At 56.0% G+C, this 115,343-nt stretch carries 102 protein-coding genes (1 of these 102 running past the window's edge); 34 read left to right on the forward strand and 68 right to left on the reverse strand.

Features of this window, described 5'->3' with window-relative positions; genetic code table 11:
• A protein-coding gene (locus BQ5383_RS08575) for a YfhO family protein (protein ID WP_071431115.1) crosses the window boundary here: on the reverse strand, positions 1 to 821 show its 5' end (the start). Its footprint begins 1,729 nt before the window's first position; 821 of the gene's 2,550 nt are visible here — the first part of the coding sequence; the start codon lies at positions 819 to 821; its stop codon lies off the left edge, out of view.
• A gap of 966 nt (positions 822 to 1,787) precedes the next feature.
• Between BQ5383_RS08575 and yfbR the strand changes: the two genes are divergently transcribed.
• From yfbR to rpoD, 4 genes are all read left to right on the forward strand, one after another.
• Entirely contained in the window at positions 1,788 to 2,357 is a 570-nt protein-coding gene (yfbR, locus tag BQ5383_RS08585; protein WP_071431119.1) for a 5'-deoxynucleotidase, read from the forward strand.
• A gap of 165 nt (positions 2,358 to 2,522) precedes the next feature.
• Positions 2,523 to 3,527 carry a deoxyguanosinetriphosphate triphosphohydrolase gene (locus BQ5383_RS08590; RefSeq protein WP_071431121.1) on the forward strand — a complete coding sequence of 335 codons (1,005 nt, stop codon included), beginning with the start codon at positions 2,523 to 2,525 and terminating at the stop codon, positions 3,525 to 3,527.
• 30 nt (positions 3,528 to 3,557) lie between these two features.
• On the forward strand, positions 3,558 to 5,315 hold the full coding sequence (gene dnaG / locus BQ5383_RS08595) for a DNA primase (protein ID WP_071431124.1): 1,758 nt from the start codon (positions 3,558 to 3,560) through the stop codon (positions 5,313 to 5,315).
• 11 nt (positions 5,316 to 5,326) lie between these two features.
• The gene (gene rpoD / locus BQ5383_RS08600; RefSeq protein ID WP_071431126.1) at positions 5,327 to 6,403 is read left to right on the forward strand and encodes an RNA polymerase sigma factor RpoD; all 1,077 of its coding nucleotides are present in this window, start codon (positions 5,327 to 5,329) and stop codon (positions 6,401 to 6,403) included.
• A gap of 469 nt (positions 6,404 to 6,872) precedes the next feature.
• Here rpoD and BQ5383_RS08605 read toward each other — a convergent pair whose 3' ends face one another.
• From BQ5383_RS08605 to BQ5383_RS08625, 5 genes are all read right to left on the reverse strand, one after another.
• A complete protein-coding gene (locus BQ5383_RS08605) occupies positions 6,873 to 8,936 on the reverse strand; it encodes a M56 family metallopeptidase (protein WP_071431128.1) in 2,064 nt (687 codons plus the stop codon).
• 3 nt (positions 8,937 to 8,939) lie between these two features.
• Positions 8,940 to 9,326 carry a BlaI/MecI/CopY family transcriptional regulator gene (locus BQ5383_RS08610; RefSeq protein WP_071431129.1) on the reverse strand — a complete coding sequence of 129 codons (387 nt, stop codon included), beginning with the start codon at positions 9,324 to 9,326 and terminating at the stop codon, positions 8,940 to 8,942.
• A gap of 260 nt (positions 9,327 to 9,586) precedes the next feature.
• Positions 9,587 to 9,787, reverse strand: coding sequence for a FeoB-associated Cys-rich membrane protein (locus BQ5383_RS21335; protein WP_071431131.1), 201 nt, complete (start codon positions 9,785 to 9,787; stop codon positions 9,587 to 9,589).
• Positions 9,788 to 9,811: 24 nt separating this feature from the next.
• Positions 9,812 to 11,818 (reverse strand): ferrous iron transporter B, encoded by a 2,007-nt coding sequence (feoB, locus tag BQ5383_RS08620; protein WP_071431133.1) that lies wholly within the window; start codon positions 11,816 to 11,818, stop codon positions 9,812 to 9,814.
• Between the two features lie 113 nt (positions 11,819 to 11,931).
• Positions 11,932 to 12,144, reverse strand: coding sequence for a FeoA family protein (locus tag BQ5383_RS08625; RefSeq protein WP_071431135.1), 213 nt, complete (start codon positions 12,142 to 12,144; stop codon positions 11,932 to 11,934).
• A gap of 351 nt (positions 12,145 to 12,495) precedes the next feature.
• On the opposite strand from BQ5383_RS08625, the gene BQ5383_RS08630 reads away from it, so the two are divergent.
• From BQ5383_RS08630 to BQ5383_RS08690, 12 genes are all read left to right on the forward strand, one after another.
• Entirely contained in the window at positions 12,496 to 14,148 is a 1,653-nt protein-coding gene (locus BQ5383_RS08630) for an ATP-binding protein (RefSeq protein ID WP_071431137.1), read from the forward strand.
• On the forward strand, positions 14,148 to 14,828 hold the full coding sequence (locus BQ5383_RS08635; RefSeq protein WP_071431139.1) for a response regulator: 681 nt from the start codon (positions 14,148 to 14,150) through the stop codon (positions 14,826 to 14,828). Before BQ5383_RS08630 ends, BQ5383_RS08635 begins: the two co-directional genes overlap by 1 nt.
• A gap of 220 nt (positions 14,829 to 15,048) precedes the next feature.
• Positions 15,049 to 16,371, forward strand: coding sequence for a 2-hydroxycarboxylate transporter family protein (locus tag BQ5383_RS08640; RefSeq protein ID WP_071431141.1), 1,323 nt, complete (start codon positions 15,049 to 15,051; stop codon positions 16,369 to 16,371).
• A gap of 118 nt (positions 16,372 to 16,489) precedes the next feature.
• Entirely contained in the window at positions 16,490 to 16,759 is a 270-nt protein-coding gene (gene citD / locus BQ5383_RS08645) for a citrate lyase acyl carrier protein (protein ID WP_071431143.1), read from the forward strand.
• A gap of 3 nt (positions 16,760 to 16,762) precedes the next feature.
• Positions 16,763 to 17,641 (forward strand): HpcH/HpaI aldolase/citrate lyase family protein, encoded by an 879-nt coding sequence (locus BQ5383_RS08650; RefSeq protein ID WP_071431145.1) that lies wholly within the window; start codon positions 16,763 to 16,765, stop codon positions 17,639 to 17,641.
• The gene (gene citF, locus BQ5383_RS08655) at positions 17,638 to 19,044 is read left to right on the forward strand and encodes a citrate lyase subunit alpha (protein ID WP_071431147.1); all 1,407 of its coding nucleotides are present in this window, start codon (positions 17,638 to 17,640) and stop codon (positions 19,042 to 19,044) included. The genes BQ5383_RS08650 and citF overlap by 4 nt, the downstream gene beginning before the upstream one ends.
• Before the next feature lie 397 nt (positions 19,045 to 19,441).
• On the forward strand, positions 19,442 to 19,804 hold the full coding sequence (locus BQ5383_RS08665) for a BlaI/MecI/CopY family transcriptional regulator (protein WP_071431151.1): 363 nt from the start codon (positions 19,442 to 19,444) through the stop codon (positions 19,802 to 19,804).
• Between the two features lie 2 nt (positions 19,805 to 19,806).
• Positions 19,807 to 22,059: a M56 family metallopeptidase gene (locus BQ5383_RS08670; RefSeq protein ID WP_071431153.1), complete on the forward strand. Its 2,253-nt coding sequence runs from the start codon at positions 19,807 to 19,809 to the stop codon at positions 22,057 to 22,059.
• A 542-nt stretch (positions 22,060 to 22,601) separates the two neighbouring features.
• Positions 22,602 to 22,982, forward strand: a complete 381-nt coding sequence (locus tag BQ5383_RS08675) for a BlaI/MecI/CopY family transcriptional regulator (RefSeq protein ID WP_071431155.1) — start codon at positions 22,602 to 22,604, stop codon at positions 22,980 to 22,982.
• Positions 22,979 to 25,390 carry a M56 family metallopeptidase gene (locus tag BQ5383_RS08680; protein WP_071431157.1) on the forward strand — a complete coding sequence of 804 codons (2,412 nt, stop codon included), beginning with the start codon at positions 22,979 to 22,981 and terminating at the stop codon, positions 25,388 to 25,390. Before BQ5383_RS08675 ends, BQ5383_RS08680 begins: the two co-directional genes overlap by 4 nt.
• A gap of 14 nt (positions 25,391 to 25,404) precedes the next feature.
• The gene (locus tag BQ5383_RS08685; RefSeq protein ID WP_071431159.1) at positions 25,405 to 26,820 is read left to right on the forward strand and encodes a hypothetical protein; all 1,416 of its coding nucleotides are present in this window, start codon (positions 25,405 to 25,407) and stop codon (positions 26,818 to 26,820) included.
• A gap of 16 nt (positions 26,821 to 26,836) precedes the next feature.
• Positions 26,837 to 28,312 carry a hypothetical protein gene (locus BQ5383_RS08690; RefSeq protein WP_071431160.1) on the forward strand — a complete coding sequence of 492 codons (1,476 nt, stop codon included), beginning with the start codon at positions 26,837 to 26,839 and terminating at the stop codon, positions 28,310 to 28,312.
• Positions 28,313 to 28,473: 161 nt separating this feature from the next.
• Here BQ5383_RS08690 and BQ5383_RS08695 read toward each other — a convergent pair whose 3' ends face one another.
• The 3 genes from BQ5383_RS08695 to BQ5383_RS08705 all read right to left on the reverse strand — a co-directional run bounded on the left by BQ5383_RS08695 (position 28,474) and on the right by BQ5383_RS08705 (position 30,573).
• The gene (locus BQ5383_RS08695; RefSeq protein ID WP_071431162.1) at positions 28,474 to 29,172 is read right to left on the reverse strand and encodes a DUF4367 domain-containing protein; all 699 of its coding nucleotides are present in this window, start codon (positions 29,170 to 29,172) and stop codon (positions 28,474 to 28,476) included.
• Positions 29,162 to 29,707, reverse strand: a complete 546-nt coding sequence (locus tag BQ5383_RS08700) for an RNA polymerase sigma factor (RefSeq protein ID WP_071431164.1) — start codon at positions 29,705 to 29,707, stop codon at positions 29,162 to 29,164. Before BQ5383_RS08700 ends, BQ5383_RS08695 begins: the two co-directional genes overlap by 11 nt.
• A 101-nt stretch (positions 29,708 to 29,808) precedes the next feature.
• Positions 29,809 to 30,573: a nitroreductase family protein gene (locus BQ5383_RS08705; protein WP_071431166.1), complete on the reverse strand. Its 765-nt coding sequence runs from the start codon at positions 30,571 to 30,573 to the stop codon at positions 29,809 to 29,811.
• A 245-nt stretch (positions 30,574 to 30,818) separates the two neighbouring features.
• Between BQ5383_RS08705 and BQ5383_RS08710 the strand changes: the two genes are divergently transcribed.
• Positions 30,819 to 31,382 (forward strand): phosphoribosyltransferase family protein, encoded by a 564-nt coding sequence (locus tag BQ5383_RS08710; protein ID WP_207646827.1) that lies wholly within the window; start codon positions 30,819 to 30,821, stop codon positions 31,380 to 31,382.
• Between the two features lie 520 nt (positions 31,383 to 31,902).
• Here the strand turns inward: BQ5383_RS08710 and BQ5383_RS08715 are convergent.
• From BQ5383_RS08715 to BQ5383_RS08830, 23 genes are all read right to left on the reverse strand, one after another.
• Positions 31,903 to 33,117, reverse strand: coding sequence for a dipeptidase (locus BQ5383_RS08715; protein WP_071431170.1), 1,215 nt, complete (start codon positions 33,115 to 33,117; stop codon positions 31,903 to 31,905).
• 130 nt (positions 33,118 to 33,247) lie between these two features.
• Positions 33,248 to 34,465 carry a dipeptidase gene (locus tag BQ5383_RS08720; RefSeq protein ID WP_071431172.1) on the reverse strand — a complete coding sequence of 406 codons (1,218 nt, stop codon included), beginning with the start codon at positions 34,463 to 34,465 and terminating at the stop codon, positions 33,248 to 33,250.
• A gap of 48 nt (positions 34,466 to 34,513) precedes the next feature.
• Positions 34,514 to 36,160, reverse strand: a complete 1,647-nt coding sequence (locus tag BQ5383_RS08725; protein WP_071431174.1) for an ABC transporter substrate-binding protein — start codon at positions 36,158 to 36,160, stop codon at positions 34,514 to 34,516.
• Between the two features lie 93 nt (positions 36,161 to 36,253).
• Positions 36,254 to 37,870 (reverse strand): N-acyl-D-amino-acid deacylase family protein, encoded by a 1,617-nt coding sequence (locus tag BQ5383_RS08730; protein WP_172724606.1) that lies wholly within the window; start codon positions 37,868 to 37,870, stop codon positions 36,254 to 36,256.
• A 22-nt stretch (positions 37,871 to 37,892) separates the two neighbouring features.
• Positions 37,893 to 38,735: an ABC transporter permease gene (locus BQ5383_RS08735; RefSeq protein WP_071431177.1), complete on the reverse strand. Its 843-nt coding sequence runs from the start codon at positions 38,733 to 38,735 to the stop codon at positions 37,893 to 37,895.
• 2 nt (positions 38,736 to 38,737) lie between these two features.
• The gene (locus BQ5383_RS08740) at positions 38,738 to 39,703 is read right to left on the reverse strand and encodes an ABC transporter permease (RefSeq protein WP_071431179.1); all 966 of its coding nucleotides are present in this window, start codon (positions 39,701 to 39,703) and stop codon (positions 38,738 to 38,740) included.
• A complete protein-coding gene (locus BQ5383_RS08745; protein ID WP_071431181.1) occupies positions 39,700 to 40,698 on the reverse strand; it encodes an ABC transporter ATP-binding protein in 999 nt (332 codons plus the stop codon). The genes BQ5383_RS08740 and BQ5383_RS08745 overlap by 4 nt, the downstream gene beginning before the upstream one ends.
• A gap of 13 nt (positions 40,699 to 40,711) precedes the next feature.
• Positions 40,712 to 41,698 (reverse strand): ABC transporter ATP-binding protein, encoded by a 987-nt coding sequence (locus BQ5383_RS08750; protein WP_071431184.1) that lies wholly within the window; start codon positions 41,696 to 41,698, stop codon positions 40,712 to 40,714.
• Between the two features lie 342 nt (positions 41,699 to 42,040).
• A complete protein-coding gene (locus tag BQ5383_RS08755; RefSeq protein ID WP_071431186.1) occupies positions 42,041 to 42,724 on the reverse strand; it encodes a cyclic nucleotide-binding domain-containing protein in 684 nt (227 codons plus the stop codon).
• A gap of 582 nt (positions 42,725 to 43,306) precedes the next feature.
• The gene (locus BQ5383_RS08765; protein ID WP_071431190.1) at positions 43,307 to 44,194 is read right to left on the reverse strand and encodes an oxamate carbamoyltransferase subunit AllH family protein; all 888 of its coding nucleotides are present in this window, start codon (positions 44,192 to 44,194) and stop codon (positions 43,307 to 43,309) included.
• Between the two features lie 19 nt (positions 44,195 to 44,213).
• Entirely contained in the window at positions 44,214 to 45,155 is a 942-nt protein-coding gene (arcC, locus tag BQ5383_RS08770; RefSeq protein ID WP_071431192.1) for a carbamate kinase, read from the reverse strand.
• 96 nt (positions 45,156 to 45,251) lie between these two features.
• On the reverse strand, positions 45,252 to 46,811 hold the full coding sequence (locus BQ5383_RS08775; protein ID WP_071434968.1) for an AbgT family transporter: 1,560 nt from the start codon (positions 46,809 to 46,811) through the stop codon (positions 45,252 to 45,254).
• 260 nt (positions 46,812 to 47,071) lie between these two features.
• Positions 47,072 to 47,578, reverse strand: coding sequence for a hypothetical protein (locus BQ5383_RS08780; RefSeq protein WP_071431194.1), 507 nt, complete (start codon positions 47,576 to 47,578; stop codon positions 47,072 to 47,074).
• A 23-nt stretch (positions 47,579 to 47,601) separates the two neighbouring features.
• On the reverse strand, positions 47,602 to 48,399 hold the full coding sequence (locus BQ5383_RS08785) for a DUF3100 domain-containing protein (protein ID WP_071431196.1): 798 nt from the start codon (positions 48,397 to 48,399) through the stop codon (positions 47,602 to 47,604).
• Between the two features lie 12 nt (positions 48,400 to 48,411).
• On the reverse strand, positions 48,412 to 49,656 hold the full coding sequence (locus tag BQ5383_RS08790; protein ID WP_235821959.1) for a YlbE family protein: 1,245 nt from the start codon (positions 49,654 to 49,656) through the stop codon (positions 48,412 to 48,414).
• 36 nt (positions 49,657 to 49,692) lie between these two features.
• On the reverse strand, positions 49,693 to 49,872 hold the full coding sequence (locus tag BQ5383_RS21340) for a hypothetical protein (RefSeq protein ID WP_207646810.1): 180 nt from the start codon (positions 49,870 to 49,872) through the stop codon (positions 49,693 to 49,695).
• Positions 49,873 to 49,895: 23 nt separating this feature from the next.
• Complete coding sequence (gene fdrA / locus BQ5383_RS08795; RefSeq protein WP_071431198.1) at positions 49,896 to 51,437, reverse strand: acyl-CoA synthetase FdrA; 1,542 nt, start codon at positions 51,435 to 51,437, stop codon at positions 49,896 to 49,898.
• A 222-nt stretch (positions 51,438 to 51,659) separates the two neighbouring features.
• Positions 51,660 to 52,418: an IclR family transcriptional regulator gene (locus tag BQ5383_RS08800; RefSeq protein WP_071431200.1), complete on the reverse strand. Its 759-nt coding sequence runs from the start codon at positions 52,416 to 52,418 to the stop codon at positions 51,660 to 51,662.
• Between the two features lie 511 nt (positions 52,419 to 52,929).
• The gene (locus tag BQ5383_RS08810; protein ID WP_071431204.1) at positions 52,930 to 54,093 is read right to left on the reverse strand and encodes an iron-containing alcohol dehydrogenase; all 1,164 of its coding nucleotides are present in this window, start codon (positions 54,091 to 54,093) and stop codon (positions 52,930 to 52,932) included.
• A gap of 237 nt (positions 54,094 to 54,330) precedes the next feature.
• Positions 54,331 to 55,755, reverse strand: coding sequence for an FAD-binding oxidoreductase (locus BQ5383_RS08815; RefSeq protein ID WP_071431206.1), 1,425 nt, complete (start codon positions 55,753 to 55,755; stop codon positions 54,331 to 54,333).
• A gap of 32 nt (positions 55,756 to 55,787) precedes the next feature.
• Positions 55,788 to 56,144 (reverse strand): DUF1667 domain-containing protein, encoded by a 357-nt coding sequence (locus tag BQ5383_RS08820; RefSeq protein WP_071431208.1) that lies wholly within the window; start codon positions 56,142 to 56,144, stop codon positions 55,788 to 55,790.
• Between the two features lie 3 nt (positions 56,145 to 56,147).
• The gene (locus BQ5383_RS08825) at positions 56,148 to 57,395 is read right to left on the reverse strand and encodes an NAD(P)/FAD-dependent oxidoreductase (protein ID WP_071431210.1); all 1,248 of its coding nucleotides are present in this window, start codon (positions 57,393 to 57,395) and stop codon (positions 56,148 to 56,150) included.
• Positions 57,392 to 59,164 (reverse strand): NAD(P)/FAD-dependent oxidoreductase, encoded by a 1,773-nt coding sequence (locus BQ5383_RS08830; RefSeq protein WP_071431213.1) that lies wholly within the window; start codon positions 59,162 to 59,164, stop codon positions 57,392 to 57,394. Before BQ5383_RS08830 ends, BQ5383_RS08825 begins: the two co-directional genes overlap by 4 nt.
• A 290-nt stretch (positions 59,165 to 59,454) precedes the next feature.
• On the opposite strand from BQ5383_RS08830, the gene BQ5383_RS08835 reads away from it, so the two are divergent.
• Positions 59,455 to 60,375: a YhfZ family protein gene (locus BQ5383_RS08835; RefSeq protein WP_071431215.1), complete on the forward strand. Its 921-nt coding sequence runs from the start codon at positions 59,455 to 59,457 to the stop codon at positions 60,373 to 60,375.
• 278 nt (positions 60,376 to 60,653) lie between these two features.
• Here the strand turns inward: BQ5383_RS08835 and BQ5383_RS08840 are convergent, their stop codons facing one another.
• From BQ5383_RS08840 to BQ5383_RS08850, 3 genes are read right to left on the reverse strand one after another with little or no spacing between them, the layout of a single operon-like run.
• On the reverse strand, positions 60,654 to 62,180 hold the full coding sequence (locus tag BQ5383_RS08840) for an FAD-binding oxidoreductase (RefSeq protein ID WP_071431217.1): 1,527 nt from the start codon (positions 62,178 to 62,180) through the stop codon (positions 60,654 to 60,656).
• Between the two features lie 48 nt (positions 62,181 to 62,228).
• Positions 62,229 to 63,173 carry an electron transfer flavoprotein subunit alpha/FixB family protein gene (locus BQ5383_RS08845; RefSeq protein WP_071431219.1) on the reverse strand — a complete coding sequence of 315 codons (945 nt, stop codon included), beginning with the start codon at positions 63,171 to 63,173 and terminating at the stop codon, positions 62,229 to 62,231.
• Positions 63,170 to 63,952 (reverse strand): hypothetical protein, encoded by a 783-nt coding sequence (locus BQ5383_RS08850; RefSeq protein WP_071431221.1) that lies wholly within the window; start codon positions 63,950 to 63,952, stop codon positions 63,170 to 63,172. Before BQ5383_RS08850 ends, BQ5383_RS08845 begins: the two co-directional genes overlap by 4 nt.
• A gap of 551 nt (positions 63,953 to 64,503) precedes the next feature.
• Between BQ5383_RS08850 and BQ5383_RS08855 the strand changes: the two genes are divergently transcribed.
• From BQ5383_RS08855 to BQ5383_RS08885, 7 genes are all read left to right on the forward strand, one after another.
• Entirely contained in the window at positions 64,504 to 66,015 is a 1,512-nt protein-coding gene (locus BQ5383_RS08855; RefSeq protein ID WP_071431223.1) for an FGGY family carbohydrate kinase, read from the forward strand.
• 33 nt (positions 66,016 to 66,048) lie between these two features.
• Positions 66,049 to 67,284, forward strand: coding sequence for an MFS transporter (locus tag BQ5383_RS08860; protein ID WP_071431225.1), 1,236 nt, complete (start codon positions 66,049 to 66,051; stop codon positions 67,282 to 67,284).
• On the forward strand, positions 67,281 to 67,946 hold the full coding sequence (locus BQ5383_RS08865) for a histidine phosphatase family protein (RefSeq protein ID WP_071431227.1): 666 nt from the start codon (positions 67,281 to 67,283) through the stop codon (positions 67,944 to 67,946). The genes BQ5383_RS08860 and BQ5383_RS08865 overlap by 4 nt, the downstream gene beginning before the upstream one ends.
• Before the next feature lie 89 nt (positions 67,947 to 68,035).
• Positions 68,036 to 69,484: an FAD-binding oxidoreductase gene (locus BQ5383_RS08870; RefSeq protein ID WP_071431229.1), complete on the forward strand. Its 1,449-nt coding sequence runs from the start codon at positions 68,036 to 68,038 to the stop codon at positions 69,482 to 69,484.
• A gap of 1 nt (position 69,485) precedes the next feature.
• Positions 69,486 to 69,839 carry a phenylpyruvate tautomerase MIF-related protein gene (locus BQ5383_RS08875; RefSeq protein WP_071431231.1) on the forward strand — a complete coding sequence of 118 codons (354 nt, stop codon included), beginning with the start codon at positions 69,486 to 69,488 and terminating at the stop codon, positions 69,837 to 69,839.
• A gap of 132 nt (positions 69,840 to 69,971) precedes the next feature.
• Positions 69,972 to 70,769 (forward strand): electron transfer flavoprotein subunit beta/FixA family protein, encoded by a 798-nt coding sequence (locus tag BQ5383_RS08880; RefSeq protein WP_071431233.1) that lies wholly within the window; start codon positions 69,972 to 69,974, stop codon positions 70,767 to 70,769.
• A 16-nt stretch (positions 70,770 to 70,785) separates the two neighbouring features.
• The gene (locus BQ5383_RS08885; RefSeq protein ID WP_071431235.1) at positions 70,786 to 71,787 is read left to right on the forward strand and encodes an electron transfer flavoprotein subunit alpha/FixB family protein; all 1,002 of its coding nucleotides are present in this window, start codon (positions 70,786 to 70,788) and stop codon (positions 71,785 to 71,787) included.
• Here BQ5383_RS08885 and BQ5383_RS20730 read toward each other — a convergent pair.
• The 3 genes from BQ5383_RS20730 to BQ5383_RS08900 form a co-directional block, all read right to left on the reverse strand.
• The gene (locus BQ5383_RS20730; protein ID WP_139193391.1) at positions 71,762 to 72,232 is read right to left on the reverse strand and encodes a hypothetical protein; all 471 of its coding nucleotides are present in this window, start codon (positions 72,230 to 72,232) and stop codon (positions 71,762 to 71,764) included. The genes BQ5383_RS08885 and BQ5383_RS20730 overlap by 26 nt on opposite strands.
• Before the next feature lie 128 nt (positions 72,233 to 72,360).
• Positions 72,361 to 73,617 carry an EpsG family protein gene (locus tag BQ5383_RS08895; RefSeq protein ID WP_071431239.1) on the reverse strand — a complete coding sequence of 419 codons (1,257 nt, stop codon included), beginning with the start codon at positions 73,615 to 73,617 and terminating at the stop codon, positions 72,361 to 72,363.
• Positions 73,618 to 73,816: 199 nt separating this feature from the next.
• Positions 73,817 to 74,056, reverse strand: coding sequence for an Arc family DNA-binding protein (locus tag BQ5383_RS08900; protein ID WP_071431240.1), 240 nt, complete (start codon positions 74,054 to 74,056; stop codon positions 73,817 to 73,819).
• Positions 74,057 to 74,469: 413 nt separating this feature from the next.
• Here BQ5383_RS08900 and BQ5383_RS08905 point away from each other — a divergent pair, with 413 nt between their 5' ends.
• Positions 74,470 to 74,946 carry an Hsp20/alpha crystallin family protein gene (locus BQ5383_RS08905; RefSeq protein ID WP_235821960.1) on the forward strand — a complete coding sequence of 159 codons (477 nt, stop codon included), beginning with the start codon at positions 74,470 to 74,472 and terminating at the stop codon, positions 74,944 to 74,946.
• A gap of 1,322 nt (positions 74,947 to 76,268) precedes the next feature.
• On the opposite strand, the gene BQ5383_RS08920 is transcribed toward BQ5383_RS08905, so the two are convergent.
• On the reverse strand, positions 76,269 to 76,817 hold the full coding sequence (locus tag BQ5383_RS08920; RefSeq protein WP_071431246.1) for a ferritin family protein: 549 nt from the start codon (positions 76,815 to 76,817) through the stop codon (positions 76,269 to 76,271).
• A gap of 83 nt (positions 76,818 to 76,900) precedes the next feature.
• Positions 76,901 to 77,071, reverse strand: coding sequence for a hypothetical protein (locus tag BQ5383_RS21095; protein ID WP_172724607.1), 171 nt, complete (start codon positions 77,069 to 77,071; stop codon positions 76,901 to 76,903).
• 118 nt (positions 77,072 to 77,189) lie between these two features.
• On the opposite strand from BQ5383_RS21095, the gene BQ5383_RS21100 reads away from it, so the two are divergent.
• From BQ5383_RS21100 to BQ5383_RS08935, 4 genes are all read left to right on the forward strand, one after another.
• Positions 77,190 to 77,333 carry a hypothetical protein gene (locus BQ5383_RS21100; protein WP_172724608.1) on the forward strand — a complete coding sequence of 48 codons (144 nt, stop codon included), beginning with the start codon at positions 77,190 to 77,192 and terminating at the stop codon, positions 77,331 to 77,333.
• A 423-nt stretch (positions 77,334 to 77,756) separates the two neighbouring features.
• Positions 77,757 to 78,632, forward strand: a complete 876-nt coding sequence (locus tag BQ5383_RS08925; protein ID WP_071431248.1) for an endonuclease/exonuclease/phosphatase family protein — start codon at positions 77,757 to 77,759, stop codon at positions 78,630 to 78,632.
• A 225-nt stretch (positions 78,633 to 78,857) separates the two neighbouring features.
• Positions 78,858 to 79,754 (forward strand): LysR family transcriptional regulator, encoded by an 897-nt coding sequence (locus BQ5383_RS08930; RefSeq protein WP_071431250.1) that lies wholly within the window; start codon positions 78,858 to 78,860, stop codon positions 79,752 to 79,754.
• Positions 79,755 to 79,788: 34 nt separating this feature from the next.
• Positions 79,789 to 80,829: a hypothetical protein gene (locus tag BQ5383_RS08935; protein ID WP_071431252.1), complete on the forward strand. Its 1,041-nt coding sequence runs from the start codon at positions 79,789 to 79,791 to the stop codon at positions 80,827 to 80,829.
• Positions 80,830 to 81,229: 400 nt separating this feature from the next.
• Here the strand turns inward: BQ5383_RS08935 and BQ5383_RS08940 are convergent, their stop codons facing one another.
• On the reverse strand, positions 81,230 to 82,174 hold the full coding sequence (locus tag BQ5383_RS08940; protein ID WP_071431254.1) for a uridine kinase family protein: 945 nt from the start codon (positions 82,172 to 82,174) through the stop codon (positions 81,230 to 81,232).
• Between the two features lie 262 nt (positions 82,175 to 82,436).
• Here BQ5383_RS08940 and BQ5383_RS08945 point away from each other — a divergent pair, with 262 nt between their 5' ends.
• The 3 genes from BQ5383_RS08945 (at position 82,437) to BQ5383_RS08955 (ending at position 85,268) form a co-directional block, all read left to right on the forward strand.
• Positions 82,437 to 82,826 (forward strand): CidA/LrgA family protein, encoded by a 390-nt coding sequence (locus BQ5383_RS08945; protein WP_071434972.1) that lies wholly within the window; start codon positions 82,437 to 82,439, stop codon positions 82,824 to 82,826.
• Positions 82,816 to 83,496, forward strand: coding sequence for an LrgB family protein (locus BQ5383_RS08950; RefSeq protein ID WP_071431256.1), 681 nt, complete (start codon positions 82,816 to 82,818; stop codon positions 83,494 to 83,496). The genes BQ5383_RS08945 and BQ5383_RS08950 overlap by 11 nt, the downstream gene beginning before the upstream one ends.
• Before the next feature lie 263 nt (positions 83,497 to 83,759).
• Entirely contained in the window at positions 83,760 to 85,268 is a 1,509-nt protein-coding gene (locus BQ5383_RS08955; protein ID WP_071434974.1) for a DUF1846 domain-containing protein, read from the forward strand.
• An 812-nt stretch (positions 85,269 to 86,080) separates the two neighbouring features.
• Here the strand turns inward: BQ5383_RS08955 and BQ5383_RS08965 are convergent.
• From BQ5383_RS08965 to BQ5383_RS09100, 27 genes are all read right to left on the reverse strand, one after another.
• Positions 86,081 to 86,776: an ABC transporter ATP-binding protein gene (locus tag BQ5383_RS08965; protein WP_071431260.1), complete on the reverse strand. Its 696-nt coding sequence runs from the start codon at positions 86,774 to 86,776 to the stop codon at positions 86,081 to 86,083.
• Complete coding sequence (locus BQ5383_RS08970) at positions 86,763 to 87,611, reverse strand: ABC transporter ATP-binding protein (protein WP_071431262.1); 849 nt, start codon at positions 87,609 to 87,611, stop codon at positions 86,763 to 86,765. Before BQ5383_RS08970 ends, BQ5383_RS08965 begins: the two co-directional genes overlap by 14 nt.
• Entirely contained in the window at positions 87,608 to 88,762 is a 1,155-nt protein-coding gene (locus BQ5383_RS08975) for a branched-chain amino acid ABC transporter permease (RefSeq protein WP_235821961.1), read from the reverse strand. The genes BQ5383_RS08970 and BQ5383_RS08975 overlap by 4 nt, the downstream gene beginning before the upstream one ends.
• 12 nt (positions 88,763 to 88,774) lie before the next feature.
• Positions 88,775 to 89,650 (reverse strand): branched-chain amino acid ABC transporter permease, encoded by an 876-nt coding sequence (locus BQ5383_RS08980; protein WP_071431264.1) that lies wholly within the window; start codon positions 89,648 to 89,650, stop codon positions 88,775 to 88,777.
• 122 nt (positions 89,651 to 89,772) lie between these two features.
• Positions 89,773 to 91,011: an ABC transporter substrate-binding protein gene (locus BQ5383_RS08985; protein WP_071431266.1), complete on the reverse strand. Its 1,239-nt coding sequence runs from the start codon at positions 91,009 to 91,011 to the stop codon at positions 89,773 to 89,775.
• Between the two features lie 565 nt (positions 91,012 to 91,576).
• Positions 91,577 to 92,128 carry a hypothetical protein gene (locus BQ5383_RS08990; protein WP_071431269.1) on the reverse strand — a complete coding sequence of 184 codons (552 nt, stop codon included), beginning with the start codon at positions 92,126 to 92,128 and terminating at the stop codon, positions 91,577 to 91,579.
• Positions 92,125 to 92,772, reverse strand: a complete 648-nt coding sequence (locus BQ5383_RS08995) for a thiamine diphosphokinase (protein ID WP_083389905.1) — start codon at positions 92,770 to 92,772, stop codon at positions 92,125 to 92,127. Before BQ5383_RS08995 ends, BQ5383_RS08990 begins: the two co-directional genes overlap by 4 nt.
• The gene (rsgA, locus tag BQ5383_RS09000; RefSeq protein ID WP_071431271.1) at positions 92,769 to 93,677 is read right to left on the reverse strand and encodes a ribosome small subunit-dependent GTPase A; all 909 of its coding nucleotides are present in this window, start codon (positions 93,675 to 93,677) and stop codon (positions 92,769 to 92,771) included. The genes BQ5383_RS08995 and rsgA overlap by 4 nt, the downstream gene beginning before the upstream one ends.
• A gap of 96 nt (positions 93,678 to 93,773) precedes the next feature.
• Positions 93,774 to 95,774: a Stk1 family PASTA domain-containing Ser/Thr kinase gene (gene pknB / locus BQ5383_RS09005; protein WP_071431272.1), complete on the reverse strand. Its 2,001-nt coding sequence runs from the start codon at positions 95,772 to 95,774 to the stop codon at positions 93,774 to 93,776.
• 144 nt (positions 95,775 to 95,918) lie between these two features.
• On the reverse strand, positions 95,919 to 96,668 hold the full coding sequence (locus BQ5383_RS09010) for a Stp1/IreP family PP2C-type Ser/Thr phosphatase (protein WP_071431274.1): 750 nt from the start codon (positions 96,666 to 96,668) through the stop codon (positions 95,919 to 95,921).
• 227 nt (positions 96,669 to 96,895) lie between these two features.
• Positions 96,896 to 97,945, reverse strand: coding sequence for a dual-specificity RNA methyltransferase RlmN (rlmN, locus tag BQ5383_RS09015; protein WP_071431275.1), 1,050 nt, complete (start codon positions 97,943 to 97,945; stop codon positions 96,896 to 96,898).
• A 12-nt stretch (positions 97,946 to 97,957) separates the two neighbouring features.
• A complete protein-coding gene (gene rsmB / locus BQ5383_RS09020; RefSeq protein WP_172724609.1) occupies positions 97,958 to 99,274 on the reverse strand; it encodes a 16S rRNA (cytosine(967)-C(5))-methyltransferase RsmB in 1,317 nt (438 codons plus the stop codon).
• Positions 99,249 to 99,953 carry a zinc metallopeptidase gene (locus tag BQ5383_RS09025; protein WP_071431281.1) on the reverse strand — a complete coding sequence of 235 codons (705 nt, stop codon included), beginning with the start codon at positions 99,951 to 99,953 and terminating at the stop codon, positions 99,249 to 99,251. Before BQ5383_RS09025 ends, rsmB begins: the two co-directional genes overlap by 26 nt.
• An 855-nt stretch (positions 99,954 to 100,808) precedes the next feature.
• Positions 100,809 to 101,741, reverse strand: a complete 933-nt coding sequence (gene fmt, locus BQ5383_RS09035; RefSeq protein ID WP_071431285.1) for a methionyl-tRNA formyltransferase — start codon at positions 101,739 to 101,741, stop codon at positions 100,809 to 100,811.
• A 12-nt stretch (positions 101,742 to 101,753) separates the two neighbouring features.
• Positions 101,754 to 102,236 (reverse strand): peptide deformylase, encoded by a 483-nt coding sequence (gene def, locus BQ5383_RS09040; RefSeq protein WP_071431287.1) that lies wholly within the window; start codon positions 102,234 to 102,236, stop codon positions 101,754 to 101,756.
• 142 nt (positions 102,237 to 102,378) lie between these two features.
• Positions 102,379 to 104,793, reverse strand: coding sequence for a replication restart helicase PriA (priA, locus tag BQ5383_RS09045; protein WP_071431289.1), 2,415 nt, complete (start codon positions 104,791 to 104,793; stop codon positions 102,379 to 102,381).
• Between the two features lie 115 nt (positions 104,794 to 104,908).
• Positions 104,909 to 105,184 carry a DNA-directed RNA polymerase subunit omega gene (locus BQ5383_RS09050; RefSeq protein WP_071431291.1) on the reverse strand — a complete coding sequence of 92 codons (276 nt, stop codon included), beginning with the start codon at positions 105,182 to 105,184 and terminating at the stop codon, positions 104,909 to 104,911.
• Positions 105,177 to 105,791, reverse strand: coding sequence for a guanylate kinase (gene gmk, locus BQ5383_RS09055; RefSeq protein WP_071431293.1), 615 nt, complete (start codon positions 105,789 to 105,791; stop codon positions 105,177 to 105,179). The genes BQ5383_RS09050 and gmk overlap by 8 nt, the downstream gene beginning before the upstream one ends.
• On the reverse strand, positions 105,781 to 106,050 hold the full coding sequence (gene remA / locus BQ5383_RS09060) for an extracellular matrix/biofilm regulator RemA (protein ID WP_071431295.1): 270 nt from the start codon (positions 106,048 to 106,050) through the stop codon (positions 105,781 to 105,783). Before remA ends, gmk begins: the two co-directional genes overlap by 11 nt.
• On the reverse strand, positions 106,037 to 106,222 hold the full coding sequence (locus BQ5383_RS09065; protein WP_071431297.1) for an LPXTG cell wall anchor domain-containing protein: 186 nt from the start codon (positions 106,220 to 106,222) through the stop codon (positions 106,037 to 106,039). The genes remA and BQ5383_RS09065 overlap by 14 nt, the downstream gene beginning before the upstream one ends.
• Positions 106,223 to 106,244: 22 nt before the next feature.
• Complete coding sequence (locus BQ5383_RS09070; protein ID WP_071434980.1) at positions 106,245 to 107,123, reverse strand: YicC/YloC family endoribonuclease; 879 nt, start codon at positions 107,121 to 107,123, stop codon at positions 106,245 to 106,247.
• Positions 107,124 to 107,355: 232 nt separating this feature from the next.
• Positions 107,356 to 108,462, reverse strand: a complete 1,107-nt coding sequence (gene hemW / locus BQ5383_RS09075; protein ID WP_071431299.1) for a radical SAM family heme chaperone HemW — start codon at positions 108,460 to 108,462, stop codon at positions 107,356 to 107,358.
• A gap of 871 nt (positions 108,463 to 109,333) precedes the next feature.
• On the reverse strand, positions 109,334 to 110,140 hold the full coding sequence (locus BQ5383_RS09080; RefSeq protein ID WP_071434982.1) for an MBL fold metallo-hydrolase: 807 nt from the start codon (positions 110,138 to 110,140) through the stop codon (positions 109,334 to 109,336).
• Positions 110,141 to 110,290: 150 nt separating this feature from the next.
• On the reverse strand, positions 110,291 to 111,037 hold the full coding sequence (locus BQ5383_RS09085) for a TPM domain-containing protein (protein WP_071431301.1): 747 nt from the start codon (positions 111,035 to 111,037) through the stop codon (positions 110,291 to 110,293).
• Entirely contained in the window at positions 111,034 to 112,131 is a 1,098-nt protein-coding gene (locus tag BQ5383_RS09090; protein WP_235821962.1) for a TFIIB-type zinc ribbon-containing protein, read from the reverse strand. The genes BQ5383_RS09085 and BQ5383_RS09090 overlap by 4 nt, the downstream gene beginning before the upstream one ends.
• Before the next feature lie 20 nt (positions 112,132 to 112,151).
• The gene (locus BQ5383_RS09095) at positions 112,152 to 113,465 is read right to left on the reverse strand and encodes an SPFH domain-containing protein (protein ID WP_071431303.1); all 1,314 of its coding nucleotides are present in this window, start codon (positions 113,463 to 113,465) and stop codon (positions 112,152 to 112,154) included.
• Positions 113,466 to 113,646: 181 nt separating this feature from the next.
• Positions 113,647 to 114,378 (reverse strand): TFIIB-type zinc ribbon-containing protein, encoded by a 732-nt coding sequence (locus BQ5383_RS09100; protein WP_071431305.1) that lies wholly within the window; start codon positions 114,376 to 114,378, stop codon positions 113,647 to 113,649.
• Between the two features lie 306 nt (positions 114,379 to 114,684).
• Between BQ5383_RS09100 and BQ5383_RS20080 the strand changes: the two genes are divergently transcribed.
• Entirely contained in the window at positions 114,685 to 114,897 is a 213-nt protein-coding gene (locus BQ5383_RS20080; RefSeq protein ID WP_338061431.1) for a helix-turn-helix domain-containing protein, read from the forward strand.
• The last annotated feature ends 446 nt before the right edge of the window (positions 114,898 to 115,343 follow it).

A 115,343-nucleotide genomic window follows, 5' to 3' on the forward strand; every position in this document is an offset into this window, starting at 1 on the left:
GGATTGCTGTAGTACCACAGAGAAGGCCCCAGCAGCAGATTGTCGGCGGTGGTGCGTGGATTTCCCATCACCGCCAGCACCGAGGGAAGGAAAGCTACCATGGCTAGGCCCATTCCCAGCACCGCTTCCACTGCCAGGGACAGGAACTTTCTCACACTCAGCCGCCACTTTGGATCGGTGAAGCGCACTAAGAAGTAGAAGGCCACAAAGAACACTTCTCCAATAAAGAACCAATAGTTGACCATGGCGTTGACGGTGATGGCCAGGGCAAAGCGTCCCCGCTTTCCTTCGGTCATGGCCTCCTCCAGACCGATGAGCAGCAGCGGGAAAAAGACGATCACTTCATGGAAATGGTTAAAGAAGATGTTGTAGACCGAAAAGCCGGAAAAGGCGTACAGCAGCCCGCCGATAACGGCGTACTCCGGGTCCCGGACAAAGCGCTTGAGGTACAGATAGGCGGTCAGGGAGGCGCAGCCGGATTTGAGCATCAGCAGCGGAGCCATCAGATAGGGAGTAAAGGCCGGAGGCACCAGCAGGGACAGCCAGAAAAAAGGGCTGAACAACAAATAAAAGCTGTAGGAGCCGATGAAGTTCGCACCCAGGTCTGTGTTCCAGTTCCACCAGATGTTGCCGGTGCGGACCGCTTCGTTGGCCAGCTGATAGAAGGGGATCTGCTGAACATTAAAGTCCCCGTAATAGAGAAACAGCCCCTTATCATAGATGATATAGGGCAGAAAGGCAGCAAAAGCCACAAAAACCCCCAGCAGAAAAGCCTGTAAACCCAGATTTCTGCCGGGACGGAGGGAACGAAGCGGTTTCATTGTTTTACCATCCTTTGTTGTAAGTTATGGGAAAGTATTGGGCAGAGCCTTTGGGGCCGGCAGCACGGCCCGAAAAAGGCCCTCTCCGCCAGCCCGGAAAACAAACGGGAATAAGCCTCTTGTCCCATTTCCTCTCCACCGTCATAACAGTGTCCAAAAAAGTGGAAAATCCTGCCCTGGGAATGGAAAAATCCAGCCTGCTTCAGCACTTCAGAAAGCAGAAAAGCCACAGTCCGCCCCAGGGGAAAAATCTTCCGGATGGACCCATGATAATGTTTTTCCCGGGGGATGTCAAGGTAAAGGAAACACCTGAGGAAATACCCGCCGCCGGACAACATTCTCCAAAGTGTTTTGGTCCATTATCCATTATTGTAATACTTGGCAGCGGCATATTTTTGAGGATTTTGCGTCTTTTTCAGGGAAAAATCAAAAGGAAAACAGCAGGCAAATTTCCTGGCAGTCAAATGGCTGCCGCCAGCGCAACAGATTGCAGCAAATCGTATCCTTTGAGGCATTCACCAGGTCCCCTGACACAAACTCCCGCCCCGCGTTTACTGAGAGGGGGCGGCGGTTTATCCGCCGCCCCCTTTGGCCGCCTTCGGCGGCCAACCCTTCCACCAAAGAAGCGAGTGGATTGTCGGGCTTTACCCCGACAACCGGCGAGCGGGCGGTATCGCCTCTGCCGAGACAGGAGCAGAAACCATCCCTCCACCCGTTCCCCTTCACACTAAAAGGTACCAGCCAAAACAGCGGCAGGCTGTTTGCTGGACTAACCCACTCGCTATTGCCTCAACAACGGGTTTCCAAAGGGACGAGTCCCTTTGGGCGTAACCCCCGTATTCCCCACTCCGTCCCAGACCTTTCCTACCGCCAGCAAACCCCGCATATTTTTCCTTCCGGTCCTTGCGTGCGGGCGGGGGGTGTGCTATGATGTTCTGACAGAAAGCGACAAAGGAGGACGGACGGATGAATCACAGCTTTTTCGCCATGGTCAACCGGATGAAATATATCAACCGCTGGGGCCTGATGCGCAACAGCGTCCCGGAGAACCTCAGCGAGCATACCCTGGAGGTGGCCTACATCACCCACGGCCTGGCGGCCCTGCGCAACAGCCGGTTCGGCGGGGACCTGGACTGCGGCAAGGCAGTGCTGTACGCTTTGTATCATGATTGCAGCGAGATCATCACCGGGGACCTGCCCACGCCGGTGAAATATCACAACCAAACCCTTAAAGACGCCTACAAGGCGGTGGAGGCCCAGGCGGCCCAGCGGCTGCTGGAGGGATTGCCGGAGGATCTGGCAGAGGCTTTCGCCCCCTGCTTTGAGCCGGAGGGAGAGTACCGGCTGCTGGTGAAGGCCGCGGACAAAATTTCCGCCCTCATCAAGTGCGTGGAGGAGCGAAAAATGGGCAACCGGGACTTTGACACCGCCTATCAATCCACCTTGGACGCTCTGGTGGAGATGGAGGTGCCGGAAGCGGAGATCTTCCTGCGGGAATTTTTGCCTGCCTACTGCATGACCCTGGACGAGCTGTAAGGGCTGCAAATACAAAATCGACAAAAAAGCCCGTCGATTCCCATCGAAAAATTACAAAGCCATAAAAAAGCAAGAAAAAGTTGAAAAAAACGCAGGGAGTTTCAATTTTCCATCGTATATACTTAATAGGAGCGGAAATATTGAGACAGAGCGGAGGCGGCACCCATGGAACACATCCGTCAGCAGAGCCAGCAGCGGGAACGGGAAATTCTGGCCTCCTGGGCCACCTTTTCCGACAGTATCCGGGGGCGGGACGTCCCGGAAGAGGAGTGCCCCATCCGCACCCCCTTTCAGCGGGACCGGGACCGGATCATTCACTGTAATTCCTTCCGGCGGCTGATGCACAAAACCCAGGTGTTTCTTTTTCCCCAGGGGGACCATTACCGCACCCGGCTGACCCACACCCTGGAGGTGGGGCAGGTTGCCCGCACCATCGCCCGGGGGCTGCGTCTCAATGAGGACCTGACCGAGGCCATCGCCATGGGCCATGATCTGGGCCATACCCCCTTCGGTCACGCGGGGGAATATGCCTTGAGCGAGTGCGCTTCCTTCCCCTTTGTCCACAGCGTCCAAAGTGTACGCATCGTGGAGCGGCTGGAGCGGGATGGAGCTGGGCTGAACCTCACCTGGGAGGTGCGGGACGGTATCCTCTGCCATTCCAGCCGGCATCGGTGGGCCGCCACCCCTGAGGGGAAGGTGGTCCGTTTTGCCGACAAGATCGCCTATATGAACCACGACATCGACGACGCTGTGCGGGCCGGGATTCTTTCGGAGGAGGATCTGCCCTGGGAGGTGCGGTACCGCCTGGGCCGTACCAAGGGGGAACGGATCACCACCCTCATCACTTCCATTATCCAAAACAGCGGGGACGGACAGGTGGAAATGGGCGCGCAGGATCTCAGCTGTTACCAAACCCTCCGGGACTTTTTGTTCCAGACCGTATACCACGACCCCCGGGCCAAGGGGGAAGAAGGAAAGGCCAAGGAGATCATCCGCCGGCTGTTTGAATACCTGATGGCTCATCCAGACCGGCTGCCGGAGGATTACCGCCGCACCCGGGAAGAAGAAGGGAACGAGCGGGCGGTGGTGGATTACATCTCCAGCATGAGCGACCGCTACTGCGTAACGGTTTTTGAAGACTTTTTCATCCCCAAGCCCTGGGGATTCTAATGGGCAGAAAACCAGAAGGGAGGGAGCGGCATGCTGCCGGAAGCATTTCTCAATGAGCTGAAATACCGCAGCGATATCGAACAGGTCATCGGCGGCTATGTCCAACTCCGCCGCAGGGGACGGAATCTCACAGGGCTGTGTCCCTTCCATTCCGAAAAGACGCCCTCCTTTACAGTTTACCCGGAAAACCAGTCCTTCTACTGCTTTGGATGCGGGGCTGGCGGAGACGTCATCTCCTTTATCCGCCGGGCGGAAAATCTGGATTATATGGAGGCCATCCGTTTTCTGGCGGCCCGGGCGGGAATGGAAGTGCCGGAAAGCCAAATGGATGACACCGCCCACCGGCTGAAAATGCGGATCCTGGAAATGAACCGGGAAGCGGCCCGTTATTTTCATCAATGCCTCATGTCACCCACAGGGAAGGCTGCCAGAGCCTATCTGGTGGGGCGGGGCCTGACCAAGGCCACCGTCACCCGCTTCGGCCTGGGATACGCTCCCAACAGCTGGGACAGTCTTACCGTCTTTCTGCGAAGCAAGGGCTACACTATAGAGGAAATGACCGCTGGAGGGCTGGCCGCCACCGGCAAAAAGGGGGGCTGTTACGACAGCTTCCGGGACCGGGTCATCTTCCCCATCATCGATCTGCGGGGCGGGGTCATCGGCTTCGGCGGGCGGATCATGGAGGGCTCCGGCCCCAAATATCTCAACAGCCCCGATACCCCGGTGTTCAAAAAGAGCCGCAACCTTTTCGCCATGAACTTTGCCAAAAACACCAAACGAGGGGAACTGATGCTGGCGGAAGGATACATGGATGTCATCGCCATGCATCAGGCAGGCTTTGATAATGCCGTGGCTGCCCTGGGCACCGCTTTTACCGACGAGCAGGCCCGGCTGCTGGCACAGTACACCGATACGGTGGTGCTGGCGGGGGATTCCGACGGTCCCGGTCAGAAGGCTGTGCGGCGCAACACCGTCATCCTGGAAAAGGCCGGGATCAAGGTGCGGGTACTGACCATCACCGGCGCCAAGGACCCGGACGAGTTCATCAAAAAGTACGGCGCCGAGCGGTTCGAGCTGCTGGTGGAGGGGAGCAAAAGCGCCCTAGACTTTCAGATCCAGCAGCTGCGCTCCCGCAATGACGTCACCTCCGCTGAGGGGCGGATCGCCTTTTTGCAGGAGTTTGTGCGGCTGATGGCCGCTACCCCCAGTCCCATCCAGCGGGATGTGTACATCAGCAAGGTGTGCCGGGAGCTGGAGGTGGACAAACAGGCGGTGGTATTGCAGCTGGAAGCCGCCCTCAAACGCAAACGGAGCGGAGAGCAGAAAAAGGAGGCCCGGGATCTGAAGGTCTTTACCGACCGTGACCCAGCGGGAAGGATGGATTTCGAGCGGCAGCGCTCCCCCAAGGCCGCCCTGGCAGGGGAACGCCTCATCGCCTATCTGATGAAAAATCCCGACCAGGTCTCCCGGGTAGCCACCAGCGTCCGGGAGGAGCAGTTTGTCTCCCCCATGGACCGGCGGTTATACCAGCTGGTAAAGGAACGGCTGCTGGCAGGTCAGCCGGCGGATCTTTTTTCCCTGTCCGGGCAGCTGGAGACAGGGGAAATGGATCGGCTTTCAGCAATTCTTACCGTGGAAGGCGGACAAAACATCAGCGACGCCGAAGCGGAGGATTATATCAGGGTCCTGCAGCAGGTGGGAACCGAGAAAAAACCAGAAGAAGTTGGCAAAATGGAGGACGACGAGCTGCGACGCTACATAGCCTCCCTGACGGCCAATAAGAAATAGGAGGAACAACATTGGCAGCACAGGATAAAAAATCAGTCATCAAAGACCTGTTGGAAGCAGGTAAGGCCAAAGGCAAGCTTTCCACCAAGGAGATCAACGACGCTCTGGAAGAGCTGGACTTTGATGTGGAGCAGGTAGACAAGCTCTACGACACTCTGGAGGCCTACAATATCGAGATTGTGGAGGACTTCGCCACCGAGGTAGCCGCCAACACCGATAAAGAGGAAGATCTGGAATCGGTCCTTTACGCCGAAGGCATCAGCATTGACGACCCGGTAAAGGTCTATCTGAAGGAAATCGGCCGGGTTCCCCTGCTGTCCGCCGATGAGGAAGTGGATCTGGCGGTACGGATGTCCCAGGGAGATGAAGCCGCCAGAAAGCGTCTGTCGGAAGCCAACCTCCGTCTGGTTGTGAGCATCGCCAAGCGGTATGTGGGCCGTGGAATGCAGTTTTTGGATCTGATTCAGGAGGGCAACCTGGGTCTGATCAAGGCGGTGGAGAAATTCGACCACACCAAGGGCTTCAAGTTCTCCACCTACGCCACCTGGTGGATCCGTCAGGCCATCACCCGTGCCATTGCCGACCAGGCCCGGACCATCCGTATCCCCGTCCATATGGTGGAGACCATCAACAAAGTCAAAAAGGTCAACTCCCAGCTGCTCCATCAGAACGGCCATGAGCCCAGCTCCGAGCAGATCGCCGCTGAGCTGGATATGCCGGTGGAGAAGGTGCGGGAGATCATGCGGGTAGCCCAGGAGCCGGTTTCCCTGGAAACCCCCATCGGCGAGGAGGAGGACAGCCATCTGGGAGACTTCATCGCTGACGATGACAGCCCCGCTCCCTCTGATGTCGCATCCCACACCCTCCTGAAGGAACAGCTGGAGGAGGTGCTGTCCACCCTCACTCCCAGGGAGGAGAAGGTCCTCAAGCTTCGTTTTGGCCTGGAGGATGGCCGCAGCCGTACCCTGGAGGAAGTGGGCAAGGAGTTCAACGTCACCCGTGAGCGTATCCGTCAGATCGAAGCCAAGGCCCTGCGGAAGCTCCGTCATCCCAGCCGCAGCAAACGTCTGAAGGACTTTTTGGAATAATCCATTTGGTCCGCGGGGCAAATTTCCCGGGAAAAGAGATTTACTCGTCATTTTTAAGCAAAACAGCCGGTGCCTGTAAGAAGCAGGGACCGGCTGTTTATATGTGCCCAAAAACTTCGGGCACATTTCCAGGGAGTATCTCATACCCTCTGGGTAGGCTGCCTGGATGATACGGAGACCTGCGGCGATGCCTCCGGTTTTGCGCCCGGATGGGCGTGGGGAAATATAAAAATCAGGTCCGCGTCCCGACTTTATAACTTCAAATTGCTGTATCCCCTCAAATACGCTTTCGCAAAAGTTTGACAGCCGGCCTCTGCTTTTCAGGGCAGAAACCGGCTGTTTCAGTTTATATCAGAAAATGCAGGAAAAGGCTGGGGAAAACATTTTCTCTCTTCTGTAAGGTTCCCTGGGATTTCCGGCAGCAGCAGTCTGGGCAATCTCAAGAGTTCTTCAGATCACAGACTGATTTTTATACCATTCCCATTACCATGGCCCAGATGGCGTCCATGGTCTCCGCGCAGGCGGCGCCGTCAAAGATCACAGCGGAGGATTGGCCTGCCTGCGCAATGACCAGCATCTCCCCTTCATAACTGATGGTCACGTTTGTTTCCGGCCCCTGAAGGCAGATACTCAAAGCCCCTCCAGTGGTTGGATTTTTGGGCTGGGTGACTGCCAGCTCCAACCCGCTCAGCTGGGAAACGATCCATGCGGCGTCCTCCTCACTCATGGGGACGGACTGGGGGGTGCTGCCGGGTATATTGAGGGCGGTCAAGTTGGTAAGGCCGGACAGGTTCAGCCCGCTGATCAGCTGCTGATAAGCATCCAGCTGATCCTCTGTTGCCCAGATTTGGTCAGTGGGGATACCGCTTTGATCCGGGGCGTAATCCCAGCTGTTGGCGGCTGTGGCGGTAAATCCCTGGGATTCAGGTTCCGGCTCGATACCCCAGTAACTCTCCTCCAGCATGGGAGCCAGCTGATCCGGGCTTCCCAGCAATGCCAGCGCTTCTTCCTTGGAGAGGGTGCGGATATAGTCCTTCAGTCGGTCCAATACCTCTTGGGAAACATCGGGATATGCCTGAGGCGTAACGGCTTCCAGCGCCGCTTCCACCTCCGGGTCGGTCCAGTAAGAGGGATTGAGCATATAGGCTACCATCTGCTGATCCTGAAGAAGGGTCAGCGCATCCTCTGTGGGCTGGCTGAGAACATAATTTTTAAATTGCTGGATGGCGTTTTCGCTGGAGTAAGGATAGTTTTCCAGCGTAATGGTTTCCAGCGCCGCCTCCACCTCCGGGTCGGTCCAGTAGGAAGGATTGAGCATATAGGCCACCATCTGCTCATCTTTCATCAGCTCCAGCGCCTCCTGGATGGAAAGAGAATGTACATGGTCTTTGAATTTTTCAATGGTATCCTCGCTGGAGTGGGGATAGTTTTCCAGCGTAATGGCCTCCAGTGCCGCTTCCAGTACCTCCTGGTCATCAGCGGTGGATACGGCGGGAGAATCCGACTGTGATGGTTCCGACGATTCCTCCGGCTGAGCGCCGCAGGCCACCAGACCGCCGATGAGCAATGCACACAGCAGCACCGCCGCGAAAACAACCACTCCTGTGCGGCGTTTTTTGGTGTTGAGGATATTGGCAAATCGTTCTTTCATCGTTTCCTTGCCTCCATAAAAATGAGTGGACAATACTGTTGCTACCAGTGGCTCCCGGCGGATGTTGGCCAGGATCACCTCACTGTACAGGCGGCGGGTCTCTTTATCCGCTCCCGCCACTACCGCCGCGTCGCAGGATATCTCCAAATCCCTGTCGGCGTTTCGGACCATCAGCCAGATCACCGGGTTAAACCAGTGGACCGTATTGGCTGCCAGCAGCAGCGCCTTGTACCAGATATCCCGCCGCTTGTAATGGGTCAGCTCATGGCGCAGGATGAAGAACAGCTCCTCCCGCTGGTAGTCTCTTCTGGGAAGGACCAGCACAGGCCGGAAAAAACCGAACATCAACGGACTTTGCAGCTGATTGTTGAATAAAAGGCGAATACCGGCGCCAACACCCATGGCCTCGGAAACCTGTCCCAGGGCGGCGGCCAGGGGACTTTCCTTCTCCACGGGACGGCTCCAGCGGAAAACATTCCTTTGGAAATGAAGATAGGACAGCAGGTGCCACAGCCCAAACAGCACCATTCCCAGAATCCACAGGCTCCACAGCAGATCAATGGTGGTCATGGGGGCGGCGGCAGTCTCAGACAGCCCCGGCGATACACCGGGAGTGGCGGGAGAGGTGGGGGGGATCTCCTGGGGCGGCTGTGCCGGAGCGCTGATGGAGACTTCCGGAATATTCACTTCCACCCTGGCGGGGGCGGCGGAAAAATCAGGATTCCATGGAATCAGCAGCCGTACCGCCAACACCAGCCACAGCCAATATTTCCACCGGGCCACAAAGGTACGGTTGATACGGGCGGACAAAAGGCGGACCACCAGAATCACCACCGAGGTTCCGGCGGAGATTTCCAGCAGCGTGAAAAAAATCTTTTCCACCCCTCACTCCTCCTTCTGCGCCTGGTCCAGAAAGTCCTGAAGCTCCTCCAGATCCTTGTCCCCAATAGCCCCGCTTTTGTACAGACAGGAAATCAGGCTGGGAAGGGAGTTTCCGTACATCCGGTGCAGAAAACTGCGGCTTTCCTCTTCCTTGTACTCCTCCTCCTCCACCAGCGGGGAATAGAGGTTGTTTCTGGTACTGCGGTCGCAGGCGAGATATCCCTTTTCCACCAAGCGTGCCAACACCGTCATCAGGGTGGAGAGGGCCCAGGTACGCTTCTGCCGGATCTGCTGCAAAATTTCGCTGCCGGTGATGGGGCGTCCCGCATCCCAGACTGCCAGCATAATCTCCAGTTCGCTGTCGCTCAGCTTCTTTTTTGGTATGGTCATAGACTATCCATCCAATACAAAAGTATAATATTATACAAATGTAGATTCACTGGTTTTATTATACAGCTGTGTAATATCTCTGTCAACTATCCCCTGTATAAAATTTTCGCCGGAACCATTCAGTGGTCCTTTCCCAGCAAATACCGGACAAATCAACGCCGAATTTGATCACGAATCAAGCAAACTGTTCAACTTTCGACAGCAAAACGCCCCCGCTCTACAAAAAGAGAGCGGAGGCGTTTTCTGAAGGTAATGGCTATTTACTTGTCTTTGAGGCGGGAGCTGTCCGCACCGCCGCAGCCATGGCAGCAGGAGCCGGTATGGGACTGATGGTGGGAGCAGCAGCCCCCTTCCACCGGGCAGCCGATGCACTTGGCTCCGCTTTTTTTAGCCTTGATGACATATCCCGCCGCCGCGGCCACAATTAGCAGAATGACTGCGATGAGAATAAAATCCATCATAATCCATACTCCTTCCGGGAGATCTTATTTAGCTGCGGCACCCAGGGCATATTCCGCAGCCAGGCTGGCATCGGTCTTTTTAATGAGATAAATCACGATACCCACCATAGCCGCTACAGCGATCAAACCGGGAACAAAGCCGGTGCCAACAGAGCCTGTGGTCAGCAGTGTGCCGATCTGGTAAACCAGGAACGCCACCGTATAACCGGTACCCAGCTGGAGGCAGATTCCTCCCAGCAGCCACTTTTTGTCCTTGATTTCGGAATTCATGGCGCCGATGGCCGCAAAGCAGGGAGGCGTGAAGAGGTTGAACATCAGATAGGCCAGCGCTGCCACAGTGGAGATACCGAAAACAGCCGCCACCTGATCGGCGCCATGGACCAATACCAGTTCATCCACATCAATAAAGTTGGTAATGCCGTACACAACAGCCAGGGTACCTACCACGTTTTCCTTGGCGATAAAGCCGGTGACGGCGGCGGCAGCCAGCTGCCAGGCTCCAAAGCCCAGGGGGATCAGCAGCAGCGCGAAGGGAGAAGCGATGGACGCCAGGATGGAAGTGCTCTCCTGGCCTTCCTCCACCAGCTGGAAGCTCCAGTTGAAGCTTTGCATGATCTGGACAGCGGTGTTGCACAGCAGGATAATGGTACCCGCCTTGACGATATAGGCCCAGCCACGGGAACACATGGACAGGAACGCCCGCTTGAGGCTGGGGATCTTGTATTCCGGCAGCTCGATGATAAAGAAGGATTTGCGGTTCTTGTATCCGGCGATCTTATTGACCAGCAAAGCGCCCAGGAAGATCAGCAGAATACCGGCAAAATACATCAGCGTACCTACCCAGGAGGCATTGGAGAAGAATACTCCCGCGAACAGGGCGATTACCGGCAGCTTCGCTCCGCAGGGCATAAAGGGGGCCAGCATGGCGGTGGCTTTCCGCTCCCGATCATTGCGGATGGTGCGGCAGGCCATGATGCCGGGAATGGCGCAGCCGGTGGTGATGACAAAGGGGATAACAGACTTTCCGGAAAGGCCCACTTTCTTGAAGATGGGGTCCAGCACCACGCTCACCCGGGCCATATAGCCGCAGTCCTCCAGCAGGGAGATGAGGAAGTACATCACCATCACCAGGGGCAGGAAGCCCACCACAGCGCCTACGCCGCCGATGATGCCGTCCACCAGCAGGGCCTGGAGCAGCGGAGAGCTATTTTCCACCATGCCCGCCACAGTACCCTGAAATCCTTCGATCCAGCCAACCAGAATATCCGCAATGGCAGGCCCCAGCGTGGACTGGGAGATATCAAAGACCAGGAACATCACCACCGCGAAGATGGGGATTCCCAACCACTTGTTGGTGAGGATGTCGTCGATCTTATCCTGGGTGTTCTTTTCCCGGGTGAGGACCTTCCGTGTCTCCACTTTTGCCACAATTCCGTTGACAAACTCAAACCGCTTCCGGTCAGCGGCCTCCACCTCCGCTTTGCTGTTGAGAGAGATATTTCCCTGATGATAAGGCGCTTGCTGGTGCTGTCCCAGAAGAGAAGCGGCAGTGCGCACCACTTCCGTCAAGCCGTTGCCGCTGGCGGAGGTGGAAACGGTGGCCACCACCGGGCAGCCCAACAGGGAAGAAAGCTTTTCGGTATCTATTTTCGTGCCTTTTTTCTCATTGATATCGCTCTTGTTCAGGGCAACCACCATGGGAATTCCCAGTTCCAGCAGCTGGGTGGTGAAAAACAGGCTTCGGCTGAGATTGGTGGCATCCACAATATTGATGATGGCATCGGGATGCTCATTTTTCACATATCCGCTGGTGATGCTCTCTTCGGAGGTAAAGGGAGACATGGAGTAAGCGCCGGGCAGGTCCACGGCGATGAGTTCTTCCGCTCCCCCATAGAAATTCTTTTTAATGGGGCTCTCTTTCTTCTCCACGGTCACGCCGGCCCAGTTGCCGATACGTTCATTTCTGCCGGTAAGAGCGTTGTACATGGTGGTCTTACCGCTGTTGGGATTGCCCGTCAAAGCAATTCTCATTTTGACTCCTCCTCATGATGCATTTGGATCAGACTGCCAAAAGGGTCGCCTTAAAGTTAGCTGCGGCTAATCGTATGGTGAAAAAAAGCAGCTGAAAACAGCTGTCCTGATTTTTAAATCAGAATCGCCGAGGCCAGCTGATGGTCGATGTTATATCGTCCGTCTTTGATGGATACAACGCAGCCGCCTTTCAGGTGGGAAATCACCGTGATCGGCTCCCCGGTGTAACATCCCAGCGAAAACAGGAACGCATCCATTTCCTCATCATCCGTCTCAATTGCCCGGATGATATATTCCTTGCCTTCCTGAGCGTTTGTCAAATTCATGGGATTTCCTCCTTCCATTCAGGTTAGCTCTGACTAACTACGTTACAATATAGCATCCCTCCTCCCCTTTGTCAATCCCTTTTTCTCATATTTTATTTTTTCTTTTTACCCCCACGTCCCATAAATTGAAGCAGCACACAATTCATGGATGGCCGGACCGGGCCGTCAGCCGCCTGTGGAACCATTGCCTCAAAACAGCTGCTTTTCCCCCAGGGGAAAAGACTTTGTTCCCCTCTCCTGTGGGGGAGGAACCTTGACAGGGTCAAACACCCTGGTTACAATGAAACAGCACTGTTTTTTAAACTTGACCTGCTTGAAAGAAGCACATTCACAACAGGAGGGACTGGAAAGATGAGGGAAAATAAAAAAGCCCCATCAGGGCTGGGAGAATTTTTTCGTCATCTGTGCCTTCAGACCAGGCTGACACTGTGGATTTGTTCCATCGTGCTGTTGTCTGTTTCTGTAACGGCTGCTCTGGGAACCAACCGGATGATCCGGAACAAAGAGGAGGAGATTCGGGACCTGTTATTCAATGTGGCAGATATTGTGGCCCAGAATCCCACCGTCATCAACGACCTGCAATGGACTGAGCCCAGTGCTGAGGGAGCCATTCAGGCTTTGAGCCAAAGTCTGACCCAGTATATTACTGATGTCAGCCTGGTGGTAGTCTGCGACATGGATTCCATCCGCTATTCTCATCCAAATCCTCTGGAAATCGGCTCCACCATGGTGGGCGGAGACGAGGCTGCCGTGGTGGAACGGGGAGAGCGGTATGTTTCCACCGCTGAAGGTACTCTGGGCGTTTCTGTTCGGGCCTTTGTACCCATCTGCACCAGAGAGGGTGTACAGGTTGGATATGTCACCGTAGGCACCATGGAAGAATCTCTGATCGAGGAGCGTCATGAAGTGGTTCTCCTGTCCGGGCTTTTTTTGGTTACGGGACTGATCCTGGGCACCATGGGAGCGATTTTGCTGGCCCGGGGCCTGAAAAAGGAGCTGCTGGACAAGGAGCCTGAAGAACTGGCCCGCCTGTACCGGGAGCACGAAGGAATGCTGGAAGCGCTTCATGAGGGGGTAGTGGCCATTGACGCCCGCTGCCAGGTTACCCTGATCAACCAGCGGGCCCGGCAGCTGATCGGTATTGGGGATGAGCAGGGCCTTGGGGTGGACATTGCACAGGTAATGCCTACCACCCGTTTGCCGGAGGTGCTGGAAAACGGCAAGCCGGAATACAACCAGGAGCAGCGGCTGGGCAGCCTGATCATCATTACCAACCGAATCCCCCTGCGGCAGGACGGCAAGGTTGTAGGAGCTATCGCCACCTTCCAGGATAAGACACAGCTGACCCGCTTGGCGGAAGAGATGACAGGCATCAAACAGCTGGTAGCTGCCATGCGGGCTCGTTCCCATGAATACATGAACCGTTTCCATGTGGTGCTGGGGCTGCTGGAGCTGGGAGAGGTGGAACGGGCCAAAAACTTTATTCTTCATCTGCAAAATGACGACCGGGAAAATGGAGAACGGGTCATCCGCCGGTTCAAGGACCCGGTGATCGCCGGCCTGCTGACCGGCAAGCTGAGCTATTGCCGGGAGCAGGGAGTGGAACTGGTCATTCAGGAAGACTGTTGGCTTCCTCAGCTCCCTCAGGCAGAGCAGGAGCACTCGCTGGTGACCATTCTGGGCAATCTCATCGATAACAGTGTGGAGTCCTGCCGCACCGTTGCCGACCATGGCGGAAAAACCGTTGTACTGGTACGGCAGGATGAAAAGGGTCTGGAAATCCGGGTGGAGGACAATGGGCCCGGCATCGCCCCGGAAAACCTGTCCAAAATCTTCACCCGGGGCTTTTCCACCAAAGGTCCGGACCGGGGCACCGGCCTGTATCTGGTATGCCGGGAGGTGGAGATGGCGGGAGGCACCATCCGGGCGGAATCACGCCCGGATATCCAAACCATCTTTTGGGTGACGCTTCCCTGGAGCGCACAGCAGGAGGAGGAATACTGATGGCGGAAATTCATGTGATGGTAGTGGAAGACGATCCCATGGTCATGGAGATCACCTGCGGCTATATTCAAAGTATTCCCGGCTTTTCCATTGCGGCCCGGGCCGGCAGCGGCAGCGACGCCCTGCGCCAGTTGGCCCGCTGTAAAGTGGAGCTGCTGATACTGGATATCTATATGCCGGTGATGAATGGGGTGGAGCTGCTGCGGGAATGCCGGAGCCGGGGAATAGACGCCGACGCCATTTTTCTCACAGCCGCCAAGGATAAACAGATGATTGACCGGGCACTGAAGCTGGGGGCCGTGGATTATCTGATCAAGCCCTTCGGTTATGACCGCTTCAAAGCCACGCTGGAAACATACCGTCACCGCTACCAGTGCCTTCACGAACAGCACCGGGAAGCCACCCAGGAAGAGGTGGACCAGCTGTTGGGGGGCGGCAAAAGCGATCACGGACAGATTCAGAAGGGACTTCATGAAAAGACCCTGGACTATGTCCGGGAATGTGTCCGCAGCTGCGAAAGCGATCTTATTTCCCCGGAGGATCTGATGCAGCAGCTGGCGATTTCCAAATCCACCGCCAGAAGATATCTGGACTACCTGGCCTCCATCGGAGAGGTGGTGCTCCAAATCGAGTATGGAACGGTGGGGCGGCCTACCTATCGGTACCGGCGGCTTCGGTAAATGGGTAAAAGGTACAGCTGAGCGGGCCATCTGCCGGGGATAGAAAAAAGAAATAGCTCTTATAACGTTAAAATTATAACGAAACAAATTTTATGAATTAAACTTTATTTATAAAAGCTAAATATTTAAGCAGACGGAGGGAAATGTTATCCTGATTACACAAAGACTGAGCCGCGTCCTGGTGCGGCAGAGTTGTGTGTATCAAAAGGAGGTTTTCGTCATGTCTGCTTCATCTCTGGAAGCAAAGAAAAGTTCCGGCCTGGAGCTGTTCGGGATGCCCTGGCCCATGTTCCTGGTGCTGACAGCCATCGTGCTGCTCTCCGCCTTTCTGGGAACGCTGCCCAACAATATGATCGGCGGCTTTTCCTTCATGATCGTTACCGGCACCATCCTCAGCTACATCGGCGACCATCTGCCCATTGTCAAAACCTATCTGGGCGGCGGTCCCATCGTGGTCATCTTCGGCTCTGCCGCACTGCTCTACTTTGGTCTGATCGGTGAAGGCACTGTGGAAGTGGTCAACAACTTCATGAAAAACAGTAATTTCCTGGACTTTTATATTGCCGCCCTCATCACCGGCTCCATCCTTGGCATGAACCGGAAGCTGCTGATCAACGCGGCGGTCCGTTATCTCCCTGCCATCATCGGCGGCGTTATCTGCGCCCTGGGCCTTGCCTACATCGTGGGCACCCTCATCGGCTACGGCGGTGAGCAGGCCATGTTCTTCGTGGCTATCCCCATCATGGGCGGCGGTATGGGCGCCGGCGCGGTTCCCCTCTCCCAGATCTTTGCCAGCGAAACCGGTCAAAGCGCTGAATCCCTGCTGTCTGTAATGGTTCCCGCTGTGGCTTTGGGCAATGCGCTGGCTATTGTCTTTGGCGGCCTGCTGGACCGGTTGGGCAAAAAGAAGCCCTCCCTTTCCGGTGAAGGCCAGCTGATGGTCAATCGGATCAACGACAGCTCCGATGCCGACAGAGAAAATCTCAAGGACACCATGGCCATTACCATGCGCAATCTGGGCATCGGCCTGCTGATGTCCACCGCCTTTTTCAATATCGGCACCATCATCGGCAAATTTGTCCCCGCTATCCACTCCTACGCCTGGATGATCCTGGCTGTGGCTGCGATGAAGATCTTGGGCCTTGTCCCCGAAAAGTTTGAGATCTGCTGCCATCAGTGGTTCAATTTTATGATGTCCAACCTCACTTCCGCCCTCCTCATCGGCGTGGGTATCACCTATACCGACCTGGGCGAAGTCCTCTCCGCTTTCTCCGGCGCTTACGTCATCCTGGTGTTCGTCACCGTAGTCGGCGCTGTGATTGGTTCCGCGGTGGTAGGCCGTCTGGTGGGCTTCTATCCCATTGAATCCTCCATCACCGCCGGCCTGTGCATGGCCAACATGGGCGGTACCGGCGACGTAGCGGTACTTTCCGCTGCCGGCCGTATGAACCTGATGCCTTTCGCGCAGATCTCCTCCCGTATCGGCGGCGCTTTCATGCTGCTCCTGTCCAGCTTCCTGCTGAGACTGTTCGGCTTGGGCTGATTGAAAAAACGGATTCATCTTCTCATCAACTCATACCCCGCAGCCTGCCTGACAACAGGCGGGCTGCGGCGATTTCCCCGGGAATTTTTCCCACAGAAGGAAAGGAAGTGCTTTACTGATGAAACTTAACCGCAGTGCTGCCGCAGGCACACTGGAATCCAGCGATATTTACGTCCAGGCCGCTCCCGGCAAGGGTCAGGTGGAAATCCAGCTGGAATCCATCGTTTATCAACAGTTTGGTCCCTCCATTGTGGAAACCATCCGCTCGGTCGCTGAGGGATTGGGGGTAACCGACGCGGTCATTTCCGCGGTGGATCGGGGCGCTTTGGACTGCACCATCCGGGCCAGAGTGGAAACCGCTCTCAAGCGCGCGGCAAAGGAGGCGTAAGATATGAGAAGATCCATGCTTTTTCTTCCGGGAAATAATCCCAATATGCTCCAGAACGGCGACATTCTGGGAGCGGACGCCATCATCCTGGACCTGGAGGACGCTGTTTCCCCCGATGAGAAGGATGCCGCCCGTATCCTGGTGCGCAACGCCATCCGTACCCTGGATTATCAGGGATGCGAGATCATCATCCGCATCAATGCCGTAGACGACACCGGCTTCTGGAAAGAAGATCTGGATGAGGTCATCCCCCTCAAACCCGATCTCATCATGCCAACCAAGGTCAGCGGGGCGGAGTATGTCCGGCAGGTTTCCCGCTATATGGAGGAAGTGGAGCGCCGCAACGGTATGGAACCGGGCACTGTCAAGCTGATTCCCCTCATCGAAACCACCCTGGGTGTGGAGAACGCCTTTGAGATCGCCCGCAGCGACCCCCGTGTGGTGGCAATGTTCCTGGGGGCCGAGGACCTGACTGCCGATATGCGCTGCGTCCGTACCAAAGAGGGCAGCGAGATCGCCTATGCCCGCTCCCGCATGGTCTCCGCCGCCCGGGCCGCCGAGATCGACGTTTACGACACTCCCTTCACCGACGTCAATGACGATGAGGGGCTGGTGGCAGACGCGCGGCTGGCCAAGTCTCTGGGCTTCTCCGGCAAGGCTTCCATCTCTCCCCGCCATGTGAGCGGCATCAACCAGGTGTTCAGCCCCACCGAGAAGGAGATCGCCTATGCCCGGGAGGTACTGGCCATCATCGAGGAGGCCAAGGCCCAGGGTAAGGGCGCGGTTTCCCTCCACGGAAAAATGATCGACAAGCCCATCGTCACCAGAGCCCAGCAGGTGCTGGCTATGGCGGCAGCCATTGGAGGAGGTGTTCAGGCATGAACAAGCTGGTATCATCTGTCAAGGAAGCGGTCCGTCTCAGCGGCCTGAAGGATGGGATGACCATTTCCTTTCACCATCACCTGAGAAACGGCGATTTTGTACTGAACATGGTGCTGGAGGCAGCGGCAGAGCTGGGGATCAAAGATCTGACCGTCAACGCCAGTTCCCTCTTTGAAATTCACGCCCCCCTGGTGGAGCACATCCGCAACGGCGTGGTCACCGGCCTGGAAACCGACTATATGAGCGGCACTGTTGGCCGGGCTATTTCCGAAGGCGTTCTGGCCAAACCCATGGTTTTCCGCAGCCACGGCGGACGCCCTGCCGATATTGAAAGCGGCCAATCCCCCATTGATGTGGCCTTCATCGCCGCCCCCACCAGCGATAACATGGGCAACTGCTCCGGTAAATACGGTCCTTCCGCCTGCGGCTCCCTGGGCTACGCTTTTGCTGACGCCATGTATGCCAAAAAAGTGGTGGTGATCACCGATAATCTGGTGGATTATCCCCTCCATGATTTCTCCATTCCTGAAATCTATGTGGACTATGTGGTACAGGTGGACCGCATCGGAGATCCCGCCGGCATCGTCAGCGGCACCACCCGCATCACCCGTGACCCTGTGGGCCTGGTGATGGCGGATTACGCCGCCAAGGTCATCGACGCTTCCGGCCTGCTCAAGGACGGTTTTTCCTTCCAGACCGGCGCCGGCGGCGCTTCCCTGGCCGCGGCAAAATATCTGAAGGATATCATGCTGCGGAAAAACATCAAGGGCAGCTACGGTATGGGCGGCATCACCGGCTATATGGTGGATATGCTCAACGCCGGATGCTTCCAGTCCCTGCTGGACGTCCAGTGCTTTGATCTGGGGGCGGTGCAGTCCATCCGGGAAAATCCCGCCCATATGGAAGTGAGCGCCTCCCATTACGCCAGCCCCATCGCCAAGAGCGCCGCGGTGGACAGTCTGGACGTGGTGATTTTGGGCGCGACCCAGATCGATACCGACTTTAACGTCAATGTCCATACCGATTCCAACGGCTACATCATGGGCGGCAGCGGCGGCCACAGCGATACCGCTGCGGGAGCCAAGATGGCTATGATCATCGCTCCTCTCAGCCGTGCCCGTCTGTCCATCGTGGTGGACCATGTGCTTACTGTCTCCACACCCGGCAGCACCGTGGATGTACTGGTGACCCAGAAGGGCATCGCCGTCAATCCTGCCCGGGGAGATCTCCGGGAGCAGCTGGTGGCCGCCGGATTGCCGGTGGTGGATATCCATGAGCTGAAAGCCCGGGCGGAAAAGCTCACCGGTATCCCCAGGCCCCTGGAGCTGGGCGACCGGGTGGTAGCGGATGTCCGCTATCGGGACGGCAGCATCATCGACCACATCTATCAGGTGCGCAGCTGATTCCTTCTCACCCACTGTTTTTCTGCTCCCCTGTCAGCCATGGATTTTACCCTTCCATGGCGTTTACCTCCTACACAGCGCCTTCCTGGAGAAATCCGGGAGGGCGCTGGTTTTTTTCAGAAGCTGATGCTGGATGACGGTGCTTTCCCCTGCGTGCTGCCTCTTCATCTTTGAGTACAAGTCGTCCTGCAATATAAAACCATATTCAAAGTCCTTTCTCTTCCAAAAGGACTTTTTCTTTTTGGGGAAACACCCCTGGTTTGGGTTCCCTGCCGCATCCTTTCTGCCGCCGGGCCTGGTTGAGGCAATCAGCCGCACATTTTCCAGCTTGACAAGGTTGTCTAATCGTGTTAGACTATCGTTAGTCTAATATCATTCGACTACAGGAGGGATCATCATGGAACCTTATAAACTGGGGGAAATGGAGCAGCGGTTCGCGGAACTCATCTGGGACAACCAGCCCATCAGTTCCCGGGCCCTGACGGAGCTGTGCCAACAGGAATTCGGCTGGAAACGGACCACCACCTACACCATGCTCAAACGGCTGTGCCAGCGGAACATTTTCCGCAATGAAGGAGGAACCGTGACGGCGCTGATGACCCGGGAAGAGTTTGGAGCGGCGCAGGGAGAGGCTTTTCTCAGCCAGGCTTTTGGAGGCTCCCTGCCTCAGTTTCTGGCCGCTTTCACCCGCCGCAAAAAGCTGACGGAGGAGGAAATTGACGAGATCCGCCGTCTGATCGACCAGTATCAGGAGGAGTGACTATGGTGAAAGGATTATTTTTGCAGGTGCTCAATATGAGCTTTACCGCAAGTATCGTCATTCTGGCGGTGCTGCTGCTGCGGCTGCCCCTGAAAAGGGCTCCCAAAGTCTTTTCCTTCGCCCTCTGGGGAGCAGTGCTGTTTCGGCTCCTTTGCCCCTTTTCCCTGGAAAGTGTTGTGAGCCTTCTTCCCCGGACCCAGCCTTTCCCCAAAGAAATGGTATGGATGGAGCAGCCTGTTTCCGATACTGTCATTACGGTGACAGGGGGAACGGCAGGCCCCGCGTTTTCTCCTTCCGTATCGGCTGCCAGCGCTGACCCGCTGCAAATCTTGCTATGGGCAGGCGCGCTGCTGTGGCTGATGGGTATGGCCATACTGGCGGGATACAGCTTGTTTTCCCTGCTGCGGCTGAGGCGCAAACTGAAAAGTGCCGCTTACTGGCAGGATAACGTTTGGCTCTGTGATGGTGTGGATACCGCCTTTGTGCTGGGGGTTTTTCGTCCCCGCATCTATCTGCCGGTGGGGCTGAGGGAGGAAGAACAGCGCTGCATCCTTCTCCATGAACGCACCCATCTGAAACGGCTGGATCATCTGACCCGTTTGGCGGCTTTCGCTGCCCTTTGCCTCCATTGGTTCAATCCTCTGGTATGGGTGGCTTTTTACCTCAGCGGCCGGGATATGGAAATGTCCTGTGATGAAGCAGTCATCAAAGCCCTGGGTACCGGCTCCAAAAAGACCTACTCCTCTTCCCTGCTGACCCTGGCTGTGGGCAGAAGGTTTATTCCCGGGGCTCCTCTCGCCTTTGGAGAAGGGGATACCAAAGGCCGGGTCAAAAATGTTCTCGGTTACCGCAAACCCGCTTTCTGGCTGACACTGCTGGCGGCAGTGGTTATCGTGGCGGCCGCTGCGGCACTGATGACCGATCCCGCAGAAAAGACACCTTCCTCTGATACCCTGCAGGTTCAGGGAATCATTCTGGAGGTGGACCCCGAACACAATACCATGATGGTGGAAGGAACGGAACCTAACAGCCCCATTGGGGACCAGTGTGTGGTCACATGGGAAGGAGAACCTTTCTTCCGGATGGATGAACAAGGTAAACGGCAGTCTCTCACGGCTGAGGATTTTTCGGTGGGAGACCGCATCGCCATGGAAACCGGCCCAATACAGGAAAGCTATCCCACCTCCACCACCGCCTTCTCCATTGAGCTGCTGCCTTCACAGCAGGAAACCATGGCCCGGTCCCTGTGGGAGGCCCGGGTACCCTATATCGGCAGCGCCCCGGATGTGGGACGGCTGGTGGGGCTGCTGGGTGTACCCGAGGGGCTTGAGTATAATTATTTTCAACTGCAAACCTCCCAGGAACCCTATGGCGTCACTATTTTTTATCAGGGAACCCCTGGGGCAATCAGCCGGTATGAAGCCCCTGAAGAACAAAGCATTTTCCAGCGTTACGCCTTGATTTTGCTGGCTTTGGTGGACAACGGAAATCAGGTCACCTTTGTTCTGGAAGGCGGGGAGCAGCCTTTGACCCTCTCTTACTCCAGCCAGTGGGCCCAGGAAGTGACAGGCAGCGATATTCACGCCTATAGCGAAAGCTCCCGCACCATTTTGGAGCTGCTGGAACTTCCCTTATCCGCCTCATCCGCCAGTGAATCCCAGGAAGGGTCCGGCGGCAATGTCTATTCCGTCGTATTCCCCGCCTATGACCAGCGGACGGAATTTAACGGGGCTATCTTTGATATCCAGCCCTTTCAGCTGCGGATCCGTCTGCCTGAGGGCTTCACCATCGCCCCCAAAGGGGAAGGGGATCTGGCCTATCCTTTGATGGGCGCATGGACCCCTCTGGGCATTTACGATGAGACCGGCGCTTATGTGGGAGCCGTGGGATATAATCTTTGTGAGGAAACCCCGGGAGCGGAAAACCTGCCCCAGGCCATTTACAATCAGGTGGCTCTGGGAAACAACTACCAGTTCAGCGCCCAGCCCAAGGCGGATGGCCGGGGAGAATATGAGCCGGTACGGCAATGGCAGCAGGGCGAAACAGCTGTCACCAAGGTTTATACCGCTCCTCAGCTGGCCCAGGAGCTGGGTCTGGGAAACAATTCGATGGAAAACCTGGGTATCCTCAGCTATGACCGGCAGCTGGGAGTTTATATCGCCATAGAGCTGGACAGCGGCAAAATTTCTCAGCAGCAACTGGTGGAGATGGCTTCCTCTGTACAGCTTCTTGAAGGGGATGGGGAAACATCTTGAGCGTGCGCCCAAGGAAGTCAGCATATTTCCAGGAGGACCCAGTCTCCCGGGATACGCCGCTGGTTCCTGACGGTTTCGGGCACCGGTGAGCACAGGTCCTGTGAAGTATTCCACAAGGCGGCCAAATTTGGTTGAAAAACCGTTTCACTTTGGCTGCGGCATCTTCCAAAGAGGCTGTTTTTCTGGGGCTCAAAAGGCTGAAATGGTATCAGAGCGATTGGAACGGGGGCCATGGGGCCTTTTACCAAAAGAAACTGCCGTCTTTGCTTTAAAATTGTTTTAGGTCAGGGGCTCTGGAGCTGTTGCTTCGGGGCCCCTGGGTATATTAAAAATTTCCACAACCTCAGGGGAACCGGCCCCTCCGGTTTCGTGCTCCATGAAAGAGGAGCGCTGGTTCAAATCAGGCGCATACCCTGATTTTTTTGATTTCAAGCAGCTCCCAGAGCCCGGGCCATACTGCGCATCCTCCTATTGACAGTAAGCCTACAATTTGTTATCTTATATTTAGACTACAAGTTGTTATGATAAAAGGAGGGGCTTTCATGATTCAGCAAATTTCCGATTCTGAACTGGAACTGATGAAAATCGTCTGGGACGAAGGGGGCAAGGCCTTGTACGCCCGGATCATGGAACGGCTGACCGGCACCGGAAAGGGCTGGCAGAAGAATACTGTCATCACTTTGCTGTCCCGCCTGGTGGAAAAGGGGCTGTTAACCACCAGCAAAATCGGCAGGCGCAATGAATATACCGCCATTGTTTCCCAGGAGCAGTACCAGGCAGCTCAGACCAAAACTTTGCTCAACAAGCTGTACCAGGGGGAAGCCAAAAGCCTGGTGATGACCCTGGTGGAGCAGGAGATGCTGACCGGGGAGGACTATGAGGAACTGCGGGCCTTCTGGGAGGCCGGGAGGAACAAACCGTGAGCAGTGTGATCAAAACCCTGCTTTCCCTTTCCCTGTCCGGTTCGCTGCTGATGGGGCTGCTTGCTCTGCTGCGGCCGGTATACCGAGGCAAGACCAGCCTTCGCTGGCAGTATTACATCTGGCTTGCGGTGGTGCTGCGGATGCTGCTGCCTATCGCTCCCGAAGCAAACCTGATGGAGGCGGTGCTGGGGGAACAGGCGGCTTCCGTCACCCAGCAGCAAAGCGGCTCCGCTCCATCCCAGGGGAAATGGTCCTGGTCAGTGAAAGATCCGGCGGAGCAAGGGGAGGCCTCTTCCTCCCGGCCATCACCTGAAATTCACCCCCCTGTTTCTGAGGAAACTTCCGGGGGAGAAAAAACACAGCCGCAGTCTTCCCCTTCTTCCCCTGTTCCAATGGATTTTGCCCTTTCCTGGCTGTGGCGGCAGCGTATGGCGCTGCTGACTATCCTGTGGCTGGGAGGTGCGGCGGCGCTTCTGGGGAAAAAAGCGGTTCTGTACCGCCGTTTTGTCAGGCAGCTGAAAGCGGCATCCACTCCAGTAACCGATCCGGCTCTTTTGGCCTTGTCGGAAGAGATCCACCGGAAAATGGGGCTGAAAAAAAGCATTGGATTGGTGGTCAGCAGCGGCGTTTCCAGCCCTATGCTGCTGGGGCTTTTACATCCCTGTGTGGTATTGCCTCAATTACACCAAAGGGATCATGACCTGTTGTACACGCTTCTCCATGAGCTGACCCATTACAAACGGCGGGACCTGGCGTACCGCTGGCTGGTGCAGCTGGTGTTGTGTTTCCATTGGTTCAATCCCCTGGTCCGCTGGATGGACCGGGAGGTGAGCCGCTTGTGTGAGCTTTCCTGTGATGAAGCGGTTTTGAGGCTGCTGGATGCCAGTGAGCGGCGGGCCTATGGGGATACCCTTCTGCGAGCCGCCGCCCTGAGCAATGGTCTGGACCGTTCCATCCCTTCCCTGTCTCTGAGCCGGGGCGGGCAGCTGCTGCGGGAGCGGTTGGGGGCTATCCTCCATTATCAGGAAGCTTCCCGGCGTTTTGCCGCGGCGGCCATAACGCTGACGGTTTTCATTTCCTTTTCCGGCCTTTTTCTGGGAGCCTGTCCCCTGCCCTCTTCTGAGGAGCCCCATGAGGAATCACCTCCGGCAGTGGTTATTCCGCAGGAAGATACCTTGCCTTCTCCGGAGGAAACAGAGAAAGAGTCTCCGGCTGCCCATGTTCCTCTTCCCCAGGTGACCGGCCCGGATGAGGAAGGAAACTTTCCTCCCATCGATGAAAAAGATTTTGAAGCCTATGTCGCCAACGGTCCCGGGGACACGGCCAAGCCCGACCCGGAGGAAATCCCTTCTTTCCTGGACCATCCTTTGGGGCAGCGGTGGCTGTCTGAGCATTATCCCTCTGTCACTGACTGGGAGATTCTTTATGAGGGGAAGGACTTTGCTCTTACCCCGGAGATGTACGATCCCTACCGCTACCAGTGGCGGGATCAGCGGGTCCCCTGCTATGCTGTGGTGCTGGCCACCAGCCAGGGAAATGACTTTGACCGCCTGCTGCTTTTGGCACGGGAGGATATCTCTGTCATTTGCGGCGATGATTCTTATCTGCCCCGTCTGGAGCTGTATGTTTCCGCCTATGCCGGATGGGAATCGGACTGGCTTCTGGGGGATGGTTCCGGTTTGGAAGCGGTATTTCCCCAAAATTCCGACTATAGTGCCGTTCTCTGGATTCCTGAGGAGGGCAGGGGCCTGCTCACCGCCCAGGACGATATCTGTTTGCCGGTGACAGGGCTGACCCAGCCTCCATCCCAGGTCTTTTTCAGCTATCCCCTTTCCTTCTATATCAGTCCCCCAGCCGGCCATGAAGAAGATATCCTGCTGCTGTTGGGAGATCACATGGATTACGCCCTGGGCCTTTATGAATCTGGAAGCCAACAGGTGACCTTACTGGAGCCCCAGAGGGGAGCCTGGCAGCTGTTCTCCCTGGATGGGCAAACTCTGGCCATTATGAACGATACTGCCGTCACCCTTTACGTCTTTTCTTCGGAGGACCTTCTGCGGCCCATTGCCCAATTGGAGGGAAATGGCGGCGTTCTGGGGGAGGATGAGGTCTTTATTTTCTACCAGATGGCCACCCTTCGGGGACAGGGAGGAAGTCACGTCATCCTGTACTACCGGCGGCAGGAGCGGCTGTGGCGGGTCTGCACCTTTGATACGGACGGAAACATTCTCTCGGACTTCTCCACTGGTCTGCCTGTAGTGGAGGATTATCTGGATGGGCTGGCCTTTGAGGATGGGCTTGTATATTTCGGTTATTTCCGGGAGGGCACCGACAAAGCGGATTCTCTGGAACGATACTGCATCGACGCCCGGCCCGGCAGAGAGCATTTGCTGCAACAAATCGGTTAGGAGGAACTGAGAATTTGAAACACATCACACTTGTCATCACCATTACCATCATTGCAGGACTGCTGCTGACCGCCTGTGACCAGCAGCCCTCCTCCCCCCAGTCACAGATGCAAGGACAAAGCGTTATCATCAAGGCGGAGCCGCCTTCTTCCCAGGAAGAAACTTCCCCTTCTTCCTCATCCAGCGAGACGGCGGAATTTTCTCCTTTGGACATAGGAGTTCTGGGGCATACCGAGGATAACGGCCCCCTCACCGCAAAGTCCCTGGCGGAGGATACACCCATTGCCGATGGACAACTGGTCACCCAGGAATCCCTCAATGGAATGGTAAAAATCTGCCAATATGACCCGGAGCAGCAAGGCTACATCATTCATTACTACACCTACACCCCTGGGGATACCCTGGGACAGCTGACCCGTACCGCGCTGGGCCTTCTTTATTCCCAGGAGGAGGGGATCGACGTCTCCTCCGTCCGGGTGGAAAAGGGCTTTGTGATTGTAGATCTCTCCCTCACCCCTGACAGTTCCGCCGCCAAGGCTTTGGGGAATCGGACAGCGGTGGAAACCATGCTCAATACTATCGCCGCCACCTGTCAAAAAAACGGAGCCGCCGGCACCGGCTTTCTGTTGGGAGGCGGACAGTTCTCCCTGGGCGGAGTGACCCTGGAAAACGACGGCTATGGCCGCTATGAACCGGCGGAGGTTTATAATCAGCCCGTTACCCCGGAACAGCTGGATGGCCTGCGGAGAATGCTGCCCTATCCCGGCGGAAAGTCCACTCCAGCTCCCATGCTGGACTCCAATGAAGCCATCTGCCAGGAAAACGAGGCGCTTTACCGGCTCATTTACTTTGGCGGGGATACGGGAGCCTATGCCTCCCCCGCCGAAATTCCAGACGAAGTCAAAATCGCGGTGGGGCTGAACCTCTCCCCCAGAACCTACGACTGCCGCCAGGAGCCGGAAAAATATCCCCTTTATCCTGTAGACGATTCCTTCCTGGAGCCGCTGGTTTCCCAGCTGAGTTTCCCGGACTATGACTTTGTACCCAGGGAATGGGTGGAAGCCGCTGTACAGGAGCTTTGGGGACCGGAAGCAGCCATTGGCGCTCATGTCAACGCGGGCAGCTTTACCTATGAGGAGAACGCCGGTGTCTATACCCCACCTCATCGGGGAGGCGGAGTGATTGTGGAGCCTTACTTCCACAGCCTGGAGCAGACCGAGAAGGGTTATGTGGCTCAGGTGTCCTATCTCACCCTGGGAATGGGCGGAGTCATGGACCAGAACGGAGAATGGCTGGACGTCTACTCCGACTATGAGCAGGACCCCCGAATCCAGCAGCTGGAACAGGCCCTGCCCCGGTATGAAATCACTGCCGTCACCGGAGAGGACGGACTGCTGCATCTGGAATCCTCCCGGCTGATTGGGGAATAGAAAGGAGCGTCTTGCAATGAATCAGATAAAAAAATGGATGGCAGGGGCGCTGGCCGCAGGGCTTTTGCTCACCTTTGCCGCCTGCGGCGGGGAAACGGCCTCTGCCTCTGGAAACAGTGGTGACTTTTCAGCATCGGAAAACACTTCCCACAGCGGGGACGGGGGAGCTTCCTCCGGCAGCGGCGAGGGGGTCCATCTCTCCAACAGCTGGCAGACAGAGGATTTTGTCATTGCCGGTTTCAGCAAAGACGGACCGGGAGATTTCGGTTATCAGGCGCGTCTGACATCGGAGGAGCAGAAACAGCTGTCCAGTCTGCTGCAAACAGACAGCTGGCAGGAGGCGGAGCCGGTGGAGCACGGCCTGAGCAGCGTGCTGGACCTGTGCGATGAGGAAGAAAAGCGTTTTCTGTCCGTTTATGACGGCGGCGATCTGGGCACCCTCATCGGCCTGCGGGACGAAGAATCAGGGGAAAGCTGGCTCTTTTCCGCTCCCGGCCAGGTGCTGGAGGATGCCAAAGCTCTGGCACAGCCTTTGGAGGAACGGGCCAAAGGAGAACAGACGGAAGGAACCTCTTCCGGTTCCGCCGGAGGAACAGAAGTCCTGTTTCCCCAGCTGCTTTCCGATGAGGTAAAGGCTTCCCCGCTGTACGCCGAAGCGCTGACCCGTCCCTCGGTGATCATTTTTGATGACCAGCCGGTCACCTCCCGTGCTGTGGTGGACCGCTTTTTACAAGGGGTGGAGGAAGGAGGCGACGGAGAGCTGTATCTCTACTCCTTCATCACCCCGGGGGAGGAAAGAAGCTGTCTGCTCATCCGCCTTACCTCCAAGGACGGCAAGGTAACAGAATCCCTGGCGTCGGACCGCAGCTGGGACAAGGGGCTCACCTTTGACAACAGCTATGCCGTTACCAAAATTCAGCTGACAGAGTACGGCTACCTCACCTATGAGGGAGAAAGCAGCAGCGAACCCACAGGCTATCAGGTGGTCAATGACCGGGAGCTGTTTTCCGATGCTTCCCAGCGGCAGGAAATGAAGGAAAAATATATGGATCCCATCTTTCCCACCGCCCTCAGCGGCCACTGGGATGACCCGGCGGATATGAGCCTCCTTTGGGTATTCGAGGATCTGTACTACTACGAAAACGGCGGCAGTCCCTTCGATGAGTACGGCACAGACTGGCCGGTGGAGGAGATCGTTGCGCTGCTCAGCCGGTATTTTGACGGCATCACCAGAGAGGTGATCCTCAGCGAAGAAATGGCTTCCGCCTACGATTCCCAAACCGACACCATCCACTATGAAGGAGGACGGGGCGGCGGTCCCTTCTGCCTGCGGGCCACCAGTTGGGAAACGGAGGGAGATCTGCTCATCCTCCACTATGAACACTACGACTGCGCCACCGGCATCCCCTATGAAAACGAACAGAGCCTTCTGACCATACGGCTGATGGAGGACGGCAGCTTCCGCTATCTCTCCAATGAGGCAGACAACTGATTCCCGGAATAAAGTTGCCTCTTTTCCGGTTTTTGGAGGGATACTTCGCCAGTGATTTATTTGAAGCTAGCCTGGTTCCGTCAAAGCCCACACATAAAAAAACAGCCGGAGAGAATGGTCTCTTCGGCTGTTTTTTTCCATAAGCTTGGTTTTGCGTTTGTTCAGGGAACGCTTTCCATCACCGCCAGGGCTTCCTCCTCGCTCAGGTCGCCCGCCAGGGTGTAGGTAAAGTCCTGATCAAACATCACGATGATGACGGTGTTTCGGGTCAGCTTTACCGAAACATAGGCCTTGCGCCCATTGATGTTGGCTTCATAAACCCGGCAGTCCTCGGTATCAAAGGAGGTGCTGCTGCCGCCGGTGGACATGACCATATAGCTGAAATAGCCTTCGGTGGCCGGATTTTCATAGCTGGCGTAGCAGTGCCACTCACTCAGGTCCTGCTCCCTCAGCTCATAACCCTCGGGGATATAGCCGGGAGCGATCTCCTCATAGCTTGCCGGCAGCTCCTTGTTGCTGCCGCCGTCAAAGGTGATGTTGGTGTATTCCTGTGTCACCGACACCACAAACCGCAGGATGGGTGTGCGGATGGCCTCCACCTGCATGGCGCCGAAGCCCAGTGCCGCAAAGCAGAGCACAAACATCGCCGCAGCCTGCACATACCGCCGCAGAGGCCTTCTTCCCCGGGCCGCTTTGCGGGTCATAGCCGCCATCTTTGCCTGGAACTCCGGCGAAAAGGTGTGGGGGTCCTCCAGCAGATCGTCGGAGGGGAGCTCTGCCGCCAACTGCTCCGCCCGCGCCTCAAAAGCCGGTTTCAGACATTCTTCCAACAGATCTTCCCGCCGGAAATCATTCGCCATGGGCCTCCCCTCCCTCCAGCTGCCGCAGCAGCATCTTTTTGCCTTGGAAGATTCTGGACGCCACCGTTGCCTCCGACAGCTCCAGCAGCCGGGCAATCTCCTTATTGCGGCAGCCGTGATAATACCGGAGCATCAGGATATCCGCGTACTTGGGGTCCATGGACTCCAGGCGGCGGCGGATCTCCTCCTCCGATTGCTGGGCAATAACAGCGTCCTCCGGGGAACCGGTCCGATCTCTGGGCACCTGCTCCAGATCATCAAAATAGACCAAATTCTCCCGTTTTCTCTTGCGGTACAGATCAATCGAGGTGTTCCGCACTAATATAACGATGAAAGATCGCGTTTTATTAGATCCGATCTCATCAATTTTATCAATTTCCCGAAAAATTTTTAAAAACGTTTGCTGGACCGCGTCCTCCGCCAGTCCATTGTCCCGGAGAATGGAGAAAGCAACCCGATACATGGACGCGCTATAGGTGTGATAAAGCTCTTCAAAAAGTGACTGTTCTGTTTTTTTCCGTTGTCCCAGCAGCATCGGCCTTTCTCCTCCTTTCCTGAACCATTGGGAGCACTGTTCTGATTGTACCACATAAAATAGTACGCTTCAACGGCCAGGAAGGATTTTACCAGCAGGATTCATTCCCTTTTCAGGCCCTCCAGAAACACCTTCCAATATTCTCCGCAGGAGCGGGACATTTCCCTGGAAAAGTCGGAGTTGTACTTCCTTTGGCAGAAGGCCTGAACGTAGCTGTCAAAATCCCATTCCTGCTTTTGGGCGTCCCTGGCCTGGCAGGCGAACATCTCCCGCAGCTGCTCAGGCGTATTGCGGTGATAGCGGTTTTGGCACACCACCCACTGCTGGCGGAAGCGGGCCGGCTTTTTCCGCTCCAGCTGCTGCTGGGTGGGATAACCATATACCACCATCGCCGCCGGCATTACATAATCCGGCAGTCCCAGCAGCTGACGGTGGGTCTCACACTGTTCCAGCACATCTCCGATATAGCAGGACCCCAAGCCCATGCTTTGGGCCGCCACCACAGTATTCTGGGCAGCGATCAGGGCATCGGACGCCGCCAGCATCAAATCACCGGGACCGGGAAGGCGGGGCTGGCATCCCGCTTCCTTATAGGCATCGTACCACCGCTGGCAGTCCGCCAGAAACACCAGCACCACAGGAGCCGTGGCGATAAAGGGCTGATGATCACAGGTTTCCGCCAGACGGGCCTTCAGCTCCGGGTCGGTCACCTCCAAAATGGTGTACAGCATCTGATTGCCTGCGGTAGGAGCCTCAAAGGCCGATTCCAGCAGAGCCTGACGCACCTCCTGGGAAACCGGGCGGTCCGCCCAGACCCGGACAGATTTCCGCTGCCGCAATTGTTTCAGTGTTTCATTCTCCAGCATTTTTCCATTCCACTCCTGTTCTATGGATAACAATAGGGGTTATCTTGACCGTTTTCATCATACCACAAAAAACCGGCAGCTGGTAGGGCGGAGTTTCCGGCGCCATTGAAATGATGCTTTTGCGCCCATTCCATGGAAAAACCGCTGTTTCCATGCTATAATAAGCAGGTATCAGAAGGGGCCGCGGCATTTGACCCAATGCTGCCACTGACGCTGCCCGCTTCAATCTATCCAAAGGAGACCTGATTATGGAATACTATAACATTACCGTGGCCGGGCAGCAGCGGAGCCTGCCCATCGTTCCCATCTCCCCGGAGCTTTCCATCGCCGCCTTCGTCATCTTCGGCGACACCGCCATTGTGGAACCCTGCGCCCGGGAACTGGCCGCCCGGCTGCCCAAGGATGTGGATTATCTGCTCACCGCCGAGGCAAAAAGCATCCCCCTCATCTATGAGCTGGCCAAAGTGATGGAAATGCCCCGGTATCTCATCGCCCGGAAATCGGTGAAGGGTTATATGAGCTCTCCTGTTGTCACCCCGGTGCGCTCCATCACCACCGACCATCAGCAGATCCTTTGTCTGGACCAGGAGGACCAGCAGCGGATCAAAGGCTCCCGCATTGCTCTGGTGGACGATGTCATCTCCACCGGCGCTTCCCTGTCCGCTCTGGAAACTCTGGTGGAGCAGGCAGGAGGTACCGTCGTGGCCCGTGCCGCTATTCTGGCGGAGGGGGATGCCGCCGACCGGGATGATATCATCTATCTGGAAAAGATCCCCCTGTTTTTCCACGGCCAGAAGGAAAAGGAATAAGTTTGCCGGAGAACCAAAACTTCAGACGGTGGAAAAATCTGTTTCAAGGGAAAAATAAATTCAAAATCATAAAAATCAGGACATGTGCCTGATTTTTATACCACGACCCGCGCCCACCGGGGCGAGAAACCGGGGGTATCGCCGCTGGTTTCGTCAGGAACCTGCGGCGTATCCAGGGGGACCGGGCCCCCCTGGAAGTGTGCCGAACTTTTTCGACACGCTCAAAACTTACCGCTGCCCCCATTCTTACGGGGACTGAACTGATCAAAACAATTTCAATAAAGAGATCCCCCTGGCGCGCCGCAGAGGCGTCAGAGGGATCTCTTTCAGTTTGTTTTGGAGAACATATTCTTCGTTTTCTCACACCCCCGGAGCCTGGGGAAGCACCTGAGACAAAGCAGGTGAGGAAAGACCGGACCCCGGTTATGGCCGTGAAAACATAGGGCGTATGGGCGTGAGAGGACGTTTGACAGCTGGGAACAGTTTTCTCCCGCTTTCCGGGAGCTTGTTTCCTGTCTTTTCAGGCCCAGACCTCCTCCAGCACCCGGATGGTGTTGCCGCCCAGCACCTTGCCGATCTCCTCGGAAGTATACCCATGGCGGATGAGCCAGCGGGGGATGTTCCAGGAGGCTTCGGTGGTGTTTTCCAGGTATTTGACGAAGGGCACCTCCTGATATTCCTGTGCGTGTTTGGAGGTTTCTCCGGTGGACAGCGCCGCCGCAAAGGCATGGTGCAGCGCCACATGATCCCCATACAGGCAGTCGGGACCGAAGGTGACATGATCGATGCCCACCAGGTTTTTGACATACTCAAAGTGCTCCATAAAGCTGTCGATGTCATGGGTCATCCGGGTGGCGCTCATGGTGGTGTGAGGGGCCGCCTCAATGCCGATGACGCCGCCCTTCCCGGCAACAGCCTTGAGCAGCTCGTCACCGGCCATCCGTTTGGTGTTCCACACACCCTTGGCCCCCACATGGCTGGCAATAATGGGCTTTTTGCTGTGCATCACAGCTTCATAGGCGGTTTTCTGGCCGCAGTGGGAAACATCCAGCAGCATCCCCACCTGGTTCATCCGCTCCACGCAGGCCTTGCCAAATTTGGTCAGTCCCCCGTCGCAGTCCTCCTTGAGGCCGGAGCCCAGGGCGTTGCTTTCGGAATAGGTCACCCCCAGCTGGCGGATTCCCAGGCCGTAGAGAATATCGATACGGTCCACCTCATTTTCAATGGGCTGGGCTCCCTCAATACAGGGGACCCAGGCGATCTTTCCCGCCGCCTTGGCCCGGAAGATGTCCTCCACCTTTTTGCACTGGATGAGAAAATCCTGATGGGCGATATCACACAGCCGCATCCCCAGGTCGTGGATGATATCGATCCACTTCCAGCCGCCGGGGCTGGAAATAATGTTGGTGCCGTCCAGCATATTGTCAAAAATGCAGTCCAGATTGGAATAGGAAAGGGCCTCGTATCCGGTCCAGTCCCGTCCCTGCCGCTCGGCGTCAAAGAACTTTTCCAGGCTCATGTCCACAGGGGTAAAATCGGGATGCTCATGCACTGAAATGTAAGGATACCGCTCCAGGATCTCCTGAAGCATCGCTTCCTGCTCCGGCTCCAAAGGAATGACATGGCGTCCGGCCCAATCCCATTGGGACCATTCAATGGCGGGATAATCTTTTCCCCGCACCAGATAGGAGTAGGGCTGATAGCCCTTATAGCCTTTTTTCTGGGTAAAATTCATACTGCGCTTCCTTTCCCCACAGGGAAAAAGGGGCTGCTCTGCCTGAGCGCAGCCGCAGTCCCTCTTTTCCGTTACTTGATTTTGCTCACCGGCGTCTCTCTCATCTCAGCAGAAGCGCCTGGTCATTGTCTCAGGCCCAAACCTCCCGGAGCACACGGATGGCGTTTCCGCCGATGACCTTGGCGATCTCCTCCTCGCTGTAGCCGTGCTTGATGAGCCAGCGGGGGATGTTCCAGGATGCCTCGGTGGGATTTTCCAGGTACTTGACGAAGGGCACCTCTTCATAGGGAAGGGTGGACTTGGCGGTGTCGCCGGTGGAGAGGGCCGCCGCGAAGGCGTGATGGACCCCCACATGGTCGCCGTAGAGGCAGTCCACACCGAAGCTGACATGATCGATGCCCACCATGTTCTTGACATACTCAAAGTGCTCCATGACACTGTCGATATCATGGGTCATGCGGGTCTGGCTCATGGTGGTGTGAGGCGCGGCCTCAATGGCAACCACACCGCCCTTCTGGGCGATGGCCTTGATCAGCTCATCGCTGGCCATTCTCTTGATGTTCCATACCCCTTTGGCTCCCAGGTGGGTGGCGATGATGGGCTTTTTGCTGTGCATGACAGCGTCATAAGCGGTTTTCTGGCCGCAGTGAGAAACATCGATGAGCATTCCCACCTGGTTCATCCGCTCCACACAGGCCTTGCCGAACTTGGTCAGGCCACCGTCGTTGTCCTCCTTGAGGCCGTTGCCCAGAGCGTTGCTTTCAGAGTAAGTGACGCCCAGCAGCCGGACACCCAGGCCGTAAAGGATGTCGATGCGGTCCACCTCATTCTCGATGCAGGCCGCGCCCTCGATGCAGGGGGCCCAGGCGATCTTTCCCGCCGCCTTGGCCGCCAGAATATCGTCCACCGTTCTGCACTGCACCAGGAAATCCTGATGGGCAATGTCGCACAGGCGCATGCCCAGGTCATGGATGATGTCGATCCACTTCCAGCCGCCGGGGCTGGAGATGATGTTGACACCGTCCATCATGTTGTCGAACACGCAGTCCAGATTGGAATAGGCCAGCGCTTCGTAGGCGCAGAACTGACGGCCCTGACGCATGGAGTCATAAATTTTGTTCAGGGTGCTCATATCTCTGGGATAGAAGGTGGGGTGGTCGTGGAGGGAGATGACAGGATACTTGGCCAGAATCTCACGATACATGGCCTCCTGCTCCTCGCTCAGTTCCAGAACATGGCGGCCTGCCCAATCCCAGTCCTGCCAATCAATATCGGGATAATCCTTGCCTTTTACCAGATAGCTGTAGGGCTGATAGCCCTTATAAGCGGGTTTTTGTTTGAATTCCATGGCGATCATTCTCCTTTTCGTCCCCCGGAAGGCTCCGGCTGGGGATGTTTATTTGGCGTAAATACCTATAGCCTGGGCGCAGTTGAGATAGCCGCAGTTACCCAGCACCGCGCTGAAGCCGGCAAATTTCTCCGTATTGGCCACATAGGTCTGTTTGGGAACATAGGTCATGGCGCTGGGCATATTGTCCACCCACAGCTGCTGCCACTGATCCAGCATCTCAATGCGCTTGGCCCGGTCGGGTTCAGATTTCATGGCGATGAGCAGGTTGTCCATTTCTTCGTTGTTGTACTGCATGAAGTTGAGGGTCTGGCCGATGCCGTAGCAGGTGTACAGGGTGGTGTCAACATCGTCGATGGTGCCCCAGATGCTGTAGGAGATATCAAAGGTCTGGCCGTTGGTGACCTTGGCGGAATAGGTGGAAGCGTCCAAAGGCTCCAGCTTCAGCTCGATACCCGCCTGGGCCGCTCCGGTGCGGAGGATTTCCATCACATTGTCCACATTCTGGATGGAGGTCTTATAGCTGACAGTAAAGGATGCCTTGGTGCCGTCGGCGCTTTCCAGAATTCCGTCACCGTCGGTGTCGGCGTATCCGTTGGATTCCAGCAGGCTCTTGGCGGCCGCGGTATCAAAGGCGGGCTGCTGGATGTTGGAAGCGACAAAATCCTGATATACGGGGCTGATGGGGGTATACATGGCAGTGGCCTCACCGTTCATGCCCACCGCCACAAGGGCTTCACGGTCAATGCACATGGAGATGGCCTGACGCATATTCACATCCTGAAGCAGCGCATTGGTCTGGGAATAGCTCAACTGTCCATAGCCCAGGCCGTCCACAGTGGTCAGCAGATATTTCTCATTGGCGGCCAGCTGGGTCTGGCTGTTGGCGGAAATATAGTTGGCGCAGACATCGATCTCACCGTTCTCCAGGGCCAGGACCATGGCGTTCTCATCGGTATACACCCGGAAGAGAATGTTGTCCAGATAAGCGCCCTGGCCGTCGTTGGCCTGAGTAAAGTAGGGATTGCGCTTGAGGGAGACATACTGGCCGTCCACCCACTCATCCACATAATAGGGACCGTAACCGGCGCCGCTGTAGATGTAGTTGAGGGGATCGGTGACCGATTCAAACTCGCTCTTGCGCATAATGGGAATCCAGTAGAAACCGCCGTTGAAGAAGTTGACGTCGGCAGACTCCAGGTTGAAGATGACAGTCTTGTCATCCACAACCTCGGTGGAAGCCACATGGCCATAGTAGCTGTCAAAGAAGCCGATCTGGTGCTCCACACCATAGGTGGTGCTGAAGGCCACATCCTCAGCGGTAACAGGGGTGCCGTCGTTCCAATAAAGGTCCTTGAGGGTTATGGTCCATTGGGTGCAGTCCTCGTTGGAGGTGGCCTCCGCCAGGTAGCCGTACTTATTGCCGGTTTCATCCATGGTCACCAGATTGGGGCAGACCAGGTTCATAATTACACTGGAGTTCAGGTCGTTCTGCACCCAGATGTTGGAGCTGACGGGATTGGCGTTGAGACCCACCGTCAAGGTTCCTCCCACCCCGGGGGCGGATGCCTCCTGAGAGGTGGAGACGGCAGAGGAGGCCGATGTACTGCCGCTTTCGCTGCTGCCGCCGCAGGCAGCCATGGAAACACCCATCGCTACTGCCAGCAGAGCGGATAATACTCTTTTGTACTTCATCTTCAAAGTTCTCCCTTCTGTTATAAATGGGCCGGCATCGCTGCCGTCCATGCTCGATCCTGACAGCGCCGCCATCAGGGAACCAAACTGTCTTTACTGCTGATTTTTTCTCAGCACCCGTCCGGCATAGGTACGCAGCACCTGGCCGTCCCGCAGCTCCACCTGGCCGTTGACCAGCACCAGATCGCATCCGGTGGCGGCAAGGCGGGGGGTCTTGTACTGCTCCTGGCTCATTTCAGGATACTTGTAATTGGGCAGGTCGATGACCGCCACGTCAGCATAGCAGCCTTCTTCCAGGCGGCCCCGCTTCTGGATGCCGAAATGCTCCGCCACCATGGTGGTGTTGCGGCGGACAATCTCCTCATAGGGCACGCCCTTTTTCAGATACATATTGGCGAAGATGGCAAAACCGCCTCTGCGGCGAATCTCATACCAGTCGAAGGGATCATAGATATCCCCCATAATAGTGTCGCTGCCCACCGAAACATAGGGATTGGCGATGATGGAATCGCAGTGGTCAATAAACTTGGAGGGAACGTTGGCCGCGGGAGCATTGAGCCAGAAAACATAGTTGTTGTCGTCTCCCATCAGGTCCAGCATGCACTCGTTTTCATCCACGCCCCGCTCCTGGGCGATATCCCGGACGGAGCGGTTTTCCAGATGAGGATCATCGGAATGAACAATGTAGATCTTGTCCTTGGAGCCCTCCATGGTGTAGTTGTCCTTGAGAATCAGCGCTCTGCCCTCAGGAGTGTGGAGGGCCTTCTTCACACCTTCGATCCTCTGGCTGAACAGCTCGTCCGACAGCGCCATGGTGAACAGCAGCATCCGTTCCTTGCCGGTGCAGTGGCCCACACTGTTGGGGATGGTGTCGATTCTGGCGCGGATGTGTTCTTCCTCGATGGCCTTCCTTGCCGCTTCAAAGGCCTCGGGCACCGAGCTTGCCAGATGGGAGATCTGAATCTTGGCCCCGGTGCGGCGGCCTACTTCCAGAAACTCCAGGGTGGACTCGTAGATGCCGATCTGATGGCGCAGGTGCGCCGCGGAGACGCCGTCGTAGCCCTTGATCAGCTCCACCACCTGGCAGATCTCATCCAGGTCCGCATACCGGCTGGGAACATAGTCCAGACCAAAGGAGATGCCGAACATCCCCTGCTCCATGTTGTGGCGGATAATCCGTTCGATCTGGCTTTGCTCCAGTTCATCAGGCTTTCTGGGCCAGGCGCCGTGCATCACATACTGGCGGATGCTGCCGTGGCCCAGGAGGGTAACAAAGTTGCAGTTGGTTCCCACCTGCTCCACCGCTTTGGCATATCCCTCGAAATCATACCAATCGGGCCAGATTTCCATATAGCGGTCATACTGCTTGAGGCTGATGAGGCCATTGCCCAGATAATAATCCAGCTGATCCTTCTTGTGGCCGGGGACGATGGAATGGCTGCAATTTCCGTTGACCAGGGTGGTAACACCCTCCTTGAGGTAGAAATCGTAGCTGCCGTCGTCAAAGCAGACCCATTCCTCATGAACATGGGGATCGATGAGGCCGGGGATCACATACTTGCCCCGGGCATCATAGCTGTCCCTGGCCGGCTCCTGAATATTGGGGGCGATGCGGACCACTTTGTCCCCCTGGATGGCTACATCCGCCTGGCGGGCGGGGCTGCCTGTTCCGTCTATGACCATACCGTTGCGAATGAGAAAATCGTACATCACAGCTTCCTCCTTTATCTGATTACCGTCCCTTGGGATTGAGGGTATCGTTGAGGGCGGTGCCCAACAGATTGAAACATACCACATACACCACGATGCACAGGCTGGGCATCAGCCACCACCACCAGGGATTGGGATTGGTGATGACAGCATTGGCGCTCCAGGCCCGCTTGAGGATGGTTCCCCAGCTCCAGGTGGTGGGGTCCCCCAGGCCCAGAAAGCTGAGGCTGGCTTCGGACAGCACCGCCGAGGCCATCACAAGGGTGAGGTTGACGAATACCGGTCCGGAGGCGTTGATGAGCACATGCTTGAAAAGGATCCTCGCCTTTCCGATCCCCAGGCAGCCGGCAGCTTCAATATACTGCATCTCCTTGATCTTCAGGGTGCTGTTTTTCGTCACCCTGGCAAGGGATGGCCAGGAGAAAATACCCAAAATCAGCGCCACATTGGTGATGTTGGAGCCCATGATGGCTGCCATGATAATGGTCAGGGGCAGCATGGGGATGGTGAGGAAAATATCCACCACGGCATCGATGATATCGCTGAGAATGCCCCGGGTATAGCCGCAGATCAGGCCCAGAGGCAGACCGATGACAGCAGCCACCAGCAGTGTCAGGATGGAAACATACAGGGAGGTTCTGGCGCCCCACACCAGCTGGGCAAAGATATCCAGTCCCAGGCCGTCGGTTCCCAGCCAGTGGGCGGCGGAGGGAGCCTGAAGAATATCGGTGCTGTAGCCCTCAGGCTTTGGGATCAGGATGGGTCCGATCAAGCCGATGAGAACGATGAGCATCACCCCGCAGAGACCGATCATACCGTTGCGGTTGTGGAGAAAATAATAGAATCCGCTTTTTCTCTTTTTCATGGTTATTTCCCTCCCAGCTTGATCCGGGGATCCAACCATGCAACCACCAGATCTGTAATCAGGTTCATCACCACCACCGCCACAGCCAGCAGCAGGAAGGCTCCCTGCAAAACGGGATAATCCAGGGCGTTGACCGCGTCATAGATGAGCCTGCCGACGCCGGGCCAGGAAAAGACGGTTTCTGTTACCACCGCGCCTCCCACCATGACGCCGATCTGCAGGCCGATGACGGTGACGGTGGGGATCATGGCGTTTTTCAGGGCGTGATGAAGGATCACCTGTTTTTCGTTGTTGCCCTTGGAATAGGCGGTACGGATGTAATCCTCATGGAGCACGTCGATCATACCATTGCGGGTATACATCACAGCGTTTGCCAGGTTGGTGACAGCCAGGGCCACAGTGGGCAGCACCAGATGCTTGGCCACATCCAGCACATAGCTCAGCCCCTCCCCTTTGGGCGGAGTATAGGCGCCGCCGGTGGGCATCACCTTGAAGCGGAAGGCAAACAGGTACAAAAGCAAAAAGGAGATAAAGGGAATGAACACCGAAATGCCCAATGTAACCATTACGCTGACCACCCGGTCCCCCCATTTTCCTCTGTGGCGGGCGGCGAACACACCCACCGGGATACCGATCCCCAGCACCAGCACTATCACCGCTCCAAGGAGCATCAGTGTCCAGGGCAGGCGCTGAAGGAGATATTCCGTTACGGGAATGTGCTTGCTGAAGCTGGTGCCCAGATTGCCCTGGAACAGCTGCACCAGGAATTTGCCATACTGCACAAGCAAGGGCTGATCCAAACCATAGGCCTCGATCATTGCCTGCTGGGCCTCCGGCGTCATCTGCGGGCTGACCATCAGGGAAACGGGGTCGGAGGGCATGGCCCGGACAATGAAAAAGGTAAGGGAAACTGAAATGAAAATGGTCAGCAAACCCCGGAGGATACGACGGATCAAATATCTGCTCATGGCTGGGCGACCTCCTTTGCGAAGTGGCAGCGTACATAATGGTCCGGTCCCACCTGTATCATTTCAGGCTCCTGCTGGAAGCATACCGGCTGGGCCTTGAAGCACCGCTGACAGAAGCGGCATCCTTTTGGCGGATCAACCGGACTGGGGACGTCTCCTGTCAGCAGGATCCGGTCCTTTCTGGGGGCGGTGGTGGGCTCCGGCACAGCGGAAATCAGCGCCTGGGTATAGGGATGGGAATGGGGGCTCATCAGCTGATCGTAGGGAACGATCTCCATCACCTTGCCCAGATACATCACCAGGATCCGGTCACTGATATACCGCACCACAGCCAGGTCATGGCCGATAAAAATATAGGTCAGGTCCCGCTGCTTTTTCAGGGTGTTGAAGAGATTGAGGATCTGAGCCTGTACCGAAACGTCCAGAGCGGATACCGATTCATCACAAAACAGCAGCTGGGGCTGGGTGGCCAGAGCCCGGGCAATGCCGATACGCTGCCGCTGTCCTCCGGAAAATTCGTGGGGATAGCGGTCGTAAACCTCCGGCTGCAAACCGATGGTCCGCAGCAGCTCCTCCACCTTCTTTTTGGCCTCCTCCTGGTTTTTGGCCAGACCGTGGGCCAGCATGGGTTCGGCAATGGCCGGGCCCACCTTCATTTTGGGGTTGAGGGAAGCGTAGGGGTCCTGAAAGATCATTTGCAGCTGGCTGCGAAGCTGTTTTCTGTTGCGGCAGTGAAATCCGGTGATCTCCTGTCCCCGAAAAAACACCTTTCCGCCGGTGGGTTTGGTCAGCGCCAGAATGGTGCGGGCCAGGGTGGATTTTCCGCTGCCGGATTCTCCCACAATACCCAGGGTCTCCCCCTCATACACCTCAAAGGAGACGTCCTCCACAGCATGAACATACTTCTGCCGCTCCCGCAGCTTGGTTTTTTTGACGGGGAACAGCTTGGTCAGATGCTCCACCCGCAAAACAGGCACTCTTTCTTCTGTTGTCATCGGATTCATCTCCTCATGCATCGGCATTTTCTTCCCCCTCAAAGCTCAGCCAGCACTGTACCAGATGTTCTTCCCCCACCTGCTTCTCCGGGGGGCTCTGCTGGCGGCAGCGCTGCGTGCAATGCTCACAGCGGTCGGCGAAACGGCAGCCCGGACCAAAGTCATAGACGGTGGGAACCGTACCCGGAATGGTGTGGAGCGGCTCCTTGCCGCTGCTCATGGTGGGGATGGAGGCCATCAGCCCTTTGGTATAGGGATGGAGCGGGTGATCAAAAACCTCCTTGAGCGTTCCTCTCTCCACCGCTCTTCCGGCGTACATCACCACCACTTCCTCACAGATTTCCGCCACCACACCCAGGTTATGGGTCACCATCACCAGTCCGCCGGTGCCCTTGAGCCGTTTCATCAGATCCAGGATCTGCGCCTGAACCGTCACATCCAAAGCCGTGGTAGGCTCGTCCGCGATGAGCAGTGCCGGATGGTTGATCATAGCCATGGCGATCATCACCCGCTGGCGCATACCGCCGGAAAACTCATGGGGATACTGATGGATACGGGTTTCCGGATTGGGGATGCCTACCTCCTCCAGCGCCTGGATCACCCGCTTTTGGATCTCCTCTCTGGACACCTCAGGATGATGCAGCTGGATGGCTTCGCCGATCTGTTTGCCGATGGTCAGCACGGGATTGAGGGCGGTCATGGGCTCCTGGAAGATGATGGAGGCCTTTTCGCCCCGGATTTTGCTCATCTCCTCATCACTCATGGCCAGCAGGTTTTTCCCTTCAAAGAGGATCTCCCCTCCCTGGACTACCGCCGCCGACGGCAGCAGACGCATCATGGACAGGCTGGTCATGCTTTTTCCGCAGCCGGATTCTCCAACAATTCCCAGGGCTTTTCCCGGTACCACCTGAAAGGACACCTGATCCAACAGATTGAACACCTGTCCATCGTCGTCCTTAAACCCCATGCTGTAATTTTTAAATTCAACCACTGCCGCCATGCCCTCATCTCCCCCTCTTATATATATGTATATTTTTTCAGTTTTGCGTGAAAATTTCTTTAGCGATTTCAACCAATAAACTGTTATCATATAAAATTTAGCTGACTTACGCAATTATAAGTCAACCGTAAAATGCAATCGCAAACCTGATAAAAGTCTGAATTTTTTGTTTTTTTTCAGCAGTAATTCCGCTTTTTTTATTTTTTGATATTATATTGGTTTTTATTTCCCACTACAATGACATATGTCATAGTGTTTTGTAAAAAACAAAAGCCTTCCGGCTAAATACAGCCGAAAGACTTTTGATGAAAATTTATCATTATATTTATTAATTATAAGTGTTTAGGAATCTTCCTTTTCCTCCCCCGCCAAATGGATCTGTCCCTGGGACAAGCGTGTCAGTTCCTCCCGGTTCAAAATACGATAGCCGTTTCCCTTGCGTTCCAGAAGGCCCACCGTACACATCTGCTTGATCACCCGAAGAAGATGCCGGTAGCTGGTTTCCAGGATATCGGCGCACTGAGAGAGATTGAAGCGGAAGATGTCTCCCTGGGCAACCTGGAGAATAAACTTTGCTGTCCGAACCTCCAATGGATTATGCCGGAAAGCGTTTTCCCGTACATGCTGGGCCATCCAGTAGGTCACAAACCGGAGGAATTTGACATCCTCCAGCAGCTGCTTGCGGCACAGCTCCATCCGCAGGGCGATGCAGGTGCATTCTGTCAGCGCCAGCACATCGTTAAAAGCCGGCTGCTCCCATAACGCGGCAGCCTGCCCTAAAATACCGAAGCCGGACATATAGGATTCACAGTGGATCCGCCCCGTACAGGTATAGGAATAACTGATGCTGTCTCCGTGAACCAGAAAATAAAAGTATGGAGTATGGGTTCCCTCCTTGGCGATATATTCTCCGGAGGAATAGATATGAACCTCTGCGATCTTGAGAAGATCCTCGGATACATAATCTTGCAGATGAAAGGCGTCGATCCATTTACGCAGCACCGCGGAGTCCCGAATCACTTCCATTCTCTTCTTCCTCCAATCCTTCCACAACCGCCGGCAGGGAGAAGGACAGCGCCATTCCCCACAGCGAAAAAAACAAATGTCCGCCCACAGCACAACAAACCTTCTTTTCCTTGTGCGGCAGACACAGACAGCCAACAGAAAATGTGATCTTTCCAAAGCCGCACACCCGGAGAGGTGAAAAATCATTCTCCTGTGCCGCCGGAAAACTGAAAATAATATTTAAAGCGTGTCGAAAAAATTCGACACGCTTCCAGGGGGACCCAGTCCCCCTGGATACGCCGCAGGTTCCTGGCGAAACCAGCGGCGATACCCCCGGTTTCGCGCCCCGGTGGGCGCGGGTCGTGGTATAAAAATCAGGCGCATGTCCTGATTTTTATGATTTTGAATTTTGTTTTTTCTTGGAATCAGGTTTTTCTACAGACGAAATATTTTTTTATTATACCACATTTTGATTTGTGTTCCAAGGATAATGCCCTTTTGGATATTTTCTTTTTTCTTCCACAATTGCGCAAAAGGGCCTCCCGTCCGCCCAAGGGGACAGGAAACCCTTTTTGATTGATGTGCAGCGTTTTTTGTGGAAAATCAGGTGTCTGCGTCTGTTTTTTCCTTCTGGCGGGATGGCACACCGGCAAGGTTCAGCTTTAATCCCCACAAAATACCATACAGCATATCCGTCCCCGAGGAGTGTCCATGATCCAGGAACTCTTCCAGCACCTCCTGGGGCAATATCTCGCCCCTTTCCAGCTCCTTCAGCAGCCGGGAGATGTAAAGGGGATACCGGCCTTCCAGACCGCCCCGGAGCACCTCGGCGCTGACCGGAGTGGTACCGGACAGCTGCCGCCGGACACAGGCCTCCACCTTTTTCCCCAAGGGATTGCCATACCGGTGGAAAACCGCCAGCAGCCCCAGTACAAAGTCGTCGGAAGAGGGAGTCAGCCCAATCCCCAGCCCCAGAATGGGCGTGTCAGGCGTCAATGTTCCGGCGGACAAACGCCCCAGAAAGTTTGCCAGTACCTCTCCCCCTCTGTCACCGTCAGCCGGTTCCCGTGGAGGAATACAGCTCCATCCTCCCTGCTCCAGCAGGGAAGCAATGCCTCCTGGCGGACAATGCTCCGCCAAAAAGTTTGCAAGCACCTGTGTCTGCCTGGGACAGACTTCCGCCTCCGCCGGGGGGAGAGTAAAGTCCACCTCCCGGGTGTGCTCATCCATGGAAAGGATTCCGGGAGCTTCCTCCCTTTCCCAGCACAGGCAAAGGGTTTTCAGGCTCTCCGGCCATGGCGTCTCCTCCGGCAGAAGGAGGGAAAAACCGCCGGGAACCGGCTCAGGGCGATGGAGGACAGCGGTAATGATTCTTCCTTCCGGGTCCAGGAGATTGGCCGCCTTTCGGTAGACGCCCACAACCCTGCAATCCAGCTTTCCCCGGGAACGCACCCGATGGATCAGCTCCCGGTCCGCCGCCCTGCACCGCACTGCTCATTCCTCCTCCATTTTACGCAAAGGTCACTACAGTACCCGTTTTTCCCTCCAGGGCCTCAATGGCCTTGTCCAGGGAGGTGATGATGGCCTTTTTGTCAGGATTGTCCCGGACAAACTTCATCGCCGCCTCGATCTTGGGCAGCATGGAGCCGGGAGCAAAATGACCTTCCTCCACATACCGTGCCGCCTGGTAGAGGGAGATATGGTCCAGATTCTGCTGGTTGGGCTTGCCCCAGTTGATGGCTACCTTCTCCACCTCGGTGAGGATCATCAGCACATCCGCTCCCACCTGTTGGGCCAGCAGCTCAGCGGCAAAGTCCTTGTCAATGACCGCGGCCACCCCTTCCAGGGTCCCATCCGGGTTCTCCACCACCGGCACGCCGCCTCCGCCGCAGGTGATGACGATGCTGTGGTCCCACAGCTGCTTGACCTGGTCGATCTCCACAATGCGGCGGGGCATGGGGGAAGCCACCACCCGGCGGTAGCCCCGTCCGGCATCCTCCATCATCTGATAACCCATGGCCGAGGACAGCTTCTCCGCCTCTTCCTTGGTATAAAAGGTACCGATGGGTTTGGAGGGATTCTGGAATGCGGGATCATTCCGCTCCACCACCACCTGGGTCACCAGGCTGACCACCGGAATGTTTTTGTTGCGGCAGGCCAGGGCGTAGCGGAGGGCCTGCTGGATGTGGTAACCGATATATCCCTGGCTCATGGCGCCGCAGACATCGAAGGGCATCACCGGCACCACATCCCGGGCGGTTTCACTGGCCATCAGAATCCGTCCCACCTGGGGGCCGTTGCCGTGAACAATGGCCAGCTCATAGCCTTTGGCACTCAGCTGAGCGATGTGGTCGCAGGTGGTCTTGACCACCTCCAACTGCGCCTGAGCTGTGGGGGGGCTGTTCTTGGTTTGCAGGGCGTTTCCGCCCAGAGCGATAACAATTTTAGACATGGTAGGTTCTCCTTCCGGTTCCTCCGCCGGGGGCTGGAGGTGGATTGTTTCAAAAAACCATTCCTTCCTCCCGCCCCCGTGGAACCGGTGGAGGGGTCAGGAAAGGAAAGTGACAACGCCAGGGCCGATGGGCAGTCCCAGCAGCACCCAGGCAATCATGAACAGGGTCCAGAGAATCAGCAGTGTAATGGAATAGGGCAGCATGATGGAGACCATGGTGCCGATACCCATTTTTTTATCATATTTGGCCGCGATGGTCAGCACGATGGCGAAAAAGGGCTCCAGGGGGGAGATGATGTTGGTGGCGGAATCTCCGATCCGGTAGGCCAGCTGAGTGGCCTCGGGGGAAAGGCCCAGCATCATGAACATGGGCACAAATACCGGCGCCATGACGCTCCATTTGGTGACGGCGGAACCGATGAAAAGATTGATGAAGGCCGCCACAAACACAAAGATCACCATCAGTGTCAGGCCGGTGGCATGGGTGGCCCGGAGCAGCTCCGCTCCCTTGACCGCCAGGATCAAACCAATATTGGAATACTGGAAATAGGCCACAAATTGAGAGGCCACAAAGGTGAGCACCAGATAGCCGCCCATGGTACCCATGATGTCGCTGATGATGTTGACCAGCTGCTTGTCGTCCCGGATGGTGCCGGCGCCGATGCCGTAGCAAAGCCCGGGGAAGAAGAACAGCAGGGTGACGATTATGACGATGGAGGTCATGAAGGGAGAATCACCCAGAATCTGTCCGTTCTCCTGATTACGCAGCAGGGCGTTTTCCGGCAGCACCAGCAGCAGCACTGCCACGGTGGAAAGGATCAGGGCGATCAGCGCCCACCGCAGGCCCCGGTTCTCAGCGGGGGTCAGGGGGTCCATAGAGGCGGTTTCGTCCCCGGTATACTTCCCCAGCCGTGGTTCCGCCACCTTCTCGGTAATAATGGTACCGATGATGGTGATGAGAAAGGTGGAGCCAAACATAAAGTAGTAGTTGGCCACAGGGGAAACATAATAGCCGGCATCCAGAATCCGCGCGCCCATGGTGCTGAAGCTGCCCAGCAGCGGGTCAATGGAACCCAGCAGCAGATTGGCGCTGAAGCCTCCCGCCACACCGAAAAAGGCGGCGGCGATGCCCGCCATGGGATGGCGCTTGAGGCCCAGGAAGATCATGGCTCCCAGGGGCACCACCACCACATAGCCGGAGTCGGAAGCCACGTTGGACATGACGCCGATGAATACCACCATGGCCGTCACCACCCGGGAAGGGGTGTTGGCCAGCAGCTTGCGGAGGCTGGCGCTCAGCAGTCCGGTGCCGTCAGCGGTGGCGATGCCCAGCATGGCCACCAGCACCACCCCCACAGGAGCAAAGCCGGTGAAGTTGGTCACCGCCTTTTCAAACATAAAGCGGATACCGTCCGCGTCCAGCAGGCTGCGGGCCACCACATGATTTTCGGTGACAGTCTGGGTAGCCTTATCCACCTGCTCCAATACCACGCTGGTTCCGGCGGCGCTCATCAGGGCAGAGGCCACCACCACCACAGCGGCAAAGATGACGAACAGCGTCACCGGATGGGGCAGCTTGTTGCCGGCCCTTTCAATAAAATCCAGCATCCGGTCCAGCACCGGCGTTTTTTTTGCGGCCTGTTGTTTTTGTTCCATTCCCATTGTATTCCCTCCACTTTCGCGTCAGCATTCAATGGCTGTGAACCACAGAGACCCTGCCGCACGATTGAGCCGTGCGGCAGAGTTCCCTGAGATCCGTTCATACCATTTTTAGGCATTGCGCAAAACACGCACTCACCCACATTCAGCCGGCAGCAGGAAAATACAGGATCGGCAGCAAATTGTATCGTGGAATGTTTCGTCAGCGGATGACCGCCGCCGTTTCAAAGGGTGAGACTCCTAACTGTTCCAAGGGCTCAGATGACCCCTTCCATGGTCAGGGTGATCTGGGAGACGATGGCAGCCAGAAGGAAGGTGCCCAGGATAACTGCGCAGCCTACAATGATGATCCGCCAGGACATCTTCTTGAGCATGGGCAGATCCTTGCCCAGCGCCAGGCCGGCATAGGCCAGGGTGGGGGTTCCCAGGGCGGCGAACTGGATAACGTTGCTGGCGTTGCAGATATAATCGCTGCCGGGGAAGATGGGGGTGGACATCACCACACCCACGATGCCCACCCAGAACACGGGGGACAGCTTTTTCAGATAAGGCATCTGGCTGATGATGTAGCCGATCATGGCCACACCGAAGATCACCAGGGAGCCCTCCAGGGACTTGAGCAGGCTCACCGTCTCCAGGTCGGATTTCACATAGGTCTGGATGGTGTTGCCGATGGCGGTGAAGACAGCCGCCAGAAAGATGATGATGGCGCCGCTTTTGATCTTGGTCCATTCGATGGTGGCAATATTCTTTTTCTGTTCCATATCCCAGTTACTCCTCTCCTCGGTCAGTTGGCGGCGGCAGCCTTGCCCTGTTTGCGGAAACGATTGAAGAAATTATACAGAGCGCTGCACAGGGGCAGGGTGATGAACATATTGGCGTAGAGGCCCAGCACGTTTACCAGCAGGTTGGAGGTGTTGGTATAAGCCTGAACCGTCTCCATCAGGGTGGGGTCGGGATAATAGGAGCGGATGACCTCCAAAGAAGCGGTGGACATACTCATACTGCTGGTGCCGGCTCCCAGAGCCAAAGCATAGGGATGGAAAATCCCCAGGCTGACGATGACGCTGGTAAAGATACTGGTCCACAAAGCGCCCAGGACGGTGCCCACAATGAACACACCCATAACGCCGTGGCCTTCCTCGGAACTGATGCCATACTTCTCGGCGATGATGGCCACCTGAGCCTCACGGCCCAGGGAGTAGCAGGCGCCCACGCACTCCCGGCGCAGACCCAGCAGCATGGCGATGGGCAGGGAGATGACCATGGTGCCCAGGAAGTGGGCGAACATCTGCAGGAAGATGGTGCCCTTGGCGCTCATGATCTCCGCCAGCTTGGGGCCGACGCCCAGGCCCACCTTGGCCAGCAGGATCATCAGGGCCACAGGGAAGATGGCGCTGGCGTGCTCCATATCCTTCATGGAGAGGATCTTCAGCTTGGGGGCGCTGATGATGCCGCCGAAGACGGTGGCGTACAGAATGGGCATCAGCACCAGGATGCCGATTTTACGAATACCGATGAGTTCGCTGACGATGACGATCAGGATGGTCAGCACATGAAGCTTCCAGTTTTTGACGATCTCCATCTTTGTTCCTCCTTAGCCGTTCTTGTGTTTGGCGTAATATTCCGCCGCCTTGACAAAGCAGTCCAGGGGAGCCTTGACGATGCCCGCTCCCACCTGACCGACGCCGGGGTCCTTGTGGGCCATACCGGTGGTGATGGTGGGCTGGATGCCGGTTTTCAGCACCTTGACGATGTCGATACCGGTGGGAGAACCCTTGAAGTTGAGGGTGGGGATCTTGAAGTTCTTGTTCTCGGTGGCGGTGATCTCATACATCTCCTGGGTGATCTTCACGCCGTCGTCATAGGTGCCGCCGATGAACTGCACGATGGCCGGAGCCGCCGCCAGGGCAAAGCCGCCCATACCGAAGGTCTCGGTGATGGCGCTGTCGCCGATATCCGCCGCAGCGTCCGCCGCGGTATAGCCGGGGAAGTAGAGGCCCTCGGGGATGTTGGCGGGAGCGGTGAACCACTGGTTGCCGCAGCCGCTGACCTTGATGCCGAAGTCCACGCCGTTTCTGGCCATGACGGTGACGATGGTGCTGCCGGGAACGCCGGCGGCCGCGTCGGAGATGGACTTGCACATGGCCATGGTGAGGTTGATGTTGAACATATCGATCTTTTCAATATGCTCCAGCACACCGTAGATCTGATCGGTGGGCAGGCAGCGGACCTGAATGAGGTACTTGGCCAGCTCACGCATCAGCAGGCAGGTGGAAGCCTTGTTGCGGTTATGGTTATCGTCGCCCATCTGCATGGCCTGGGTCACAATGCCCTTGTAGTCGATGCCGCCGGAAAGCTCGATGGCTTCCTTGAGAACGGGATAAACCACATCATGGATCCAGTGGAGACGCTTGATGACGTCCTCACCATAAGCGCCGAACCGCAGGCACTTGCCCTGGCCCTCGTTGACGCCGGAATAGGCCACGTTGCCGTAGGTCATGTTCTTCATGATAAACACCGGCATATTGGGGGAGATGATGCCCGCCATGGGGGCGATGGACTGATGCTCATGGTTGGGGGAAAACTCGATCTCTCCGCTGGCGGCCAGCTGCTCCGCCTCCTCGGGGGTCTTGGCCAGGCCCTCGTACAGCAGCGCTCCGATGACGGCGCCCTTCATGGGGCCGCACATCCGCTCCCACTGGATGGGTGGACCGGCGTGCATAATGAGCTTTTCATGCATCCCAGGGACCACGTCCTTGGCGATGGCCATCCCTACCAGATGGACCTCGGAATTCTGCATGATTTCCAATACTTTCTCGTTGGCTTCTTTTCTTCCCACGGTAAAATCCTCCTCCGCAAGGTCTTGTTCCGGTTTTTATTCGTCCTCGTCGTCCAGCAGGGACAGCAGGTTTTCGATCTTTTTATCCACATACAGGGGAATGGACCACTGCATCTGAAGGCACTCCACACCCTGTTCTGCCAGGTCATCCCGGAACTGCTCCAGTCCCACGTTGATGACCTTGATTTTCTGGTTAAACAAATTATTCAGACTCATTTCAGCTTGCCTCCCGTGAAAGTTCAGGATAATGGGGCCAGGGCCTTGATGATATCCGCCGCCAGATGCACTGCCCGAAGGTTGCTGGGCATGATGATCACATCCAGTTCCTTCAGCTTGGAGATGATCTCCTCATAGTTCTGGGGATCATCCTTGCTGCCGCAGACACTGACGATCACCGCCACATACTCATCGGGATGCTGGGCGCGGTATTTGGCCAGTTCCTCCACAAAGTCCTTCTCCGGCGTGCGGCTGGCGCCATAGCCCAGCACCAGATCCAGCAGAATCACCGCGGTCTCCGGGTTTTGCAGCTCGGCTTTGAACACCTCTGCCCGGAGGGTGGAATCGATCATGGGATGAGCCCGGCCCACGGTGTACTGATCGTCTCCCAGGTCCACGCAGGCATTGCCGTCCATATGGAAGCAATCGGTAACGGTCTTTTCCTTGGTCAGGTTGGAATTGACCCCGCCCAGACGGTCCTGGAGGGCCAGCACCGCTTCATAACCCAGGGTGCCGCCGCTGTACAGGCCCCGGACATATTTGCCGGTGGAGCGGATCTTCTCCGCCTGCTGCCGTACCAGCTGGGTGTGGTCCTCCGCCAGGGTGTAGCCCGGCTGCACCACACCGGTCCGCTCCAAAGCCGCCAGCGCCGCTTCCTCCAGGGTGGAAACAAAGCGGATCTGCTCATCAGACTGGCTGCTGTAATCGCCGCCCAGGAAGTTGATGACCACCGGCTTGCGGATCTCATTGCGGATGAAAGAGATGACCTTGTCCGCCACCGCCTTTGCCGGGGGCTTGGATACCACCACGATCAGCTTGGTGGCCTCGTCCTCTCCCAGCGCCTTGAGGCCCTGGAGCATGGTGATGCCGCCGATCTCCTCTTTCAGGTCCCGTCCGCCGGTGCCGATGACCTGGGTGACGCCTCCGCCGTTTTTATGGATGAGGGTCATCACTTCCTGAGCACCGGTTCCGGAAGCGGCCACAATGCCGATGTCACCCTTGCGGATGGTGTTGGCAAAGCAGAGGGGCACGCCGTTGATGATGGCGGTGCCGCAGTCGGGACCCATCACCAGCAGATCCTTGGACTGGGCGTAGGTTTTCAGCGCTTTTTCCTCCTCCAGGGAGACGTTGTCGCTGAAAAGCATGATGTGCAGCCCGTTGCGCAGGCCTTCCATGGCCACCGGCTTGGCGTAGCTGCCGGGGATGGAGATGGCCAGGATGTTGCTGCCCGGCTGCATCTTTACCGCGGTTTCCACGCTCTTGGGCTTGTAGGCATCCTTGTTCTCACCGGAAACGTTGGCGTTGAGCATTTCGTCCAGGTGTTCGAAAATGTAGTTGGCGGTCTCCTCTGTGTTGCAGCTGACTGCCACGATCATATCCGTGGGGCTGGCGGCCTCCGCCTCCGGTGTCATCAGCCCGGTACGGACCAAAGTGTCTTTATTGAGATCCGTTCCCATTACAACGGCTACTTCCTCCACACCGTCCAGGCTTTTCAGCTCACGGGTGACCAGCATCAGCTTGACCGAGTCATAATAGACCCCTTTTTGCACGATGGTCTTTTTCATTTTTTCCACTCCTCGGAAGTTTGTTGGCTTCATATTATCACAGGAAAAAGCAGAAAACAAGAGCGGTCACAGGGCTTCCCCATGACCGCTCTTGTGGATTTTTCCGCTGTATAAAAATGCTGTTTCCACCTATGAAAAAAAGGTGGGGAGTGGGCCGCTGACTGTTGTGAAACTGGACAAAAGCGACTTTGATATTTCTATGTCAAAAAAGGTCGTTTTTTGTCACCCTTCAAACCCCTGGGCCTTGGAAATGAGCTTGCTGTACACCTGAATGGCGTCGATGAGTTCCCGCCGGGTGGATTCATTGATCCGAAAACTGGGTCCGGAAACGGCGATGGCCCCCAGATTCACCCCCTGGGCGTTAAACACCGGGGCAGCGATGGCGAACACCCCCGGTTCATGAATACCGTCGTTGATGACATATCCCGCTTTGCGGATATCAGAAAACATCGCCTCATTGAGGTGCGGGTGCTCCCTGGCGATGCGGGTACGCTGCTCATAAGGCAGCCAGGCCAGCAGAACATAACCTACAGCGCCCCGATACAAAGGCAGCATCTCCCCCACGCTGACAGCCCGGTGGAGGGCCTGCGTGCTCTCCACGCTTTCCAGACAGACCCGCATATCGTCCCGCACCACATACAAGCTGGCGGTTTCGTTGAAGATATCCCGGAGATTCTGGAGGATGGGCCGGGCCGTGGCCCGGAGATTGGAGGAGTTGGAGAGAATACCCATCAGCCGGAACACCTGATGGCCCAGGGTGTATTTCCGGTCCACCTCCCGATTGAGGTAGCCCATCTTCACCAGCGTCTGCAAAATCCGGGAAATGGTGCTGACGCTCAGCCCGGTGATATTGGAGAAATCGGTCAGGCTCAGGGTGAGATGTTCCTCATCAAAGCAGTTGAGAAGCTCCAGTCCCCTGGCCAGGGAACGGATGGAAGCGTCCTTTTCTTCCGAGGCGCCAACAGGATTTTTCTTGGTCAAGAGGGTTCTCTCCTTTCAGATGTTTTTCCACTGTGCGGAAATCCTCCGCGGTCCCACCGTCCCGCTCTCCATCTGAAAAGTCACCGGCGGGACACTGTAATCACTGCCTGATTATAGCACGAAATCACTTCCCCCGGCAAATATTTTCCTTTTGTCACCGCGCCCAGAGAGGCTTTTTCCGCCCATCCAAGAGGGAAAGCATGGCATATTCCAAAGGCCCACAGCGCTGACAAAAAGTTCCCCTCCTCCAGGCAAAGCGGAGCGTCCCGTGAAAGGATCTCCTCTTCCGGCAAGGTGATCCCAGCTCAGTGGCAAAGAAATCGGCAGCAAAAACATTTTTGTTTGAAAGGCAGATAAAAGATTGCCTCTGACCCTGGCTGGAAGCTTTAAAATAGGGAGCAAACAAAAAGAAACGCCCCAATGCCTGATGCATCAGGGCGTCCTCTGCGCTTATATGTCACTAAAGTACTGTATCAGGGCCGGAGCTTTCTTCAGCGCCTCTCATCAGATTTCAGAAGCAGGCCCGGTAGATGGCCAGCACGTCTTCCTTTGCCAGCGGCTTATAGGCACTGCCCAGGGTCCTGGCCGCTTTTTCCGCCATGATCTCCAGCTTATCCTCTGTAATACCCACTTCCCGCAAAGCAGCGGCAATCTTCAGCTCTTTTGTAAAGAACTGCTGGGTTCTGTCAATGGCCTCACGGGCCATTGCGTACCGGTCATCGCTCATGGGGATATTCCAGACATTAAACGCGTATTCCGCGAATTTGTCCACACTGGAGTCATCCAGCACATACCGCATCCATGCCGGCGTCAGGATCGCCAGGCCCACCCCGTGGGTGATGTCAAAATAGGCGCTCAGCTCATGCTCCATGCTGTGTACGCTCCAGGGTGTGCCTTTGCCCAAAGAGAGCAAGCCGTTGATGGCCAGACTGGAGGTCCACATCAGATTGGCTCTGGTCTCATAATTGGCGGGATCATTGCAGGCAATGGGTCCATACTGGATACAGGTTTTCAGCAGCGCTTCCGCCATACGGTCCTGCAATCCGGCAGTGCCCACCCGGCTGAAATAGGTTTCCAGAATATGGGACATGATATCGGCTGTGCCCGCCGCCGTCTGGTATGCTGAAACGGTATAGGTATAAGTGGGGTCCAGAATGGAGGCCTTGGGCCGGGCATCAGGATGGGTGATCACCAGCTTATCATTGGTGTCCATGTTGGAGATAACGGCTCCGCAGTCCATCTCTGAGCCGGTGGCCGCCAGGGTCAGGACAGAAAATACCGGCAGCACCTTGGTGATGGGCGCTTTTTTCAGCACCAGGTCCCAGGCGTCGCCGTCATAGGCAGCCGCTTCGGCAATGGCCTTGGAGCAGTCGATGGTGCTGCCGCCGCCTACAGCTACCACACCCTCCAGACCATGTTCCCGGCAAAGACGTGCTCCGGCATTGACAGATGTGATGCGGGGATTGGGCTCCACCCCCGGCAGCTCCTGCCACTGGATGCCGTTTTCCCGAAACAGCCGGGTGACTGTATCATACAAGCCGCTTTTTTTGATGCTGCCGCCGCCATACACCAGCAGCACCTTTTGAGCATAGGGCTTGATGGCCTCCGGCAGATGAACGATCTGTCCTTCTCCAAAGTAAATCTTTGTGCCGATGTCATACAAAAAATTCTTCATATCGTCCCTGTCCTTTCCTGTTTACGCATACCTTTTCCCTGGGCGCGGACAACTCCTGCCTCCCAAAAAATCATCCTTTTCCTCCCGCCCTTTACAGGACAACACGCACCCTATTTGTTAACAGCCTTTGGGAATAACAAACAGGGTGCGCTTGGCAATATGATGGCAATGGGGCCAGAGAAAATTCAGTTACAAGGGTGTTTGAGAGGATGGGAGGAATCGCGCCGGCAAAAGCGCTTAATCTACAAACAGTACGCCTTTGTTCATGATCTTTTCAGGGTCCACCGCGTTTTTGATGATATTCATCAGCCGGTAGGAGCTGCCGTGCTCCTGGGGCATCCATTGGGTGCGGTATTTTCCGCTGCCGTGATGATGGGCGATGCTTCCGCCAAAGCGGAGGGTCTCTTCCATAATGACGGAAACCAGCTTCATATAATCCTCACGGACCGTCTTTACATCATCCTTGGCAATAAAGCCGAAGGTGAAGTAAATATTGGTACCCTGAACATAGCTGTGGGAGGAATGTCCGCCGATAAAGGCCAGATTTTCCATCTCCTGAGGCATCCGGGTCACCACAGCGTCATAGATCTTGCCAATGGCGGACCAGTTGGCGGAGATCTCGCAGGTATCGGCCACCAGATGGAGACGATATCTTTCGTCGCTGTCCAGGGTCTGGCAGACATCATTGCGATGGATCAGCCAATGTTCCACAGGCTTGCGGCCCATGGGAATGACCTCATATTTGGATACGATCTCTTCCACCGCTTCACCGATGGCTTTGGTGATGGAGGCCGGGCCTTCCGCCAGCAACAGCAGCAGGGAGTAGCCTTCCGGGCAGATGCCGCCGAACAGCCGCTCCACCTCCTGAGGATCGTGGAGGCGCACCACAGCGGGTTTGTAGCCTTTGACCATGATCTCCCGGATCAGATCCAGGCCGTTCTGCATCCCCTTGACGCCGTAAGCGCCCATCCATCTGGTTTCGGGGGTGTAGGGGAACAGCTTGAGGGTCCCCTCAGTTACCACACCGAAGGAGCCTCCCCCGCCGATGAAGATATGCCGCAGATCCGGTCCTACAGAGCGGCGGGGGACATTCTTGATGCGGGTGATCTCTCCCTCAGGGAGAAAGGCTTCCAAGCCCCCCACCAGATCTTCAATTCCGCCGTAAAGGGGGGAAAACTGTCCGATGCTCCGGGTGGATACCAGACCGCCCACCTGAGCCATGGGGAGGGATTGGGGGAAATGACCGGTGGTATAGCCCTTTTCATTCATCTGCTTTTCCAGCGCCTCCAGGGGCATACCGCACTCGGCCCGCACCAGCATATCGGTGGGGTTGAATTCCAGCAGGCGGTTCATCTCCGACAGGTCCAGAATGACGCCGCCTTCCACCGGCTCCAGTCCCAATGTGACGCAGGAACCGCCGGTACGGGGGACAACATCCACTTTGTTTTGGTGGAGGAAGGCCATCACGTCAGCAGCCTGCTGTGTGCTTTTGGCTTTGACCACACAGGCGGCGCGGTTGACAAAATACTTGCCGTCACATCTTTCATATCTTCTGAAGCCGATATAATCCTTGGCGGCTTCCAGCAGAGAGCTTTCGTTTGTCAGCACCTGCTCCTCGCCCACAATGGCGCGCAAACCGCTGATGATCTGTTCTTTTTCCATGTTAAAACCTTCCTCCGTTTCTATTCCGGCTGTCAGCCGATGCTTCGTGCCGCTACCACATCCACACCGGTACCGCAGATGTTCTTGACGATCACATCGCCGCATTTGACCGGGGCGGACACCTCTACTGTGTACAGCTCACCAATGCATTGGTTCAGCAGCCGTTTGGGCACCTCGGCGGTGGAGATGACCGGCAGACGATTGATATTCGCCCCATGAAGGACCACTGTAGTGGTGAGCATCCGCACCGGTTCGGTATGCTCGGCAATGGCGTGGCGTTCGCCCCGCTTACAAACGTTTCCGCTGACTTTCAGCCCGTCGGCTGTTTCCTCCACCGTAATGCGGCAGCTGACCGGGCACACGATGCAGGTATATTCCGCTTTTGACATCTCTTACCCCTCCTCCACGCTGAAATAAATCTCCTGCTGCGGCGCTACCTTCACGGTACACTCCAGCATCTCCGGAGGCACCATGGCCTGATGCCGCTTGTTGCAGATGACAGTCTCACCGCACTTGCCCACCAGGCGGGCATTTTTGTACGGGGCGGTGACACGCATAAAGAAGGTCAGATCTTCATCGGCAGACAGCTCCACCCGCTGGGGAACAATGAAATTGATCCGGTCGGAGTGGGTGACGGTGCGATACTGGGGATGCTCCGGCAGCTTGCCTGCCAGATACTTTGCGGCGCCTCTGGCGGCAATCTCGCCGGAGAGGGAAACATAGTCCACCAGATCGAACACCACCGAGACATTGCCGGCGGCGAAGATGCCGGGACAGCTGGTCATGAAGTTGTTGTCCAGCAGAGGAGCCCGGGTCTTGCGGTCCATCTCCAGGTGGGCCTGGCGGGACAGCTCGTTCTCCGGAATCAAGCCTACGGCCAGTACCAGCAGGTCGCAGTCGATCACTTCCTCGGTGCCGGGGATCACATTGCGCTTTTCATCCACCTTGGCCACCGTTACCCGCTCTACCCGCTCCTTGCCTTCGATGCGGGTGACAGTGGTGGACAGATGGAGGGGAATACCATAGTCATCCAGACACTGAACAATATTCCGGGTCAGGCCGCCGGGATTGGGCATCACTTCGTAAACGCCCTTGACCTTGATCCCTTCCAGGGTCATGCGGCGGGCCATGATCAGGCCGATATCGCCGCTGCCCAGAATGACGGCGTTTTTGCCGGGCAGATAGCCCTCCATATTGATATACCGCTGGGCCGCGCCCGCTGTCATCACACCGGCGGGGCGGGTGCCGTAAATAAGAACCTGGCTGGCGGTACGTTCCCGGCAGCCCATGGCCAGAATGATGGCTCCGCACTGGATGCGCATCATGCCGTCAGTGGGATTGCAGGCGTAAATGACCTTCTCATCGGTCATGTCGATGACGATGGTATCCAGCTTCACCTCAATGCCGCTGCCGTCCAGCTGGTCGATAAACCGTTGGGCATACTGGCCGCCGGACAAACGGGCGTTAAACCGATGCAGACCAAAACCATCATGGATACACTGCTGGAGGATACCGCCCAGGGAAGTATCCCGCTCCAGCAGCAAAACCTTTTCAATGCCCTGCTTCCGGGCTTCCAGCGCCGCAGCCAGACCGGCGGGACCGCCGCCGATGACCGCTACATCAACCTGAAACTCTTTCATTTGTCCGCACCTCCCTCATTGACCTTCGAGCGGCTTTCACAGAGCAGCACATTGCTGCCCTCCCCTTTCAGGGTGATCTCGGTGGGATCTTTGCCCAGTTCCCGAGCCAGGATCTCCAGCACACGAGGCTGGCAGAAGCCGCCCTGGCAGCGTCCCATACCGGCTCTGGTACGGCGTTTGATGGCGTCGATGCTGCCGGGAACAATGGGAGAATGGATGGCATCCAGAATCTCGCCTTCGGTGATCTGCTCACAGCGGCAGATGATCCTGCCGTAACGGGGATCCCGGCGGATCAGCTCATCCCGCTGCTCGTTGGTCATATGGCGGAACTCCACCCTCCGTTTGCGGATGGGGTTGAAGTTCATGTTCACGCTGGGGAAAGCGTCATGCTCCTGCAGGTCCCCAAGCAGAATACCGCAGGCCATTTCGGCTACGGCGGGGGCGGAAGCCAGACCAGGGGACTGGATGGCGCCCACGTTGATAAAGCCGTGGGTCTTGTCGGACATCTCAATGACAAAATCTTCCTTGAAGTCCGCCGGACGGGAGCCTGCGAAGATCTTGATGATATCGCCGGTGCCCACATAGGGGTTGCTGTTGCGGCTCATGGCATAGCGGAGATCCTCTGCGGTGGTCTCCACATCTTCCTTATCTGGAACTTCTGTGGCGCTGGGGCCAAGAAGAATATTAAACTCGGGAGTACGGCACATACCGCCGCCCTTGGATTCCACGTTCTTTTTCAGCACCACTTCATTGCCGGTGGCAAAGCCGGCCAGAGCATTGTAGAGGGGCGGAGCGCTCTTATCCAGAATGGCGATGGTACCCTTTCTGGGATGAATGGTGTAGCATCTGTCTCCGGCCATTTCGGAAATCTCGTCGGCATAAACACCGGCGCAGTTGATGACATACTTGGCGCGGATGATGCCCTGATTGGTGACCACACCGGTGACCTGGCCGTTTTCGGTCAGCACATCACCCACGGTGCAGTTAAGGCGGAAGTGAACGCCATTTTCCGCGGCGTTCTCCGCCAGCGCCACCACCACGTCATAGGGCTCCACCAGGCCGAAGGAGGGCAGCCACAAGCCGAGCACCGGCTTGACGCCCGCTTTTTCCATCTCTTCGCCCAGTCTCGGCTCGATCTGAGCGATCTCATCCCCACGGACCAGACGCGCGCCGTCCACACCATTGATCACAGCAACGGCGTACATCTTTTCAATTTCGGGGACCAGCTTTTCGCTGGTGACCACCTTGAGGGAACCGCAGCGCTGCAGCTCAAACCCCAGGTCCTTGGCCCACTGGGTATACATCCGGTTGCCCCGAACGTTCAGCTTCGCTTTCAATGTCCCCGGCTTGACCGCATGGCCCGGATGGATGTCGCCGTTGTTGGCCTTGCTGGCGCCCGAGGCCACATCGTCCCCTTTTTCCACCACAACGATCTTCAGGTTGTAACGGGCCAGCTCTCTGGCAATGCCGCAGCCGCTGACGCCCGCGCCCACAATGACAACGTCGGCGCTGTCCACTTCTCCGATGCGGCGGCCTTCCTCCACCACAGGGGTGTAGTCCTTTTTGGGGATCTCCACACCCTTGGCGGTCATGTCGCTGACCACATTGCGTACACCGGGGATCTTTGCCACCGCATGACCGATCTGAATGAGTACCGCCCACGTACTGCATTCACCGGAAAGGGTGACGATGTTTCGTTCATCAATTTGTGCAGTGATGCGCTCGTCAGGAAATTCGCTGCGCAACAGCGCGTTGATCGCTTCAATCAAAGTAGCTTCCTCCTTGCAACGCAGATTCTCTCACAGCCCTCACATCAAATATACGAAAAAACATATATTGCGAAACTATCATTTTAAGTGTACCAATTACTGCTGCTTTGTCAATAGATTTTACATTATTTTTGTCCTTAAAACTCTATTTTTGTACTCTTTGTTCAGAGATGGCCCGTTTGCTTGGTCAAATATACAAAATAAATTACATTTGCATATTTCCGCCCAATACGGTATAATTTTATTAGTTAGTTTATAAACAAAATCGGGCCAACGATAGGAACAAAAAGATGGATACAACACTGTATAAAAAAGTCGGAATCGCAACTTTAGGCATCGCACGAGACCTGATCCTGAGCAATGTGGGCGATAAATGCCCCACCATCGCGGAATGCACCGAAAAATTCGGCGTTTCCAGAGGAACCATTCAGGAGGCTTTTGCCATTCTGGAATCTTCCGGCAGCGTCGTTACAGAAAAAAGAGGGAAAAAGGGAGCGATTATCCAAAGCAAGGATGATCAGCTTCTGTACCAGTACGCCCAGCTGGATGCCATTACCGCCTCCATGCCCACACCTCTCAACCAATACTTGATGGGGCTGGCTACGGCCATCTGCCGTTCCATGTCAAAGACCACTGTTCCATTCACCTTTGCCTTTATCCAGGGGGCTTACAACCGGGTCAAAGCTCTGCGGAAAAACAAATATGACATGGTCATCACCTCTTATATGACGGCCAAGAATTTTCTCGCTGAGTACAGTGAGCTGGAAATTGCCATGACCCTGAACGAATGCCTGTATTCCAAGGAATATGTCATTGTGGTCAACAGTCCCAATGTCACCAGCCTGAAGGACGGCATGACCTTTGGCTTTGATCCCACCTGTTCCGACCAGCTGGCCATCATCAACAAGCTTTCCTGCGACTATGATTTGAAGCTGATCAAGGTTCCCTACGGCTCATCCCGTTTTGCTCTGGCAAACCACACCGTGGATGCCATTGTTTATCGCCGGGAGCAGTGGCTGGAACGCTTTGCTTCCCAGATCACCATCCTGCCTGCCAAGGGCTACAAGGCGGAGATGGATATGCCTGTTATTCTGGTCAATAAACAGAACTACGGCATGGATCGCCTGATCCGCAGTTTTCTGGACGAAAAAGAGTGCGCCCAGATACAAAACGCTGTTATTGACGGCTCCATGGAAATGCAGCTGTATTAAAGGCAGATCATGCCGGGACAAGCTGCGGAGCACTTTTACCGTGTTCTGTATTCTGACTGGCTCGGTAAAAACTTTTGGTATATTCTTTATATTATTTTACGTTATGGATACAAACGGTCTCCGTCTTATGAAAAGCCGGAGACCGTTTTTTATTTGATCGGTTTTGCCGTATCCCAACCTGACGGTACAAAACTTCCAGCAGGTTTTAGGCGAACAGCTGCGCCCACCTTCTTTTTTCATTCAGGCAGATTGCAGGATCATCTTTTTGCAGGGAAAATTCACTCCATGTTCCTGGGATTGAGCAGCCGCTGAGGATCAAAAGCCAGCTTCACCTGTTCCATCAGCCGCAGCTGCTGGTCAGAGGCAATTTTTTTCAGCATGGGAGAACGAGTTTTGCCCAATCCATTTTCATTGAAAAGCATACCTTCTCCGGGGGCCACGGCATCGGCCAAAAAGACGATGGCTGAAAGGGCCCGATCCAGCTGATCCTGGTCCTGACAAATGAAATTGATATGGGGCATTCCCGCGGCCAGATGTCCGAATATCACTCCTTCCAGAGCGTATTCCTCCAGCGCCCTGCGGCAAAGCGCCAATATTTCTTCCGGTTTTTTGTCCCGGAAGCAAAAATCCGCCGCCACCTTTCTGGCGTTGGGGAAGCTGGTTTGGACCGTACCCACTTTCATGTTGACCGCTTCGGGAACAGCGTGGCGCAGGGCGTGAAACAGCTTCAGCTCCCGGGGCTCGCTGGCGGCCCAGACATTTTCTTCCGGGATGGCAAAGCGGTCCGCACATTCCATGATCGCCATCAGTCCCTCCTCCAGCTCTTCAGTGGAAGGGGCTGTCAGCTGGCAATAAAGCGCCACGGGAAAACCCTCCGGCAATTGCGGCAGCGCCGACAGGGCGGGAAGTCTGGCCCGCTGCGCCTCAATAAGGGCCAGGGATTCCTGGCTGAAATATTCCACTGCCTCCAGTGTGACCGATGTTTCCTCGCAGGCAGCTATCAGCTCCTCCATCAGGGAGCAGGCCGTTTGCTCATCTCCGCAGAAAAGACAGATCCCCCAGCAATCGGCAGGGGCCGGAGAAAGGCGTACCGTCAGCTGTGTGACGATCCCCAGCATTCCCTCGCTTCCTGCCAGGACGTCTATGAGATCGTCCCCGGGGGCGGGAGACAGCTGGGAAAATTTTCTGTCGGGGCAAAGAATCGGGGCCTCTTTCAGCTTCAGGAAGGGGATTTCCTCACCCCAGCGGTATTGTCCCCTGGAAAACTCCTGGTAAGAGCCATCCGCCAGGACGAGCCCCACCCTTTCCACATAATCGGCCATTCGTCCGTGGGCCATGGCGGTCAATCCCCCGGCGTTGCTGGCGAACATCCCCCCCAATGTAGCAGTCGTTTCCGTGGGGTCCACTGCAAAGATCCAGCCTTCCTTCAGCCGGTCCAAAGCAGCCTGATCACAGCAGTCAAAACGGCGGCGGGCAATGGCCTCCTGCAGCTGTTCCAGGGTGACAGCAGCCCCGGCAGTGACCAGAAGGCTGCCTTTTTCATCCATGGACAGGGAGGGAGCCTGAGTCAGCCGCGCGGTACTCATCACAATGCCGCCCATGGGCACCGCCCCGCCGGTGATGCCGGTACCTCCGCCCCGGACGGTGACGGATGTTTTCTTTTCCCGGGCCTGAGCCAGGATCTCGGACACCTCCTCCGGTGAGGATGGAAGGGCGATCCATGCCGCCTCACCTCTGAGGCAGGATTCATCCCGAAGGTAGCTTTCGTGGCAGGCAGCGTCAAAGGGTGTCATCAGGCGATCCATCAATATTCATCCTTTCCCCAGTTGGATACAGATTCCCACGATTAAAAATTATTTTTCCATGATCATGCGGTGCAGATTTTCCAGTACACACTGGCTGTCGTCCTGAATGCCCGCATCGCAGTAGCGAAAAATCAGAGCATCCGGGTCCTTATTCACCGCCGCCAGCAGCTTGCTTTCCGATACGCCTTTCATGAAGGCCGCCGCTCCGGAAGCGCCAAAAACAACGGTCACTTCCGGTTTCGCCCGAACGCCGGAGATGCCGATCATCGCGGATTCCGGCATTTTGCCGTCCATAATGGCCGCTTTGGTGGCTCCCAAAGCACAGCCGGTGCGGCTGCAGATCTCCTCCATCAGGGCCACGCCCTCTTTGGAAACTCCCCGTCCGCACACCAGCATCACCTTGGCCTGAGCCAGACCGGTATCCTGCTTTTTCAGTTGGGAAGCGCTTCGGTTGATTCCGGCAAGAGGGGGAAGGGGGCAGACCTGTACCTCTTCCACCGGTCCCGGTTCCAGCTCCTTTGCGGCAAAGGCGTCTGAAAGGGTGACAAATACCGGCCATTTCCGGGCAGTAAAGCATCCGTTCAAATTGTAACCGTAAATTTCCCGTTCCACGGTAATTTCATCGCCGGAAAGGTTCCGTACCATGGTGACATCGGTCAAAACGCTTCCTCCCGTGCGGGCTGCCAGACGGGCCGCCACCTCGTTGAACAGCATTCCTCCAGGGAAAAAAACTGCCGAAATACTTCTTTCAGATACCAGCTTTTCCAACGCGTCGGCGCATTGTCTTCCGTCCGGCAGTACTTCCGTCTCCCCCAGCTGGGTGAGGACGCAGCGGGGAAGGGAAAGGCTCTCACCCTTCCATGGACAACAGCTCCAAATTTCCAGCGGCTCCTCCGGTGTGGAGGAAAAAGCTGCGGCAGCACTGATGGCCCGAAGGTTCTTCTCCTTTACAGGTTGGAAGTCCCCAAAAATAACAGCGGCGGTTTTCATCATCCCTTCCCTCCCTGTGCAGACAAAATTTTTTCCAGCAGCCAGCCTGCCTGCTCTTCTTCAGTCCCCTGGAGCATGGAGCAGGTTTTGGTATTGTCCACTCTGTAAATATTCTCCGGTACAAAACAATCAGCAGCAGCCACTGTTTCCGGAGGCGGCAGCTGCTCCACGGTGCGGCTTTTGACCGCCATTTTCTCTCTGAGGGTGGCAATGCGCAGATACGGATGGACAGCGGCATCCATGGACAGCACCGCAGGCAGGGACACCAGCGCGGTGTGGAGGAACAGATCGTCCTCATACTCCACCTGCAGCCCCTCGCCAGCCGGCTGCGCCCAGCGTCCGTGGCTGATCAGCGGAAGTGCCAGCCGTTCGGCCAGCAGCGTCTGGGTAACGCCGAAATCAAAGGGATACTCTGTACATCCCGTCAGGATCAGATCAAAGGGACCCTGCCGCAGACAAAAATCCGCCGTCAGCTCCGCCGCGGAGGCGGGGTCCAGATCCGGCGGAACCGGAAGCTGATAAATTTCCTTCAGGCCCACAGCATAAAGATTTTTGGCAATGGCGCTCAGGGGATCGCTGCCCAGATACAGTCCGGTGATTTCCGCTGCCCCTTCCAGGGAATCTCTGATCAGCAGGGCCTGCTCCAGGGCCGCCTCATCAGAAGGATTCAGCTGCTTTTGCAGGTAGTTCAGATCCATTTCACCCCTGGAAATCCGACGCCATTCCTCCTCCGTCAGATTTTCCAAATCCCGTCCAAGCCGGAAAAAAACAAGAATTTTCAAGAAAATGCCTCCTTTGATCAAAGGTATCCTCCAAAAATACGTTTTTTTGTTCTTAATTATAGGATAATGCATTTCCAGGTTTTTCACAAGAGTGTTCCCCAAATTTCATCAAAAACATTTTTTAAGTCAAAAAATCATACAAAAAACGATTCCCCCTATTTATGACGATAATTTTTTCATAAATAGTGGAATAGTTTCATATATTATGGATAGTTTTATAGACAACTAAGCTCACTTTGTTAAAAAAATATCGTTATAACAAACAAACAATTCACGAAATGTATTTTTATCTATACATACGAAATCGTCTAAAACAGCTTGAAATGTTAAATTAAAATAGTTATATTGATTACTGTCCAGTGCTGAATGTCAAGGGCCCATGACAAAAGTATTAAAAAACGTACTTATAAGGCACTCTACATCAAACGCGAAAACGATTATTGCGGTAAAACTATCATCTTCTCCGCAGACGGTGTCTGCAAACTGGTACCACTGGCGCTGACTCCCAAAAATTCCAAGAGATACGAGAGAGGATAATCAGGAGGTTGCCAATGAAAAGGTATGTTTTGGTCATTGATGAGGGAACCACAGGAGTAAGAGCGATTCTGTTTGATTCCGGGTTTGAAATCGTTTCCCAGCACTATGAAAAGCTGAATGTGCACTATGAAAAGGGCGGCATCGTAGAGGAAAGCGCCGCCGAGATTTTTGACAAAGCTGTTTTCTGCGGAAGAAATGCCATCAAAGAGGCAGGTATTGCACCTGATGAGATCGACTGCCTGGGTGTGACCGTACAGCGGGTGACATGGGTCTTCTGGGACAAAGAAACCGGCGAACCGGTCTGCGACGCAGTGGTTTGGCAGGACACCCGGGCCCGGGATATGGTTCCCGTGGTTCGTGAGGATCCGGATTTCCGCAGAATCTGCCCCTATTTTGTAAATGAGCTGAGAGCCACCAGCATCTGTGTTTCCATTCCGCTGTATCTGAAAAACCATCCCGATGTCAAGGCACAGCTGGACGCCGGAAAACTGCTGTTCGGCACCATGGAAACCTGGCTGGTATGGAAGCTGACCAAGGGTAAGGTTTTTGCCACCGACCTGTCCAACGCCAGCACTTTGGGTGCGATGGATGAAAAGGCCCAGAAATGGGATATGAACATGCTGGGCAATTACGCCGGCCTGCCGGAGAGTATTTTCGGCGAACCGAAAGCCTGCGCTGATGACTATGGCATGACCGACGCCGAATTTTTCGGTGTGGAGATCCCCATTACCGGCGTGGTGGCGGATCAGCAGTCTGCCCTGTTCTCCCAGGGCTGCCATGAGATCAGCACCGGCAAATGCACCAACGGTACCGGCAGTTTTCTCACTGTCAATATCGGTCAAAGCTATCCGGAACGTCCCGAGGGCGGCCATCAGGGTATCGTGCCCCGTGTGGCCTGGAAGATCGGCGATACCACCGACTACATGGTGGAAGCCCTCTGCCCCACCACCGGCGCGGTGCTGGAATGGGCAAAGGATAAGCTGAAACTGTTTGATGATATCAAGGAAGTGGACGCGTTGGCCTCCAGTGTGGATAACACTGACGGCGTCTATTTCGTTCCCGCCCTCACCGGGCTTTATTCCCCCTATACCGATCCCACCGCCAGAGCTTCCTATATTGGTATTTCCGGTTCCACACGGCGGGAGCATTTTATCCGGGCCACCATTGAATCGGTCGCTTTCGCGGTTTGCGGCGCTTTTGAAGCCCTGCAAAGAAAGTTCGCCCTGGATCTCAAGGAAGTGATGATCTCCGGCGGCGTATCCAAGAGCGATATCGTTGCTCAGAACATGGCCAATCTGCTGAACATGAACGTGGTCCGTCCCAAGTCTGTGGAAGCCACAGCTTTGGGCGCGGCGCAGCTGGCGGCTATTTACAGAGGCTGGCTGACCAAGGATGATGTCCGGGCTATGGTTCAGAAACATAAGGTCTTTGTCCCCAATGACCAGCAGCAGAAATATATGGATAACTATAAGATCTGGCTGAAGGCCGTGGATCGCTCCAGTCACTGGCTGGATAACGTGTTGTGAGGGTGAATACATCATTTTGGAGGAGGTACAATCATGTCTGAAACTGCGAACAAAACATCCGGCAGAGGTTGGATTCTGGTCGTTGTCGCCTGGACCGCTGTATTTCTGGTCAACCTGGCGAACTTTGCTCTCGGTATGCTGCTGCCCAGCATGCGTGAAGAACTGAATTTCGGTATTGAAGTAGCAGGTCAGCTGAGCGCTATGGCCTGGATCACCAAGGCTTTTGTCACCATCCCCATCGCGCTGCTGGTGGCGAAAATCAATCCCAAGTATGTATTGGGTGTTCTGTATCTCATCACCGGCGCCGCTCTGATCATGCAGGGCTTTGCCACCAATCTGGCCATGATCTTCATTGGCCGGGCGCTGGTCTCCGGTGTTTCCGCCGGTCTGTTGTCCCCCCTGGTTCTCATCAAGATCAACTGGTTCCCCAAGGATAAGTTGACCCAGGTTAACGGTATCGAAAACTTCATCAGCCCTGTCGGTCAGGCCATGGGTACCGCTGCTGTCGGTTACCTGCTGGCGGTTCTCAGCGGCTGGCGGAATCTGATGATTGCCATGGGCGTTGTCGCTCTGGTGGTTGCGGCTGCCTGGTTCCTTACCTACAAGGAAAAGGAAGGCGCCGAGTTCAAGAAGAGCGATGCTCCTTTCCTGGAGCCCCTGAAGAAGGCTCTGAAGCTGAAGGAAGTCTGGCTGCTGGCTCTGGGTTGGCCCGGCACCAGCCTGGTGTGGATCGCCACCTACACCTTCTGGCCCACCTACGCTACTGAAAGCCTGGGTCTGACACTGGATCAGGCTGGTTTGGTTCTGGGTCTGCTGCCCATCGCCTCCGCCATCGCCTCTCTGATCAGCCCCACCATTACCAAGTGGATCGGCTACGACAAACTGATGATCTGGCCTTGGGGCTTCATCCTTCCTGTCTGCTACTTTGCAATGCTCAAAACCAGCAGCATCCCCCTCCTGTGCCTGGCTTCCTTCATGGCCGGTTTCGGCGCTTACGCTTTCGTTCCCATCGCTTTCACCACCCTGTATAAGCTCCCCGGCGTTGAGCCCCGTACTGTTTCCCTGGGCACCAGTTGCATCCTGACTATGGTAGGCGTTGGCGGCTCTCTGGGCGGCTACATCGCCGGTGCTCTGGGCGAGACCATGGGCCTGTACAACGGCATGGCCATCTGCTGCCTGTCTCCCCTCATCTTCGGCGTGCTGACCCTGTTCCTCCCCGAGCTGGGCAGAAAATATGAGGAAAAGAAAAAGGCTGCTGAGGTAAAATGATCCAAAAAACAATGGATATCAGCCTGATACGTCATGGCTGGACAGAGTATAATCACCGGGGCGCTTACTGCTGCGATCTGGACCCGCCTTTATCTGTCTATGGAGTGCGTGATCTGGCGCTGTTGTGCAAAGAGCACCCCCATGAACCGGTGGAACAGGTCTACTGCAGTCCCCTGATCCGCTGCCAGATGACAGCCGCTATCATCTATCCCCAGCATGAACCCGTGATTTTCAATCAACTGCGGGAAATGTCCTTTGGAGAATATGATGGACGGTTGGCCAGTGAGGTGAAAAAAGAACCTTATTATCAGCAGCGGGAGGTTTTGGGCGATCTGTTCCGCATGCCTGGAGGAGAAAGCTTCCAGGAGGCCACGGAGCGCATGAAGCAAGGGCTTGACCTGGTGGTAAAGGATGCCATGGAGCATCAGTACAGCCGCATCGCCGTGGTTTCTCACAGCGTTGTCATTTCACGCCTTCTTCGGGCGTGTCTGGAGACGCCTCTGACACCGGCCCAATTGTTCCTGCCCAACGGTATGGGACATCTGGTGCAGTGGCAGTGTAGCGAAAAAGGCTTCTCCCATGGCAGGCTCACTTATATCGCTCCCATCCCCGAAGGGGGAAAACGTCCTGATATGAATGACTCTCCCTATATAAGCAAGTAATGATCGAATATGTGTGCCATGGGGACAGGGCCACCCCGCCCCATGGCTCCCTTTTCCAAGTGTCCCATCATCCAAAGGAGGAAATCGTAATGAAAGTAAGCAAGGAAACCGCTATTGCGGAACTGAAAAAAATCGTGGGCGAAGATCGCGTTATCACCGATCCCGAAGTGCTCAAAAACGCGGATGTCCTCAACCGCAGCTATGCCAAGGCCTTTGGCGTATATGCCACTCCTCCCGCCCTGTGCGTGGTCAACGCCAAGGATACAGAGGAAGTTTCCAAGGTCCTCAGCTACTGCAATGACCAGCTCATCAGCGTCATCCCCCGCACCGGCGCTTCCGGCGGCGAGGCTCTGCTGGAAACCGTCAACGATACCACCGTTTTCCTGGATGGTTCTCTGATGAACGGTATCCTGAAGATCGATGAGGACAACATGATGGTCACCGCCCGCTGCGGCACCCCCCTGCGGGTCATTGAGGAGACTGTCAACAGCAAGGGCTACACCACCGGACACGCTCCCCAGTCCCTGCCCATGGCGGACATCGGCGGCCTGGTTGCCACCCGCAGCATCGGTCAGTTCTCCACCTATTACGGCGGCATCGAGGATCTGATCTGCGGCATGGAAGGCGTCCTGCCCAACGGCCATATCTTCCGCATCCGCAATGTCCCCCGCCGTTCCTCCGGTCCCGACCTGCGTCACATCCTCATGGGCTCCGAGGGCGGCCTGGGCTTCATCACTGAAGTGACCATGAAGCTGTTCCCCTATCATCCCGAGGACAGATGGTACGGCGGCTACAAGATGAAGAATATGCACGAGGGCTTCAAGGCTCTGCGGGCCATCATCACTGCCGGATACAAGCCTTCCGTCGTTCGTCTGTATGACAAGACCGATATGGACTACAACTTCGGCAGCGTACAGATGGAGGACGAGGAAGCATTCATGTTCTTTGTCTGCGAGGGACCCGCAGGCGTTGTCAAGGCTACCGGCGACGCCATCCATGAAATCGCTCTGGCCCATGGCGGCAACTACATCGGCACCGAAGCGGTCAAGCACTGGATGATCCACCGCAACGATCTGTGCAATTCCTACAGCGGCGATCAGCGGTATGTGAAATTCCGTGAGACCCAGACCATGTATTCCACCACAGAGATCTCTGCCAGCTGGACCGATATCGTCAAGATCTATGACGACGTTATCGCCAATGTGCCCCAGAAGTGCGAGCACCTGGTCATGCTGGGCGGACACGTCTCCCACAGCTACATAAACGGCACCAACATTTACTTTGTCTACCGCATCAAGATGCCCAATCCGGAAGAGGCGGATGCCATCCATACCCAGGTGGTCCATGCCATCTGCGAGGAAGTGCTCAAATATGAGACCGGCGGCTGCGTCCATCATCACGGCATGGGCAAGCGCCGTGTCCAGATGGCTCCCAAGGAGCACGGCACCTCTTATGAGCTGATGAAGATCATGAAGAAGGCTTATGACCCCAACGGCATCATGAATCCCGGCGTTCTGGTGATGCAGGAGGAGAAATAAAATGCCCTTTCTCGCCATCAAAACCAACAAGGTCCTCACCCCTGAGCAGAAGGAACGGTTGGCCGACCGCATCGGAGAACTGGTATCCATCATTCCCAACAAGCGCAAGGAGATCCTGATGGTGGATGTGGAGGATGGACACACCATTTATTTCCGTGGTACAATAAATCATGATTGCGCGCTGGCCGCTCTCAGCTGCTATCAGGCTGCTCCCTATGAAAAGAACCGGGAGTTTACGGAGAAAATGATGAACGTGATTTCGGAGGAACTGGGGATCCCGGTACCTGAAATTTACGTCACCATTATGGAAATGCCTGTATGGGGATCGGGCGGCACCCTGAAAAAAGCGCCCTGACCAGCTGTAACAGATGGCCCCGGACGCCGGCGTGAAATATCGTCGGCGCCCGGGGTTTTCCTGCAGCGGCGGAGAATGATCCGGCTCGCGCCTGAAACTTCCAAAACGCCTCACAGGGAAAGGAGAACAAAAATGAATATCCTTGTTTGTGTCAAGCAGGTGCCTGATACCACGGAGATCAAAATCGACCCTGAGACCAATACGCTGCTGAGAAACGGGGTACCCAGCATCGCCAATCCCTATGATATCTGCGCCCTGGAACTGGCTGTGCGCTGCAAAAAGGAGCATGGGGCGTCTGTCACTGTGCTGACCATGGGACCGGAGCAGGCAAAAGCCGTATTAAAGGAGTGTTTGTCCCTGGGGGCGGATCATGCTTATCTGGTCAGCGACCGGCTTTTCGGCGGCTCCGATACTTTGGCCACCAGCTATATTCTTTCCACCGCCATCCGCAGGCTGGAACAGGAGCATGGCGTCTATGACCTGATCCTGTGCGGCAAACAGGCCATCGACGGCGATACCGCTCAGGTGGGGCCGGAAATCGCCGAAGAGCTGGGACGTCCCCAAATCACCTATGCCGCGGATTTGACCCTGGCGGGAGAGGAAATACACGTCAAACGGGAAACCGATGATGGTTATGATATCATCGGCGCCAAGCTTCCCGCTTTGGCAACAGTGATCAAGACCAACTTTCCCCCTCTGGTTCCCACAATGAAAAGCAAGCTGGCCGCCAACAGGGCCGTTATTCCGGTGATCACTTCCAATGACCTGGAGATCGATCCCGCCCGCTGCGGTCTCAAAGGTTCCCCCACCAAGGTGCGGAAAACCTTTGTGCCGCCCCGGGGGAAAAAGACGATAAAAATCAGTGGGGAAAATCCTGAAGAAGCCGCCAGGCAGCTGGTGGAGGCGTTCAGACAGGCCCAGGTATTGTAGTGGAGGTGGCCCCAATATGAGTACAATCCATCCGGGAAAAAATATTTTTGTTTTTATTGAAACTGAAAACGGACAGCCTAAAAATGTAGGCTACGAGCTTCTGGCTCCCGGCCGGACGCTGGCTGAGCAAAGCGGCCAACAGCTGGTTGGGGTGGTCATCGGCTCCCATGTGGAGCAGTGTGCCCGGGATGCCATTTGCTATGGCGCTGAGCAGGTGATCCTGGTGGATGGGCCTGAATATGAGCCCTATACCACCGACGCCTTTTCCATCGCGCTGACCAGACTGATTGAAAAATACAGTCCCTCCACCGTTTTGATGGGCGCCACCGGCAACGGGCGGGACCTGGCCCCAAGAATTTCCAGCCGTCTGGGAACGGGGCTGACTGCCGACTGTACCTCTTTGGAAATCAATGGCGAAACGGGAGAAATGGTTTGGACCCGGCCGGCCTTCGGCGGAAACCTCATGGCTATGATCCTCTGCCCGGACCATCGTCCTCAAATGGGCACCGTGCGTCCCGGCGTATTCAAAAAACGTCCCTATGATGAAACAGCTGCGGGTGAAATCATCCGGGAAGAGATTTCCATCGCCCCCGGGGAGAGCCGCACCAGATTGATTGAACGGATCAAAGAAGTTTCGGAAAGCGTGGATCTGGAAGGAGCCGAGATCATTGTCGCTGCCGGCAGAGGTATCGGCGGGCCCCAGAATATGGGGATCGTTGAGGAGCTGGCGGACGCTCTGGGGGGTACTGTAGCTGTGTCCAGGGCGGTGGTGGACGCGGGATGGGTCCCCCATGCCTATCAGGTGGGCCAGACAGGAAAAAATGTTTCCCCCAAGCTGTATATTGCCTGCGGTATTTCCGGAGCGATTCAACACACCTGCGGCATCAGTGGTGCGGATTATGTTGTGGCCATCAACAAAGATCCTGACGCACCCATTTTTGAACTGGCGGACTGGGGCATCGTGGGAGATCTGTTTGAAATTCTTCCCGCCCTCACAGCCGCTGTCCGGGAAGGATGACAGCCGCCGGGGAGAGAAGGCTCCCAGGAAAACCCACGGTTTTCTTCTTGAGAGCATATCCTGAAAACGGTGTATCTGAACCATTTCGTTCTTTCTGCGGATAAAGAGCGGCAAAGCTTTGAAAGAATATTTCCCAGGAAATTTCTGTAAGAATTTTGTGCTTCCATACTGCCCGGTGTTTTTCATCTGAAAACATCCCTCCAGGGATTTTGTGAGGTAAACGGCAGCCGCATACAGATACCTTGTCACCTTTTACCGGCCAATGCTTTCCTTCCAAATTCAATGAAACTGAATAACATAACAACGGCCCCATCTTGAATGTATGGGGCCGTTGTCTGTCAAAAAAGGATTGCAAAAATAAAATACAAACCCATATTTTTATACCACAACTCATGCCTGCTGAGTCCAGAAACCGGGATATCGCAGCTGGTTCATCCGCAGCCATGCAGCGTATCCAGGAGGACCAAGTCCTCTGGAAATGTACCCAACCTTACAGACAATCAGGCCCCCATGCTGAGCACACGGGGGCCTGATTTATTGCTTATAATTTCTCATCTTACAGCATCCGGCCGCTCAGGAGCCCTGAACCGTAATCTCATCACTCTCAAGGGGAATCTGCTGGTCCGCCAAATCATCTGCTGTTCGAATATCGCTGAACAGATAATCGTCATTGCTCACCGCTTTTTCCTTTTCAAAAATGCTGATATAAGGATAGGCCTTGTGGAAGCCACGGACATAAGCAAAGGAAAAATACAACAGTGACAGCAGCACCGCGGTTACCAGCGCCCAATTGCGGTAGAACTTCTGCTCCTTTACCTGAGCCATCTGCTTTCTGGCAGTATGCTTGTCTTTTTTATTCAGTTCCTCCTGGTTCAGCGAATCCACCTGGAAGGTATCCACCATTTCGGGCACCACCAGCATGATCAGCGGGAAGAAATAAACCGACAGCCGCTCCAGAATAAACATCCGGGTGATGAAAATATACAAAATAAAGGTAAAGAGGGAGGAATAGATCAGAATACTGCTTCTGGGGTCCCTTTTTAACAGCCGGTTGGCAAACAGCGCCACACACAGGAAATAGATCGCCGGCACCACTACATAGGAAAGGCCGTTGGCAGTGGCGTAAATGCTGTCCAGATACATGGCATATTGAGGGAAGATATAGGTAGTGACAAACTCAATCAGAGGCTGGTATGCCACATAACCGATGAGGGTAGCAGCGGCGTAAGCTCCCACCAGATACCAGTTAAAGGGAAGGTTCAGCAGGAAGTAGCAGGGAATCATCACCAAAGCGCTGGTGTGGAAGCCTGCCGCCACCAGCACCAGCAGCAAATAAGGAATGAACTTTTTCCGGCGGAGCAGACCATATCCGGCAAAAAGAATAAATGCTGCCATGGACTGCCGCAGCAGATTCATACTGTGAGGGAAAAACTGCATCGTCACATACAGAAGCAGACTGAGCCATTTGTTGCAGGACCAGCGGTAAACCACCCACAGCACCAGGGCGGTCATGATCAGATTGCAAACCAGCAGCAAAATGTGATAGCTGCCGCCCACCATGGCCACCAGCCGGTTGAGGATGGCAAACAAGGGATAACTGGCTCCATATTCCAGCACCTCTTTCCACCCGGGAAGGGCAGCGATATCCTCAAAAATAGTCTGATAACTGAAATAGTCAAAGCCTATGGAATACCGCAAAGTAGCAATAGCCACAAAAGCTGCCCCGGAAATCAGCAGATAGGTCCATTCCATTTTTTTGCCGCCCAAATGGTCGCACAAAAACCAACCGCCGCCGATGAGAAAGGCAATCAGCAATAAATATACCATCATTTTATACAGCGCCTCGCTTCCTGTTTTGTGAGAAAAAGTTTTCGCTCTCCTGACAGACCTGCCTGAACAGTCCTCCCTCACCATGGAACAGCAGGGAGAAAATCCTGTTCCCAGCGCTTTCATTTTATAAAAGCGAAAACTTTACAGGCAAAAATCCGCCCTGGGCAGAAGCCGTTCATTATGGAGATCGTCTGTTTGATCAGTCCTCCAAATCCTCCAGAACCAGCAGATCCCGGTGACTTCGGAAAGACTCTGCTTCCTGCCCCTCCAGATCCCGCCTGATGAGGGAAACGATATAGCTATTCACACTTTTCCCCTGACGCTGCGCCGCCTCCATGATCCGTTCCTTTTCCCCTTTGGGCACCTTGATCTCAATGCGATCATAGGTCCGGGCATTATATCGGGCGGTAGCTCGCTTCTGGGCTTCTGAATATGCCATCACAACAGCCTCCCATTTCCGGTCATTTCAGAGCATAACCAGAGTTAGTATAACATACAACATCGAAAAAAGCATGAACAAATATCATATTTCTGCTTCGGATACCTGTTTTTATTGAATTTTTACTGGAGATACGGCAAAAAATGAGCGAAAAATCGCTGTTTAGCACTCTCGTGTACAGAGTGCTAAAATTAACATTTTATTCATCATTCTTACCTTGTTTTTTAACAACACAGAACTATAATCAAAATTGTTCAAAGGAACAAAAGATCCTCCGGAAAAACCGAAGGAATCACTTCAAGGAAGGTGAATCGGATGTGCTGAACAGCAGTTACCTCGTCAGCACTGAATGTACGACGATCAGAAAATAAATTCTCTGCCCACTCTTCCCCCGCCAGGAGGGGACAGGGTCCTTGGAAAACAAAATTCTTTCAGGCGGTGGAGAAATGGAGTTTATGATGTTTGGTCTTATGCCTTTTGAAAACAGTAATGATAGTTTCCGTGATATGTTCCGTACCCTGGACCGCATGGAGCGTGGCTTCTTCGGCAACAACGACAGCAACGTCTGCCAGTTCCGTACCGATATCCAGGATGAAGGGGACCACTACCTGCTGGAGGCTGAGCTGCCCGGCTTCAATAAAGAAGATATTTCCATCCAGGTCAGCGGCGGTTTCCTGACAGTTTCTGCTCAGCACAAGGAGGAGCAGAATGTAAAGGAGAAGAATTATGTCCGCAAGGAGCGGAGATTCGGCAGCTACTCCAGAAGCTTTGATATCAGCGGCATTGACAGCGCCGGCATCAAAGCCGCTTACCAGGATGGTATCCTGAATCTGACCCTGCCTAAAGCCAAAAAGGAGCTTCCCGCTACGCAGACCATTGCCATTGAGTAAGGAAAAAAGGCCCCCGGAACTTTAAAAGGGGGCCGCCAATAACGGAACATCCTTTTCCTCCCTCCCTATATAAATCCTCCCGCTGTGCGCTCAAACGGCAGCGGGGGGATTTTTTTGATCCACGGGCAAAAATCCCAAAGGGGCTTGCCGCTCGCTGTCCTGCAGCCACTTTTTTAGGAAAGAAAGTCCCCGCCTTGTCAGAAAACAGCTGCCATTTTGAACTCACTGGTTCCGGGTAAATCATCCCCCATGGGTTTTCTTCCATGAGCAAGGCGCCAAACGTATTCTTTGCATCGGTTCCCCATCTCAGGGGTACAAGGAGCATCCGCCGGCAAATCCTTCATGGCTTTTCTCCGGCATAAATCATGGATTTTTATTCCTGCCATCCCAATCAGAAAAGCACGGCTTCTGGCCGGGCAAAAGAAATTATGGAATACCGGATGCAGATCCTCCCGGACCAAGAGAGCAGATGCAGATAAAAGAAAAAGATTCAGAGCGCCTGTGCTCCAAATCTTTGACAGTATCTCATTGAAGGATACCTGTTTTTTCCAATTATACGTCTGATTTTCCAGACATACTCAAAGGCCCGAGGGATTACCCCTCCGGCCTCAGACTGTAGAAAAACCTAGTTGAAGGAACAAATGAACTTCAAAATCATAAAAATCAGGACATGTGCCTGATTTTTATACCACGACCCGCGCCCACTGGGGCGCGAAACCGGGGGTATCGCCGCTGGTTTCATCAGGAACCTGCGGCGTATCCAGGGGGACTGGGTCCCCCTGGAAGTGTGCCGAACCCCTTCGGCACACTCAGACGGACATGTGCCTGATTTTTATACCACGACCCGCGCCCACTGGGGCGCGAAACCGGGGGTATCGCCGCTGGTTTCATCAGAAACCTGCGGCGTATCCAGGGGGACTGGGTCCCCCTGGAAGTGTGCCGAACCCCTTCGGCACACTCAGACGGACATGTGCCTGATTTTTATACCACGACCCGCGCCCACTGGGGCGCGAAACCGGGGGTATCGCCGCTGGTTTCATCAGAAACCTGCGGCGTATCCAGGGGGACTGGGTCCCCCTGGAAGTGTGCCGAACCCCTTCGGCACACTCAGACGGACATGTGCCTGATTTTTATACCACGACCCGCGCCCACCGGGGCGCGAAACCGGGGGTATCGAAGCTGGTTTCATCAGGAACCAGCTTCGTATCCAGGGGGTACCCAATACCCCCTGGAAGCGTGTCGAACTTTTTCGACACGCTCAGGCCGGAGGGATTTACTCCTCCGGCCTTTGCTTTATCACTTAGTTTTCAAAAGGGATTTGCTTATTTGCCGAAATAACGGGCCAGCAGACCAGCAAAAGCCTTGCCATGACGGGCCTCGTCACGGGCCATCTCATGTACGGTGTCGTGGATGGCATCCAGACCCAGCTCCTTGGCTCTCTTGGCCAGAGCGGTCTTGCCGGCGGTAGCGCCGTTCTCCGCCTCAACACGCATCTCCAGGTTCTTCTTGGTGGAGGGGGTCACAACCTCGCCCAGCAGCTCGGCAAACTTGGCAGCATGCTCAGCTTCCTCATAAGCAGCCTTCTCCCAGTACAGGCCGATCTCAGGATAGCCCTCTCTGTGAGCAACGCGGGCCATGGCCAGATACATACCAACCTCGGTGCACTCGCCGGTGAAGTTCATCCGCAGACCCTCGATGATCTCAGGATCGCAGCCCTCAGCAACACCCACTACATGCTCGGCAGCCCAGCTCATCTCGGTGTCCTTCTGCTCGATGAACTTGGAAGCGGGAGCCTTGCACTGGGGGCAGAACTCGGGAGCGGCATCGCCCTCATAAACATAACCGCAAACGGAACATACAAACTTAGCCATAATATAAATCTCCTTTACTTGAATTTTTTGTTTTCTTTTCGAAATCAATAATGATAATCGCTATCATCTTTGACCATACTATATCATATCTCCAGAAGAAAAGCAATAGATTTTTTGATTTTTTCAAAAAAATCTTTTTCCAGCGCGCCAAATACACCGCAGCCATCACAGCATCCCCAAACACCTTCTTTCCTGGCGATGTAAGTGAAAGGAAAACCTTTTCTCCATTCACAGCCCGGAGCGTCAGCTTTCAATCCTTTTCCCCTCTTTGGGGAAAAGCCGCCGGCAAACTTTTTCCCTTCTTTGGCAAGCCCATGGTATACTCTGCCTTTTCCTGTTCATACTAAGGTTCGTAAAGGAGGTGAATGTGAAATGTCCAAGAATCATTCCGCCGAGAACGGCACCCGTCCCGCTTCCGGTAAGAAAAACGACTCCGCTACCCAGAAGAAGGACCCTGTCTCCGGACAGAACATGAAAGGCGACGCTTCTGTTTCCGACAGCAAAAACTGCCGCTAAAGCTTGTTCTCCTTTGCCGCTGTGACGGCACAATCTCTCCCACTCAGGGACAGAAAACGGCTGAAGCCGTCTTTAAACAAGAAAACATGGATCCCCCCAAACAAATTTGGCAGCGGGGCAAAGCCTCCCCTGTACAGCGGCGCTTTGCGGCCGCACAGATGGAGCTTTGCTTTTCCAAGCCAAAGGGCGGGACCGCCAGGCGCCCACAGCTTGGAGAATCTCAGGCCACACAGGGAAGAAAGATTTCAGCAGCCTCATGCTGTCCATTCCTTCTGCCCATGCTGCCGGAAGTTTTCCTTCTGTGGGCCATGTTTTTTCCTCCCTTCTCCTCTCCCTTTCCGCCGTTCACAGCTGTTTCATATTTATATGGTATAACCATTGGCAGAAAGCTTCTCAGGCAACGCAGGGAGAGGTGGATGAAAAATGGTCCCCATTAAGCTGATGAGCTTCAATATGAAGCGCAACTATTTTCATTTTGGGCAGCACTGCTGGGAAAAACGGGCGGGATTGGTGGCCCGGCTGGTGCGGGATACCGCCCCGGACATCATCGGCACCCAGGAACTGACCGTGGCTTCTCTCAGTGACTTGCTCCGGCTGCTGCCGGAATATGACTATGTGGGCGAAGGACGGGGCGGAGGACAGCTGGGAGAGTTTACCGCCATTCTTTTCCGGCGGGACCGTTTTCTGCTGCGGGAGAACAAAACCTTTTGGCTTTCCGCCACACCGGAAGTGCCCAGCCGGGCCTGGCTGGCCATTTTTCCCCGCATCTGCACCAAATGTACCCTGGCGCTGGCCGCAAATCCCGCCGTACTGCTGCGGGTGTACAACACCCATCTGGACCATATCAGCTATTTTGCCCGGGTCAACGGCCTGAAGCTGATCATCCGTACGATTTTGGAGGATCAAAAAAGCCTGCGTACTCCTGTGGCTCTCACCGGGGACTTTAACGCCACCCCCACCAGCCGCACGCTCCAAAAATGGGCGGCGGAGCTGACCGCTTCCGGCGAACAGGTACTGCTGCGGGACAGCTATAATCTCATGGTCCAAAGCAGCAGCGAAGGACAGGGTCCGGGGCGCAGCTATCATGGTTTCCGGGGAGCAGTGGGCGGCCAGCCCATCGACTACATCTTTACCAGCAAGGATCTGAATCTCCGGGCGCTGGAAATCCGCCGGGAACAGGTGGAGGACGCCTTCCCCTCCGACCATTATCCCATTATCGCCCAGCTGGAACTGGAGGACGGCTCTTACCATAGTGGTGAACTGTGCCATGGAAATGACACAACGTCCGATCCCTTATGAAAACTCCGCTGTGAGATGTCCGGATTGATGAAAGGACCGGCTTTGAAAAAAGTTTTTTCTTCCCCGCCTGATGCTGCTTAAAATTCAAAAATCCTTCCTTGTCATTTGCAGGGGGATATATTATAATGAAAAGCGGTTCCATCCCCGGAAAAGGCGGCATCAAGGAACGCCGGTCTTTATTCTTCCCATCACGGGAGAAACAGATCAATGGAAGGAGAATCCGTTATGAGCATCAAGCTGGAGCTGTACCGGGTCTTCAAGGAAGTAGCCGATGTGGGCAGTGTTTCCGCCGCGGCAAAAAACCTTTCCATCTCCCAGTCCGCTGTCAGCCAGACCATCAAGCAGCTGGAGGAACAGCTGGATGTGCGGTTGTTTATCCGGGGTACCAGAGGGGTCACACTCACCAGCCAGGGGAGCACCCTGTACGAATATGTCCGCTCCGCCATCAACCTCATCGAAAACGGAGAGGACAAGCTGGCTCAGGCCAAAAGCCTCACCTTGGGAGAGTTGGTCATCGGCGCCAGCGACACCATCACCTCCTGCTTTTTGCTGCCCTATCTGGAACGTTTTCATGATCAGCATCCCAAAATCAAGATTCGGGTCCTCAACGGCACCAGTCCCGAGGTGGTGACGCTGCTGAAATCCGGCAAGGTGGATATCGCCTTTGCCAACCTGCCCATTGATGACAGCGCTCTGGATATCCGCAGCTGCTTTGCCATCAAGGATGTTTTTGTGGCGGCAGCCAATTATCCCTGTGATTTTGAACATATCTATACACCTGCGGAGCTGGCCCGCTTCCCCATCATTCTGCTGGAGAAAAAAGCCAATTCCCGCCGGTATATTGATCACTATTTCATTTCCAACGGCGTGCCCCTGATGCCGGAAATCGAGCTGGGCTCCCATGACCTTGTGCTCCAGCTGACCCGCATCGGTTTGGGAATTTCCTGTGTCATCCGGGAATTTGCCCAGCAGCCCCTGGAGCGTGGGGAAATCCGGGAGCTGTTGGTAACGCCCGCCATTCCTCCCCGCAGTGTGGGGGTTTTTTCCCTGAAAAATGTCTCCCTGAGCGCCGCCTGCCAGCGCTTTTTGGAGATGATCGGTACTACCAGGGGCGACCCATGAGGCCGCCCTATTTTATCCTGAAGGAGGCTCTTTTGTGAAGCGCACGATTTCCCTCCTGGCTGTTGTTCTGGCCGGCTTGCTGCTGTTGTGTTCCTGCCAGATCGTTGGGCCGGACCTGCCTGAAACCTACGCCGCCGGCGGTGTAACGGTGGATTCCATCACCGCTGTAGCCGGACGGCGCACATTGGACGGCATCACCCAATCCCTCACCGGGGACGGCAAAATGGAATCCGGTTTGTTCAGTTACTCCGGCGCGGACAATGCCGCCGACGATGTGGCAGCCTATGTGGCAGAGCTGACGGAGGAATATGGAGCCTCTGTGGAAGGGGAATATGATCCTTTGGCCGAATCCGGCTCCATACAGCTGACAGTGCCGGGTGAGACGGCGGGAATGTCCCTGACCATCACCTATGGCGACGGAGCCTATGAGGTGCTGGTGGAGCAGATGGCTGAAGCTCCCAAGCCCGTTGAGGAGCCTGAGGAAGGATATCCCATCTCCGCTGATGACGCCATGAACCTGCTGCTGACACTGACCAAGATCGAAACTGGTTTCTCAGCGGATATCAGCGTCTACACCAAACGTACTGACGAGCAGCTGACCACCTGGAACGGCGTACCCTATTATGTTATCACCGTGGTGGCGGATTATGAGGACGGACGGCCGGAAGAATACCGGGGCACCTTCTATGTCTCCGCTGAGGACGGGGCTATTCTGCGGTATGATCTGGAAACCGATACCGCCGAGCAGCTGCGCAACGGCCAGCGAAACACCGGCAGCAGTACCTCCTCCTCCGGCAGCGGCTTGTCTGCTGAGGGAGCTATGAACCGGCTGCTGACCCTCAGCCGTTCTGAAACCGGTTTCTCCGCTGATATCAGCGTCTATACCCGCCGGGTGGAGGAAACCCCTGTGAACTATAACGGGCGCAACTACTACGTTATTACTGTAGTGGCGGATTATGAGGACGGACGGCCGGAGGAATACCGGGGCACCTTCTATGTGGCCCAGGACGGCGGTGAGATTTTACGGTACGACCTGGATACCGATACAGCGGAAGTTGTCCGCAGCGGAAGCTGAAAAACACAGCCAACCAATATACAGACAGACAATGCAAAACGGCAGGGACTTTGGTTCCTGCCGTTTTTGTCTGTGAAAGAACCTGTTGTAAAGAGTAGGCAAAACTTATACTCAGGTATACGTGCCGGATTTTTTATACCTCAACCCGCACCCATTGGGTTGGAAACCGCAGGGTATTGCCGCTGTTTTCACCAGGAACCTGCGACGTATCCAGGGAGGCCGGGCATCCCTGAAAGTGTGCCTCAAAAGTTCGGCTCGCTCAAATGGCAGTGGGTATTTTTCCCTATTAGCCGCTTCCTTCTCCCCGGGAGATTATGGGGGGCGGCGGCATAAGTCCTTCTGGGTGTAATTTTTTGTTGCGCCACCCATTCTCTTTCAGTTTTGGGAGTATATCAGGAAATTACTTGGTTTTCAAAAACTCCTGGGTCAAAGAATCCGCCGGAATCAGACCAGTATCCAGCTGTGTCAATCCCGCGTAAAAATCCACCAGCTCCCGCACCACTTTTTGATGGGCTTCCGGTCCTGTCCAGCTGCCCATGGCATCCATCACAGCGTTCCGGTACAGCCAGGGCTCATATGGGATGGTGCTGTTGATATGGGCGTCGGCACTTCCCCGCCAGGGATGTATGTACAGCCGCTCTCCCCGCAGAACATTATCCCACATGGAGAGTGTCTCCTCCACCGGAGCATCACGGCGGACCAGATCCCGAATGATTCTTCTGGTCAGACGCAGCTGCCGTCCCGACAAAACCACCTTTCCCTTTTCATCCACAAAATCACTGTGGATGCTGATATAGACGCCCAGGGAAGGAATATCTCCCACCGCCTGGCGGATACGGGGATTGAGGGCGTGGAGCCCCTCCACCACCAGGAAGGTATCGGGGGCATACCGCACTGAAAAGGTCTTGTCTCTGCGCCGGCGGGAGGTGGTGAAATCAAAAATGGGGAACTGAGCTGTTCCCTCTTTCCACAGTATGCTGAGGCATTGGTGGAAAAGATCCAGGTCCAGACACTCCGGCGCTTCAAAATTCACCGAACCATCCTCCCAAAGGGGAAGATTGCGGTCCTCCATATAAAAATTATCCAACGAGATTCGGTAAACTTCCTTTCCCATTCCCTCCAGACAGGTAATGATCTTTTTGGAAGTGGTGGTCTTTCCCGAAGCGGAAGGACCGCTTACCAGCAGCAGACGACGGTCCCGCTCCACTGCTTCCCGGCATAGCGCCCGTATCTGAGCGTCAAAGGTTTCTTCCCCCATGGCCACTGCTTTCTCCGGTGCTTGGCGGATCTGGCAAAAAAGACTTTCATAGGAGTAGCGATCCATTTCAGAAGTATAAGGTTTCATCCAATGGCTCCTTTCCGGCGGACAATTTGCCTGCCAGGGTGGTTGATGTATTTTATTATAACTAAATACTTGGATAAAAAATACAAAGAAATTATAAATTATTGATGAAAGTCCTCCTTTTTCGGTGGGATGCTGTTTTTTTGAACAAAAAATTGTCTGAAAGTCCAAACTATGTGGTCATCAAAGTTCTTTACATCTGCCCTTGAAAGGAAGATAATTGTTCTCAGTTTTCAAGCCGAAAGGCAATTTGGAGGTTTTATTCATGTCCTTTTTGAGAGAATTGGGGCTGATTCTGGCCGTCTGCCTGTTGGGAGAAGGCATCGCCATGGTGCTGCCCATCCCCTTTCCCGGCAGCGTGGTTGCCATGGGTCTGCTGTTTTTGCTGCTGATCGTACCATGTCCGGTACGGGAGCATCATGTATCCCGTCTGGGGAACTTTTTGCTGCAAAATATGGCCTTCTTCTTCATTCCCGCCGGTGTGGGCATCCTGGAGTATGCTCAGCTGATGAAGGAACAAGGGTTGGCGCTGGTGGCCATCTGCTTTTTCACCATGATCCTCACCTTTGGAGCCACCGCTCTTACCATCCGGGGTGTTACCCGGCTTCTCTCCCGCAAAAAAAGCGCAAAGGAGGCTGCGGCCCATGTGGAATGAATGGATTTCTTCTCCCTTGTTTGGGATCGTACTGTCCATTTTGGCTTTTGAAATCGGCCTGTGGCTCAATCGCCGCCTGGGATCGCCTGTCGCCAATCCCCTGCTCATTGCCGTGATCCTGGTGATCCTGGTTCTCCAGCTGTTCCGCATTCCGCTGGAATCCTTTCAGAAGGGCGGAGAAGTGATCTCCATGATGCTTGTCCCCGCTACCGCCGCTCTGGCGCTGTTGGTTTACCGTCAGCTGCCGGTACTGCGGGAAAATTTTCTGCCGGTGGTGCTGGGATGTCTGGCGGGATCGGTCACTTCCATGGTCAGCGTTGCGGTTTGCTGCCGCTTGCTGGGCCTGGATGAGGTGATGACCGCCTCCCTGCTGCCGAAATCGGTTACCACCCCCATCGCCATGGAGGTAAGCGCCAGCCATGGGGGGCTGGTGCCCATCACCGTGGTGGCAGTGATCCTCACCGGTATTATGGGCGCCATCTGTGCCCCTCTCCTCATCCGGCTGTTCCATGTCAAGGACCCTGTGGAGGCGGGAGTATCCATCGGCGCCTGCAGCCACGCTGTAGGAACCACCAGAGCTTTGGAAATGGGAGAGCTGGAGGGAGCCATGAGCGGGGTATCCATCGGTATTTCCGGCCTGATGACAGTTCTTCTTTCTTTGCTGTACTGATCCGTTTCCAGCAGCTTTGAAAGCGATGCAGAAAAGTGAAGAAGCTGCCGGGGTACCTGATGTTGATGACGGCAGTTTCTTTCAGACAGCTGATTTTTTGTCATTTTCTTTCCCGGCAAAAGGAAAGAATTGTCACCTTTTCCATTTACTTTATGCTGCCGGGATGCTATACTTATTTCGGTATGAATGATTCACAGACCCTGCCTGAACAGCAAAGGAACCAAGCGATCAGGCGGGGTCATCCATTGTGCGCGGAGGAAATTATGAAACAGGGATTCGATCATCAAAAATATCTGGAAGCACAGTCCAAACATATTCTGGAGCGGGTACAGGGTTGGGACAAGCTGTATCTGGAGTTCGGCGGAAAGCTGATGCTGGATACCCATGCCCAGCGTTGCCTGCCCGGCTATCAGGAAAACGCCAAACTGGAACTGCTGGCCACCCTCAAGGACAGCGCGGAGATCATCATCTGTGTCCATGCCGGAGACATTGAACGCAACAAGGTCCGGGGAGATCTGGGCATTACTTATGGGATGGATGTGCTGCGCCTGATCGATGATCTGCGCTCTTATGACCTGACCGTCAATTCAGTGCTCATCACCCGGTATGAAGATCAGCCCGCCGCCAAAATTTTCGGCCAAAAGCTGGAAAACCGGGGCATCCGCACCTATTACCACCGTCCCATCAAGGGCTATCCCAGCGATGTGGACGCTATTGTAAGCGATTCCGGCTACGGCGCCAACGAGTATATCGAAACCACCAAGCCCATTGTGGTGGTCACCGCTCCCGGCCCCGGCAGCGGCAAGCTGGCCACCTGCCTGAGCCAGCTGTATCATGAGCATAAGCGCAACCGCAAAGCGGGTTACGCCAAGTTCGAGACCTTCCCTGTCTGGAACATTCCTCTCAAACATCCTTTGAATGTGGCCTATGAAGCGGCTACCGCTGATTTGAAGGACTTCAACATGCTGGATTCCTTCCATCTGGACGCCCACGGCATCACCGCTGTCAACTACAACCGGGATATGGAGATGTTCCCGGTGATCAAGCGGATCATTGAGCGGATCACCGGAACCGAGTCCATCTACCAGTCTCCCACCGATATGGGGGTCAACTGCATCGCCGCCGGTATCATTGACGATGCTGTGGTACAGGAAGCCTCCCGCCAGGAGATCATCCGCCGCTATTTCAAAACCGCCTGTGACTATAAGCTGGGCACCGTAGATGAGGATACCTGGCAGCGGATGCGCTTTATCATGGAGGGTCAGGGGCTCAAACCCGAAGACCGCCAGGTGGTTGCTCCCACCCGTGCTTATCTGGAGCAGGTTCGCCAGCGTCTTGGAAAGACCGATGGGGTTTCCGCCACCGGTATCCAGCTGGATGACGGCACCATCATCACCGGCCGCAACAGTGAACTGATGACCGCCAGCGCCGCGGCTATCCTCAACGCGGTGAAATATCTGGCCAACATCCCCGATGAGATGCACCTGCTGCCTCCCATTATCATTGAGCCTATTCTGGATCTCAAAATCAAGGCCCTGAAGAACCGGCATCATGTTCTGGGCTGCGAGGAAATTCTCACCGCACTGAGCATTTCCGCTGTCACCAATCCTCTGGCCGCCACCGCTATGGACCGTCTCTGCCAGCTGGATGGATGTCAGGCTCACTCCACCTGCTTTATCACCGGCAGCGACGAGCAGGTTTGCAGCCGTCTGGGCATGAATATCACCTGCGACAATGTTTATATGAATCACAGCCTCTATTACACCATGTAACAGACTGAAAAACAGCAGCACCCCGACCCATTTCTCTGTCTTGGGCCGGGGTGCTTTTGCATATGGCAAAGGGCGGGAAAAAGAGATACGGGGGATTGTGTCAAAAGAACTCTCGCTGGGACAAAGCCTCTTTCCTGAGTGTCAGCTGGCGAAGGTTTGTACCGGGGATACGGGGGAGTACGCCCAAAGGGACTCGTCCCTTTGGAAACCCATTGTTGTGGCTATAGCGAGTGGGTTAGTCCGGCAAACAGCCTGCCGCTGTTTTGGCTGGTACCTTTCAGTGCTAAGGGGAACGGATGGAGGGATGGTTTATGCCCCTGTCCCGGCAGAGGCAATATCGCCCACTCGCTATTTGCCCGGGTAAAGCCGGACAAAGCCGCTCGCTGCTTCCTGGGACTGAGATGGCGTCTTTTTCCTGAGTAGCAGCTGGGGAAGGTTCTTACGGGGAATGCGGGGATACGCCCAAAGGGACTCGTCCCTTTGGAAACCCATTGTTGGGGCTATAGCGAGTGGGTTAGTCCCGCAAACAGCCTGCCACTGTTTTGGCTGGTACCTTTCAGTGTTAAGGGGAACGGGTTGGAGGGATAGTTTCTGCTCCTGTCCGGGCAGAGACAATGTCGCCCGCTCGCTATTTGCCCGGGTAAAGCCGGACAAAGCCGCTCGCTGCTTGAGCGGGGAGATGGCTGCCCAAGGCAGCCAAAGGCGGCGGCAGATAAACTGCCGCCGCCCGAAACTTTGGAAGCCATATTTCAAAAAAGGGTATTGGGTATACCCTGGAAGCGTGTCGAACTTTTCGAGACGCTCCGCCGTCCTTATCCCAGATATGCCTTCTTTACCGCGGCATTGTTCAGCAATTCCTTGCCGGTGCCGCTGAGGGTGATCCGTCCGGTTTCCAGCACATAGGCGGTATCCGCGATATTCAGTGCCATATTGGCGTTCTGCTCGATGAGAAGAATGGTCACACCCTGGCGGTTAATCTCCCGGATAATATCGAAGATCCCCCGCACCACAATGGGAGCGAGACCCAGGGAGGGCTCATCCATCATCATGATCTTGGGCCGGGACATCAGCGCCCGTCCCACTGCCAGCATCTGCTGTTCGCCGCCGGAGAGGGTACCCGCTGCCTGCCAGGACCGCTCCTTGAGGCGGGGAAACAGGTCGTAAACCCATTTCAGGTCATCCTCCAGGTCATCTTTCCGCAGATAAGCGCCGATTTTCAGGTTTTCCAGCACCGTCAGGTCCGGGAATACCCGGCGTCCCTCCGGCACCAGTGTCACTCCCTTTGAAACGATCCTGTCTGGGGAAAGACCGGTGATATCGTCACCCTGGAGGTGAATGCGTCCCGAGGCGGGTTTCACCAGTCCGGCAATAGAGCGAAGGGTGGTGGATTTGCCCGCACCGTTTGCGCCGATGAGGGTGACGATCTCCCGTTCCGGCACCTGGAAGGTGATCCCTTTGACGGCCTCGATGCCACCGTAATTGACCCGCAGTTCATCAATTCTCAGCATCGTCTGCCACCCCCAAATAAGCGTCAATGACCCGTTGGTCGTTCTGTATGGCCTCCGGCGGACCCTGAGCAATGAGCTTGCCGAAGTCCAGGACATAGATTCGATCAGAAATCTGCATCACCAAATCCATGTGATGCTCGATCATAAAGATGGACAGCTGATATTCCTCCCGGATCTGACGGATAAAGTCGGTCAGTTCCTGAGTTTCCTGCGGATTCATGCCCGCGGCGGGCTCATCCAGCAGCAGCAGCTTGGGATTTGTAGCCAGTGCCCGGGCGATCTCCAGACGGCGCTGAAGGCCATAAGGCAGGCTGGAGGCCACCTCGTCCTTCAGGTGGGCAAGGCCCTGCTCTTCCAGCAGCTTCATGGATTCTTCCCGCATCCGCTGCTCCTCCTTTTGGTTGAGGCGGAAGGTGGCGGAAAGGAAATTCTGCTTGGCCCGCATATGCTTGGCAATGAGCACATTTTCAAAGACGGTCAGGGCTCCAAACAGCCGGATGTTCTGGAAGGTCCGGGCAATACCCAGCTGGGTGATCCGGTCCGGGGTGGGGGCCAGCCGGTGGGTAAACATCCCTTTATTTTCCCCGGCATACTGGGCAGCCATTTTGCCCTGAGGATAATTTTCCACAATCACCTGACCCTGGAAGGAAACCTGGCCGTTGGTGGGTTCATACACACCGGTGATGCAGTTGAAGGCGGTGGTCTTTCCGGCGCCGTTGGGGCCGATGAGGGCGACGATTTCCCCCTGGTTGACATCCAGGGTCAGGTCATCCACCGCCACCACACCGCCGAACTGCATGGTTACATGGTCCAGATGAAGGATATTCTCACTCATTGGGCTGCCTCCTTCCTTTTGCCCCGGCTGCGCAGCATCCGCAGCAGATCCGGCAGCTCCTTGTCACCCATGAGGCCGCGGCGGAAGAACAGCACCACGATCATGATGATGACCGAGAACACCACCATCCGGAAGCCGGTACGCAGCAGCGGCACCTGGAAATTGCCGATATACGCCTCGCTGTCCAGGAAACGGAGCCACCACTCGCTGGCGGCCACATAGAGGAAGGAAGCGATGCAAGACCCGGAGATGGAACCGATACCGCCGATGACCACAATGAGAAGGATTTCATAGGTCATGGAGGTGACAAAGTTCTTGGCCTGGGCCTGGTTGGCGAACATGGCGAACATACCGCCGCCAACGCCGGTGAAGAAAGAGCTGATGCAGAAGGCCAGGCGTTTATGCTTTGCCAGATTGATACCCATGGCCTCGGCAGCGATCTCATCCTCCCGGATAGCCTTGAAGGCCCGGCCATAGGAGGAATTGATCAGCAGCAGCAGGATACCGATGCAGACTGCCGCCAGCAGAAGGGGTACAAAGGCGGACAGTCGCAGCACCACCTGCCCGTCAGCGTTCTCGATATTGAAGCTGGAGAAGGTGGGGAAGCTTTTCAGGGCGTTGGCGCCGTTGGTGACCGGCCCCAGCTTATCCCACTGGAAAACGGCCCGGATGATTTCTCCGAAGCCCAGGGTAGCGATGGCCAGATAGTCGCTTTTCAGGCGCAGCACCGGCAGACCGATGAGCCAGGCCACCAGGGCCGCTACACAGCCTCCCAGAATCAGCGCCACCAGCACTCCCAGCACCAGTCCCACCACGCCGCCGAACAGCTCCGGCAGGGAGAATTTGATGGCGGAGCCGCCGTAGATGTAGTAGACGCTCTCCCGGCTCTCAACCGGGATGGTGAGGATGGAATAAGTATAGGCGCCCAGCAGCATGAATCCCGCCTGGCCCAGGGAGAACAAACCGGTAAAGCCATTGAGGAGGTTCATGGAGGAAGCCACCAGCGCATAAACAGCGCTCTTTTTCAGGACGATGAAGATCATATGGGTGGGCTTGATGGTGTTTTCCAGCATCAGTACCAGCACCAGCAGCATCAGCGTGAGACCCATTACGGCAATCATGCCGCTTTTGTTTCGTTTTTCCTGCAACACAGCGGACCCCCCTTACACTTTATCGGTGGTCTTCTCACCAAACAAACCGGTGGGTTTGACCACCAGGATGATGATGAGCAAGGCGAAGGTAAAGGCATCGGAAAAGACGCTCCAATCGGAGCCCTTGATGACAGTCTCGCTGATGCCGATGATGAAAGCGCCTACCACCGCGCCGGGAATGGAGCCGATGCCCCCGAACACCGCCGCCACAAAGGCCCGCAGACCGGGCAGCGCGCCGGAGAGGGGAACAATGGACTGATAGTTGGTGAAATAGAGCATGGAGCCCAGTCCCGCCAGGAAGGAGCCGATGATGAAGGTGGCGGAGATAACGGAGTTGATTTTGATGCCCATCAGCTGGCTGGTTTCGAAGTCTTTGGCAACCGCCCGCATGGCCATACCAACCTTGCTGTGGTTGATCAGCTGGGTGAGGGCGATGACCAGCGCCAGCACCAGGAAGGGGGTGATGATGGTGACCCACTTGGTGGAAACGCCGGCAATGACCACAATATCCGACAGGAAAGGGATCTTGGGATACATCTGGGGCAGACCGCCGGTGACATAGGTGGCCAGGTTCTGCAGCAGATAGCTGACGCCGATGGCGGAGATCATGGAGCTCATGCGGGGGGCGGAGCGAAGGGGCTTGTAGGCCGCCCGCTCAATGAGGAAGCCCAGCGCGGCGGTCAGCAGCAGCATCAGCGGCAGGCTTATGGGAAGGGGAAGCCATGCGCTGAGGTAGACCATCATCAGGCCGGCCACCATGAACACATCTCCGTGGGCGAAGTTGATCAGCCGCAGGATGCCGTAAACCATGGTATAACCGATGGCGATGAGGGCGTATTGTCCTCCCAGGGAGATGCCGGAGAGGATGATGGAAAGATAATATTGCACAGGAACACACCTCTCTTGTTTGTTCCCTTGTTCCCGGAAAGGCCCAGGCTTTCCCGGTACAAGCAACCGCCTGGCGAAGGTCCTCCGCCAGGCGGTCTGTCATCTGTTGTGATTCAGAAGGCTCACGCCGCGGTCTGGACCTTCTCCAGCTTCCAGGCGGTGTTGGCGTTGTCAGCGGTCTTGATATAGGCGGTATCCCGGATGGCGTCGCCCTGGTCGTCAAAGGCGATGGCGCCGGAAACACCGGTGTAGGTGACATCGGGCAGAGCGGCCTTGACAGCGGCGGGATCGATGGAACCGGCAGCCTTGAGGGCCTCCAGAGCCACATAGTAAGCGTCGTAACCCATGGCGGTGACAGCGGCGATGGTGTCGTTGCCGCCGTTGTTGGTCATGGCGGTGGCATCTTCATTGAGCCAGGCCTTGATGCCCTCGTCGAATTCAGGAGAACCGCCCTCCTGATAGAAGGTGGAAACATACAGCTGGACATTGCTGCCGGCAGCGGCTTCCAGAACCATGTTGCTGTCCAGCGTGTCGGAGCCCAGCAGGGGGATCTCCAGACCCATGTCAGCGGCCAGCTTGACGATCTGGGTGGAATAAGCGATGGAAACGGGGCAGAAGATCACATCTGCCTGCTCGGCCACTGCCTTGTTCAGATAGGTGGTGAAGTCGGAAGTATTGGTGGGGAAGGAATCCTTGATCACTTCGCCGTCAAAGGTCTGCTCAAAGTAAGCGATCAGGCCCTGGTCATACTCGTTGCCCAGCTCGCCCAGGCAGTAGGCCTTCTTGGCAGAGAATTTCTCCTGGGCGAAGCTGCTGAGGACCTGAGCCTGGAAGTTATCCAGGAAGCAGATACGGAAATAATAATCGTTGCCCGCGGTAACGCCGGGATTGGTGCAGGTGACGCCGATGGCAGCCAGACCCGCCTCATCGAACACAGGGCCGCCGGCCATGGACACGCCGGAACCGTAGGAGCCCAGCACCAGCGCCACATCCTTGCTCACCAGATCAGAAGCGGCGGTGGGCGCCTTGGCGGAGTCGGAGCCGTTATCAGCGTAAACCAGCTCTACGGTGTAGGTGGTGCCGCCGATGTCCACTGTGGGGGTTTCCTTGTTGGCGTACTGCATACCCAGGGTCTCCTGCTTGCCGCCAGGTCCGGAGTCACCGGTAGCGGGCTCAAAGACACCGATGCGTACCACGTTGTCGCCGGAGGCGGGAGCCGCGGAAGCATCACCGGAATCGGCGGGAGCGGCGGCGGAATCAGAGGCAGGAGCGGAGCTGGCTCCGCTGGGGCTGCTGGAACATCCGGCAAAGGCCATAACTACCAATAAACAGGCCAGCGACAGGGCAATAAGCTTTCTCATAGGAACGAATCCTCCTTCTTCTTTCTGATGGCGCAGCAGGATAATGTCCTCTTTTGAAGGACAAGTATCCGCGAACCGTTGATTTATTATAGCAACGGCTGCAAAAAAATGCAAGTGTATCACCAGAAAAAAACCATTGTTTTTTTGTCAAACCCTGAAAAATCCTGAATTATTCCATTAGTTATGTGGGACAATCTTATTTTTTAAGCAAGTTTTCATTCATTTTCCTGCATAAGGGTACAAAACTACAGTCAATAGTCCTCCGTTCAAATACAATTGTCTTTTTCGCTGATTTTTTGCCTTCTTTTGGAAGATAAATTGTTCTTTTCTCCGTTTTTATGTTTTTCCGTACCTTACTCCTTGGAGGCAGCCTTGGGACCGAAGCAAATAAGATGTCTCCAAAATCTTTCCCTTTCAAACAAAACTGACGAATAAAGCCATTGGCTTGGACAGCCGAAGCTCTTCTCGTCAGCTTTTATAGAATCGTCTTTGATTTTGGATGCAGATAATGAGTAAAAACAAAAAGGAGAGCGCTGCCCTCATGGACGTCGCTCTCCATTTTGTTTTATTTTTTATTAGTATACTTTTTGTATATTTCTAAGTATCGATCCCCAAATGTAACCGTCAGAAGATCCTGAAGCGGAACGGTGGTATCCTCCTCATGGCGGAAACCATCAGCATCCACCTGCCGCAGCTGGAGGAAATTCACATCCACTCTGGAAATAGTCCCCAGGTAAAAGCACAACTCCCCTTCCGAGACACATTCCACCGCCAGCCAGCCGCCAAAGCTGCCCTTGATGCCGCCCAACAGCTGAAACCAGTCCTCAGCGCTGGTGAGCCGGGGCGCCGAGGCTTTGTCATACAGCTTTTCCCCCACGCACACCTTGCGGATAAAATCATTGTCATCCATCTGCTCCAGCTCGGTGATATCTTCCAGCCGCAGAGCCGCATAACCGTCCAGCAAAAAGTCCCGGTTACGATGAAGAATCACCAGCTGCCGTCCCACCGCTACGGGAATGCCGCTGTAATCCTCCACTTCCAGGCCGTCCCGGTACACCGCCATGAGGCTGTGTTTCTCCCGAGCCTTCTTCAGTCTGGAGAGCATTTCCTGGTTCATTCTTCTTCCTCCTCCGGTTCCAGCGCCTGGATCACCAGCAGTGTTCCCTGCCTGATCGACACTGTTCCCTCTTTTTCTGTGATCTGATTGCTCACTCCCAGGGGAAAGCCTCTGGTAAGGACCGCTTCCTTCAGGGGATATTTCATCCCTGTCAGGGTCACGCCCTCCCCTCTGGGGCTGAGGGCAAAAATCGATAAATATCCCTTAAAACGTGGGAACGTCCTGCTTGTGTCCCGCAAAACGGTGATCCGGTGACGGGCATCCGCCAGAAGATTTCCCAGCCCCCGGTCGCACAGATACTCCAAAGTCTGAATATTGGCGATGGTGTGGTCCAGCCGTCCTCCGGTTCCTCCCAGGATGATGAAATCCCGGCAGCCCCGGGCAATACCCTCTTTGACCGCCAGCATACAGTCGGTGTCGTCCTTCTCGGCGGGAAACAGCTCCACATCCGTGTCGGCAGGCCGGGGGGCGGAGTCAAAATCCCCCAGAATCAGATCCGGCCGCAGGCCCAGACGGCGGGCATGAAGATAGCCTCCGTCAGCGGCAATGATGTAACATTCCTCCGGCTTCTCCACCGCCTCCAGCGCTTTGGGATCAAGCTCCCCGGCGCAGAGAATGAGGCACCGGTCCATCTTTTTGCTCACAGCTGCCACTCCTTTATCTGCCGAAGCTCCTGATAAATGGTACAGTAGCTTTGGTAACGGCTCTGGGAAATGATCCCCTCCTCCACCGCCTGGCGGATGGCACAGTCCCGCTCGGCGGTATGGCTGCACCCGGTATACCGGCATTTTCCCAAAAAGGGCCGGAATTCCGGGAAACAATCCTCCAGCTCCCGGGCCAGCATCCGCTCAAACTGCAAAAATTCCACCGCGGAAAATCCCGGTGTATCGGCAATATAACCCCCGCAGCCAGTGGCGTACAGCTCCACATGGCGGGTGGTGTGGCGGCCCCGGCCCAACTTTTTGCTGATGTCCCCGGTTGCCAGCTCCAAATGAGGGAACAAGGCGTTGAGAAGGCTGGATTTTCCCGCGCCCGAATTGCCGCAGAAGGCGGTAAGACCCTGCTGGAGCACCTGACGCACAGAGTCGATCCCCTCTCCCCGGAGACTGTCCACCAGGAAGGTCTCATACCCGGCACAGCGATAAATCTCCGCCACAGCCTCAGGGTCCGCCAAATCCATTTTGGTGAAAATCAGTGTCACCGGAATCCCACGGCGGGCGGCAATGGCAGTCAGCTTGTCGATAACCAGCACATTGGGCTCCGGCTGGGTGGAGGATACCACCATGGCCAACCGGTCCAGGTTTGCCACCGGCGGACGGATCAGACTGTTTTTTCTGGGCAGAATGGCAGTGACCGTTCCTTTTCCCGGCTGGCTTTCTTCTACCATCACCTGGTCCCCCACCATGGGCGAGATATCCTCCTTGCGGAACAGCCCTCTGGCCCGGCATTCCAGCAGCTGCTGCCCTGTCTGCACATAATAAAATCCTCCCAGAGCCTTGACAATCAGGCCCTGGGCTGCCTCTCCCTGTAAGGTGTTTTGCTGGGTCATGGCTGTCGCTCCTTCTTCCCGGCGGCTCCCTGTAAAAAGCCCCGGGAAAGCGGTCCGCCCGCCTCCCCGTAAGGGAGGCGGGACCGAAGCGCCTGCTCAGGGCTGGAAGCCTTCACTGTTGTCCTCCAAATCCTCATAGGTGGGCTTTTCAGGATCGAAATCCACCCGGTAGGAATGATAAACCTTGTCATTGATCTTCACGGTAATGGTCGTCTGGCCGGAATCCCCGGGAACCGTAATGTTCACCACCCGGGCCTCTGCGGGGCTGACCATCTGATTGAGGAACTCCACCCCATCCTGATCAACCGTCAAATGAACGCTCTGCTCAATATCCAGAGGCAGCATACAGATGATGCTCACCGACTTTTCTCCCTCGCTGACGGGAAGCTCCGAGGAAACGGTCAGATTCACCTTGCTGCCCACCGCCAGGGGCGCCGGATAGTTGGGGTCCTGGCCCAGAACCACGCCCTCCGCCATATCGCTGGCCTTGCGGATAATGGTACCCACCTCCAGGCCGGCGTTTTTAATGATCTCCCGGGCAGTCTCCAGATCCTGTCCCACAACGTCCGGTACCTGCACCTTTTCCTTACCGCTGCCGCGGCTGACATAGACCATGACGCTGCTGCCTACCTCTACGGTGACATTGGGCCCCGGCTCGGTGCTGACCACACTGCCCTCCGGCACATCCTCACTGTTGATCTGTGTTTCTTCTGCCACTAATCCCATTTCCTGGAGCTTGGCCATCACCAAAGTGCCTTCCTGGCCGGTGAAATCCGGCATAGCCACTGTCTGCTGGCCGTTTGACACCTTCAGACGGATGGTGCTGCCCACCTTCACATTTTTACCGGAGGTGGGGTACTGCTCATAAATCTCCCCCTGCTCAAAGTTGTTGCGGAAATCCTGCTCCTCCAGCACAAACTCAAAATCGCTGTAGGCCTTGTCCTTGATCACTTCATCATACTGCTTGCCTACCAGGTCGGGGCATTCCACCTCCGGCACCTGAACAAAGGGATTGTTGTTGTAAACCATCACCCCTACGAAAATAAGGGTGCCCACCACAAAGGCGCAGGTAATGCCGAACAAAATACTGAGGAAAGAGGCTTTCTTCTTTTTCTTCCGCCGTCGGGCGGCCGGATCGCTTCCCTTTTTGGTTTTCTTGGTCTTTTGGTCGGTCACAGCGGATGCCTCTTCCCTGTCCATAAATTTTTGCGCTTCACTCTTTTTATCCAGGTCCAGGTCCATCTCCCCGTAGCCGAAGACAATGCCGGGGTTCTGGGTAAAGCTGCGCAGATCCTGGAGCATCTCTCCGGCGCTCTGATACCGCTTATCCACATTTTTGGCCATAGCCCGGAGGGTGATGTCCTCCAAAGCCTGAGGGATGGCGGGATTGAGCTGCCGTGGCTTGACCGGGGACGCCTCGATCTGCTTGAGAGCGACGGTAATGGGACTGTCCCCCTCAAAGGGCAGCTGGCCGGTAATCATTTCAAAGAGGATCACGCCCACCGAATACAGGTCGGACCGCTGGTCGATGACGCCGTCTCCCCTGGCCTGCTCCGGACTGATGTAATGAACGGAACCGATGGCCTTGTTGGTAATGGTCCGGGACCGGGACATGGCAAAACGGGCAATGCCGAAGTCCATCACCTTGATGCTGCCGTCGGTGAGAACCATGATATTCTGCGGCTTTACATCCCGGTGGACGATGCCGTTGTCATGGGCGTGCTGCAGCGCCATCAGCAGCTGGATGGTCAAAGCGGTGGCCACCTTGAAGCTGACCACCTTCTTCTTCTCGATATATTCCTTGAGGGTGATGCCATCCACATACTCCATCACAATGGTGGGATTGGGCCCGCCCAGGATGACATCGTAAATTTTAACGATATTGGGGTGATTGAGGGTATCAATGGCCCGGGTCTCATTACGAAAGCGGCGGAGGAAGTCCTCGTTTTTCGCGTACTCGTCCCGCAGCATTTTGATGGCTACCGGCCGCTGGGCCTTGGTGTCAAAGCCTTTGTAGACGTTGGCCATGCCGCCCACGCCGATGAGCTCCTCCACCAGATACCTTCCGGCCAGAGTCTTTCCCAAAATTTTATCCATGGTCCGTGTTCCTCCGTCAGTGGATTGCCGGCGGCCCCGCAGGAATGTCCGCCGGTTCAGGGCTTACAGATGGGGCACGGGGCAGCGCCCTCCTTCCCCTGCCCGGACGCCGGGGAGTATCTTCCCCAAACTGTCCTGAGACTGTCAGCTTTCGGTCCGCTCCCGATGGAGCAGCACCGCTGTGATATTATCACGGCCTCCCTGGGCGTTGGCTTCCCTGAGCAGAGGTGTGCAATCCCACTGCTCCGCCGCCTGTGCCGTCAATTCTCCCAGCATTTCTTGTGGTACCATATTGTATAAACCGTCGGAGCAGAGAAGAAGGGTATCTCCCGGCATCAGCTCCAGCTGGCTGTAGCTGGCTTCCATTCTTTCCCGTACCCCGATGGCCCGTGTCAGCAGATTCCGGTCCGGATGGGTAGGCGCCTCCTCAGGGGTGATCTCCCCCAGCTCCACCAGCATCTGCGCCCGGTTGTGATCCACCGTTTGCTGCGTAAGCTCCCCTTCCCGGCAGAGATAGGCCCGGCTGTCCCCTACATTGGCGATATAACACCGCTGCCCTGTGACCAAAGCCAGGCAAAGGGTGGTGCCCATTCCCCGGAGATGATCCGGGTCCTGTCTGGCCTGGGCCAATACCACAGCGTTGGCGGTGGAAACCGCGGATTCCAGGATCATATAGGCGGAGCGGTCATCCAGCCCGCTGCGGCAGGAGCTTTCCATCAGCCGCCGCACCTCCTCACAGGCGATACCGCTGGCGACGCTGCCGCCGTTTTCACCGCCCATGCCGTCGCAAACCACGCCATAGCAATAGTCTCCGGCCAGCGCCTCTCCGGCAAAGCGGTCCTCATTGCGCTCCCGCACCCGGCCCCTGTCGGTGGCTCCTGTTACCTTGACCATGGCGTTCCCTCCTGTCTGTTCTATGTTCTGCCTTTCCAAAGCAATGGAAAATGGTCCTGCAATAGGTGATGATCTGTAATGGGTACTTTGGCTGTCCGGAAAAGGCGCTTTCTTCACAAGCTGTCCTGTACACAGGAAAGCGGCGCCTTTTCAGTACACCCAAACTGCTGTTTTGCTCTGCCCCAACCTCTTTTCAAAAAATCAGGGCAGATACTCTCACAAACCTTTTACTCCTGCTGGGACTGGGAAACATGCTCCCGGCGGAGCTGTCCGCAGGCGGCGCTGATGTCGCTGCCCAGCTCCCGCCGGACGGTAGCGTTAAGGCCCCGCTGCTCCAGCCGCTCCACAAAGCGCTGGATCTGCTGTCGGCTGCTGCGCTTGGTATCCCGTTCCTTCACAGGATTGACGGGAATGAGGTTCACATGGCAGTTCTGACCCCGAAGAAGGGCTGCCAGCTCATCAGCGTGGTCCATATCGTCGTTGACCCCGGCGATGAGGGCGTATTCATAGGAAATGCGCCGCCCTGTGACAGCAAAATACTCCCTGCACACCGCCATCAGCTCCTCAATGGGATAGCGGCGGTTTACCGGCATGATCTGATCCCGGGTCTCATTGTCGGCGGCATGAAGGGAAATGGACAAAGTCAGTCCCAGCTTTCGCTCCATCAGCCGCCGGATCTCCGGCACCAGGCCGCAGGTGGACAGTGAGACGTGACGCAGGCTGAGATTCTGCCCCTGAGGAGAGGAAAGGATCTCCAGAAAATCCATCACATTCTCAAAATTGTCCAGAGGCTCCCCAATGCCCATGAGCACCAGGGAGGAAATGGCCTTGCCCATCTGCCGCTGGGCCTCATAAATCTCCCCCAGCATCTCCCCGGCGGTGAGGCTGCGCACCAGTCCCCCCAGGGTGGAGGCACAAAAACGGCATCCCTGACGGCACCCCACCTGTGTAGAGATACAAAGGCTGGGACCGTGGTTATATTCCATCCATACCGTCTCCACACAGTTGCCGTCCGCCAGAGAAAAGAGAAATTTGCGGGTCTCATCCAGGTGGGAATCCAGCCGTGTAACGGTGGACACCGGAGCAATGACCGCCTTTTCCTCCAGCTTTCCCCGGAGGGCTGCGGAGAGGTTGGTCATGGCGGAAAACTCCGTCACCTGCTTCTGGTGCAGCCACTGATAAATTTGTTTTGCCCGGAAGCCAGGCTCCCCCAGTTCCTCCGTGACCCATTGGGTCAGACGGGGCAGGGGCAGGGATAACAGATCAGTCTTTTCCAACTGGCGCGCTCCTTACTTCGTGGTTTTCCGCTCCAGGACGGCGTAAAAGAAGCCGTCGCAGTCCAGCTCCTCTTTCACCAGGGTGGTCATGGGCTCCACAAGGCGAAATTCCCCGTGGGCATCCAGGAAACGCTGCACTACCTGCTGGTTTTCCTGAGGATTGAGGGTGCAGGTGGAATAGACCAGCCTGCCCCCTTCCTTACAATATTTTGCGGAAGTTTCCAGTATATTATACTGTACCAACCAGATTCCGTCCAGTGTTTCCAGGGGTTTATAGCGAATTTCCGGCTTGCGGCGGAGAATCCCGTAGCCGGAACAGACCACATCGCACAGTACCCGGTCAAAGGAGCCCCTTTCCGGGTTGTACTGGGTGGCGTCCTGAACCATGGGCCGGAGAATGTTCAGCCCCAGCCGGGCAGCCCCTTCCTCAATGAGCTTCACCCGATGGGGATGAAGATCGCAGCAGACCAGCTCCCCCTGGTTCTCCATCAGCTGGGCCATGGTGAAGCTTTTGCCTCCCGGGGCGGCACAAACATCCAGCACCCGCATCCCCGGCTGGGGATCCGCTGCGGCGGCGCACAGCTGACTGGACAGGTCCTGAATATGGAACAGCCCTTCCTGGAAGGCGGGCAGGCGGGTAATACTGCCGGGGGCGGTCAGACGCAGGGCATCTTTTACTCCCGCCTCTTCTGCCTGTACTCCCTGGCCGGCAAGGAGCTCCGTCAATTCCGCGGCGGTGGTGCGGCAGGTGTTCACCCGGGCGAAAACAGGGGCGGGCCCCCGGCTTCCCTCCAGAATTCGCAGGGTCATCTCCTGGCCATAGCTTTTGCGCCAATACTGTATGAGGGGCGCGGGGATGGAATAAGCCACCGACAAAGCCGTCAGCTTATCCTTTGGTTCCGGCACCGCCATCCCTGCCCGGAGGAAGCTCCGCAGCACGCCGTTGACAAAGCCTGCCGCCCGGCGCTCTCCCAGCTGCCGGGTGATGGTGACAGTTTCATTGACCGCCGCCGACGGGGGCACCGATGGCATATGGAGCAGCTGGTAAAAACCGCACCGCAGCGCGGCCAGCACCCCAGGGGAGAGCTTCTTCACCGCAATGGAGCTGTATTTGCCTATGGCGTAATCCAGCGCCAAAGCCTGTTCAATGACGCCATAAAACAAAGCAGCGCAAAAGGACCTGTCCTGAGGGGACAGATCCTCCTGCTCCAGCTTATGGTCCAGAACGATATTGGAATAGCCGCCGGACCCAAAGACCTCCATCAGGCCCCGGGCGGCGGTCAGTCTTGCGCTGCCCATGGCCTCAATCGTTGTTGCGGCGGCCGCCAAAGAGCAGCACCAACCGCAGCAGCTGAGCCAGGGAGACTGCCAATGCCGCCACATAGGTCATGGCGGCGGCACCCAGAACCTTCCGGGTGCCTTTGAGTTCGTCAGGCTCCAGCATATGATAGCCTTCCAGGGTACGCAGAGCCCGGTTGCTGGCGTTAAACTCTACCGGCAGAGTAATCAGCTGGAACAGGGTCACCAGGGAAAACAGTACAATACCCGCCAAAGCGAGAGAAGATGAATTGAAAATCAATCCCAGCAGAATCAGAGGCATGGAAAGGGTAGAACCCAGATTGGTCAGCGGAATAATGGCGTTGCGAAGGGTCAGAAAGCTGTAATGAGTGGCATGCTGCACCGCATGACCCACCTCATGAGCCGCTACACCTACAGCGGCAATGGAACTGCTGTTGTAGACACTGTCCGACAGCCGCACCACTCTGGTACGGGGATCGTAATGATCGGTAAGATTGCCGGCGATATGCTCAATGCGGACATCCCGCAGGCCGTTGGCATCCAGAATGGTTCGGGCCGCCTGGGCGCCGGTGATGTTCCGATAACTGCGAACCTGAGAATAACGGGCGTAGGTGCTTTTCACCTTGGCCTGCGCCCAAAGGGCCAGCAGCAAAGCAGGCAGCACCAATACCAGATAGCTCCAGTCAAAGCCGTAATAATATCCGAACACAGAAATCCTCCTTGTTTTTTTCCGGCGAAAACAAGCCGCCGAAACTATTTTTCAGTGTTACTGTTCCCATTATGTCACCAAAATGTGAATGGTCTGCAAAGAGGGGGAAAAAGAATTGCGAACACCCTCGCTGACGCAAAGTCCGCTATGCTCCGGTCCCCTGTACGGGGACCATCCGCCCGCTCCCTTGCGTCAGCTCTTCCGGAAAAAGTCACGCTTGCTCCGGCTGCTCGGTTGTAAACGCCCTCACGACGCCTCCGCTGCGCTAGCAACTTTTTTCGGGCGAAGGATATTAAAATTCAAGAGGAAATTTGGATAGTGCCGCAAATGTGCGGCCTGATGGCGGCGCAGCTTAGCTGCGCCGCCCCCAAAAGAGAGCGAAAACCATGGCTTGCAGGAGAGAGGTCCTGTCCGCTTAATTAGGACATAAGCCCCATCCGCCTCGGGCGGATTTGAATTCTACCTTATCCGCGCAACGGAATACCGGTTCCGCCGCGAAGGCGGCAGCGGAATTCCGGTATTAGCAAGGCGGCGGTATCTGTACTTTCTGCCGTGGGTAGGAGCGAGGGAATGCCGCCCCCGTGTGTCAGGCGGCAAAAATCGCTTCACGGAGCGGAGGGGCGACTTGAAGCGATTTTCCGAGCGTACCGGGCGGGGAAGCAAAAGCAGCCGCAGCGCCTTTGCGCGGCACGGTCCAGCGGAACGCTGGCGAACTTTGCTTCCTTTGGTTCGTTCCAAAGGAAGTGCCCGCCCGGCATGAGGGCTGCAGACCAGCGATACCACAAAAAGTACGCCTCCCCGGCTGTGCCGGGTCCGCAATCTTTCGCCCCGTTTCTATCACCCATAATATATCCCTCATTCCTCCCGGAACAGGTTATCCCCCTTGGTCAGCCGCGCGCCCCGCATGAACTCTCCGCCGGTCATCCGGCCTTTGCCCTCCGGCTGCACTTCAGTCAGCTCCAGGGCGCCGCTGCCGCAGGCAACCACCAGCTTTTTGCTGTCCAGAATCTCTCCCGGCTTGCCGCTGCCGGCAACCAGTACACTGCGGTGGATCTTCAGGTTTTTTCCATTGGCGGCGGGGATGGTCACCGATGGCCAGGGATTGAGGCCCCGGATGAGGTTATGGATAGCTTTGGCGTCCTGATCAAAGCTTTTCAGCTGTCCCATGGCCTTGTCCAGCATGGGGGCCATGGTGGCTTCCTCTTCCTGCTGGGGACGGCGGGGGACATTTCCCTCCTCAAACAGCTTCATGGTGCGGGAGAGGCACTCCGCTCCCAGATCCATCAGCCGGTCAAAAAGCTCTCCGCTGGTTTCGTTCTCTTCCACCGGGGTCTCCATAGTGAGGATCATATCGCCGGTGTCCATCCCTTCGGCCATATACATGGAGGTGACGCCGGCCACCGGATCCCCGTTGAGGACGGTCCACTGGATGGGGGCCGCTCCCCGGTACTTGGGCAGAAGGGAGCCGTGGATATTGACGCATCCCAGCGGCGGGCAGTCCAGGATATCCTTGGGCAGAATGCGGCCATAAGCCACCACCACAATCAGTTCCGGCGCCAGCTGCCGCAGGATTTCCAAAGCGCTGCCATCCCGCAGCTTGGTGGGCTGCCAAACAGGGATGCCCTTCTCCAGCGCCAGTTCCTTCACCGGAGGGGGACAAAGGGTGTAACCCCGGCCCCGGGGCTTATCCGGCTGGGTGAATACCCCCACCACCTCATGCCCATCCTCCAGCAGCCGCCGGAGACAGGGCACCGCGAAATCCGGCGTTCCCATAAATACCACGCGCATGGCCCATCCTCCTTATTCGTCGCCGTACATCTCTTCCAGTTCTTCCTCTGTGAGCATCCGCTCAGCGTGGTCCTTGAAAATTACACCATCCAAATGGTCGTTCTCATGGCACATGGCCCGGGCGTACAGCTCTTCGCCGGTCTCCTCAAACCACTTGCCATGGCGGTCCTGGGCGCGGATGGTCACTTTATTGGGGCGGGTGACGATGCCGTACTCTCCAGGAGAGGACAGGCATCCTTCCTCGCCGGTCTGACTGCCGCAGCTGGAAAGGATCTGGGGATTGATAAACTCCACTACCCCTTCCCCCACATCGATGATAAAGACCCGGCGCAGGATGCCCACCTGTACCGCCGCCAGTCCCACACCGTTTGCCTTTGCCATGGTTTCTGCCATATCGTCCAGCAGCTCCCACAGCTTCTGGTCAAATTTTTCCACCGGCTTGCTCTTTTTGCGGAGGATGTCGTCCCCCTCCTTGCGAATGTTGCGAATCGCCATGGATATCTCACTCCTTTTTTACTTTTGTTCCCGGAGCTTTTCCACCGGGAACCCCTTGTTCTGTGGAAATATATGAAAAGCAATAAACTGCAAATTTTCTCTCCCGCAGCTCTCCAATACATTTATGGGACTGCGGCCCCGCCTAAAAAGAAGAATCATAACTGGGGTCTACAAAAACAGACGCTCCTTTGGGGGCATTTTTTCCCGCCCAGGCCAGGATCCGGGAAAAAAGCTCCCGGCTTCTGGGGCTGTTGCGGCTTTTGATCAGAATCTTATAGCGGTATTTTCCCGCCACCTTGAACACCGCTGCTTCGGACAGGCCCAGCAGCCGCACCGGCAGATCAGGGTATTCCTCCCGTAAAAGCCGGGTCAATTCCCCCAGTACCTCTTTTGCCCATCGTCCCGTCTGCTCCTGGCTGAGCCCCCACAGCCCAATACAGTACAAACGGCAGAAGGGCGGATAGAGGTGCAGCTTTCGGCTGTGGATCTCCTCATGATAAAAATCCTCATACCGCTGCGCCGCGGCGGTGGTAAGCACAGGATTTTCCGGCGTGTAGGTTTGAATGATGGCCCGGCCGGGCAGCGTATTCCGTCCGCTGCGGCCCACCACCTGGGTCACCAGGGCGAAGGTCCGCTCATAGCTGCGGAAATCCTCCCCATACAGGGACTGATCCACCCCCAGCACCCCCACCAGGGTCACCTTGGGAAAATCCAACCCTTTGGCCACCATCTGAGTACCGATCATAATATCATAGTTTCCCTCCCGGAAGTCGGTCAAATACTTCTGGTGGGAATATTTCTGCATCGTCGTGTCCAGATCCATCCGCAATACCCGGGCGTCAGGGAAGCGGCTTTTCAGCTCCTCCTCCACCTTCTGGGTCCCCAGACCGGCATAGCGGATATACTCACTGCCGCAGTGGGGACAGGTTTTGGGGGCCGGGGCGCTGTAGCCGCAGTAATGGCACATCAGGCGGTTATTGGCGGCGTGATACTTCAGAGGGATGGAACAGTTGGGGCACTCCGCCGGCTGGTGACAGCTCATGCACTTCACCTGAGCGCTGTAGCCCCGGCGGTTGAGAAGAAGGATGGTTTGCTCCCCACGGTGGAGATTCTGCAAAATCTCCTCACACAGGGTCTGGGACAGGCATTCTCCCGCCATCTCCTCCCCCCGCAGGTCCAGAATGGTCACATCCGGCAGCCGGGCTCCTCCATACCGGCGGGAAAGACGCACCAGCTGATACTCCCCCTTCTGGGCCCGGTAAAAGCTCTCCACCGAAGGGGTTGCGCTGGCCAGAATCAGCAGCCCCTTATGATACTGGATCCTGGCTCTGGCCGCTTCCCTGGCGTCAAACCGGGGAGCGCTCTCCGATTTATAGGTATGCTCCTGTTCCTCATCAATGACAATGAGGCCCAGCCGCTCCAGGGGAGCAAACACGGCGGAACGGGTGCCCACCACCACATCCACCAGTCCCCGGCGGATCCGCTTCCATTCATCCAATCGCTCCGACAGGGACAGGCCGCTGTGAAGCACCGCCACCCGGGAGCCGAAATAGCCATGGAAGGTTTCAATGGTCTGGGGCGTGAGGGAAATTTCCGGTACCAGCACAATTGCCTGCCGCCCCTCTGACACCACCTGGTCGGTCATCCGCAGGAACACCTGGGTTTTGCCGCTGCCGGTGACGCCGTATAAAAGGGCGGTACTGCCCGTTCCCTTCCGGTATTCCCCACCGAGGACCCGGACCGCCTGCTCCTGTTCCGCCGACAGCTGCGGCCGTGGAGCGTCTCCCTTCCGGTCCGCGTCCCGGTAGGGGTCCCGGTAGGTCTCCTGCTGAAAATATTCCGCCGCTCCGGCGGACACCAGCTTGTCCACCACCCCTTTGGTGACACCGGCAAAATAACAGATCTCCCGCACCGAAGCCGCTCCTGCCTGGGAAAGCAGCTCCGCCGCATTTTGCTGCTTGGGGGTGAGTTTTTTCTCCTCCCACCCCTCCAGCAGCCGCACCATCAGCAAAGTTTGGTCCTGGACCCGACGGCGGATCAGATCCTCCGCTGCCAGCAGTCCCCGCTGGGTCATCTCCTCCAGCAGCTTCTCCCCCTCAGGGAACTGGTCAGCCGGCAGGTCCTCCGCTGTCAGCGGTGTCCGGCGGCCCCGGAACAAAGCCAGCACCTGCCGCTCCTCTTCTTCCGGCTCCACCGGGAATGGTTCCACCGGCAGATAGCCCCGCTGGAGCTTCTGACCGTACCCGGCGGGCAGCAGCACCCGAAGGGCGTCAAACCATGTGCAGAAAGTCTGTTCCCGGAGCCATTTTAACAGCCCCAGCTGTTCTTCTCCCAGCACCGGCTCCTGGTCCGAAAGGGCTTTGAGGGGTTTGAGCCCAGCGGTATCCTCCGTCTGGCCCATCTCCACAATCAGCGCCATCCGGTCCCCGCCGCGGCCAAAGGAGACCACTGCCCGCATTCCCGGGCGGGCATCCATCCCCTGCGGTATGGCATAGTCATACAGTTTGTCGTAGGAGTAAGCGGCCTTTTCCACCGCCACCCGGGCTGTTCGCGTCATGCCGCCGCCTCCTTTGAGCATCAATTGCCGGGAGAACAGGACCTTCCCTCTCTCCCGGAAATATCAGGCGAAAAAGCAAAAGCAGCCGCAGTTTTCCCGCGGCTGCGTCCCATTCTTATTCTTCTTCCGCTGCGGCTTCAGTCTGCTCAGGCTCTGCGCTCTCCTCAGCCGGCTGGTCCTCATGGGATTCTACACTTACATCGCTGTCAGACAGCTTCAGCTCACCGCTGGCGAACATATTCACCGCCATGGTCACCGGCTTCTCATCCAGCATCACATGGTTCTCCTCTGCCTCAGAGGCGATCTGGCGGGCCTTGCGGGCCACCGCCACTACAAACTCATAATAACTCTCCCCAGGTTTGAGAATCTGGGACATAGCAGGTCTAAGCATTTTCCAGCACCTCTTCAATAAAATCTCTGTTAAACTTTCTGCTGCACCGGGCGGATTCAATAATATAGCCCAGACGGTCGGCAGCATCAGAAACCACGTCGTTGACCACAATGTAATCGTAGTCCAGCGCCATGGCCACCTCACGGCGGGCAGTTTCCAGCCGTCCGCGGATCTCCTCGCTGTTTTCGGTGTTGCGGCCTACCAGACGGCGCTTGAGCTCCTCAAAAGAGGGGGGCATCACAAAGATGCTCAGCGCTCCGGGGAACCGGTCTCTCACCTGTTTGGCGCCCTTGACCTCAATTTCCAGGATCACATCCTTGCCCTGGGAAAGAAGCTTGCGGATGGGACCGGCGGGAGAACCGTAGTAGTTGCCGTTGTAGCAGGTGTACTCGATCACTTCCCCCTTCTGGATCATCTCCTCAAAGGCTTCCTTGGTGACAAAGTGATAGTGAACGCCGTCGATCTCACCGGGGCGGGGCTTGCGGGTAGTAGCGGAAACAGAACAGACCGCCTCGGTACCCCTGCGGAGATATTCCGCCAGAATCGTACCTTTACCGGCGCCGGAGGGACCGGAAAAAACCACCAGCATCCCGTTTTTATTCTTCATTTTCCAGCTCCTCCTCATCGTCCTCATAGTCCACAATGCGGTTGGCCACTGTTTCCGGCTGTACCGCCGACAGGATCACATGGTCGGAATCGGTGATGATCACCGCCCGGGTACGCCGTCCATAGGTGGCGTCGATGAGATTGCCGTTGTCCCTCGCGTCCTGAATGATCCGCTTGATGGGGGCGGATTCCGGGCTGACAATAGCCACCAGCCTGTTGGCGGAGACCATATTGCCAAAGCCGATATTAATCAGTTTCATGGCTGTTTCTCCTCTTATGTTGTTTCTTCCTGCTTGTGTACCAGAACAAACCCGCAATCAGTGCAACACCCGCCAGTCCTCCCACTGCCAGCAGCGGCAGGCTGGGACAAAAGGCCACAAAGACTGCGGTAGGGCCATCCGCCCCGCCGATCACTCCTATGGATGGATTCACATCCCTCCGCCTCCTTCACCGGCTACTCAATGTTCTGGATCTGCTCGCGGATTTTTTCAATATTGCTCTTGATATCCACCACCAGCCGGGCGATCTGCACGTCCTGTGCCTTGCTGCCGATGGTGTTGGCCTCCCGGTTCATCTCCTGCACCAGGAAATCCAGCTTGCGGCCCACCGCCTCCGGCAGTTCCAGAATATCCCGCAGCTGGGCGATGTGGCTGCGCAGCCGCACCGTTTCCTCGTCCACCGCCAGCTTTTCCGCCACAATGGCTGCCTCGGTGAGGATCCGCTGCTGATCAATAGTGGTGGTTTGCAGCAGCTCCTGAAGCTTGGCTGTCAGCCGTGCCCGGTACTCCGCCACCGTCTGGGGAGAGCGCTCCTCCACGCCGGTCACCGCTTCCTCGATGGCTTCCAGGCGGTTGAGCACATCAGCCTTCAGCCGCTGGCCTTCCACCTGGCGCATAGCCACAAACCGCTCCACCGCGGCTTCGGCCACCTGCCGGACATCATTCCAAACCTGGTCCTCATCCTCCGCCGCCTTGCGGACAGTGAAAATATCGCTGAACCGGCTGAGAACCGACAGGGTCACATCATCCTTGACCCCCAGCTCCTCACCCAGCTGGCGCAGCTCCCGAAGATAATCGGCAGCCAAAGTCCGGTTGATGGACACATCAGCTCCACCGCCGTCGATGGTCTGCATCGTCAGGCTCACGTCCACCTTTCCCCGGGAAATAGCGGACTGAAGCAGACCTTTCAGCTTGTCATCCAGGTACCCGTAGGCCCGGGGCAGCCGGGAGGAATACTCAAAGTACCGGTGGTTGACCGCACGGATCTCCACCGTAATATCCCGGCCTCCCAGTGTCTCCTGGGCGCGCCCGTAACCAGTCATGCTTCTAATCATGGTTCCCGCCCCTTTCTGGGCAAAAATTTGCAGGGTCATGCCCTGCTGTTCTGTTTTTTATTGTACCCGAATTTCCCGGGGAAAGGCAAGGAAATCGGCTTTTTTATTTACAAAAAATTAACATTTATCTTAATTAGTCCATTTTATAGTACTGTTTATCCCATCGGGTAAAAAGAAAACGCCCTGGGAATCATCCAAGGGCGTCATGAAAAACTTGCCTTTATTTGCATGATTAGGGCAGCAGGGCGGTAATGATGGAGTTAGACAGCAAAAAGCCCTCATCGGTCAGCCACAAGCGGTGTTCGTCCATCCCACAAAGTCCTGCCCGTACCATGGGGGCCGCTTTTTTTCTCAACTCCTCCGGGGAAAAACCGGCTTTAGCCCACCGGGACAGGTTCAGCCCCTCACCCAGCCGCAGAGAAAGCATCAGCAATTCCTCCCCATCCCCACCGGGACCGTCCTCCTGGCGGAGGCTCCAGGGGTTTTCCCTTTCCACAAAAGCTTTCAAATCCGGTGGAAAATGAAACCGTTCACCGTTCATACAGGAATAGGCGGCGGGGCCGATACCCAGATAATCCTCCAAGAGCCAGTATGCCCGATTGTGGCGGCTTTCAAAGCCGAGGCGGGCAAAGTTTGAAATTTCATAATGACCAAATCCACCCTCTTCCAGGGTCCGGCACACCTCCAGGTAGATATCCGCCGTTTGGTCCTCGTCCGGGCAAAGGTCCTGAATCCCCTGACGGCCAAAAGGGGTATCCGGCTCCACTTTCAGCAGATAAGCGGAAATATGGGGCACCCCCAAGTCTGCCGCCTGTTCCGCCAGACGCCGTGCGGTGGGAACATCCTGGCCGGGGGTGGCCAGCATGATATCCACCGAGATATTTTCAAAACCAGCCTGCCGGGCCAGCTCCACCGCCTGACGCCCCTGATCCGCCGTATGGATGCGGCCCAGACGTTTGAGCCCTTCCTCATCTCCTGCCTGCAAACCAAAAGAAATGCGGTTAAAACCCGCCTGCCGCAGCTGGAGCAGCAGCCTGGGCTCCACTGTTCCTGGATTGGCCTCCAGGGTGATTTCCGCCGTTTCCTCCACCGGCAGCCGGCGGCGAACAGCCTCCAAAACAGTGATCAGGCTTTCTCCCAGCAGGGATGGCGTACCGCCTCCAAAATAGATAGTCCGGGCAATCCGGCCCTCCAGAGGCGCCTTTTCAATGGCTCTGACCATAGCGGCGGTGAAATCCCGGCGCAGCTCCAGGTTGGTGGTGGAATAAAAATTGCAGTAGGGGCAGCGGCGGACGCAAAAGGGGATATGGAGATAGAGGGAGACAGGGGCCAGGGGCATGGAAAAGCTCTCCTTTCAGGGGGGATGGGACATTTTGCGGGATATTGCCTGGGGAAAAATGGGGCGAGAGATTGGAGGCCCGGCACAGCCGGGGAGGCGTACTTTTTGTGGTATCGTCAGTCTGTAGCCCTCATGCCGGGCGGGCACTTCCTTTGGAACGAACCAAAGGAAGCAAAGTTCGCCAGCGTACCGCTTCGCCGACACAAAGTCCGCTATGCTCCAGCCCCCTGTACGGGGGCTATCCGCCCGCTCCCTTGTGTCGGCTCCTCCGGGAAAAGTCACGCTTGCTTCGGCTGCTCGGTTGCCTGTGCCCTTTAGGGTAGTAAACGCCCTCCCGACGCCTCCGCTGCGCTAGCAACTTTTCCCGGGCGCTGGTTATTTCCGTTTTATAAGGAAAAAAGAACGGCTGCTTTTGCTTCCCCGCCTGGTACGCTCGGAAAATCGCTTCAAGTCGCCCCTCCGCTCCGGCGCGGGGACAAAGTTCATTTCGTTCCGGTCCTCTAAGCGAGGACCATCCACTCCATTTCCTTGCCCCCGCTTCTCCGAAAAAAGTCCCGCTTGCTTCGCCTGCTCGGTTGGTAAACGCCCTCACAACGGCTCCACTGCGCTAGCAACTTTTTTCGGTATGCTAAGGTAGTTTTAGTTGCCGCCTGACACACGGGGGCGGCATACCCTCGCTCCTACCCACGGCAGGAAGTACAGATACCGCCGCCTTGCTAATACCGGAATTCCGCTGCCGCCCTCGCAGACGCAAAGTCCGCTATGCTCCGGTCCCCGTACAGGGGACCGTAGCGGAATGGACTTTGCCCCCGCGAGAGTTCCTTTGGGTGTTTTCCCTTGTATTCCCCTTTTATCCCCTATCCAATCAACATCATTTCAGCTCAATCACATCCAGATCATCAGGGACCAGGAGATTGCCGTGGTAGAAGGTGCGGCCCTCGGCGGTATATCGTTCCTTCCGGTGGGGAATGTCACTGTCCTCGGTATGCCACAGCACCAGATTGGGCACCTCCAGCTCCGCCGCCAGTTGGCAGGCCTCCCGGACGGTGCTGTGATGCTTCTCATAGGGCTTGAACCGCTCCCGGTCCCCATAGAGGCAGAATGCCTCGCACAGCAGCCAGCGGCAGCCCTTCACATAGCCTTCACACAGGGGATTATATGGCTCATCACCCAGGCAGGTGAGGACGCTGCCGTTGGAAAGAGTCATGGAGAAACCGAACTGCCGGGCTTTGGTGGAGTGGATGTCAAAGAACACCGTCTCCTTTCCCGCCAGGTTTTCCCGCTGGCCGTCCTCCACCGGGTGGAAAATGATCCGTTCCCCGAAGAGACTGGTAAACTTTTTCTGGAGGGTGTAGCCGCAAATGGCCTTGATGGGCTCCACCAGGCCATCATGGCAGTAGAGATGGAGGTTTCCTTCATACTTGCCGTTTCGGATAAGAGTACCAATCTTTCGGACCATCCACACCACGCCCAACAGGTGATCGCAGTGCTCATGGGTGACGATGAGATGGTGAATCCGGGCGGGATTTACTTCGGCCTGTTCCAGGCGGGAAAGGATGCCGTTGCCGCCTCCCGCATCCACCAGCACCGCCTCACTGCCGTCATCGATGGCAAAGCAGGTATTATAACAATGGGTGGCCAGGGCATTGCCGGTACCCAATACGATGAGATTTTCCATAACAGATTCCATCCTTTCCAGAAAAAGAATTGAGCAGGGTTTCCCGGACCAGAAGGCGCTTTGGCCGTCTTCCTTCTCCGGGAAACCATCAAAAGAGAACAGAGGGAAGCTCTCTCCCTTTGGAAAGTTTCCCCCTGTCTGCCACAAACTTTAGAAATGCCGTCCGGCGCCGCTGCGTCCTCCGGAGGACCGTGAACCGCCGCTCCTGGAGGAACTGCTCCGCTGGATGGTGCGGGAGGTGACAGTCTTGCCCAGGAAGATATCCTGAGACTGGCTCAGCTCCACCCGTCCCAACTGACGGCAGGGATACTCATACTGGACATCCCGGAACTGATAGTCCCGTACCACCCAAATGCAGAAACCACCCGCCGCGATCAGGGGGATTCCCAGGCAAACCAGCCACGCCACCAGGCTCATTCTGGGGAACATCAGCTCTCCGGAAGCCCGCCGGGCCTCCACCTGGGCCTCTTTCAGGAATGCCTCCGCCGCACCGGCGAAATCGTCCCGCTTCAGCTTGCCGTAGATCAAATCCAACAGCAGCTCCATGGTCTCATCCGGCAGCAGCTGGGCGCCACGTCCCGTGCCGGAAAGCCAGGCATACCGATCCTCCATATCCAGCAGCATCAGCGCGCCGTCGGTAACTCCCGCCTTGCGGAACTCCTCTCCGGCGTACCAGTCAGCGCTCATGCTGCCGGTACTTTCCTTGGTAACGATCATCAGCTCCAGACCGCAGGCCGCGGAATACTTCTCCGCCAGGCTCTCCAGCTGAGCAATTTCCTCCTGAGTAAAAATACCCGCTTCGTCAATGATCCGGTTTTCCACCGAAAAAGCCAGCGTGGACCCCAGCGCCAAAACCAGCACCACCGCCGTCATCAGGGCAAAAATCCGCTTTTTCATCCCAGCAGCCACCTCCCAAAAAACAGCAGCAATGCCAGTATCCCGTAAATGCCCCCGCAGAATGCCGCCAACCGTCCGTAATGGATGGGCAGCTCCCCGCACACCTTGCCGGTCTGGCCGTTCATAGCGTAAAAGTAGGTTTTATCCTCCCCCTTGGGGCGGTATGTAAAGGTCCATACCGGCAGCAGAAGATACTGCCACTTCTGGTCCTGGTTGTTTGTCTCCAGGTGGGTGACGTTGACCGCCACCATATCCCCGGGAATAGTGTCCCGGAACAACTGCTCTGTATAATTTTTGATCTGCTGTTCCAGGGCGGGCTGCGCTTCCTCCCGCTCCACATCCCGCTTTTCCGCCTGGAAGCCGGTGAGGTACAGAGGAGTAAAATCCTTCATTTCCTTCCGCTCAAAGGGCAGCACGCTTTCCACCAGCTTCTGGTCCGCCTTTTTCAGCGCGGGCTTGAGCATTTCATTGAGGTTGACTTTTCCCCCCCGGACAATGCGGTACCGGCTGGTCTCAGTATATTCTGTGTTGCCGATGCGCCACACCCGGACCCGGTTGGCAGTGGCTTCCATGGCTCCGTCCAGCTTACAGTCCACCATCCAGTAGGGGAAATAGACCCCCGACAGCTTCTGAATACGGGATTTGTGGAAAAAGTCCCGGGGCACAAACCGCTTGCTTCTGGCCCAGTGGAGGAATCTCTTTTCCGCCTCCTCCTTGGGGATGGCAAAGGGGATGACATACTCCGGCCGGAACTCTCCCGACAGCCGTCCGGACAGCACCACGGGATTGTGGCAATAAAAGCACTGGGTAGCCGCAGTGGTAGCGTCGGTTACGATCTCCGCGCCGCAGCTGGGACAATGGTAGACGGTCATTTCCTCCGTCTGCTGTCCCTGGTCCTGTGCCTCTGCCTGTTCCGCCGCCGGCTCCTCCGGGGACTTTTCCACCTCAGCGGCGGCGCTGTCCTGGGCCTGACGGGCCTCCTCCTGGGTAAAGCTGCTGCCGCAGTATTCGCAGTGGAAGGTCTGGCTCTCCGGGTCAAAGGTAAGTCCTGCCCCGCAGCTGGGGCATTTATAGGTGGTTGCGGTATCCATCATCTTGTCTTTTCCTCCGGCTCTCAGCCCTGCATGGGAGTACCGCACTCAGGGCAGAATTTGGGCGCTTTTCCTTCCTCCGGCTCATAGCCGCAGTTGGGGCAACGAAGGGCCTCCGGCTTTTTCTTGCCGCATTCACTACAGAACTTGCCGGTATTGACCGCGCCGCAGGAGCACTTCCACTCCTCCTTTGCGGGGGCCTCAGGACGGGGCTTGCCGCACTCGCTGCAGAATTTGCCGGTGTTCACCCCACCGCAGGAGCACTTCCAGCCCTCCTGGGCAGGTGCCGGAGCGGCAGCCTGCTGGGCCTGGGCCGCTGCCTGGGCCGCCTGCTGAGCCTGGATCTGCTGCTGGTTGGACTGGGAAGCCGCGCCCATAAAACCGCCTCCCGCCTGCATACCAAAGCCCATGCCCATAAATCCGGCCATGCTGCCGGCGGAGTTGGAGCCTGCCGCTTCCAGACCCCGGGCCACAGCTCCCTGGACATAACCTTCCCGAATGGAGGGATCTCCCAGCATAGCGCCCTGATTGCGCATATTGATGAGCTTCTGGGACTCCTCATCATAGGAAATGCTGGCGATGCCCACCGCCTGAACTTCCATACCTCTGGTCTGCCGCCAGTCCTCATCCAGGATATTGGACATATACTTGCTCAGTTCCCGGCCCTTGGAAGGAACAAAGGAGACCCGGATGCCGTCAGCGGACATCTGGTTGATGGCTGCCTGGAGGGCTTCCAGGAACTCGGAGATGTACTGCTCGTTGATGTCGGTGATCTCCACCCGGTCCCTGCTGCGGGGGATGGCCTCAGCATAGAACAGCAGGGGATCGGTGATCTTGATGGAATAGGAGCCGTGGGTGCGCAGGAACAGCTCAGCATTATAGAAGCTGTCAAAATAGTTGATGGGATTGCGGGTGCCGAACTTGATGCCCTTGATCTCCTGGAGGTTGACATAATAAACCTTCTGCTGGCGGGGAGTGCCTCCTGCGAAGCGGACACGGTCCAGAGAATCCTTCAGGGAATCCCCGAACTGACCGTTAAACAGGGACGGAGTGGTGGAGTTATTGACGGTGTAATAACCTTCCTCAGCGGTGTAATCCACTACCTTGCCGCCGTCCACCAGCATCATGAACTGGTTGGGATAAACATGAATAACCGAACCGTTGGAAACCAGATTGTCTGTTCCCTTGCGGTTCTGATTGCGGCGGTCATCACGACGCACCGGCACGCCGGAAGTGAAAACAGTAGTGTCGTTCATTTCGTCCGGCTCAAACACCTCCAGCCACTGGTCCGCGAGGCTTCCTCCAATGGCGCTGGTGATCGCTTTGATGATACCCATGATTGTTTCCTCCTTTTATGTGCTGCGTATATACTTCTTTGCCGCAGAGTGTAAGTAAAATCCTTTTGTCCCGTGGGAAGGACAGATCTGTGTCTCCCATCAGGATACACCTTATGGGAAATTTGAACTGCCCGCCCACTGTATGTTCAGATGATTCCCATCCATTTTTCAGCATTCGGCCTCATACCACTTCCCGAAAATGCTGATACTGCCAGCAGCGGATATTGACCGGTTCCACCACACCGCCGCAGTATTCACATTTGTGGCTGCCCAGCTGGGTCACCGGCGCGCCGCAGTTGGGGCAGGTAGTGCCCACGGCGTTGGCGTCCCCCGCCTTTTCCGGGTCCTGAACATAACACAGTTCCAGCTCATATTTGGTCTGGCGGGGCTGATCCCGGGAACCGGAAACCAGCTGATCTCCCTGGGTGATCCAGTGGAGGTGGCCCACCGCCGACTGAAAGGTGATGACACAGGTACCCTGGTGTTTCCGGTAACGGGCAATCTCCGTCTGATGGACCTGTACATCCTGGAAGGTCTCATCCCGGCCCTGCTGCCTGAGGTCCTCCAGATGCTGCCGGGCCTGGCTGGCCAGCTGTGAAGGAAGTTCCTCCAGTCCCTCCCCGGTGCTGAGAGCCAACAGCATCTTTTGCAGCACCTGCTGGGTATCCCGAACCGTCTGCTGGTAGTTGAATTCGGGAAAATCCCGCTGGACCTGAGGGAGGTAGATTTTGGTCATGCCTGAGACGGATTTTGGGGTGACAGCCAGCCGCTGCTGCTGGAGAGCCAGGCCCTGGGTAAAGGAATCCACCCCAAAGACCGCTCTGGACATTTGGCGCAGGCGGTACCGGGCTACCGCCACCACAATCAGCACCGCCGCCAACAGTGAAACGACCACAATTATGCCAATGGACATAGGCATCCTTCCTTCGCTGTGTACAAAGCTTCCGGTATCCGAAGACACCAGTCTAAATTATTTTACAACAGTTTCGGGTGTGCGTCCAGTGAATCGAAAGAAATGAACCATATTCTTTGCCCATTTTTATGGAAAAACAGTTTTTGAGGGAAATGAAAAACTATTTTTAACCCTTACAGGGCATTTTTTATTTTTCTCTTTATACGATATATCCAACACGATTTATCGTAAATTCCGCTACACTAAAATCACAACCAACGGAAGGAGGCGGTAAAACTGAATACCAAAGAAGCAGTTGCCAACCGTATCCTTGCTCTTTGCAGGGAAAAAGGACTGACCGTCAATGCCTTGGCCTGCGTCTCCGGTGTGCCTCCCACCACAATTTACAGCATACTGGATGGAAAAAGCCGGAATCCGGGTGTTGTTTCCCTCAAAAAGCTGTGTGATGGCCTGGAAATCAGTCTGCGGCAGTTTTTTGACTGTGAGCTGTTTGATGAATTGGAGCAGGAAATTCAGTAAATAAGCATATTTTTCATTGGAATGCAAATGAGGGGGCGGCAGTTGATCTGCCGCCCCCTTTGGCCGCCTCCGGCGGCCATTTTTCCACCCAAGCAGCGAGCGGCTTTGTCCGGCTTTACCCGGGCAAATAGCGAGCGGGCGATACCGCCTCTGCTAAAACAGAAGCAGAAGCCATCCCTCCACCCGTTCCTCTTAACACTGAAAGGTACCAACCAAAACAGCGGCAGGCTGTTTGCCGGACTAACCCACTCGCTATTGCCTCAACTATGGGATTCCAAAGGGACGAGTCCCTTTGGGCGTATCTCCCGTGACACCAGCTTCCGTCCGGCAGACATCCAGGACAGAGAGTAAATCCCCGCCCAAGCAGCGAGCGGCTTTGTCCGGCTTTACCCGGGCAAATAGCGAGCGGGTGGTACAGTCTCTTCTAGGACAGGAGCAGAAACTAT

The organism is Angelakisella massiliensis (assembly GCF_900104675.1).
Lineage (GTDB): Bacteria > Bacillota > Clostridia > Oscillospirales > Ruminococcaceae > Angelakisella > Angelakisella massiliensis.

Excerpts from the sequence above, each read along its gene's own strand:
- yfbR (WP_071431119.1), top strand. The coding sequence starts at position 1,788 with ATGAATCACAGCTTTTTCGCCATGGTCAACCGGATGAAATATATCAAC.
- BQ5383_RS08590 (WP_071431121.1), top strand. The coding sequence starts at position 2,523 with ATGGAACACATCCGTCAGCAGAGCCAGCAGCGGGAACGGGAAATTCTG.
- dnaG (WP_071431124.1), top strand. The coding sequence starts at position 3,558 with ATGCTGCCGGAAGCATTTCTCAATGAGCTGAAATACCGCAGCGATATC.
- BQ5383_RS08610 (WP_071431129.1), bottom strand. The coding sequence starts at position 9,326 with ATGACCATACCAAAAAAGAAGCTGAGCGACAGCGAACTGGAGATTATG.
- BQ5383_RS21335 (WP_071431131.1), bottom strand. The coding sequence starts at position 9,787 with ATGATGGATTTTATTCTCATCGCAGTCATTCTGCTAATTGTGGCCGCG.
- feoB (WP_071431133.1), bottom strand. The coding sequence starts at position 11,818 with ATGAGAATTGCTTTGACGGGCAATCCCAACAGCGGTAAGACCACCATG.
- BQ5383_RS08625 (WP_071431135.1), bottom strand. The coding sequence starts at position 12,144 with ATGAATTTGACAAACGCTCAGGAAGGCAAGGAATATATCATCCGGGCA.
- BQ5383_RS08630 (WP_071431137.1), top strand. The coding sequence starts at position 12,496 with ATGAGGGAAAATAAAAAAGCCCCATCAGGGCTGGGAGAATTTTTTCGT.
- BQ5383_RS08635 (WP_071431139.1), top strand. The coding sequence starts at position 14,148 with ATGGCGGAAATTCATGTGATGGTAGTGGAAGACGATCCCATGGTCATG.
- BQ5383_RS08640 (WP_071431141.1), top strand. The coding sequence starts at position 15,049 with ATGTCTGCTTCATCTCTGGAAGCAAAGAAAAGTTCCGGCCTGGAGCTG.
- citD (WP_071431143.1), top strand. The coding sequence starts at position 16,490 with ATGAAACTTAACCGCAGTGCTGCCGCAGGCACACTGGAATCCAGCGAT.
- BQ5383_RS08650 (WP_071431145.1), top strand. The coding sequence starts at position 16,763 with ATGAGAAGATCCATGCTTTTTCTTCCGGGAAATAATCCCAATATGCTC.
- citF (WP_071431147.1), top strand. The coding sequence starts at position 17,638 with ATGAACAAGCTGGTATCATCTGTCAAGGAAGCGGTCCGTCTCAGCGGC.
- BQ5383_RS08665 (WP_071431151.1), top strand. The coding sequence starts at position 19,442 with ATGGAACCTTATAAACTGGGGGAAATGGAGCAGCGGTTCGCGGAACTC.
- BQ5383_RS08670 (WP_071431153.1), top strand. The coding sequence starts at position 19,807 with ATGGTGAAAGGATTATTTTTGCAGGTGCTCAATATGAGCTTTACCGCA.
- BQ5383_RS08675 (WP_071431155.1), top strand. The coding sequence starts at position 22,602 with ATGATTCAGCAAATTTCCGATTCTGAACTGGAACTGATGAAAATCGTC.
- BQ5383_RS08690 (WP_071431160.1), top strand. The coding sequence starts at position 26,837 with ATGAATCAGATAAAAAAATGGATGGCAGGGGCGCTGGCCGCAGGGCTT.
- BQ5383_RS08695 (WP_071431162.1), bottom strand. The coding sequence starts at position 29,172 with ATGGCGAATGATTTCCGGCGGGAAGATCTGTTGGAAGAATGTCTGAAA.
- BQ5383_RS08700 (WP_071431164.1), bottom strand. The coding sequence starts at position 29,707 with ATGCTGCTGGGACAACGGAAAAAAACAGAACAGTCACTTTTTGAAGAG.
- BQ5383_RS08705 (WP_071431166.1), bottom strand. The coding sequence starts at position 30,573 with ATGCTGGAGAATGAAACACTGAAACAATTGCGGCAGCGGAAATCTGTC.
- BQ5383_RS08715 (WP_071431170.1), bottom strand. The coding sequence starts at position 33,117 with ATGAATTTTACCCAGAAAAAAGGCTATAAGGGCTATCAGCCCTACTCC.
- BQ5383_RS08720 (WP_071431172.1), bottom strand. The coding sequence starts at position 34,465 with ATGGAATTCAAACAAAAACCCGCTTATAAGGGCTATCAGCCCTACAGC.
- BQ5383_RS08725 (WP_071431174.1), bottom strand. The coding sequence starts at position 36,160 with ATGAAGTACAAAAGAGTATTATCCGCTCTGCTGGCAGTAGCGATGGGT.
- BQ5383_RS08730 (WP_172724606.1), bottom strand. The coding sequence starts at position 37,870 with ATGTACGATTTTCTCATTCGCAACGGTATGGTCATAGACGGAACAGGC.
- BQ5383_RS08735 (WP_071431177.1), bottom strand. The coding sequence starts at position 38,735 with ATGAAAAAGAGAAAAAGCGGATTCTATTATTTTCTCCACAACCGCAAC.
- BQ5383_RS08740 (WP_071431179.1), bottom strand. The coding sequence starts at position 39,703 with ATGAGCAGATATTTGATCCGTCGTATCCTCCGGGGTTTGCTGACCATT.
- BQ5383_RS08745 (WP_071431181.1), bottom strand. The coding sequence starts at position 40,698 with ATGACAACAGAAGAAAGAGTGCCTGTTTTGCGGGTGGAGCATCTGACC.
- BQ5383_RS08750 (WP_071431184.1), bottom strand. The coding sequence starts at position 41,698 with ATGGCGGCAGTGGTTGAATTTAAAAATTACAGCATGGGGTTTAAGGAC.
- BQ5383_RS08755 (WP_071431186.1), bottom strand. The coding sequence starts at position 42,724 with ATGGAAGTGATTCGGGACTCCGCGGTGCTGCGTAAATGGATCGACGCC.
- arcC (WP_071431192.1), bottom strand. The coding sequence starts at position 45,155 with ATGTCTAAAATTGTTATCGCTCTGGGCGGAAACGCCCTGCAAACCAAG.
- BQ5383_RS08775 (WP_071434968.1), bottom strand. The coding sequence starts at position 46,811 with ATGGAACAAAAACAACAGGCCGCAAAAAAAACGCCGGTGCTGGACCGG.
- BQ5383_RS08780 (WP_071431194.1), bottom strand. The coding sequence starts at position 47,578 with ATGGAACAGAAAAAGAATATTGCCACCATCGAATGGACCAAGATCAAA.
- BQ5383_RS08785 (WP_071431196.1), bottom strand. The coding sequence starts at position 48,399 with ATGGAGATCGTCAAAAACTGGAAGCTTCATGTGCTGACCATCCTGATC.
- BQ5383_RS21340 (WP_207646810.1), bottom strand. The coding sequence starts at position 49,872 with ATGAGTCTGAATAATTTGTTTAACCAGAAAATCAAGGTCATCAACGTG.
- fdrA (WP_071431198.1), bottom strand. The coding sequence starts at position 51,437 with ATGAAAAAGACCATCGTGCAAAAAGGGGTCTATTATGACTCGGTCAAG.
- BQ5383_RS08810 (WP_071431204.1), bottom strand. The coding sequence starts at position 54,093 with ATGAAGAATTTTTTGTATGACATCGGCACAAAGATTTACTTTGGAGAA.
- BQ5383_RS08815 (WP_071431206.1), bottom strand. The coding sequence starts at position 55,755 with ATGGAAAAAGAACAGATCATCAGCGGTTTGCGCGCCATTGTGGGCGAG.
- BQ5383_RS08820 (WP_071431208.1), bottom strand. The coding sequence starts at position 56,144 with ATGTCAAAAGCGGAATATACCTGCATCGTGTGCCCGGTCAGCTGCCGC.
- BQ5383_RS08825 (WP_071431210.1), bottom strand. The coding sequence starts at position 57,395 with ATGAAAGAGTTTCAGGTTGATGTAGCGGTCATCGGCGGCGGTCCCGCC.
- BQ5383_RS08835 (WP_071431215.1), top strand. The coding sequence starts at position 59,455 with ATGGATACAACACTGTATAAAAAAGTCGGAATCGCAACTTTAGGCATC.
- BQ5383_RS08840 (WP_071431217.1), bottom strand. The coding sequence starts at position 62,180 with ATGGATCGCCTGATGACACCCTTTGACGCTGCCTGCCACGAAAGCTAC.
- BQ5383_RS08845 (WP_071431219.1), bottom strand. The coding sequence starts at position 63,173 with ATGATGAAAACCGCCGCTGTTATTTTTGGGGACTTCCAACCTGTAAAG.
- BQ5383_RS08855 (WP_071431223.1), top strand. The coding sequence starts at position 64,504 with ATGAAAAGGTATGTTTTGGTCATTGATGAGGGAACCACAGGAGTAAGA.
- BQ5383_RS08860 (WP_071431225.1), top strand. The coding sequence starts at position 66,049 with ATGTCTGAAACTGCGAACAAAACATCCGGCAGAGGTTGGATTCTGGTC.
- BQ5383_RS08865 (WP_071431227.1), top strand. The coding sequence starts at position 67,281 with ATGATCCAAAAAACAATGGATATCAGCCTGATACGTCATGGCTGGACA.
- BQ5383_RS08870 (WP_071431229.1), top strand. The coding sequence starts at position 68,036 with ATGAAAGTAAGCAAGGAAACCGCTATTGCGGAACTGAAAAAAATCGTG.
- BQ5383_RS08875 (WP_071431231.1), top strand. The coding sequence starts at position 69,486 with ATGCCCTTTCTCGCCATCAAAACCAACAAGGTCCTCACCCCTGAGCAG.
- BQ5383_RS08880 (WP_071431233.1), top strand. The coding sequence starts at position 69,972 with ATGAATATCCTTGTTTGTGTCAAGCAGGTGCCTGATACCACGGAGATC.
- BQ5383_RS08885 (WP_071431235.1), top strand. The coding sequence starts at position 70,786 with ATGAGTACAATCCATCCGGGAAAAAATATTTTTGTTTTTATTGAAACT.
- BQ5383_RS20730 (WP_139193391.1), bottom strand. The coding sequence starts at position 72,232 with ATGGCTGCGGATGAACCAGCTGCGATATCCCGGTTTCTGGACTCAGCA.
- BQ5383_RS08895 (WP_071431239.1), bottom strand. The coding sequence starts at position 73,617 with ATGATGGTATATTTATTGCTGATTGCCTTTCTCATCGGCGGCGGTTGG.
- BQ5383_RS08900 (WP_071431240.1), bottom strand. The coding sequence starts at position 74,056 with ATGGCATATTCAGAAGCCCAGAAGCGAGCTACCGCCCGATATAATGCC.
- BQ5383_RS08920 (WP_071431246.1), bottom strand. The coding sequence starts at position 76,817 with ATGGCTAAGTTTGTATGTTCCGTTTGCGGTTATGTTTATGAGGGCGAT.
- BQ5383_RS21100 (WP_172724608.1), top strand. The coding sequence starts at position 77,190 with ATGTCCAAGAATCATTCCGCCGAGAACGGCACCCGTCCCGCTTCCGGT.
- BQ5383_RS08925 (WP_071431248.1), top strand. The coding sequence starts at position 77,757 with ATGGTCCCCATTAAGCTGATGAGCTTCAATATGAAGCGCAACTATTTT.
- BQ5383_RS08930 (WP_071431250.1), top strand. The coding sequence starts at position 78,858 with ATGAGCATCAAGCTGGAGCTGTACCGGGTCTTCAAGGAAGTAGCCGAT.
- BQ5383_RS08940 (WP_071431254.1), bottom strand. The coding sequence starts at position 82,174 with ATGAAACCTTATACTTCTGAAATGGATCGCTACTCCTATGAAAGTCTT.
- BQ5383_RS08945 (WP_071434972.1), top strand. The coding sequence starts at position 82,437 with ATGTCCTTTTTGAGAGAATTGGGGCTGATTCTGGCCGTCTGCCTGTTG.
- BQ5383_RS08950 (WP_071431256.1), top strand. The coding sequence starts at position 82,816 with ATGTGGAATGAATGGATTTCTTCTCCCTTGTTTGGGATCGTACTGTCC.
- BQ5383_RS08955 (WP_071434974.1), top strand. The coding sequence starts at position 83,760 with ATGAAACAGGGATTCGATCATCAAAAATATCTGGAAGCACAGTCCAAA.
- BQ5383_RS08965 (WP_071431260.1), bottom strand. The coding sequence starts at position 86,776 with ATGCTGAGAATTGATGAACTGCGGGTCAATTACGGTGGCATCGAGGCC.
- BQ5383_RS08970 (WP_071431262.1), bottom strand. The coding sequence starts at position 87,611 with ATGAGTGAGAATATCCTTCATCTGGACCATGTAACCATGCAGTTCGGC.
- BQ5383_RS08985 (WP_071431266.1), bottom strand. The coding sequence starts at position 91,011 with ATGAGAAAGCTTATTGCCCTGTCGCTGGCCTGTTTATTGGTAGTTATG.
- BQ5383_RS08990 (WP_071431269.1), bottom strand. The coding sequence starts at position 92,128 with ATGAACCAGGAAATGCTCTCCAGACTGAAGAAGGCTCGGGAGAAACAC.
- rsgA (WP_071431271.1), bottom strand. The coding sequence starts at position 93,677 with ATGACCCAGCAAAACACCTTACAGGGAGAGGCAGCCCAGGGCCTGATT.
- pknB (WP_071431272.1), bottom strand. The coding sequence starts at position 95,774 with ATGGATAAAATTTTGGGAAAGACTCTGGCCGGAAGGTATCTGGTGGAG.
- BQ5383_RS09010 (WP_071431274.1), bottom strand. The coding sequence starts at position 96,668 with ATGGTCAAGGTAACAGGAGCCACCGACAGGGGCCGGGTGCGGGAGCGC.
- fmt (WP_071431285.1), bottom strand. The coding sequence starts at position 101,741 with ATGCGCGTGGTATTTATGGGAACGCCGGATTTCGCGGTGCCCTGTCTC.
- def (WP_071431287.1), bottom strand. The coding sequence starts at position 102,236 with ATGGCGATTCGCAACATTCGCAAGGAGGGGGACGACATCCTCCGCAAA.
- priA (WP_071431289.1), bottom strand. The coding sequence starts at position 104,793 with ATGACGCGAACAGCCCGGGTGGCGGTGGAAAAGGCCGCTTACTCCTAC.
- BQ5383_RS09050 (WP_071431291.1), bottom strand. The coding sequence starts at position 105,184 with ATGCTTAGACCTGCTATGTCCCAGATTCTCAAACCTGGGGAGAGTTAT.
- gmk (WP_071431293.1), bottom strand. The coding sequence starts at position 105,791 with ATGAAGAATAAAAACGGGATGCTGGTGGTTTTTTCCGGTCCCTCCGGC.
- remA (WP_071431295.1), bottom strand. The coding sequence starts at position 106,050 with ATGAAACTGATTAATATCGGCTTTGGCAATATGGTCTCCGCCAACAGG.
- BQ5383_RS09070 (WP_071434980.1), bottom strand. The coding sequence starts at position 107,123 with ATGATTAGAAGCATGACTGGTTACGGGCGCGCCCAGGAGACACTGGGA.
- hemW (WP_071431299.1), bottom strand. The coding sequence starts at position 108,462 with ATGCCCCTGGCCCCTGTCTCCCTCTATCTCCATATCCCCTTTTGCGTC.
- BQ5383_RS09080 (WP_071434982.1), bottom strand. The coding sequence starts at position 110,140 with ATGGAAAATCTCATCGTATTGGGTACCGGCAATGCCCTGGCCACCCAT.
- BQ5383_RS09085 (WP_071431301.1), bottom strand. The coding sequence starts at position 111,037 with ATGAAAAAGCGGATTTTTGCCCTGATGACGGCGGTGGTGCTGGTTTTG.
- BQ5383_RS09090 (WP_235821962.1), bottom strand. The coding sequence starts at position 112,131 with ATGATGGATACCGCAACCACCTATAAATGCCCCAGCTGCGGGGCAGGA.
- BQ5383_RS09095 (WP_071431303.1), bottom strand. The coding sequence starts at position 113,465 with ATGGGTATCATCAAAGCGATCACCAGCGCCATTGGAGGAAGCCTCGCG.
- BQ5383_RS09100 (WP_071431305.1), bottom strand. The coding sequence starts at position 114,378 with ATGTCCATTGGCATAATTGTGGTCGTTTCACTGTTGGCGGCGGTGCTG.